Annotated in this window: 121 protein-coding genes, 6 tRNA genes and 1 pseudogene (2 of these 128 running past the window's edge); 63 read left to right on the top strand and 65 right to left on the bottom strand. The window is 60.1% G+C overall.

The features are described 5' to 3' along the window. A protein-coding gene (locus tag JRN21_07245; protein MDG6989106.1) for a CoA transferase crosses the window boundary here: on the bottom strand, positions 1–400 show its 5' end (the start). The gene continues 746 nt to the left of window position 1, outside the view; the window shows 400 of its 1,146 coding nt (coding positions 1–400); it begins with the start codon at positions 398–400; its stop codon lies off the left edge, out of view. A gap of 183 nt (positions 401–583) precedes the next feature. Here JRN21_07245 and JRN21_07250 point away from each other — a divergent pair, with 183 nt between their 5' ends. Both JRN21_07250 and JRN21_07255 read left to right on the top strand, forming a co-directional pair. Next, the gene (locus JRN21_07250; GenBank protein ID MDG6989107.1) at positions 584–763 is read left to right on the top strand and encodes a hypothetical protein; all 180 of its coding nucleotides are present in this window, start codon (positions 584–586) and stop codon (positions 761–763) included. 45 nt (positions 764–808) lie between these two features. Further along, on the top strand, positions 809–955 hold the full coding sequence (locus JRN21_07255; protein ID MDG6989108.1) for a hypothetical protein: 147 nt from the start codon (positions 809–811) through the stop codon (positions 953–955). Positions 956–958: 3 nt separating this feature from the next. Here JRN21_07255 and JRN21_07260 read toward each other — a convergent pair whose 3' ends face one another. From JRN21_07260 to JRN21_07270, 3 genes are all read right to left on the bottom strand, one after another. Beyond that, complete coding sequence (locus tag JRN21_07260; GenBank protein MDG6989109.1) at positions 959–1,612, bottom strand: MBL fold metallo-hydrolase; 654 nt, start codon at positions 1,610–1,612, stop codon at positions 959–961. Positions 1,613–1,625: 13 nt separating this feature from the next. Then, on the bottom strand, positions 1,626–2,207 hold the full coding sequence (locus JRN21_07265; GenBank protein ID MDG6989110.1) for a proteasome subunit beta: 582 nt from the start codon (positions 2,205–2,207) through the stop codon (positions 1,626–1,628). A 77-nt stretch (positions 2,208–2,284) separates the two neighbouring features. Beyond that, on the bottom strand, positions 2,285–3,325 hold the full coding sequence (locus JRN21_07270) for an RNA 3'-terminal phosphate cyclase (protein ID MDG6989111.1): 1,041 nt from the start codon (positions 3,323–3,325) through the stop codon (positions 2,285–2,287). 86 nt (positions 3,326–3,411) lie between these two features. Between JRN21_07270 and JRN21_07275 the strand changes: the two genes are divergently transcribed. The 3 genes from JRN21_07275 to JRN21_07285 are packed head-to-tail and all read left to right on the top strand — an operon-like array spanning position 3,412 to position 5,876. Continuing rightward, a complete protein-coding gene (locus JRN21_07275) occupies positions 3,412–3,948 on the top strand; it encodes a nicotinamide-nucleotide adenylyltransferase (protein MDG6989112.1) in 537 nt (178 codons plus the stop codon). Then, positions 3,941–5,035 (top strand): alanine--glyoxylate aminotransferase family protein, encoded by a 1,095-nt coding sequence (locus JRN21_07280; GenBank protein ID MDG6989113.1) that lies wholly within the window; start codon positions 3,941–3,943, stop codon positions 5,033–5,035. The genes JRN21_07275 and JRN21_07280 overlap by 8 nt, the downstream gene beginning before the upstream one ends. Positions 5,036–5,072: 37 nt before the next feature. Further along, a complete protein-coding gene (locus JRN21_07285; GenBank protein ID MDG6989114.1) occupies positions 5,073–5,876 on the top strand; it encodes an FKBP-type peptidyl-prolyl cis-trans isomerase in 804 nt (267 codons plus the stop codon). On the opposite strand, the gene JRN21_07290 is transcribed toward JRN21_07285, so the two are convergent. Next, positions 5,873–6,955, bottom strand: coding sequence for an iron-containing alcohol dehydrogenase (locus JRN21_07290; GenBank protein MDG6989115.1), 1,083 nt, complete (start codon positions 6,953–6,955; stop codon positions 5,873–5,875). The genes JRN21_07285 and JRN21_07290 overlap by 4 nt on opposite strands. Positions 6,956–7,033: 78 nt before the next feature. Here JRN21_07290 and JRN21_07295 point away from each other — a divergent pair, with 78 nt between their 5' ends. From JRN21_07295 to JRN21_07310, 4 genes are all read left to right on the top strand, one after another. Next, positions 7,034–7,363, top strand: a complete 330-nt coding sequence (locus JRN21_07295; GenBank protein MDG6989116.1) for a twin-arginine translocase TatA/TatE family subunit — start codon at positions 7,034–7,036, stop codon at positions 7,361–7,363. Between the two features lie 67 nt (positions 7,364–7,430). After that, positions 7,431–8,249, top strand: a complete 819-nt coding sequence (locus tag JRN21_07300) for a preprotein translocase subunit TatC (GenBank protein ID MDG6989117.1) — start codon at positions 7,431–7,433, stop codon at positions 8,247–8,249. 178 nt (positions 8,250–8,427) lie between these two features. Then, on the top strand, positions 8,428–9,141 hold the full coding sequence (locus tag JRN21_07305; GenBank protein MDG6989118.1) for a hypothetical protein: 714 nt from the start codon (positions 8,428–8,430) through the stop codon (positions 9,139–9,141). Between the two features lie 104 nt (positions 9,142–9,245). Further along, positions 9,246–9,611 (top strand): XdhC family protein, encoded by a 366-nt coding sequence (locus JRN21_07310; protein ID MDG6989119.1) that lies wholly within the window; start codon positions 9,246–9,248, stop codon positions 9,609–9,611. Between the two features lie 34 nt (positions 9,612–9,645). On the opposite strand, the gene JRN21_07315 is transcribed toward JRN21_07310, so the two are convergent. The 9 genes from JRN21_07315 to JRN21_07355 all read right to left on the bottom strand — a co-directional run bounded on the left by JRN21_07315 (position 9,646) and on the right by JRN21_07355 (position 17,479). Further along, positions 9,646–10,023 carry a molybdenum cofactor biosynthesis protein MoaE gene (locus JRN21_07315; GenBank protein MDG6989120.1) on the bottom strand — a complete coding sequence of 126 codons (378 nt, stop codon included), beginning with the start codon at positions 10,021–10,023 and terminating at the stop codon, positions 9,646–9,648. Between the two features lie 152 nt (positions 10,024–10,175). Further along, positions 10,176–11,189, bottom strand: a complete 1,014-nt coding sequence (gene moaA / locus JRN21_07320) for a GTP 3',8-cyclase MoaA (protein ID MDG6989121.1) — start codon at positions 11,187–11,189, stop codon at positions 10,176–10,178. 189 nt (positions 11,190–11,378) lie between these two features. After that, positions 11,379–12,149, bottom strand: a complete 771-nt coding sequence (locus JRN21_07325) for a hypothetical protein (GenBank protein ID MDG6989122.1) — start codon at positions 12,147–12,149, stop codon at positions 11,379–11,381. A gap of 235 nt (positions 12,150–12,384) precedes the next feature. Next, a complete protein-coding gene (locus JRN21_07330; GenBank protein ID MDG6989123.1) occupies positions 12,385–12,816 on the bottom strand; it encodes a hypothetical protein in 432 nt (143 codons plus the stop codon). After that, the gene (locus JRN21_07335; protein ID MDG6989124.1) at positions 12,817–13,227 is read right to left on the bottom strand and encodes a hypothetical protein; all 411 of its coding nucleotides are present in this window, start codon (positions 13,225–13,227) and stop codon (positions 12,817–12,819) included. It lies immediately after the preceding gene. After that, the gene (locus tag JRN21_07340; GenBank protein MDG6989125.1) at positions 13,224–13,469 is read right to left on the bottom strand and encodes a hypothetical protein; all 246 of its coding nucleotides are present in this window, start codon (positions 13,467–13,469) and stop codon (positions 13,224–13,226) included. The genes JRN21_07335 and JRN21_07340 overlap by 4 nt, the downstream gene beginning before the upstream one ends. Positions 13,470–13,596: 127 nt before the next feature. Continuing rightward, the gene (locus JRN21_07345) at positions 13,597–14,610 is read right to left on the bottom strand and encodes an FAD binding domain-containing protein (protein ID MDG6989126.1); all 1,014 of its coding nucleotides are present in this window, start codon (positions 14,608–14,610) and stop codon (positions 13,597–13,599) included. Between the two features lie 11 nt (positions 14,611–14,621). Further along, positions 14,622–17,051 (bottom strand): xanthine dehydrogenase family protein molybdopterin-binding subunit, encoded by a 2,430-nt coding sequence (locus JRN21_07350; protein ID MDG6989127.1) that lies wholly within the window; start codon positions 17,049–17,051, stop codon positions 14,622–14,624. After that, a complete protein-coding gene (locus tag JRN21_07355) occupies positions 17,051–17,479 on the bottom strand; it encodes a (2Fe-2S)-binding protein (protein MDG6989128.1) in 429 nt (142 codons plus the stop codon). The genes JRN21_07350 and JRN21_07355 overlap by 1 nt, the downstream gene beginning before the upstream one ends. A gap of 638 nt (positions 17,480–18,117) precedes the next feature. On the opposite strand from JRN21_07355, the gene JRN21_07360 reads away from it, so the two are divergent. Together JRN21_07360 and JRN21_07365 are read left to right on the top strand one after the other, a co-directional pair. Continuing rightward, positions 18,118–18,744, top strand: a complete 627-nt coding sequence (locus JRN21_07360) for a proteasome subunit beta (GenBank protein MDG6989129.1) — start codon at positions 18,118–18,120, stop codon at positions 18,742–18,744. Between the two features lie 32 nt (positions 18,745–18,776). After that, positions 18,777–20,660 (top strand): beta-CASP ribonuclease aCPSF1, encoded by a 1,884-nt coding sequence (locus JRN21_07365; GenBank protein MDG6989130.1) that lies wholly within the window; start codon positions 18,777–18,779, stop codon positions 20,658–20,660. A 503-nt stretch (positions 20,661–21,163) separates the two neighbouring features. Here the strand turns inward: JRN21_07365 and sepF are convergent. Beyond that, positions 21,164–21,448, bottom strand: coding sequence for a cell division protein SepF (gene sepF, locus JRN21_07370; protein MDG6989131.1), 285 nt, complete (start codon positions 21,446–21,448; stop codon positions 21,164–21,166). Between the two features lie 174 nt (positions 21,449–21,622). Beyond that, the gene (locus tag JRN21_07375) at positions 21,623–22,102 is read right to left on the bottom strand and encodes an RNA-binding protein (protein ID MDG6989132.1); all 480 of its coding nucleotides are present in this window, start codon (positions 22,100–22,102) and stop codon (positions 21,623–21,625) included. A 159-nt stretch (positions 22,103–22,261) separates the two neighbouring features. Between JRN21_07375 and JRN21_07380 the strand changes: the two genes are divergently transcribed. The 8 genes from JRN21_07380 to JRN21_07415 all read left to right on the top strand — a co-directional run bounded on the left by JRN21_07380 (position 22,262) and on the right by JRN21_07415 (position 26,966). Next, the gene (locus JRN21_07380) at positions 22,262–23,119 is read left to right on the top strand and encodes a hypothetical protein (GenBank protein ID MDG6989133.1); all 858 of its coding nucleotides are present in this window, start codon (positions 22,262–22,264) and stop codon (positions 23,117–23,119) included. A 17-nt stretch (positions 23,120–23,136) separates the two neighbouring features. Beyond that, positions 23,137–23,418: a hypothetical protein gene (locus JRN21_07385; GenBank protein MDG6989134.1), complete on the top strand. Its 282-nt coding sequence runs from the start codon at positions 23,137–23,139 to the stop codon at positions 23,416–23,418. 27 nt (positions 23,419–23,445) lie between these two features. After that, positions 23,446–23,676, top strand: coding sequence for an RNA-binding protein (locus JRN21_07390; GenBank protein MDG6989135.1), 231 nt, complete (start codon positions 23,446–23,448; stop codon positions 23,674–23,676). A gap of 84 nt (positions 23,677–23,760) precedes the next feature. Continuing rightward, positions 23,761–24,420, top strand: a complete 660-nt coding sequence (locus tag JRN21_07395; GenBank protein MDG6989136.1) for a hypothetical protein — start codon at positions 23,761–23,763, stop codon at positions 24,418–24,420. Then, a complete protein-coding gene (gene rpiA, locus JRN21_07400; GenBank protein MDG6989137.1) occupies positions 24,420–25,106 on the top strand; it encodes a ribose 5-phosphate isomerase A in 687 nt (228 codons plus the stop codon). Before JRN21_07395 ends, rpiA begins: the two co-directional genes overlap by 1 nt. Before the next feature lie 100 nt (positions 25,107–25,206). Next, positions 25,207–25,635, top strand: a complete 429-nt coding sequence (locus JRN21_07405) for a ferredoxin family protein (protein ID MDG6989138.1) — start codon at positions 25,207–25,209, stop codon at positions 25,633–25,635. A gap of 177 nt (positions 25,636–25,812) precedes the next feature. Further along, entirely contained in the window at positions 25,813–26,196 is a 384-nt protein-coding gene (locus JRN21_07410) for a hypothetical protein (GenBank protein ID MDG6989139.1), read from the top strand. Further along, entirely contained in the window at positions 26,193–26,966 is a 774-nt protein-coding gene (locus JRN21_07415) for a proteasome assembly chaperone family protein (GenBank protein MDG6989140.1), read from the top strand. Before JRN21_07410 ends, JRN21_07415 begins: the two co-directional genes overlap by 4 nt. A gap of 4 nt (positions 26,967–26,970) precedes the next feature. Here JRN21_07415 and JRN21_07420 read toward each other — a convergent pair whose 3' ends face one another. The 9 genes from JRN21_07420 to JRN21_07460 all read right to left on the bottom strand — a co-directional run bounded on the left by JRN21_07420 (position 26,971) and on the right by JRN21_07460 (position 35,582). Next, positions 26,971–27,354: a hypothetical protein gene (locus JRN21_07420; protein MDG6989141.1), complete on the bottom strand. Its 384-nt coding sequence runs from the start codon at positions 27,352–27,354 to the stop codon at positions 26,971–26,973. A gap of 27 nt (positions 27,355–27,381) precedes the next feature. Then, positions 27,382–28,767, bottom strand: a complete 1,386-nt coding sequence (locus JRN21_07425; protein ID MDG6989142.1) for an RtcB family protein — start codon at positions 28,765–28,767, stop codon at positions 27,382–27,384. Between the two features lie 127 nt (positions 28,768–28,894). Beyond that, positions 28,895–29,317, bottom strand: coding sequence for an archease (locus JRN21_07430; protein ID MDG6989143.1), 423 nt, complete (start codon positions 29,315–29,317; stop codon positions 28,895–28,897). Positions 29,318–29,464: 147 nt separating this feature from the next. Continuing rightward, the gene (locus tag JRN21_07435) at positions 29,465–30,685 is read right to left on the bottom strand and encodes an aminotransferase class I/II-fold pyridoxal phosphate-dependent enzyme (GenBank protein ID MDG6989144.1); all 1,221 of its coding nucleotides are present in this window, start codon (positions 30,683–30,685) and stop codon (positions 29,465–29,467) included. A gap of 41 nt (positions 30,686–30,726) precedes the next feature. Further along, positions 30,727–31,683 carry an NAD-dependent epimerase/dehydratase family protein gene (locus tag JRN21_07440; protein ID MDG6989145.1) on the bottom strand — a complete coding sequence of 319 codons (957 nt, stop codon included), beginning with the start codon at positions 31,681–31,683 and terminating at the stop codon, positions 30,727–30,729. Positions 31,684–31,718: 35 nt separating this feature from the next. Then, positions 31,719–31,949: an Lrp/AsnC family transcriptional regulator gene (locus tag JRN21_07445; protein ID MDG6989146.1), complete on the bottom strand. Its 231-nt coding sequence runs from the start codon at positions 31,947–31,949 to the stop codon at positions 31,719–31,721. 30 nt (positions 31,950–31,979) lie between these two features. Next, on the bottom strand, positions 31,980–33,269 hold the full coding sequence (gene hisS, locus JRN21_07450; protein ID MDG6989147.1) for a histidine--tRNA ligase: 1,290 nt from the start codon (positions 33,267–33,269) through the stop codon (positions 31,980–31,982). 1 nt (position 33,270) lies between these two features. Next, positions 33,271–34,218, bottom strand: a complete 948-nt coding sequence (locus tag JRN21_07455; GenBank protein MDG6989148.1) for a replication factor C small subunit — start codon at positions 34,216–34,218, stop codon at positions 33,271–33,273. Positions 34,219–34,295: 77 nt separating this feature from the next. Next, positions 34,296–35,582 (bottom strand): ArgE/DapE family deacylase, encoded by a 1,287-nt coding sequence (locus JRN21_07460; GenBank protein MDG6989149.1) that lies wholly within the window; start codon positions 35,580–35,582, stop codon positions 34,296–34,298. Between the two features lie 213 nt (positions 35,583–35,795). On the opposite strand from JRN21_07460, the gene JRN21_07465 reads away from it, so the two are divergent. The 7 genes from JRN21_07465 (at position 35,796) to JRN21_07495 (ending at position 44,020) form a co-directional block, all read left to right on the top strand. Continuing rightward, complete coding sequence (locus tag JRN21_07465) at positions 35,796–36,359, top strand: hypothetical protein (protein ID MDG6989150.1); 564 nt, start codon at positions 35,796–35,798, stop codon at positions 36,357–36,359. Continuing rightward, positions 36,359–39,511, top strand: coding sequence for an ATP-binding protein (locus JRN21_07470; GenBank protein ID MDG6989151.1), 3,153 nt, complete (start codon positions 36,359–36,361; stop codon positions 39,509–39,511). The genes JRN21_07465 and JRN21_07470 overlap by 1 nt, the downstream gene beginning before the upstream one ends. An 18-nt stretch (positions 39,512–39,529) precedes the next feature. Beyond that, positions 39,530–41,674 (top strand): DEAD/DEAH box helicase, encoded by a 2,145-nt coding sequence (locus tag JRN21_07475; GenBank protein ID MDG6989152.1) that lies wholly within the window; start codon positions 39,530–39,532, stop codon positions 41,672–41,674. Next, positions 41,671–42,447, top strand: a complete 777-nt coding sequence (locus tag JRN21_07480; GenBank protein MDG6989153.1) for a hypothetical protein — start codon at positions 41,671–41,673, stop codon at positions 42,445–42,447. Before JRN21_07475 ends, JRN21_07480 begins: the two co-directional genes overlap by 4 nt. Before the next feature lie 9 nt (positions 42,448–42,456). Then, complete coding sequence (locus JRN21_07485; GenBank protein MDG6989154.1) at positions 42,457–42,720, top strand: hypothetical protein; 264 nt, start codon at positions 42,457–42,459, stop codon at positions 42,718–42,720. Further along, positions 42,717–43,259, top strand: a complete 543-nt coding sequence (locus tag JRN21_07490; protein MDG6989155.1) for a hypothetical protein — start codon at positions 42,717–42,719, stop codon at positions 43,257–43,259. The genes JRN21_07485 and JRN21_07490 overlap by 4 nt, the downstream gene beginning before the upstream one ends. Positions 43,260–43,348: 89 nt before the next feature. Beyond that, entirely contained in the window at positions 43,349–44,020 is a 672-nt protein-coding gene (locus JRN21_07495; GenBank protein MDG6989156.1) for a helix-turn-helix domain-containing protein, read from the top strand. Positions 44,021–44,105: 85 nt separating this feature from the next. Here JRN21_07495 and JRN21_07500 read toward each other — a convergent pair whose 3' ends face one another. Then, positions 44,106–44,591 (bottom strand): hypothetical protein, encoded by a 486-nt coding sequence (locus JRN21_07500; GenBank protein ID MDG6989157.1) that lies wholly within the window; start codon positions 44,589–44,591, stop codon positions 44,106–44,108. A gap of 10 nt (positions 44,592–44,601) precedes the next feature. Next, complete coding sequence (locus JRN21_07505) at positions 44,602–45,693, bottom strand: TIGR04053 family radical SAM/SPASM domain-containing protein (GenBank protein MDG6989158.1); 1,092 nt, start codon at positions 45,691–45,693, stop codon at positions 44,602–44,604. A 250-nt stretch (positions 45,694–45,943) separates the two neighbouring features. Between JRN21_07505 and JRN21_07510 the strand changes: the two genes are divergently transcribed. Next, positions 45,944–47,761 carry a chloride channel protein gene (locus tag JRN21_07510; protein ID MDG6989159.1) on the top strand — a complete coding sequence of 606 codons (1,818 nt, stop codon included), beginning with the start codon at positions 45,944–45,946 and terminating at the stop codon, positions 47,759–47,761. Positions 47,762–48,065: 304 nt separating this feature from the next. Here JRN21_07510 and JRN21_07515 read toward each other — a convergent pair whose 3' ends face one another. The 5 genes from JRN21_07515 to mtnA form a co-directional block, all read right to left on the bottom strand. Then, on the bottom strand, positions 48,066–48,659 hold the full coding sequence (locus JRN21_07515) for a hypothetical protein (GenBank protein MDG6989160.1): 594 nt from the start codon (positions 48,657–48,659) through the stop codon (positions 48,066–48,068). Between the two features lie 68 nt (positions 48,660–48,727). Beyond that, the gene (locus JRN21_07520; GenBank protein ID MDG6989161.1) at positions 48,728–49,057 is read right to left on the bottom strand and encodes a DUF190 domain-containing protein; all 330 of its coding nucleotides are present in this window, start codon (positions 49,055–49,057) and stop codon (positions 48,728–48,730) included. 3 nt (positions 49,058–49,060) lie between these two features. Then, positions 49,061–49,447: a CrcB family protein gene (locus JRN21_07525; protein ID MDG6989162.1), complete on the bottom strand. Its 387-nt coding sequence runs from the start codon at positions 49,445–49,447 to the stop codon at positions 49,061–49,063. Between the two features lie 230 nt (positions 49,448–49,677). Beyond that, positions 49,678–49,768 (bottom strand) — tRNA-Arg (locus tag JRN21_07530). Between the two features lie 25 nt (positions 49,769–49,793). Next, positions 49,794–50,831 (bottom strand): S-methyl-5-thioribose-1-phosphate isomerase, encoded by a 1,038-nt coding sequence (gene mtnA, locus JRN21_07535; GenBank protein ID MDG6989163.1) that lies wholly within the window; start codon positions 50,829–50,831, stop codon positions 49,794–49,796. Between mtnA and endA the strand changes: the two genes are divergently transcribed. The 3 genes from endA to JRN21_07550 are packed head-to-tail and all read left to right on the top strand — an operon-like array spanning position 50,830 to position 53,491. Continuing rightward, complete coding sequence (gene endA, locus JRN21_07540; GenBank protein ID MDG6989164.1) at positions 50,830–51,465, top strand: tRNA-intron lyase; 636 nt, start codon at positions 50,830–50,832, stop codon at positions 51,463–51,465. The two genes, mtnA and endA, sit on opposite strands and share 2 nt — an antisense overlap. Positions 51,466–51,470: 5 nt before the next feature. Beyond that, the gene (locus JRN21_07545; protein MDG6989165.1) at positions 51,471–52,316 is read left to right on the top strand and encodes a geranylgeranylglycerol-phosphate geranylgeranyltransferase; all 846 of its coding nucleotides are present in this window, start codon (positions 51,471–51,473) and stop codon (positions 52,314–52,316) included. 2 nt (positions 52,317–52,318) lie between these two features. Next, entirely contained in the window at positions 52,319–53,491 is a 1,173-nt protein-coding gene (locus JRN21_07550; protein ID MDG6989166.1) for an AAA family ATPase, read from the top strand. Here JRN21_07550 and JRN21_07555 read toward each other — a convergent pair. Both JRN21_07555 and JRN21_07560 read right to left on the bottom strand, forming a co-directional pair. Then, the gene (locus JRN21_07555) at positions 53,488–53,784 is read right to left on the bottom strand and encodes a winged helix-turn-helix transcriptional regulator (protein MDG6989167.1); all 297 of its coding nucleotides are present in this window, start codon (positions 53,782–53,784) and stop codon (positions 53,488–53,490) included. The genes JRN21_07550 and JRN21_07555 overlap by 4 nt on opposite strands. Next, the gene (locus JRN21_07560; protein ID MDG6989168.1) at positions 53,771–56,008 is read right to left on the bottom strand and encodes an AAA family ATPase; all 2,238 of its coding nucleotides are present in this window, start codon (positions 56,006–56,008) and stop codon (positions 53,771–53,773) included. Before JRN21_07560 ends, JRN21_07555 begins: the two co-directional genes overlap by 14 nt. A 126-nt stretch (positions 56,009–56,134) precedes the next feature. Here JRN21_07560 and JRN21_07565 point away from each other — a divergent pair, with 126 nt between their 5' ends. Next, positions 56,135–57,163, top strand: coding sequence for a zinc-binding dehydrogenase (locus tag JRN21_07565; GenBank protein MDG6989169.1), 1,029 nt, complete (start codon positions 56,135–56,137; stop codon positions 57,161–57,163). Here the strand turns inward: JRN21_07565 and JRN21_07570 are convergent. From JRN21_07570 to JRN21_07580, 3 genes are read right to left on the bottom strand one after another with little or no spacing between them, the layout of a single operon-like run. Next, on the bottom strand, positions 57,160–57,582 hold the full coding sequence (locus tag JRN21_07570) for an OsmC family protein (GenBank protein MDG6989170.1): 423 nt from the start codon (positions 57,580–57,582) through the stop codon (positions 57,160–57,162). The genes JRN21_07565 and JRN21_07570 overlap by 4 nt on opposite strands. Continuing rightward, positions 57,575–58,138 carry a hypothetical protein gene (locus JRN21_07575; GenBank protein MDG6989171.1) on the bottom strand — a complete coding sequence of 188 codons (564 nt, stop codon included), beginning with the start codon at positions 58,136–58,138 and terminating at the stop codon, positions 57,575–57,577. Before JRN21_07575 ends, JRN21_07570 begins: the two co-directional genes overlap by 8 nt. Before the next feature lie 38 nt (positions 58,139–58,176). Next, on the bottom strand, positions 58,177–59,016 hold the full coding sequence (locus tag JRN21_07580; protein ID MDG6989172.1) for a hypothetical protein: 840 nt from the start codon (positions 59,014–59,016) through the stop codon (positions 58,177–58,179). A 125-nt stretch (positions 59,017–59,141) separates the two neighbouring features. On the opposite strand from JRN21_07580, the gene JRN21_07585 reads away from it, so the two are divergent. Next, complete coding sequence (locus JRN21_07585; GenBank protein MDG6989173.1) at positions 59,142–59,870, top strand: VIT1/CCC1 transporter family protein; 729 nt, start codon at positions 59,142–59,144, stop codon at positions 59,868–59,870. Here the strand turns inward: JRN21_07585 and JRN21_07590 are convergent. Then, positions 59,863–61,338: a pyridoxal-phosphate dependent enzyme gene (locus tag JRN21_07590; protein ID MDG6989174.1), complete on the bottom strand. Its 1,476-nt coding sequence runs from the start codon at positions 61,336–61,338 to the stop codon at positions 59,863–59,865. The genes JRN21_07585 and JRN21_07590 overlap by 8 nt on opposite strands. Positions 61,339–61,411: 73 nt before the next feature. Here JRN21_07590 and JRN21_07595 point away from each other — a divergent pair, with 73 nt between their 5' ends. The 3 genes from JRN21_07595 (at position 61,412) to JRN21_07605 (ending at position 64,709) form a co-directional block, all read left to right on the top strand. Then, entirely contained in the window at positions 61,412–62,956 is a 1,545-nt protein-coding gene (locus tag JRN21_07595; protein ID MDG6989175.1) for an amino acid permease, read from the top strand. Positions 62,957–62,962: 6 nt separating this feature from the next. Continuing rightward, positions 62,963–63,676, top strand: a complete 714-nt coding sequence (locus JRN21_07600; GenBank protein ID MDG6989176.1) for an amidohydrolase — start codon at positions 62,963–62,965, stop codon at positions 63,674–63,676. Between the two features lie 76 nt (positions 63,677–63,752). After that, the gene (locus tag JRN21_07605; protein ID MDG6989177.1) at positions 63,753–64,709 is read left to right on the top strand and encodes an AIR synthase family protein; all 957 of its coding nucleotides are present in this window, start codon (positions 63,753–63,755) and stop codon (positions 64,707–64,709) included. On the opposite strand, the gene JRN21_07610 is transcribed toward JRN21_07605, so the two are convergent. Further along, positions 64,706–66,250 (bottom strand): DNA topoisomerase I, encoded by a 1,545-nt coding sequence (locus JRN21_07610; GenBank protein ID MDG6989178.1) that lies wholly within the window; start codon positions 66,248–66,250, stop codon positions 64,706–64,708. The genes JRN21_07605 and JRN21_07610 overlap by 4 nt on opposite strands. Positions 66,251–66,358: 108 nt before the next feature. On the opposite strand from JRN21_07610, the gene JRN21_07615 reads away from it, so the two are divergent. Continuing rightward, positions 66,359–67,084, top strand: coding sequence for a PAC2 family protein (locus tag JRN21_07615; GenBank protein MDG6989179.1), 726 nt, complete (start codon positions 66,359–66,361; stop codon positions 67,082–67,084). Positions 67,085–67,173: 89 nt separating this feature from the next. Here the strand turns inward: JRN21_07615 and JRN21_07620 are convergent, their stop codons facing one another. Continuing rightward, a complete protein-coding gene (locus JRN21_07620; protein ID MDG6989180.1) occupies positions 67,174–67,545 on the bottom strand; it encodes a hypothetical protein in 372 nt (123 codons plus the stop codon). 168 nt (positions 67,546–67,713) lie between these two features. Here JRN21_07620 and JRN21_07625 point away from each other — a divergent pair, with 168 nt between their 5' ends. After that, on the top strand, positions 67,714–68,457 hold the full coding sequence (locus JRN21_07625; GenBank protein MDG6989181.1) for a hypothetical protein: 744 nt from the start codon (positions 67,714–67,716) through the stop codon (positions 68,455–68,457). Beyond that, on the top strand, positions 68,444–68,968 hold the full coding sequence (locus JRN21_07630; GenBank protein ID MDG6989182.1) for a hypothetical protein: 525 nt from the start codon (positions 68,444–68,446) through the stop codon (positions 68,966–68,968). Before JRN21_07625 ends, JRN21_07630 begins: the two co-directional genes overlap by 14 nt. Before the next feature lie 7 nt (positions 68,969–68,975). Here the strand turns inward: JRN21_07630 and JRN21_07635 are convergent, their stop codons facing one another. The 3 genes from JRN21_07635 to JRN21_07645 form a co-directional block, all read right to left on the bottom strand. Further along, complete coding sequence (locus JRN21_07635; GenBank protein ID MDG6989183.1) at positions 68,976–69,428, bottom strand: hypothetical protein; 453 nt, start codon at positions 69,426–69,428, stop codon at positions 68,976–68,978. Positions 69,429–69,430: 2 nt separating this feature from the next. Beyond that, positions 69,431–70,345 (bottom strand): DUF929 family protein, encoded by a 915-nt coding sequence (locus JRN21_07640; protein ID MDG6989184.1) that lies wholly within the window; start codon positions 70,343–70,345, stop codon positions 69,431–69,433. 142 nt (positions 70,346–70,487) lie between these two features. Then, positions 70,488–72,206 carry a radical SAM protein gene (locus JRN21_07645; GenBank protein ID MDG6989185.1) on the bottom strand — a complete coding sequence of 573 codons (1,719 nt, stop codon included), beginning with the start codon at positions 72,204–72,206 and terminating at the stop codon, positions 70,488–70,490. A 67-nt stretch (positions 72,207–72,273) separates the two neighbouring features. Between JRN21_07645 and JRN21_07650 the strand changes: the two genes are divergently transcribed. Genes JRN21_07650 through JRN21_07665 form a run of 4 tightly spaced genes read left to right on the top strand, consistent with a single transcriptional unit; the run spans position 72,274 to position 74,260 of the window. Continuing rightward, positions 72,274–73,038: a TrmB family transcriptional regulator gene (locus JRN21_07650; GenBank protein MDG6989186.1), complete on the top strand. Its 765-nt coding sequence runs from the start codon at positions 72,274–72,276 to the stop codon at positions 73,036–73,038. Beyond that, on the top strand, positions 73,035–73,400 hold the full coding sequence (locus tag JRN21_07655) for a hypothetical protein (protein ID MDG6989187.1): 366 nt from the start codon (positions 73,035–73,037) through the stop codon (positions 73,398–73,400). Before JRN21_07650 ends, JRN21_07655 begins: the two co-directional genes overlap by 4 nt. 3 nt (positions 73,401–73,403) lie before the next feature. Then, complete coding sequence (locus JRN21_07660; protein ID MDG6989188.1) at positions 73,404–73,829, top strand: hypothetical protein; 426 nt, start codon at positions 73,404–73,406, stop codon at positions 73,827–73,829. Further along, positions 73,826–74,260: a hypothetical protein gene (locus JRN21_07665; GenBank protein MDG6989189.1), complete on the top strand. Its 435-nt coding sequence runs from the start codon at positions 73,826–73,828 to the stop codon at positions 74,258–74,260. Before JRN21_07660 ends, JRN21_07665 begins: the two co-directional genes overlap by 4 nt. Here the strand turns inward: JRN21_07665 and JRN21_07670 are convergent. After that, positions 74,257–74,817 carry a DUF309 domain-containing protein gene (locus tag JRN21_07670; GenBank protein MDG6989190.1) on the bottom strand — a complete coding sequence of 187 codons (561 nt, stop codon included), beginning with the start codon at positions 74,815–74,817 and terminating at the stop codon, positions 74,257–74,259. The two genes, JRN21_07665 and JRN21_07670, sit on opposite strands and share 4 nt — an antisense overlap. A gap of 195 nt (positions 74,818–75,012) precedes the next feature. On the opposite strand from JRN21_07670, the pseudogene JRN21_07675 reads away from it, so the two are divergent. The 3 genes and pseudogenes from JRN21_07675 to JRN21_07685 all read left to right on the top strand — a co-directional run bounded on the left by JRN21_07675 (position 75,013) and on the right by JRN21_07685 (position 76,360). Beyond that, positions 75,013–75,375, top strand: a pseudogene (locus tag JRN21_07675) (hypothetical protein). Positions 75,376–75,546: 171 nt separating this feature from the next. Next, positions 75,547–75,882 (top strand): arcadin 1, encoded by a 336-nt coding sequence (locus tag JRN21_07680; GenBank protein MDG6989191.1) that lies wholly within the window; start codon positions 75,547–75,549, stop codon positions 75,880–75,882. 19 nt (positions 75,883–75,901) lie between these two features. Then, complete coding sequence (locus JRN21_07685) at positions 75,902–76,360, top strand: peroxiredoxin (protein ID MDG6989192.1); 459 nt, start codon at positions 75,902–75,904, stop codon at positions 76,358–76,360. Positions 76,361–76,436: 76 nt separating this feature from the next. Here JRN21_07685 and JRN21_07690 read toward each other — a convergent pair. After that, positions 76,437–76,529: transfer RNA gene (locus tag JRN21_07690), tRNA-Gly, on the bottom strand. A 58-nt stretch (positions 76,530–76,587) separates the two neighbouring features. On the opposite strand from JRN21_07690, the gene JRN21_07695 reads away from it, so the two are divergent. From JRN21_07695 to JRN21_07715, 5 genes are read left to right on the top strand one after another with little or no spacing between them, the layout of a single operon-like run. Beyond that, positions 76,588–77,448, top strand: a complete 861-nt coding sequence (locus tag JRN21_07695) for a 6-carboxytetrahydropterin synthase (protein MDG6989193.1) — start codon at positions 76,588–76,590, stop codon at positions 77,446–77,448. Then, on the top strand, positions 77,448–78,080 hold the full coding sequence (locus JRN21_07700) for a 7-cyano-7-deazaguanine synthase (GenBank protein MDG6989194.1): 633 nt from the start codon (positions 77,448–77,450) through the stop codon (positions 78,078–78,080). The genes JRN21_07695 and JRN21_07700 overlap by 1 nt, the downstream gene beginning before the upstream one ends. A 26-nt stretch (positions 78,081–78,106) precedes the next feature. Beyond that, positions 78,107–78,853, top strand: a complete 747-nt coding sequence (locus JRN21_07705) for a GTP cyclohydrolase I FolE2 (protein ID MDG6989195.1) — start codon at positions 78,107–78,109, stop codon at positions 78,851–78,853. A 48-nt stretch (positions 78,854–78,901) separates the two neighbouring features. Beyond that, a complete protein-coding gene (locus JRN21_07710; protein ID MDG6989196.1) occupies positions 78,902–79,759 on the top strand; it encodes a DUF72 domain-containing protein in 858 nt (285 codons plus the stop codon). A 4-nt stretch (positions 79,760–79,763) separates the two neighbouring features. Then, positions 79,764–80,555, top strand: a complete 792-nt coding sequence (locus JRN21_07715; GenBank protein ID MDG6989197.1) for an NAD(+)/NADH kinase — start codon at positions 79,764–79,766, stop codon at positions 80,553–80,555. A gap of 11 nt (positions 80,556–80,566) precedes the next feature. On the opposite strand, the gene JRN21_07720 is transcribed toward JRN21_07715, so the two are convergent. The 5 genes from JRN21_07720 to pstS form a co-directional block, all read right to left on the bottom strand. Beyond that, complete coding sequence (locus JRN21_07720) at positions 80,567–81,190, bottom strand: phosphate uptake regulator PhoU (protein MDG6989198.1); 624 nt, start codon at positions 81,188–81,190, stop codon at positions 80,567–80,569. A gap of 23 nt (positions 81,191–81,213) precedes the next feature. After that, positions 81,214–81,999 (bottom strand): phosphate ABC transporter ATP-binding protein, encoded by a 786-nt coding sequence (gene pstB, locus JRN21_07725; protein ID MDG6989199.1) that lies wholly within the window; start codon positions 81,997–81,999, stop codon positions 81,214–81,216. Between the two features lie 78 nt (positions 82,000–82,077). Beyond that, a complete protein-coding gene (pstA, locus tag JRN21_07730; protein ID MDG6989200.1) occupies positions 82,078–82,896 on the bottom strand; it encodes a phosphate ABC transporter permease PstA in 819 nt (272 codons plus the stop codon). Between the two features lie 138 nt (positions 82,897–83,034). Further along, complete coding sequence (pstC, locus tag JRN21_07735; GenBank protein ID MDG6989201.1) at positions 83,035–84,036, bottom strand: phosphate ABC transporter permease subunit PstC; 1,002 nt, start codon at positions 84,034–84,036, stop codon at positions 83,035–83,037. Between the two features lie 16 nt (positions 84,037–84,052). Continuing rightward, positions 84,053–85,279, bottom strand: a complete 1,227-nt coding sequence (gene pstS / locus JRN21_07740) for a phosphate ABC transporter substrate-binding protein PstS (protein MDG6989202.1) — start codon at positions 85,277–85,279, stop codon at positions 84,053–84,055. A 275-nt stretch (positions 85,280–85,554) separates the two neighbouring features. On the opposite strand from pstS, the gene JRN21_07745 reads away from it, so the two are divergent. Beyond that, positions 85,555–86,592, top strand: coding sequence for a phosphate uptake regulator PhoU (locus tag JRN21_07745; protein ID MDG6989203.1), 1,038 nt, complete (start codon positions 85,555–85,557; stop codon positions 86,590–86,592). Between the two features lie 308 nt (positions 86,593–86,900). Here JRN21_07745 and JRN21_07750 read toward each other — a convergent pair whose 3' ends face one another. Next, the gene (locus tag JRN21_07750; protein MDG6989204.1) at positions 86,901–88,022 is read right to left on the bottom strand and encodes a hypothetical protein; all 1,122 of its coding nucleotides are present in this window, start codon (positions 88,020–88,022) and stop codon (positions 86,901–86,903) included. A gap of 96 nt (positions 88,023–88,118) precedes the next feature. On the opposite strand from JRN21_07750, the gene JRN21_07755 reads away from it, so the two are divergent. Further along, positions 88,119–88,595 carry a hypothetical protein gene (locus JRN21_07755; GenBank protein MDG6989205.1) on the top strand — a complete coding sequence of 159 codons (477 nt, stop codon included), beginning with the start codon at positions 88,119–88,121 and terminating at the stop codon, positions 88,593–88,595. 10 nt (positions 88,596–88,605) lie between these two features. Further along, a complete protein-coding gene (locus JRN21_07760; GenBank protein ID MDG6989206.1) occupies positions 88,606–90,432 on the top strand; it encodes an APC family permease in 1,827 nt (608 codons plus the stop codon). A 578-nt stretch (positions 90,433–91,010) separates the two neighbouring features. Here JRN21_07760 and JRN21_07765 read toward each other — a convergent pair. Beyond that, entirely contained in the window at positions 91,011–91,490 is a 480-nt protein-coding gene (locus JRN21_07765; protein ID MDG6989207.1) for a hypothetical protein, read from the bottom strand. Positions 91,491–91,816: 326 nt separating this feature from the next. Beyond that, positions 91,817–91,909 (bottom strand) — tRNA-Ile (locus JRN21_07770). 145 nt (positions 91,910–92,054) lie between these two features. Here JRN21_07770 and JRN21_07775 point away from each other — a divergent pair. Both JRN21_07775 and JRN21_07780 read left to right on the top strand, forming a co-directional pair. Then, a tRNA-Ala gene (locus JRN21_07775) sits at positions 92,055–92,144 on the top strand. A 43-nt stretch (positions 92,145–92,187) separates the two neighbouring features. Continuing rightward, entirely contained in the window at positions 92,188–92,655 is a 468-nt protein-coding gene (locus JRN21_07780; GenBank protein MDG6989208.1) for a CBS domain-containing protein, read from the top strand. A 1-nt stretch (position 92,656) separates the two neighbouring features. Here the strand turns inward: JRN21_07780 and JRN21_07785 are convergent, their stop codons facing one another. Next, positions 92,657–93,247, bottom strand: coding sequence for an Hsp20/alpha crystallin family protein (locus JRN21_07785; protein ID MDG6989209.1), 591 nt, complete (start codon positions 93,245–93,247; stop codon positions 92,657–92,659). A gap of 120 nt (positions 93,248–93,367) precedes the next feature. Here JRN21_07785 and JRN21_07790 point away from each other — a divergent pair, with 120 nt between their 5' ends. Next, positions 93,368–94,270, top strand: coding sequence for a M48 family metalloprotease (locus JRN21_07790; GenBank protein MDG6989210.1), 903 nt, complete (start codon positions 93,368–93,370; stop codon positions 94,268–94,270). On the opposite strand, the gene JRN21_07795 is transcribed toward JRN21_07790, so the two are convergent. Both JRN21_07795 and JRN21_07800 read right to left on the bottom strand, forming a co-directional pair. Beyond that, positions 94,267–94,737 (bottom strand): hypothetical protein, encoded by a 471-nt coding sequence (locus JRN21_07795; GenBank protein ID MDG6989211.1) that lies wholly within the window; start codon positions 94,735–94,737, stop codon positions 94,267–94,269. The genes JRN21_07790 and JRN21_07795 overlap by 4 nt on opposite strands. 46 nt (positions 94,738–94,783) lie before the next feature. Continuing rightward, a tRNA-Val gene (locus JRN21_07800) sits at positions 94,784–94,923 on the bottom strand. An 87-nt stretch (positions 94,924–95,010) separates the two neighbouring features. Between JRN21_07800 and JRN21_07805 the strand changes: the two genes are divergently transcribed. Then, positions 95,011–96,333: a hydroxymethylglutaryl-CoA reductase, degradative gene (locus JRN21_07805; protein MDG6989212.1), complete on the top strand. Its 1,323-nt coding sequence runs from the start codon at positions 95,011–95,013 to the stop codon at positions 96,331–96,333. A 53-nt stretch (positions 96,334–96,386) separates the two neighbouring features. Further along, positions 96,387–97,181: a DedA family protein gene (locus JRN21_07810; GenBank protein ID MDG6989213.1), complete on the top strand. Its 795-nt coding sequence runs from the start codon at positions 96,387–96,389 to the stop codon at positions 97,179–97,181. On the opposite strand, the gene hutU is transcribed toward JRN21_07810, so the two are convergent. Then, complete coding sequence (gene hutU / locus JRN21_07815) at positions 97,156–98,811, bottom strand: urocanate hydratase (GenBank protein MDG6989214.1); 1,656 nt, start codon at positions 98,809–98,811, stop codon at positions 97,156–97,158. The two genes, JRN21_07810 and hutU, sit on opposite strands and share 26 nt — an antisense overlap. An 84-nt stretch (positions 98,812–98,895) precedes the next feature. Here hutU and JRN21_07820 point away from each other — a divergent pair, with 84 nt between their 5' ends. Further along, positions 98,896–100,128, top strand: a complete 1,233-nt coding sequence (locus JRN21_07820; protein ID MDG6989215.1) for an imidazolonepropionase — start codon at positions 98,896–98,898, stop codon at positions 100,126–100,128. Here JRN21_07820 and JRN21_07825 read toward each other — a convergent pair. Beyond that, positions 100,125–101,597 (bottom strand): aromatic amino acid lyase, encoded by a 1,473-nt coding sequence (locus JRN21_07825; protein MDG6989216.1) that lies wholly within the window; start codon positions 101,595–101,597, stop codon positions 100,125–100,127. The genes JRN21_07820 and JRN21_07825 overlap by 4 nt on opposite strands. A 73-nt stretch (positions 101,598–101,670) precedes the next feature. Here JRN21_07825 and JRN21_07830 point away from each other — a divergent pair, with 73 nt between their 5' ends. Further along, entirely contained in the window at positions 101,671–102,627 is a 957-nt protein-coding gene (locus JRN21_07830; GenBank protein ID MDG6989217.1) for an agmatinase family protein, read from the top strand. 26 nt (positions 102,628–102,653) lie between these two features. On the opposite strand, the gene JRN21_07835 is transcribed toward JRN21_07830, so the two are convergent. From JRN21_07835 to JRN21_07845, 3 genes are all read right to left on the bottom strand, one after another. Further along, on the bottom strand, positions 102,654–103,466 hold the full coding sequence (locus tag JRN21_07835) for a mechanosensitive ion channel family protein (GenBank protein MDG6989218.1): 813 nt from the start codon (positions 103,464–103,466) through the stop codon (positions 102,654–102,656). A gap of 192 nt (positions 103,467–103,658) precedes the next feature. Continuing rightward, positions 103,659–103,756 (bottom strand) — tRNA-Gly (locus tag JRN21_07840). A gap of 51 nt (positions 103,757–103,807) precedes the next feature. After that, on the bottom strand, positions 103,808–104,137 hold the full coding sequence (locus tag JRN21_07845; GenBank protein MDG6989219.1) for a tRNA-binding protein: 330 nt from the start codon (positions 104,135–104,137) through the stop codon (positions 103,808–103,810). A 97-nt stretch (positions 104,138–104,234) separates the two neighbouring features. Here JRN21_07845 and JRN21_07850 point away from each other — a divergent pair, with 97 nt between their 5' ends. The 3 genes from JRN21_07850 (at position 104,235) to JRN21_07860 (ending at position 107,652) form a co-directional block, all read left to right on the top strand. Beyond that, entirely contained in the window at positions 104,235–105,485 is a 1,251-nt protein-coding gene (locus JRN21_07850; protein ID MDG6989220.1) for a cation:proton antiporter, read from the top strand. 139 nt (positions 105,486–105,624) lie between these two features. Further along, positions 105,625–106,149, top strand: coding sequence for a hypothetical protein (locus tag JRN21_07855; protein MDG6989221.1), 525 nt, complete (start codon positions 105,625–105,627; stop codon positions 106,147–106,149). Next, on the top strand, positions 106,150–107,652 hold the full coding sequence (locus JRN21_07860) for an NAD(P)-dependent oxidoreductase (GenBank protein ID MDG6989222.1): 1,503 nt from the start codon (positions 106,150–106,152) through the stop codon (positions 107,650–107,652). Positions 107,653–107,714: 62 nt separating this feature from the next. Here JRN21_07860 and JRN21_07865 read toward each other — a convergent pair whose 3' ends face one another. The 4 genes in view from JRN21_07865 to JRN21_07880 are tightly spaced (at most 12 nt apart) and all read right to left on the bottom strand, a layout consistent with a single transcriptional unit that may run on beyond the window. Next, positions 107,715–108,461, bottom strand: coding sequence for a mechanosensitive ion channel (locus JRN21_07865; protein ID MDG6989223.1), 747 nt, complete (start codon positions 108,459–108,461; stop codon positions 107,715–107,717). Further along, positions 108,455–109,885 carry a glycosyltransferase family 4 protein gene (locus tag JRN21_07870; protein MDG6989224.1) on the bottom strand — a complete coding sequence of 477 codons (1,431 nt, stop codon included), beginning with the start codon at positions 109,883–109,885 and terminating at the stop codon, positions 108,455–108,457. Before JRN21_07870 ends, JRN21_07865 begins: the two co-directional genes overlap by 7 nt. Continuing rightward, positions 109,845–110,618, bottom strand: coding sequence for an HAD family phosphatase (locus tag JRN21_07875; GenBank protein MDG6989225.1), 774 nt, complete (start codon positions 110,616–110,618; stop codon positions 109,845–109,847). Before JRN21_07875 ends, JRN21_07870 begins: the two co-directional genes overlap by 41 nt. A gap of 12 nt (positions 110,619–110,630) precedes the next feature. Next, on the bottom strand, positions 110,631–111,542 hold the end of the coding sequence (locus tag JRN21_07880) for a glycoside hydrolase family 15 protein (protein MDG6989226.1). It continues 975 nt past the right edge of the window; 912 of the gene's 1,887 nt are visible here — the last part of the coding sequence; its start codon lies beyond the right edge, outside the window; its stop codon occupies positions 110,631–110,633.

The following is a 111,542-nucleotide window of genomic DNA, read 5'->3' on the forward strand; positions in this document are numbered from 1 at the left end:
TGGCGCTCAGCCTGCTCTCCTGGCCGTAGGCCGAGATCGAGCAGTAGATTATCCTCGGGTTCAGCCTCTTCACGCTTGCGAACGAGAACCCGAGCCGGGACATGGCGCCAGGCCTGAACCCTTCCATGAAGACGTCGGCGGTCTTCAGTAGGCGGCGCATGACCTCTTTCCCCTCGGGGGACTTCAGGTCGATGCCGATGCTCTTCTTGTTCCTGTTGACCGTCGCGTGGACGGGGCTCCTCCCTCCCTTTGTGGGAGGGGTCGCCCTCATGTAGTCACCCAGGCCGGGCTGCTCGATCTTGACGACTTCGGCTCCCATGTCGGAGAGGAGCATGGAGCAGTACCCGCCCGGGAGGAGCCTGGTGGCGTCGACCACCCTCACCCCTTCAAGGAAGCTCATGTGACCCGGGGGAGAAGCAGCTCAGATAAAGGCTAAATCCGCGGTGCGTCCTGCGAGCCCTGACGATGAGGTGAACGCCGTCCCAGTCATAGCCCGGAGTAAGCTCCCGGACAGATGATGAACTCGCGACGAAACTGAGTCAGACATTCTAAGTTTAGATAGAGTGACGCTCCATGCCGGAAGGTGAAGTCCGTGAAGGTCCACGACGACACTCACAAGGCCCTCAAACTCCTCAAAACGAGCAGGAGGAGCGCCAGCATAGACCAGGTCATCCGGGAGATGATCAGGGCTTCGACCGGGGCTCCGGTGGGGAGGGGCGAGCGAGCGGGCTCTGAGGAGCTCACGAAGTACCTCGGCCCCTGACCGGCAAGACAGAAATACGAACCGCGGGGAGCCCGGAAGCCGTCCATGGCAAAATTCGACGGCATAGTAGGGAAGTCCCTCCTCACGGTGGAAGAGAACGAGAATGAGTTGACCCTGGTCTTCGGGGACAACAGGTTCCTCTTCGTCCGGCTGGAGAACGGGAAGCTCCACTCCGAAAGCGTCCCCGAGTAGGGCCTACTCTTCTTCGAGAATCTCTACTTTTTTGTTCCCGCCGACCAGCACCCTGAACCTCTCGGCGTCCGCCATCGTCCCCACGATTTTGCCGATGTGCATCGGCACCAGAGCCTTCGCGCTGATGGAGGCCGCCGCTTCAGCCGCCTCCTCGGCGGTCATCACGTAGGTACCTGAGACGGGGAGGAAAGCAACATCCACGTCCAGGCTCTTCATTTCGGGGATGAAGTCGCTGTCTCCCGCGTGGTAGAACCGCGTCCCGTCCAGCGTCACCACGTACCCGACCTTCCTGTCTTCCTTCGGATGGAAGACCTTCCCCGGCTCCCTGAACTTGTTCAGGTTGTACGCTGGGACTGCTTCTATCTTTACTCCGCCCGCATCCAGGCTCTCCCAGGGTTTGACGATCCTCTTCTGCTGGCCGAACGCTCTGAGAGGACCTTCGCACTGCTCGGGGGCGACCATCAGGGTAGACTGCTCCGCGAACCTTCTGATGTCCTCGTTGCTCAGATGGTCAAAGTGCTCGTGGGAGACGAGGAGGACATCGGCGGCATAGTTCCCCTTCGTCTTGAAAGGGTCCAGCACCACCGTCTTCGAACCCTGCAGAACGAAAGAGTCGTGGCCGAGCCAGTGGACTTTGACTCCCTTGTATGTCCACAACCGGGACCGCCCCTTAGAGGTTTACCCCTTCCTCTTTGATTCCTGACTTGTCGATGGTCAGGATGTCGATGCCGTTTCCGCTCATGGCGTCCCTGGCGACGGCTGCCTTTATCGCGGCCACGGCGAGGTCCCGCGCCTCTTTCTGCGTCATACCCGGGCTGTATCCTGCCTCCACGACGCCGATCGCGGTCTCCTCCCCGGTCCCCACGGTAGCGTACTGGTCAGAAATCACGCTCCCGAGCGGGTCCAGGACGTAGACCACCGGTCTGTCTCCCACCCCTCCCAGTATCACCTGGGTAAGGAGAGGAGCGTACCTGTTCTGGAACATCAGCGTCGACATCAGCTTCGCCACCGAGTTCGGTTTCATAGACCTCTGCGACTCCAGCTCCCTGAGTTTGGAGTAGACGGCCACCTCCTTGACGAGGTTCTGCATGTCGGCCACCATTCCTGCGCACACCGCCCCCACGCTGTCCGTGATCCTGAACACCTTCTTCCCTGATTTACTCCTCACGAAATTCCCGAGCGTGATCCTCCTCTCAGCTCCCAGGACCACCCCGTCCTTGTAGGCGATCCCCACGGCTGTGGCTCCTGGCATATATTGCTCGTATGACATGGAATCGTTTCTGGCTGCTTGAACCCGTCCTTTTAGACATTGTGCCTTTTGCGGCGACGTCACCGGTTCTTGGGGTCGACCTCGACAAGCACGCCGTTCCCCTCTCGTTCGGCCTTCCACTGGCACCCGGTGAACTGCGACGCGAGGCGCAGCCCCGTTTCGAGGTGAGAAGTCAGGGCAGGCACCTTGACCAAGGACGGCCCGGCCGCGAGGGAGAGCAGGGGAAGGAGCATGTCAGCCAGATTGGCGTCGAGGCACCCGCCGGACTCCTCGGCGGCGGCAAACCCTCTGGCAGCTTCGTGCCCTACGTCCTCCGCGGGCTTCCCCTTCGCACCGATCGAGTCGGAGCCGATGATGACCCCCTCCCCTGCCCTGTAGACGAGCACCGAGGTTCCCGGAGAGTCGGACGGCCCGTCGAGCGCCTCCGCCTCATCCACGGCTATGCCCCTCCCAGAAAGCTCTGCGGCCGCGGCGGCCGACTGGCGCTCGGCCACCTCTCTGGGGAGCCCTCCGCACCTGCTGACCACCTTAGCCGAGGATACGGCCCGCCTCGAGACGAGGGTCAGGGGGACGACCCCTCTGCTCGGCTCGACCTCGGCGGTCACCTCCCCTCCGCCCCTCGGGTAGTACCCTCTCCTTGCCGCCTCCACCCTCGCGCTGATCCCCACCGCCCTGTATCCCTCGGCTGCGACGCGCTGGAAGTAGTCGAAGGTAGGGCTCCAGGGCACGTCAGTCCCCCCCACCAGTTTAAGCGAGAGCCTGGCGCCGCTCAGGGCAACAGCTGGAATCACCGCCTGTAGGACCAAGGTTATGCTGGCGGCCGTCCCCGTGTCCAGCTGCATCCTCTCCTGGACGGGTTCCCCCGGGACGAAGCTCACCTCCGGAGACCCTTCTCTCGCCCCCTCCAACCTGCCGGAGAAGGCCCCGGCCAGCACCCTGAGGGAAGTCACGTGCTGCCTCTTGAGGCCAGGGACGTCTCTCCCTGCCCTGATCCTGGCGATTTTGACCGGGACCTTCTTGATAGCGGAGAAGGCGACGGCCGTCCTGAGTATCTGACCTCCCCCTTCTCCCTGGGAACCGTCGACTTCGACGAACTCCACGTCTCCCGGCCCCCCGGCAGCGACGGTTAAGCTCTGGCTCGGCTTTTCTTAAATAGACCAAGCCGGGCCGGCCGAACGAAACCGGAATGCGCGTCGGTGTATTCGTCGGCCGCTTCCAGCCGTTCCACCTCGGTCACCTCGAGGCGGTCAGATACGCCCTGAAAAGGGTAGACTACCTCTATGTCGTGGTCGGGTCTGCCCAGCGAAGCCACGAGAGGAACAATCCGTTCACTGCCGGGGAGAGGATCGCGATGGTCAAAGGCGCCCTGGACGGGAACGGCATCGACCCTTCGAAGTGGATGGCAATCCCAATCCCTGACGCAGACTCGCATTCGCTCTGGGTCGCCACGGTGGTCTCGATGGTCCCCCGGTTCGACGCCGTCTTCACCAACGACGCCCTCACCTTCCTCTTGTTCAAGGAGGAGGGGTTCGACGTCAGTTCCGTCCCCTACCTAGACAGGCAGAAGTACTCGGCCACTAACGTCAGAGACAGAATCCTTGAGCAGAAGGACTGGGAGAGCCTCGTCCCGAAGGAGGTGGCGGAGCTGGTCAAGAAGTTCGGAGGGGTGGAGAGGGTGAGAGCACTTATCCGGAAGGACCTGACGGGTGTCAAGCATGGATAAGCAGAAGCTGATTATGCTGCCGGGGCCCACCAACGTCTCGGAGCGGGTCATGCAGGCGATGCTCAGACCTGTGATAAACCACAGGGGGGACTCGTTCAGGGAGCTCTACAAGGGGGTCCTGGAAAAGACGAGGCAACTCTTCCAGACGCAGGGCGACGTCGTGGTGCTGTCGTCGTCTGGGACCGGCGGGGTCGAAGCAGCAGTCTGGAACCTCATCCGCCCTGGAGACGTCGCGATCGTCCCCGTGTTCGGGGAGTTCAGCAAGAGGCTGGCCGAGACGGTCGAGATGGCGGGGGGTGAAGCGGTGCAGGTGGCATCCGAATTCGGCACGGCCCCGACCCTAGAACAGCTGAAGGCGGCCATGGACAAGGCTGGAAGCTTCAAGGCGATGTTCCTCGTGCACAACGAGACGAGCACGGGGGTGGCGGTCCCGTACGTGGAGGAGGCAACGAAGGCGGCCAGGGAGCACGGAGCCTTCGCGGTGATAGATGCGATTTCGAGCCTGGGAGGATACGCCATCCCGGTGGACCGCTGGGGAGTAGACGTCTGCATCACAGGGAGTCAGAAGTGCGTCGCCGCCCCCCCGGGGCTCGCCCTGCTTTCGGTGAGCAGCAGGGTCAGCGAGTTCCTGGAAAGCTCCCCTTCGAAGACCAGATATTTCGAGATCACAAGATATCTCGAATACGGTAAGAAGGGGGAGACCCCCTTCACGCCCGCCCTCCCGCTCTACTACGCCCTGGACGAGGCCCTCGAGGAACTCATTGAGGAAGGGCTTGAGAAGAGGGTACAGAGGCACGACAGGATGTCGCAATTGATCTATGACGGCATGGCGGGGCTCGGCCTGAGCGCCGTGGCCGAGAGGTCGGTGAGGTCGAAGACGGTGATTGCCTCGTACTACCCGAAGGGGATAGACGACGCGAAGTTCCGGAGGTCCCTGTCTCAGGAGAAGGGGGTCGTGATAGCCGGGGGGTTCGGGCCGTTCGCTGGCAGGGTGTTCAGGGTGGGGTGCATGGGGCAGATAAACGAAGGATACGTCAAGACCACGGTAGAGGCGGTCCGCGACACCCTCGCGGCGTTCGGCGGCTGAAACTCTTTAAACCCAACCTGGAGGCTGGTCGAAGCCGATGCCGCTAGACAAAGGGACGCTGATATTCGCCAACTACACCGCCTACGTGAAGGACACGGGCGAGGGGATCGAATCCACCGTCGAGTCGGAGGCGAAGCGCCTCAAGATATACGAAGAGTCGAGGAAATACGAGCCCAGGCTCGAGGCAGTAGGCGAGGGGTGGCTCATATCCGGCCTGGACTCGGAGGTCGCGAAGCTGTCGGTGGGGGACAAGAAGCAGATAGAGCTCGCCCCTGAGAAGGCTTTCGGCAACAGGGACCCGACTCAGCTCCGGATGGTCCCGCTCCGCAAGTTCGGCGAGAGAGAGCACGACCTCGCAGTCGGGGATTCGGTCGAGATCGACAACAGGGTAGGCATAGTCAGGTTCATCGGATCGGGGCGAGCGCAGGTAGACTTCAACCACCGGCTGGCCGGGAAGTCGATAATCTACGACTTCGAAGTGCTCCGGAAGGTGGAGACGGACGACGACAAGGTGAGGGCGCTGATCGACAGGAGGCTCGCCGCCGACGGAGGGACCCCCGGCTTCCAGCTTGCCGACGGCAAGGTGACGGTGACGATACCCGAGGGGCTGTTCCTGGTTGAAGGGCTGCAGATCATCAAACGAGGCATTGCGAACGACGTGTTCAAGTTCGTCCCGACGGTCGCCGCACTTAGCTTCGTGGAGAGGTTCAACAACGAGAAGGCCAAACAGACGGAACCTCCCAAGGAGGCAAAGCCTGCAGAACCCCCGACGGAGGAGAAGCCGACGGCACCTGAGAAGCCCCGGAGGAAGAAGGCCGGAGCCGCTGCAAAGGCGCCTTAGATAACCCCTGTAGCCTTCGCCAGCGCGGCCGCGCGCTTCTCGTCGAGCTTCTTCGTCGAGAGTATGGTGAACCTATCCGGACGGATTGAGCTTGCTTTCACCAGAGACCGGATTATGTCAGCGTCGCTGACTCCTATCGCCGAGGCGTCGACGGGCGCCCCGACGTTTCTCAGCGCCGACCTCACCCTCCTCCAGTCGAGCCCGTGGAGCTTGGCCATCATTATGGTCCCGATGCCGCACTTTTCTCCGTGAAGCCCCGAAGTAGGGGCCAGGATGTCGAGGTAGTGGCTGAAGAGGTGCTCCGAACCTGAGCAGGGGCGGGAGCTACCTGCTATCCCTGCCGCCACTCCCGTGCTTATCAGCGCCTCCACCAGTTCCCTGACGCTCTCGGTCCCGAACTTCCCAATCATCCGGGACCGGTCGAGAACAACGCCGGCGCTCATCAGCGCCAGGCTAGCGGAATACCCGCCGTAGTACTCACCCGTGACCTTCTGCGACAGCTGCCAGTCCTTCACTGCGGTCAGCTTCGACACAAGATCCCCACACCCCGAGGCAAGCAGCCGCCTGGGAGCCGACGCTATCACCCCGATGTCTGCGAGAATCCCCACCGGCGGCTTAGCCATTACGGAGTACGGCCTGTCCAACCCCTTCAGCGAGGCGAAGGGGCTCGAGATCCCGTCGTGGGAGGCGCTGGTTGGGACCGAATAGAACGACACCCCCAGCCTGAACGCCGCGAGCTTCCCGACGTCGACGCTCTTCCCTCCTCCCACCCCGATGATGCAAGCCGACATGGACGCCGCGCGCTCGACCTTCCGGACGTTGCCCAGGTCCGCAGCCGTGACCTCCACCCAGAGGGGGCTCCCACCGAGGGCCGAGTCTATGGAGCCCTTCACCTTGGAGGCGACGTTGGACCCGGACGCGACGACGACCTTCTTCTTCCGGGCCTCGTCTCCGACGAACTCGCCGAGGCGTCCCAGGACCCCCTCGCCGATGAGGACCCTGTTAGGGAGTTCCATGAGGTGATAGCCAGGCTCCACGTTCAGGGACGCCAACGGCCGTGGTTTAAGGCCGCTTCTCATGGGTCCCCGGTCTCCCGCCGGTTTGTCGCACCCGCGACGGTTAAATAGGAGCCTCTTGTTTAGAATAATGAAGAGCTAATGATTGGAAGCATAACCGACTGGGGCATCCTTGCCGTCGTGGTCATCGTTCTCTTCGGGGGCGCGAAGAAGATCCCTGAACTGGCGCGCTCCATGGGCAGAGCGATGGGCGAATTCAGGAAGGGACAGGCCGAGCTGGAGAAGGAAGTGGCAGAGCTGCGGACCTCGACCGACTTTACAGGTGCGGTCAAAAGCACGCCCCAGCAGCCGGTGAAGGAAGTAGCTCCACAGGCGCACCAGCCAATCAACGAAGACAGAGAGTACTCGCGCAGGCGCATATCGCAGCTCGAGGAAGAGCTGAAAGAGCTCAAAGAGAAGGCCGGCGCGTAGCTGCGCAGGCAGCCTTTAGAGAACGGAGTTAAGGGCCATCCCTCGGTGCGTCCGCAAGGGGATGAGCTTGTCAGCCGCTAAGCCTGAGTCAGACCGGAGGGAATTACCGTTCCTCGAACACATAGCCGAGCTGATTCGCAGGTTCCTCATCTCGCTCGCCTCCTTCTTCGTGTTCTTCGTTCTCTTCTTCATTTGCAAGCCGGTATGGGTCAGGCTTGGGTCGGTCACGGTATTCTATCCGTTTCCAGACCTGTTTCATAGTTTCACCACAGAGTTCTTCAACTTCGCGAAGCAGCAGCTCCTCCCTCCGCACATGCTTCTGATCAACCTGAACGCGTTCGATACATTCGTAGCGATCCTTTACACGGCGATGGCGCTGGCCGCGATCTCCTCATCACCCGTCTGGATCTATGAAACGGCGTCCTTCATCGGACCGGCGCTCAAGCCCAGGGAAAAGAGGACGCTACAGTTGATTCTGATCCCTGCAACCGGCCTCTTTCTGGCCGGCGGCTTGTTTGCCTACAAGATTGTTTTGCCCGTCATCTTCAAGTTCCTGTATCTGTTCACGCTGTCTACCGGGGTCGAACCCACCCTGGGCGTAGGGACGTTCGTCTCGACGGTGATAGCATACATAGTCGCGCTGGGCCTGTCTTTCGAGATTCCCATAGTCATGATCGCCGTCAGCTACGTGGGACTTGTCTCCTACGAGACATGGTTGAAGAACTGGAGGTATGCCATCGTCGGCTCTTTCGTCTTAGCGTTGCTCATCTCACCCGGTGCGACAGGAGGCATCATAGAGGTCACGACCGGGCTAACGCTTTCGGGCTTGTTCTTCGGCGGGGGCCTGGTGTCCAGGGCGCTGGTTCTGCGGAGACGGAAGCAGTAGACGACGGGGGACCTGGTCGAACCGTCGCGCGTGTCCAAGGACACGTCTCTTGACTTTTGCTGCGTCAAGGGCCGCGGAGGATGTCTTGACCTCGGCCTTTCGGTCCGGGCCGACGGAGGGGTTCAGGCTATGACCGACCCCGACGAGCTTATACGACCCCTACACGGCGAACGGCACTGTGACCGAGGAGGAAGACGTTGACAAAACCAGGAGGAGGGTGTTCGCCAAGTTCCTGCCTCACCTTGCCGTCACGGCAATCGGAGTCGGCGTCTTCTCGTCCCCCGTCCGCCTGCTTTCTTCGGCGGTGGAGAGATACAACAAAGCGACGGAAGAGACGACGAAGAGGCTGAATGACCTCCTTCCCCTCCTTCCCTGGCTCGAGAGCCTCCAGCTGAACGTGGAGGGGCCCCGCACAGTCTCGCTGGTGATATCAAAGGAAGACATGGGTAGCAGCGTGGAGCAGTACCTCATCAGGAGGTTCAAGAACGATGGAGCCGACGGCGCGATGTTCGGGGAACCTCCGGGGAGCCGCGAAAAGGCCGAGTTCGAATATGCCCTGCGTCTGCCGACCAAGAACGTCTACGCGAAGGTCTCGAGAACATTCACCGTGCCGGACAGAGAACGCTACCTGGAGATCGCGAGGCGTCTGAACCCGTCAGAGGTATGGCTGTTCGTCAACAGCGGGGAGGATGTGGACGAGCCGATGGACCCGGTCTTCGTCGGCGAAAACGCGGTCCTGCGCGGGAGGCTGAAGTCCGTCACGACCGCAGAGATGTTGTCAGAGTTCTTCGGGAAGGAGTTCGACGTCGTGGTAGAACCTCAGGACGATGGCTCAGACAGGGTCGTGCTCCACATGAAGACCCACCAAGCTAGGAACGAGCTGACGGCATAACCCAGCACGAGTTGCCCGTCGCCCCGGTCTTGCTTCGGCCGCGCATTCGCATAGAAGGCCTGGCGGCGAGAATTAAATAGGCCCGGAGGAGCAGAAGCTCAGGGTTGAAACAGTTCGAGTTTGCGCGGGTGGTGGCCGGCCTGGTCGAGAAGGGGCAGCCCTTCGCGGTGGCGACCGTGGTTAAGACCGCGGGGTCCTCGTTGGGGAAGCCCGGTTTCAAGACAGTCATCTCGAAGGACGGCGACGTCCTCTACGGGTCTCTGGGAGGCGCGTGCCCCGAGTCGGCCCTGGCTGCGACCGCGAAGCAGACTCTCGCGAGCGGCCACCCGAAGACGGTGACCGTGTTCCTAGAGGACACAGAGAGGTCGGTGGCAAGTGCGTTCCGCGTAAAGGGCGAGGATGAGATACACGTGGAGACCAACTGCGGCGGGGAGATGCAGGTTTACGTGGAACCGTATCTTCCGAAGTAGAGACGTGCGCTCGTCAGCCAGGACTCCGGACCGGTCATTTCTTGATTGGGACGCCTTCTACCCAGCGACCCTTCCCTCTGATCCGTTCCCTCTTCCAGAGCGGCAGTGTCGTCTTTATTCTGTCGATAGCGTACCTGCACGCTTCGAACGCGTCGGCCCGGTGCTCTGAGGAGACCGCGACGACGACGCTCGCCTCGCCGACCCTTAGGAAACCCTCCCTGTGTATCATGGTGAGCTGCTTCACCGGCCACTTCGTCCTGGCCTCGGCCTCGATCTGCTTGAGTCTTTTTTCCGCCATCTTCGAATAGGCCTCATACTCCATGGCGTCCACATCGCCCGCCTTGCTCTTCATCCGGACAGTCCCTATGAATACGACTGTGCCTCCGGCGCCCCTGTCGGCGACCTCGGCCATCACTCCTGCGGGGCTGATCCTCCGCCTGGCGATTCTCGTAACTGAGCGCGCCAGCCTATCCTCCCGCTACAGGCGGGATTACGCCTGTCTCGTCTCCCTCGGCCATGGGCGCCGGCGCGTTGACCAGGGCATTCACAGCCGCCATGCGACATCTAGCCTCCCACGGCGTTCATGTTCCTCGGCTTCTCCCATCCGCCTTTGATCCACGGCATGTGCCCCACGCCTTCCGGCTTTTTGCTCACGACGCCTTTCATGAACCTGGCGAGCTCCGCGTCCGACCCTCCTCTAAGGAAGGGTTTGAGGTCGTAGTACTGCGTGTCGAAGAGGCAGGAGAGCAGCATCCCATCTGAAGTCAGCCTGATTCTGTCGCAGTCGTCGCAGAACGGGTCGCTCATAGGCGTTATCAGTCCGAGCCTCCCTCGGTCGCTGCCGATGGACCAGAGTGAGGCGGTCTTCCCCATCTCCCTGCCCATGGGTCTGAGGTCATAGGAGCTTTTCAGGGCCGCTATGATGTCCTTCCCCGCCATGACGGCGTCGGGGGACCAGACTCCCAGCCCGTCCAATGGCATAAACTCGATGAACCTTATCGACAGCCCCCTGGAGTGCGCATAGTCGACCAGGTCGACGATCTCGTCGTCGTTGTAGCCCCTGAGAGCCACTGAGTTGACCTTGACAGGATCCAGTCCGACCCGGAGCGCCTCCTCGATGCCCTCCAAGACCCGCGGGAGGGCGTCCACGCCGGAGATCTTGCTGAACCTGTCCCTCTTCAGGCTGTGGAGGCTTACCGTCACCCCCTGCAGGCCCGAGTCCTTGAGCAGGTGGGCCCTCTGCTTAAGGAACCAGCCATTGGTAGTCATGTCGAGGGTGTCGACCCCATCGATGCGGGAGAGCCTGGCAACGAGGGCCTCCAGATTCCGCCTCAAGAGCGGCTCCCCACCAGTTATCCTGATGCCGTCTATCCCCAGCCCCGACAGCATGCGCGCGGTCTTTTCGACTTCGTCGAACGTCAGTTGGTCGGCTTCGGGCAACCACTTCACCTTGCTCTTGTCGGGCATGCAGAAGAGGCAGGCGAAGTTACACCTGTCAGTCACGGAGATCCTGAGCTTCTTAGCAACTCTGCCTTTGCTGTCGACAAGTCGGTCAGCCGCAGGCACTACAAGGGTCAATCAGGGAGAACTCCTGCATATGGCAAAAAAACATTGCTCGGCAATGTAGTGCATTCCTGTCGCGGAGCCCCCGAGTCCTGGCCGCTCGTGCACTGGCTAAGCTTAGGCCGCGGCAGAGCGCGAGCGTTCAGCGTATCACCTGAGTACTCCAACACCGCAAGCTGCCCTTGTAGACGGACCCTTTTCGTCCTACTTTATGCTGTAGTCCGGTCTGATTCTCAGATATAGCATCCCGTAGAACAGGGAAATCAGCACCGCTGCAGTAGGACCGTGGAGGGACCGCAGAAGGGCCTCGAACCCATAGGAGTTTAGACCTAACAAACCGAACGGACCGATGGGTGAAATCGACCCGAGGAGGTATAGGCCCAATACTCCCTGGAATATCACCACAGCGGCCAACACCCAGTACAGGACTTTTGCCTCCAGGAACCTAGCGCTGAACAGCCATTGCTTCAGGGTCAGCCTCTTCGTCGCGATCCTCGCAACCTCGAGGACGACGATGCCTATCCCGGTTGCAATCAGGAGCGTCGCGAACAAGGAGTGGAGGTTGAGTGCGAACGGAAGTGTCGCACCAGTCAGGAGCTTCATAGGCGTGAAAATCTCGGGTGAGGCAATCATCGTGCCGGTGAGGTACGAGCCGCCTACTTCCAAGAGGAACGCTATCTTCAGAGCCATCTCCAGGCCTATGGTCTTGGTTATTTTGACCGGCTCTGTCGAGGCGCGCCTCGGCACGAAGAACCTAGTCACGTAGTGGATCGCCATCAGAATCACAGCAATCAGGTATATGTCAGCTTCAAAGGAGAACGGATACCTGTAGACTGCCGTTTCGAACGAGGTCGCAGGGAGGACAATCCCTTCGTAGAATACACCCAGGGCGAGGATAAAGAGTCCAGAAACCGTCAGTCTTGTTTTCATCCAGCGCATTTGTACGGCGGTCTGAACGGCACCAGAGGTGTTCATTCCGACCTAACCAGTTGGGTTAGACGGCTATTAAATCGTTTTGAGTGCAGAGACTTTGTCAATCTGTCAGCGATATGTCCCCTCTTGACCTGACTCGCTCCACCGCTGCCGAACAATGCGCATCAGAGCTGACCGGGGGCGACATTATGCCGTCACGACCGCACCATAGAAACCTGCCGAACGAGCCTATCGTTGACTCAGCGACGTCGGTCTTTTCGTCATCGCATCGTGTAATCTAGGAGATAGAAAGCATCTTCGACTTCCCGTCGTAGGTCACTTTGAACTTGTCGAGGAATGACCTTCCGAGGACCATGTCGTATGGCAACAACAAGGACGGCTCCATCTCCAGTGAGACCGCTGTCACATCCTCAACCGCAAGGTGGCCGATCGAAACCCGCTTCAGCCTGACCATGATACCACGTTCCACTCCTCTGAAGGACATCAAGTAGGGCGCCTTTTGGGGGAAGACCTCCCTCCACTCCCTGGCTCTGTTGGCGACGTCAGAATACCCCAAGAACACAGCGTCGTTGGCGAACATCAGGCAGTGGGTGGAGTTGAAGTCTACCAGGGCAGAAAGTTCTCTTGTGCGGCCGCCTGTCCCGGCAACGCGACACATGACCAGCATCGGATCCTTGACCTGGAATGTCAGCTTCTTGCTGCCGAACACTCAGCTCACCTTCGTTAGCCGCAGCAGTCTGTGATCCCAGTCGAGACTGACTACGGCGTGCTTCAGTAGGCTCTGACCGATAACCGCTTCAAACCCGATCTCCTGGGGGAGGTCTATTGCCGCGAATTCCACCCTTTCAAAAGAAAGGCCGCCTATCTCCACCGCCTCAACCTCGAAAATGACCGTCTTGCTGAAGCCTCCTGCCGTCATCAGGGTCCGTGCGTTAGGGGGGCCGACCGTCTCGTGCTGGAACGCCACCTCTGGATGGCCGAAGATGTACGCGTCCCCCTTGGGGACGATACAGTACTCATACACCGGGTCCACAAGTGCTCTGTACTCCCGGGCCTTGGAGTTGGACCCCTTCACCCTGACGAAAAGGGAAGGGAACCTTCCCAACTCGAATTCCGTCAAAGGAGCATCGGATAAGGCGCTTCACCGGTGTAGAATATGCAGATGTCGGGGTACTTCATCAAGCCGGATCTGAGTCTGAATCTGTCTACGTCCTGACCCACCACCTTTCCCTTGGAAGGTTGGGAGTTGGCGTCCCGGGCGGTGACCAGAATAGCCACCCAGCGGTTCTTGTACTTCCCGGTAATCTGGTCGAGGGTGAGGTCCTCTGGCTCATTTCCACCCTGAGGCTGACCCGCACTCAATCTACGTCAACCCAGATGGGCAGAGAGGACGACATTCACGATACCCTGCGCTCTAGAGCCTCTTAAGGAGTTGCCGACAGTTGGAGAGGGTTGCTCCCCATCCTCAGCCGTCAACGAGGTCGCGCGCCTAGCTCAGCAGCGTCAGCGCCTTACTCACGGCGCCCTGGGCTAGGAACACCCTGAAGGAGTTACCTGTGCCAGTCGTGAGCGGGGTCGCCCCTTCGACCGCCTTCGCGGCTGCCTCTTGAATCGTGCCGGTCGTAAGGCTCTGCCCGACGAGGAATGACTCCGCGGCCGTCGCCCTATGTGGCGCGACGTCGACCCCTCCCAACACCAAGCTGGCGTGGGAGATGGTGCCGCCACTGATGGTGAGCACAGCCGCTGCGCTAGCGAGTGCGAAGTCGAAGGACTGCCTTGCGCGCACCTTGTACCAAGAACTCACGGAGTTCGCAGGAAGCACTGGGACATGAATCTCTGTAATCATCTCGTTGTGCTGGAGTGAGTTCTCCTTTACCTTCCCCCCTACTATGGCTACTCCTGGGAGGAGCTGGCTGATTGGCATGTTGGTGGTCCCGTTCGGGCCTTGCACGGTGACGTCCGCATTCAGCGCGAAGTATGCTACTGGCGTGTCGCCAGGGTTGACTGCAAATGTCAGCCTACCGCCGAAGATGGACTGATAATATCTGTTGTCGCCCAGGACGCCGTAGCAGACGTTGCCGCCATTTTGCCAGCAGGGATAGTTGTTTCTCAGGTACCAACACCAAGTGTCTTGGATGATGTCGCCGGCGGCTGTTGCTTGGTTGCGAATCTGGGGGGCGGCCACGGTGGCCGCGGCCTGACTCAAAACCGCGTAATACTGCGCTATGTTCGGGTCGGAAGCGATGGCTGAGACGGGCGTGGTGGCACCGATTCTGAGCCCATCGGTGGCATCATATTTTATGTAATTGAGAGGGAGGCTTGAGATGTCGATCACATATTTCGGGGTCTTGTATGTCACACCATTTTTCATCGAGTAGAGGAGATCCGTGCCGCCCGACACAATCCTAGCTTGGTCGCCATACTGTGTCAGGAAGGAGACCGCCTCCGCAGGCGTGCTCGCCGTGAGCAGGCCGAATTTTGGTACTTCGTTGTTGCTACTCAATTTCTCACCCTCTATGATGTCGTGCTCGACGTCGTGCCCGATGCGCCGTTGGGGTTGCTATTCATCCATTGTATCGCCTCTACCACGTCCTCGATGCGGACAGGGGTCTTGTGGAACCTGTACCCGCCCAAGGCGTTGCTGAGGGCATTGATGAAGGAGATGTCAGCCGCGATGATGCAGTTCTCGCCTATCCCTGTTGCGCCGAATGGGCCCGTGGGGTCGATGTTCTCCACGGGGATTACGTTCGCCGAATCGGGATTCTCGTATATCGTGGGTATCTGGTAGTCATGGTAGTTCGGGTTGAGCCAGCTCCCTGAAGTGGGATAACCCGGCTTCACAGTAACGTTCTGGCTGGGGTCGTTCAGCAGCTCTTCGAAGAAGGCCGAGCCGATTCCCATCACCGAGCCGCCCATCATCTGGTGTATGGCGCCCTTGTAGAAGATGGTCCTGCCTAGGCCCAGAGCGAAGGTGTGACTGATGACATGAACCACCGCGGTCTCGGTGTCCACCTCTACCTGGGCGAACCTAGCTCCGGTTGACCTGTAGGCTACGTTGAATGGGATCTGCCATACCCCGAACCCCTTGATTGAGCTCGTGAGTAGAGCCGCGGCGTCTTTGAAGGAGATGCTGTTCGTTGGGTTCGTGGTGTCATAGATTGTGTCGTTTCCGAAGGCGAGGTTGTTTGCGTTTGCATTCAACTGGCTCGCCACTATTGGGAACCACTGGTTCTTGAGATCCTCTACGGCATAGAGCAGAGAGTGGGAGTTGTGCGTGGACTGGCTTCCTGCTGTCACGCTGGCGTTGGTCGTGTACTTCGTGTCTGACTGAATCAGCTTGACATTGTCCATCGAGGTGAGACCGAGCGCCTCTGATGCGATGAGGGGGAAGGTTGTGTTGCCGCCGGCGCCGTGGTCGGTGAGGCCGATGTATACGGTGACTGTCCCATCGGGGTCGACCTGCACCTGCGACGTGGATGGAGGGAAGGGAGAACCCTTGGAGGCATTCTGGATGCACATCCCTACTCCGACCCTCTTGGTGCCGTTGACGGAGCTGGGGACGCCCCACCCTTTCCACAGGTTGCTCCAACCGAACGCTTGCATTGCTTCCTGGAGCGCCTGCGGTTGTGCTATGGTGGTATATGGCAGGTTAGCAAAGGGCTCGACTGCGTTCGGAGCCTGCCTCATGTTCTTGAGCCTGAACTGGGCGGGATCCATGTTGAGCTTGTGCGCCAGCTCGTCGATGGCGGACTCCATCAGGAAGTGGCCTTGCTCTTCACCGACGCTCCTCATTGCCGCCCCGTTCGAGTAAGCGTCTGTGGTCACTGGGATGCTGTAAAAGCGCATGTTTGGACAGTTGTATGCGTTGTAGAAGTCGCCGACCGCGTCTGCTCCCTGGGCACCGCCGCGTCCTCCGACGTTGGCTGTGTACACTCCGTCGATGGCTACCAAGGTACCATCGTTCATCGCGCCCAGCCTGAACGTAGCCGACAACGGCCACCTGTTCGTGGTAGTGCGCGCGTGCGTGAGCCTGGTGTGGACGAATTTCACCGGGGCGCCAATCTTCTGCGCAAGTACGGCAGCCAGGACGTATTCCTCTCCGGAGGACTTGTTCCCAAGGCCGTTGCCCAAGGCACCGCCGTCCTCATAGCCACCCAGTGAAGTGCTGACCCTCACGTCTGTAGCTGGGATTGCGAAGTACCCCGCCAGCAGCTGCTGGACGGCCCACGCGAACTGGGTGGAGGCGTTGACAGTCAACTGTCCCCCTGTCCAGTAGGCTACCGCTCCTCTAGGAAAGATCTCGAAGTGCTGTTGTATCGAGGTGTTGAATGTGTCTTCGTAAACGACGTCGGCGTTTGCAAGCGCAGTGTCTACGTCACCCAGATTCAAGGTGAGCGTCCCCGACGTCACCGCCCCGTTTTCGCCTACGCCACCACCGGGGACGTTACCGCCCGGCCAAAGCTGCGGAGCTGTTGCCTGAAGCGCATCTTGGGCGTCGAAGACGTATGGGAGTTGTTCGTACTCTACCTGAATCAGGTTCAGGGCGTCCACCACCTCGTTCGCGGTGGGGGCAGCCACTACCGCCACGGGCTGGCCAGGGTACAGCACCTCGCTGCTGACCAGCGGCGGATAGGCTCTGGCCCCAGCGCCAAACAGGGCACCGACCGGAAGATCAGACTCCACGAGAGTCACATATCCAGCAGCTTGAGCCGCGCTGACGTCTATGCTCGTCACCTTGGCATGAGGATGCGGCGCGACGAGGAAACCAGCGTACCACATGGTACTTTGTCCTATGTCGCTAGGACCTATGTCGAGGGTGTACTTCCTCTGACCAGTCACCTTCGCGTATATGTCGCGTCGAGTGACCGCCTGGTTGCCCACCAGATTGAATTTGGCGTTAGGGTCCAGGTTGTTCAGGCCGCTGCTCTGGGGTTTGCTACTCATTACGCGCTACCTCCCTGAAGATTCTGCGCCGCCAGTTGGATGCTGGCGATGATTCCGTCGTAGTTTCCGCACCTGCAGATGTTCCCGCTCATCGCAGTCTTGATCTCGTCCAAGGTGGGGTTCGGATTGCTCAACAGGAGGGCAGTCGCAGACATAATCTGTCCCGGTTGGCAACCGCTGCATTGCCCGCCGTCTTCCTGTACCCAAGCCAACTGCAGAGCGTTGAGGACTCTACTTTCAGCGCTCGCAGGAATGTTGTACCCCTCGACCGTGACGATTGAGTGTCCAGCCGCACGATATGCAGGGTATGTGCACGACATATAGGGAACGCCATCAATCAAGACGGTGCACCCCCCGCATTCTCCTCTGTTGCAGGGCCGCTTGGTGCCTATCAGACCAAGGTCATCCCGAAGCACATTGTTCAACATGTCTCTTGGCTCCACGCCCACGTCGTAGTTCTTTCCGTTTATGTTCAGCGTAACAGGCTGAGAAGCAAATGGGTCAGAATTTGACGTCGCAGGGACGTTCTCAGTTGGAGTCTGGACCACGGTAGTGCTGTTACCCGTGCTCAGGGCGATTCCGCCTAAGCCAATCACCCCGGCGGAGATTGTGCTCGCCTTCAGAAATGTTCTCCTATTCATCTTCGAGTCCAACGGTGTGGACTCGGACTCTTCGCTGTGGGACTGCTTTGTTGTAGAATCCTCACTTCCCATGCCTAACGGATGAGGGTGGGTGGGTATAAAGCATTTGTTTCTGCACCGGGTTACCTTAACAAAAACGGGAAATCTCGGCAGTCGCGTGTCTCGCAAAAAGATGACACCCGTTGCGTGGTCCCCACGGAACCATGCGCAAAGTCGAAGGACGCGCACGATGCCTGGAGTGCCCGGCTGCACTGCTCGAGAGAGAACTGGTTGACTCGATGATGTTTCGCGCCAAGTAAACAAAGCCTCGGTTGGAAAGATTAAATAAGCAACGGCGGCGCAGACTCTCTTGTCCGTTCTGAAGAGGTTTTGGGCAAATGTCTAACGCTTTCAACCAAGCAGGGAAGAGGAAGACCGTGGAGTCGATGACCTACCACGGCACGACGACCGTGGGGCTCGTCTGTTCCGACGGAGTCGTGTTCGCGACCGACACTAGGGTGACCGCTGGAGGGTTCATCGCCCACAAGAAAGCCAAGAAGCTGCTCAAGATTGACGACAACATAGCGATGACGATCTCCGGGGGGGTCGCCGACCTGCAGTACGTCGCAGACACCCTGAAGTATCACACCAACACCTACAGGATTGAAAAGGGAAGGCCCATGCCGGTGAAGGCCGCCGCCCAGGTAGTCTCCAACGTCGCGTTCTCGTCGAGGCTGTATCCGCTTCTTGTAGACGTCCTCATTGGAGGGGTAGACTCCACTGGAGGCTCGATATACAACGTGGACTTCTTCGGGTCGATGAACCAGGAGAAGATGATAGCGACAGGGAGCGGGTCGCCTGTCGCCTATGGGATCCTGGAGGCCGAGTTCAAGGAAGGGATGACGACGTCCAAGGCCTATCCCCTTGCGGCGAAGGCCATAATCGCGGCCACGAGAAGGAACGTCGCGACGGGGGACCATTTCGACGTGGCGATTCTCGACGCGGAAGGATTCAGAGAGTTGTCGGAGACCGAGAAGGACAAGCTCCTGGCCCAGTTTACAACTGACAATTAGTCTTGGAACAGAAAGCTAGCGGAGTAGGCCTGATGAGCGCCATCCTGACCAACATCCCAGCGGAGGCTCAGATAACGCGCATAGAGTACGAAGGGCCAAGAATCGCGCTCTATACAAGGAACCCGGCATTCCTGCACAAGAACAGCTACGTCATCTCGGAGATAGTCAACTCTCTGAAGAAGAGAGTCGTGACAAGGACGGAGAAGTCCATACGGAAGCAGGAGAGCGACGCCCGGCAGATTCTGGAGCGCCTCGTCCCTCCCGGGGCTGGAGCGTCCAACTACTTCTTTGACGACGCCCTCGGAGAGATAACGCTCGAAGCCGAGAACCCCAGGATCCTGTCGCAGGAAGCGGGGTTCGACCTCGGCGGCGCCATGGAGCAGACAGGGTGGAAGATCAAGGTGAGGAAGGCCCCGCACATAAAGTCCACCGCCATTCAGAACGTGTACTACGCGCTGAAGGTCGGGAGCGAGGCCAGGGAGAAGTTCTACAGGGAGCTCGGGGAGGCGATCTTCAGACCGAGAATCGCAGCCGAAGAGCATGTGACCATCAAGACCCTCGGCGCGTTCCAGCAGGTGGGGAGGTCGTGCGTCCTGGTGGAGACGGCTGAGAGCAAGATCCTGCTGGACTGCGGCATCCATCCGGGCTCGAGGAACAGCTGGGACGCGTATCCGAGGCTCGACTGGGCCGATATAGCGCCCAATGAACTTGACGCCATAGTTGTCAGCCATGCGCATCTGGATCACCAGGGCTTCGTCCCAGCCATGTACAAGTACGGTTACGACGGGCCGGTGTACTGCACCGAGCCGACCCTGCCGCTCATGACCATGCTGCAGAACGACTTCGTGAAGATAGCACAGATAGAGGGCGGGAGGCTAATCTACGACCAGAAGGACATCCGCGACGAGATACAGCACGCCATAACACTTCCATACGGGATGGTCACAGACATTTCCCCCGACATCAAACTCGTGTTCAACAATGCAGGGCACATACTTGGTTCTGCCACGGTCCACCTGCACATAGGCGACGGAGCTCATAACATAGTCTACACAGGGGACTACAAGTACGGGAGGACGGCGCTGTTCGACTCGGCCACCTGGAACTACCCGCGCGTCGAGACGCTCATCACCGAGAGCACCTACGGAGCAAAGGAGGACATCATGCCCGTAAGGGAGGAGGTAGAGATGAGCTTCGTCAACGCCATCAACGAGACCCTCCGCCAGGGAGGGAAGGTGCTAATCCCCATCCCGGCCGTCGGGAGGGCCCAGGAGATTCTCATAGTTCTGGACCAGTACATGAGGAACAAGGTCCTGATGGAGGCGCCCGTCTTTATGGAAGGGATGATCTCCGAGGCCACGGCTATCCACGTCTCCTACGCCGACTACCTTTCGCGGGAGCTGAGGACCAAGATACTCGAAGAGGGGGTGAACCCGTTCAAGTCGGAGTACTTCACGGAAGTGGAGCACCCTTCAGACAGGGAGGAAGCATATCGCGAGGGGCCGGCCATCATAATGGCGACCTCTGGGATGCTCGAGGGGGGGCCGGTGCTGGACTACTTTGAGCACTTGGCGCCGTCTGAGAAGAACAAGATACTCTTCGTCTCTTACCAGGTCCAGGGATCTATGGGGAGGAGGGTCCTCGATGGTGGGAGCCAGGCGAGCCTCATGGACCAGAACGGGAAGATAAAGATCGTCGACGTCAAAGCCAAGGTACAGAAGGCCGACGGGTTCAGCGGCCACAGCGACTACAACCAGATTATCAGGTTCGTCGGGAAGGTGAGGCCCAAGCTCCAGCTCGTGATAGTGAACCACGGAGAGAAAAGGAAGACGGAGAACCTGGCATACTCTATCCAGAGGATATACCGCGTCCCCGCCATCCACCCGGCAGTGCAGGAAGCTATCCGGGTATACTAGCGGCGCTGGGTAACACGCCAGCTGCTGATGTAGAAACATTAAACGCGCAGCACATATCACGACAAGATAGTTGCAGCCTGAACCTCCTTCCAGAGGGCATGTTTGGCAGACCTAGCCTGGACTCGGCGTTCCCGACGCTACTCCCCAGGTCGGCCCCCATCGCAGACCGCGGTTCCCCTCTGATCATGATGGCATCGCCCCTCCGCTTCCACTCCGTGGAGACGGCTGTGATGTTGGTGGACAAGGGAGCGCGCCCCCGAGAAGCCATTCGATGACGAAATCATCGAGGCCGGCCCCGTGAGCCTCTGGAGGTCGAGGTTGACCTGACCCTTCAGGAAGGCGCGAGCCTGATCACGCAAATCCAGGGCGGAGTGCTCGTCTGAAGCTGCGGGGTCATCCGCGCGGGACCTCGCGACGAGGCAGTTCGCCTCAGGAGACCTCACCGTATCATAACGGGAGCCGAGAGAACGGAAAGCTGAACGGTCTCAGGACGCTGGTCCCGATCACTGCAGCCCGCGCCAGATGCGGACGCCTGGTGGGGTGATAACCACCCTTTCATCGCCCAGCCTGGCGATGTCTCCTCCGACAGAGGTTGCGAACTCGTAGAGCTGTTCAACGGACGACTTCAGTTCTTCGAGGCTCTTCTGGGCGAGCGGAGTCACCTTCAGGATGACGATTGTCTTGTTGGACACGTCTTCCTGTATCTTCGGGAGGTCCTCGATGCTCCTCAACGCCAGGGCCTTCAGTAGGACCTCCTTGCTCTGGCCCTCAAGCTTCCTCTCCTGCATCACGCCTGACATGAGACCTTGGTTTGCTGACATGGCGGCTATTATTAAGGGTAGGGAGGCAGTGCAAATCTATGATGGCCATGAAATTGTTAGACTCTGTTGTGGAGAATTGTTCAGAGGGAAGAAAATCCGTTCTCAGCTTAAAAGGGGAGGGGATGCTGAAACTGTTCGGCTTCAGAGAGACTTGTGGGCGTTCCAGTATCTGTCTCCGACATGATGCAGGTTCCTGATGCACCCTCCCTTGGTCATCGCAGTGGCCTCTGCACCCCCCACCAGGGAAGCACCTACCGCTATCGCCCTCCCTCTCTTCTCCTCCTTGACCACAACCATCCTTCCGGCCGGCCCCCAATCATCCATCACCCTGATCCCTGGCCTCATGACATCTGCCCCGTTGATCAGGAACCTGATGGCTCCTTCATCTACGGTGGCCGTGGGAAAGAGCGCCAGGGTGGCCTGGGAGCCCAGGAAAGGGAGATAGATTGTTCCGGCCTGCACGAATTCGTAACCGTCGAGTGCGACGAACACCACCCCCTCCTCGGGTTCGGAGCAGCTCGCCTGCGAGGACTTCGGGAGGCCGAGGGAGACGCCGAGATGTGACTCGATTTTGGATATGAGGTCAGCGGAGTCTCGGCGGGAAAGCACCCACTTCTTCAAATGGGTCAACCCGCAAGCTTTGGGACGTAATTAACCCCACTGACGTTCTACGCTCGACCCCCCTCTGAATTATGCCCCATTGAGCAGGCTCCGTTACATTGTTGAGAACCGATTGCCACACATTCGATTAAAAGCCGGTTCTTGTCCATCAACCCGCCGTTGAGGGGGCAACGGCACACTGTCGGCGAGCTCAGGGACCCGGTCAAGTCTGTCAGGTCGGGGGAGTTCGAGTACGAGGAGAGGCCACCGAAGTCCCTCGACTGGGCCTCCTACACCGAGGCCTACGAGCTCGCAGACATGCTCCGCCTGATCCCCAGGTTCGTCGAAGAGGCGGTCGACCGGATGCCCGCCGAGGAGCTGGCGCCCAGAAGAGGGCCTGGAAGACAGGCCACCCATCCCCCGGCCGACGTAGCCGAGGTCATGCTGATGCAGTCATACTTCGGGGTCTCCAACAGGGTGGCCGCAGGCCTCGCCGTCGTCTTCAAGGAGAAGCTCCGCCTCTCCGACACCTTCTCCTACAAGACGGCCGAGAGGGAGTACGACCCCGGTCCCGTCATGAGGATACTCCGGGAGGTATTCAGGCTGACCAACGAGTACGGTAACGCCAACGAGGACGCCTTCTCCTTCGACGGGACCGGGGAGCCCACGTCGACGGAGGTCAACTACGAGTCGGTCCGCTCGGAGCAGAGGAGGGAGAAGGAGGGCTCCACGACGACAGGTGACGGCTCCTCGTCGTGGCCCTCCAAGAGGCACGAACTCCAGTATGTCGAGGAGTCCGTCGGCGTCCACACCAAGATCTACGGGGGCGTCACGTCGACGGAGGGCCACTCGGTCGGGGAGCTCCTGATGTTCCCTTCGGTCCTCTCCCAGACACGCATCAACTGTCCTGGAGCGGTGAAGGCGGCGCTGGGGGACGCGGAGTACTCGACCAGGCCCGCGTGCTCGATGGTGGCAGCGGCTGGGGCCATACTTGCTTCTTCCCCAAGGTCAACTCGATATTCCTGGCGCACGGCGTAGCGTCCTGGAACAACATGATGCACTCGTTCGTGGAAGACCCGCAGGGGTGGCTGCGAGCCTACCACATGCGCTCCATATCGGAGACGGCCGACTCGATGGACAAGAGGAGGTTCCCCTGGAAGCTGAAGAAGAAGAGGCCGGCCTGGAGGAAGGACGCGGAGTCGTTCCTCAGGAGGGACGTCCACAACGTCCGCCAGTACTCGTACCTGTCCTACCTGGAGCCCGGCCTCATCAAGAAGATGGAGCGAGTCCCGGATTACGTCCCAAAGCCCAACCTGCATGACTGCTTAAATAAATGAATCCAGACGCCCGCCCTAAGGGTCCATTTGTCAGTCGACATGTCGGTGAAGGTCCTCGATGAGAGCGTCGGTAAGATTGTGCTCATCAAACTGAAGGGAGGCAAGGTGATCAGGGGGAACTTACAGGGGTTCGACCAGCACATGAACCTGGCGCTCGAGAAGGCGGAAGAGGTGGCGGAGGACGGTCACTCGAGTTCGCTGGGCACGCTTATAGTCAGGGGGGACAACATCATAATAATCTCCCCGCCCCCGAGCTGAAGTTCAAGCAGCCGCAAGTGTGACATCTCGGGATTTCCGAATCTACTTTTATACTCAGGCCGCCAGAGTAGAAGGCAGAGCCCAATGGTGGACCTCCTCACGGTCGCGGTGGCCGGCGTCGTCGGGGTCGGCCTCGGAGGGCTCACAGCATACTTCGTCTTCTACACCAGACCGAAACGCGCTGCAGCCGCTCCCAGGCACACCGAGTCGGTGCCCCTGCGATCCGAGACCACTGTCACGTCGGCGGAACTCGAACGGTCGAGGAGGGACATGAGAACCATCATGGTGGAGAGGGACCTCCTTTCGTCGGCCATGATGAAGCTCTACGAGGCTGAAAGCGAGGGGAGGATTACGCGCGAGGAGAGGGAGACCATCTCGAAGAGATACAGCGACCAGATTAAGGACCTGCAGTCCAAGCTCAAGGACGTAGAGCTCGTGGTGGAGGTCGGCGAGTTGGAGGGTCTCAGAGGGGAGCTGGTGTCGCTCTTCGAGAGCAGGATCCGGAACATCGAAGTGCGTCTCGACGCCGCAAAACAGATGCTGGGGCCATCGGCCCCGCAGCCCCCGAAGAAGGAGGCTACGCCGAAGGTGGAGCGGGAGACCGACCTCGAGAAGGTGGTCGAGAGGAGGGCCAAGCCGGAGATGTCCGAATCAGAGAAGCGGGTCAAGGTGATCAGGGACGAAGTGATGGACGCCCTGACCAAGCTAGAGCAGATAGACATAGAAAAGAAGCAGGAAGATTGATGGACCCGACAAGGGACGCCCTGAAGGGAGTCGCCGCCGATGTCGCCCGGTCCATAGCCCCGCGCGCCGTCCTCGGTCTGGGGAGCGGATCCACGGTGGCAGGGCTCATAGAAGAGCTGGCGCCGTTGATAATCGGGAAGTCAGTCAGAGGCGTTGCTACTTCCACTCAGATAGAGTTGGTGGCGTCGAGGTGCGGCATCGAACTCGTGCCTTTCAGGGGGTCGGTCGACTTGGTAGTCGACGGCGCGGACCAGGTGGACCGTAGGCTGAACCTGGTCAAAGGAGGCGGCGGCGCCCTGCTCCGGGAGAAGGTGGTGATGGGAGCCGCGAAGTCGATCGCCGTGGTCGCCGGAGAGAACAAGTTCGTGAGGAGGCTCTGCGACAATGGAGTACGGGTCCCAGTCGAAGTCTTCCCCATGGCGAGGGAAAGCGCCAAGCTCAAGCTGTCCATGCTCGGAGGAGTCGCCGAAGAGCGCCTCCTCCCCAAGGGATATCCCTACTTCACCGAGAACGGCAACGTGATACTTGACACCCTCTTCGAACCCATCGAGTCACCGAGGGACCTCGAGGTCAGGGTGAGGTCTACCCCGGGGGTAGCGGAGGTCGGGATATTCACATTCAAGCCGCTGACCGTGTACAGGCTGGAAGGGGAGGGAAGGTTCGAGACGCTCACGGCCGAAGCGTGAAAGCCCAGACGTCCCTGATGGGATGCCGACCTCGCGGTGAAGAGCCTCCGCCTCCGCATGACTTATAACCACCTGACCGGAGCGACAGATTGAGAGACATATGACTCGCGAAGTGGGATACAAGTCCGCACCAATCGACCCGAACTTCCTTTCGAAACCCGACCAGTTCCCGGTGACGGGGGAGCACAACGGCCACAAGGTGAGGGCCGCGGGGACGCAGAGGAACGACGGGGATGGAAACCCGTACCCGATCAGCAATGGTATCCACGGCACCCAGGTAGCTGTCGACTGGGATTCGTGCGTCGCAGACGGCGTCTGCATGGATGTCTGCCCGGTATTCGTCTATGAATGGGCGCTCAACCCCGGCCAGGCAGGGACCGGAAAGGACAAGGTAGTCGACCAAGGGACCCCCGAGTGGGACCAGTACAGGAGCGACAAGTCAGAGCCCATACGCGAAGCTGACTGCATCTTCTGCATGGCATGCGAGACGAGCTGTCCCACGCAAAGCATCAAGATCACGCAGCCTTAGCCGCAGAACGAAGCGCACTAGGGTATCGTCCCGCTAGAACTGGCTAACTCTGCCCCGACCTTCGTAGGCAGGTATGCCTCGTTCGGTCCAGACAGGCTCGACCCGTTTAGGTGACCCTTCCGCCCGCCTCGGCCACTTGTCAGCAACCATTTTATCCTGAAGGAATTCGGAGCCGTCTTGGCCATGGAAGAAGACGCGGACCTGAAGCTGCTGGAGCGGAGGAAGCTCGAGGAGATGAGGCGGAGGCTGAAGGCCGCGGCTCCGACCGTGCGACCAGAGAAGACGGACCGGGAGGTCGTGGAAGGGATGCTCTACGACAGGGGGGACGAAGTGTTGCAGGCGGCCTACTCGCTCTACCCGAAGGAGACGGAAAGGCTCGTGCGGGAGCTCGCGTCGCTGATCAAAAATGGCCGGTTGCAGGAAAGAATCGCCGGAGGGGAGATCCTCTCGATCTTCAGGCAGCTCGGGATGAGGATAAGGCTGAAGACGTCCATCAAGGTGATGGACCAGGGGAAGCTCGTCGATCTCAGCGAGAAGCTGGGGAGGAGCGAGGGGCGGTGAAAGGAGCCGGGACCATCAGCGAGGAGGTCTTGGAGGTCCCGAAGGCCGCTGAACCGGTCCTCGTCTGCGGCCTCCCAGGGAGCGGCTATGTGGGGAAGCTGGCGGCCGACCACTTGGTGTCGTCCTTCAAGCTCAAGAAGGTGGCGGAGTACAGGAGCTCCACCTTCCCGCCCCAAGTTAGCGTAAAGGAAGACGGGACGGTAGACCCTCCCACTGGGGTGTTGTACTACGCCCCCACCAAGGCGAAGAAGGGTCTCCTCGTATTCACGGCCGACGCGCAACCAACGACCGCCGAGGGCGAGTACGAGCTGTCCGATGCAGTGGTGAAGTTCGCCAAGAAGTGCGGAGTAAAGAAGGTCTACACCCTGGCAGCCTACATCACCGGGTCGTTCTCTCAGTCACCCAAGGTGTACGGCGCTGGGACATCCAAGACGATCGCCGAGGCGCTTCGGGAGAACGGCGTCATCCTGATGAAGGACGGAGGAATAAGCGGGATGAACGGCCTCCTGATAGGCATCGCTGCGCTGAGGGGCCTCGAGGGGGCGTGTCTGCTGGGAGAGACATCAGGATACGTCGTGGACGCCGGGGCCTCTAAGGCGGTGCTGGAGCAGCTCTCTAAGGTGCTCGGCATCCCCATGGACACCTCCAAGCTCAAAGAGAAGGCAGACGAGACTCAGAAGCTGATCGGCCAACTGCAGTCAATGGCCGACCAGGCGAGGGAAGCCGCCCCCCAGCCCGGACGCAGTCAGAGGCCCGGATACATAGGCTAGCTTCTCAGAAGGGATAGAACGCAGGGAAAGTCACGCCGAAGAGCGTTACCATGATTGCGTCGAGTATGAGCAGGATTACCCAGGCAAGGACGGCTATCCCGACCGACTTGGGCCAGGTGGTGCGGAAGGCGCCCCTGAAGACGGCGAGCCACGCGAGAAGCCCTAACAAGAGCGCGATGGCGCCAGCTGGGGCCCCTATCACTGCCCCCAGTGCAAGGGTTACCGCGAAGTAGACTACATAGTAGACCACCACTCCGCCGAGCGTGGCCCCCATAGCGTCCCCGAACCCCACGGTGTCCCCCTTGATCACCCTCGCGGCGAAGTAGACTGGGATGGTGACGACCACCCAGAGGATGGCCAGCCCCAGGACGTAGACCAGGACCCCCAAGGGCGACGCAAGGAAGAGGATGGCGGTTCACCCCTTGATGTTGCCCACCGGACGCAGCGCCACGACCTTCTTAGAGATCCCGGCCCTGTCCATGGTCTCCACCACTTCGGAGATGTCCTTGTAGGCCATCCCCGCCTCCTCGGCCAGGCCGTCCATGGTCGCGGCCTTCACGTATATCCCCCTGTCGAGCATCTTCCTCTGTAGCTCGGCTCCGCGGACCTCTCGCTTTGCCGCGGTCCTAGACATCGTCCTCCCCGACCCGTGGGCAGTTGAGCCGAAGGTCTCTTCCATCGCCTTCTGAGTCCCCACCAGAAGGTAGGACCCGGTCTCCATGGACCCGCCGATGATGACCGGCTGGCCCACCTCCCTGTAGGGGGCGGGAATGTCGGGATGACCAGGGCCGAAGCTCCTCGTCGCCCCCTTCCTGTGGACCAGGAGTTCCCCATTGAACCCTTCGTACCTGTGCCTCTCCACCTTGGCTATGTTGTGGCAGACGTCGTAGATCAGGTGCATGTCGAGAGACTCTGCATCCCGGTGGAAGACCTTGGAGAAGGCATCCCTGACCCTGTTGACTATGATCTGCCTGTTGACGAAGGCGAAGTTGGCTGCGCAGACCATCGCGGCGTAGTAGTCCTTCGCCTCCTTAGAGTCGAACGGGAGGCAGGCCAGGTCCCTGTCCCGCACCTGGATGTCGTACCGGCGCATATTGGACTCGAAGTTCCTCAGGTAATCGGTACAGATCTGGTGCCCGAACCCTCGGCTGCCGCAGTGAATCATTACAACGACCTGGTCGTCGTGGACGATCCCGAACCCTTTCGCGAGTCCTGGGTCGAAGAACCTGGCCGGGTCCACTACCTGAATTTCGAGATAGTGGTTCCCGGAACCAAGGGTCCCGAACTGGCTCACCCCCCGGCTTACGGCTTGCCTGCTCACCTTCGAAATGTCAGCACCTTTGATGTATCCTCCCTCTTCTACATGGGCAGGGTCGTCGTCCCAGGCGAGGCCGTGCTCCGCGCACCACTTCACCCCAAGAGAGGTGATGTCCCCCATCTGGCCCTGGGCGAAGTTTTGGGGCCCTTTTACCCCCACCCCGGCGGGTACCAGGTTGAAGATGAGGTCTACCAACTCTTTTATCTTTGATTTGACCTCCGAGTACTGCAGATTCGTTCTGATGAGGCGCATTCCACAATTAACGTCGAAACCTATTCCTCCGGGCGAGATTACGCCTTTTTCGACGTCAAATGCTGCAACCCCGCCTATAGGGAAGCCATACCCCCAATGCGCGTCAGCCATGGCGTAAGCGTAGCGGACTATCCCGGGGAGGCACGCCACGTTGGTCACCTGCTCTATCACCCCGTTGTCCATGGCCTCGAGGAGCTTCCGAGTGGCGTAGATCCTGGCAGGGACCCTCATCCCCTGCTTGTAGGTGGTGGGAATCTCCCAGGAGACGTCGGAAACCTGCCTGAACGAGCTAGTCTGTGCCACGCAGAACCACCCTTGGTCGCTGCGGCCGCGCTGCTTCTTTAAGCGTTTAGAGGGCTCAGATGTCGAGGACGACGGTCGCCTTCCACCGAGGCCCGTCTTGGCGCACACCGAAGAGGTGCATGGTCACAGCCTTGGCGTCGTTACGGAGAGAGTGGCGCTCCCTGTCTATCGCCTCCCCCCTCGCCTGCGCAGTGAGGGACAGGTTACCGGGACCGACCCTGACGCTGAACTCCTTGAAGAGGAGGGAGTCGACGTCCTTCGAAATGATGAGCTCGGTGAGGAAGTCATAGAGGAGCCTGTCGAGGTCCGGGGCTTCCAGGGAGAAAATCTTCACGGTGCCTCCCTTCAGGGTCTTAGGGTCGACCATGACGTCCGTGACGGCGAGGGCGCACGTTTCGAAAAGTCCGTCAATCGAGTCGGACTCGGCTTCGAAAGCGACGTCTGCGAGGGCGACGTCTGGGAGGTACCTGAATGCCATCGCGTTGGGAGCCTGCGCGCCCAGCGCTCTTAACCTGTGCGCAGGCAACGGCACGGTGGTGGACCGGGGGTCGGCAATGGCTGCGCGCGCGGCTCCCGGAGCCCGAAGTAGGAGAGAGGGCGCCAAGGAGGCTTCCGAGATACGGTCCTAGGCGCCTTTCCTGGCGGGGATGAGCTCCAGCTCCCTTCCCGCTTTCTCGAAGGCGCCTATCGCGAAGTCGAGGTCCTCTTTTGAGAGGGCGGCGTTCATTATTGTCCTTATCCTTGCCCTCCCCTGCGCGACCATGGGATACACGATGGGGAGGGCGAACACTCCGATCTCAAAGAGCCTGGAGCTGAGCTTCTTGGCTTTCCCGCTTTCGCCGACCATCACGGGCGTGATGGGGGTCTCGCTCCTGCCGAGGTCGAACCCGAGGTCCTTCATTGCATTCTTGAAGTAGCGGGTGTTCTCCCAGAGCCTCTGGACGTGCTGCGGTTCCTTCTCGAGGACGTCCACGGCGGCCAGGCAGGCGGCGGCCACTCCCGGAGGGTGCGAGCCGCTCAGAAGCCAAGTTCTGGATTTGTTGTAAGCGAAGTTGACCAGATCGCGGGAGCCCGAAACGTGACCGCCGACCACCCCGAAGGCCTTGGAGAACGTCCCCATCTCCACATGGACCTTGTCTCTCCCGAGATGGAAGTGCGAGACGATGCCTCTCCCTCCCTCTCCCAACACCCCCTCCCCATGGGCGTCGTCGACATACACCATCGCCCCGTGCTCAGCTCCGAGTGACGCCACCTTGTCTAGGGGGGCGATGTCGCCGTCCATTGAAAAGACCCCGTCTGTGATTATCAAGATGCGCCTGAACTGCGGGGCTGTGCGCTCTGCCTCGTCGAGGACCCTTGCCAGGTCACCCGCGTCGGAGTGCTTGTACACCTTCCTTTCTGCTGCCGAGAGTCTGACGCCGTCGATGATGCTTCCATGGTTGAGTTCGTCGCTGATTATCAGGTCCCCCTTCCCCGCGAGCTGCGGAATCAGCCCTGCGTTGGCGGCGAAGCCCGTCTGGTACACCAAGGACGCTTCGGCGGACTTGAACTTCGCCAGCCGCCTCTCCAGCTCGACGTGAAGGTCCATGTTCCCCGCGATGGGCCGGACCGACCCCGAACCTGCGCCGTGTGTGTTGATGGCGTCCACGGCGGCGGCCTTCAGTTTAGGGTGGTTGCTAAGGCCGAGGTAATTGTTGGAGCAGAACATCAGGACCCGCTTCCCGTCGACCGTGCACCAGGGGGCGCTCGGGCCCCCGAGCACCCTCAGCTTCCAGTCCAGCTCCTGGCGGACGAGGTCTTCGTACTCCTGACGGAGGAAGGTTGTCGGGTCTCTCATGGCTTCCATCCGGCGGAGGCGTGAGAGCGGTTAAACGCCTTTCCCCGAAGCTACCGGGGGACGAGCCGGTCCTTCAGCTTCGCGAGCATGTCCGAGACCATCCCCTGAAGGTCGTAACCGGGGCTCCACCCCCAGTCCCTCCGCGCCTCGGAGTCGTCGATGGACATGGGCCAGGAATCGGCGATCTTCTGGCGGGAGTCCGGAGCGTAGCTCACGCTGAATCCGGGGATCCACTTCCCGATTTCCGTGGCCAGCTCCCCAGCCGAGAAGCTGAACGCTGCGAGGTTGTACCCCAGGTGACGCCTGACCTTGGAAGGGTCCGCTTCCATGATGAGCACCGTGGCTTTCAGAGCGTCCGGCATGTACATCATCGGCAGGACTGTGTCATCTCTCAGGAAACACCTGTAGGAGCCCTTCCGTATCGCCTCGTAGAAGATCTCGACGGCGTAGTCAGTAGTCCCGCCCCCCGGGGGGGTCACGTTGCTTATGAGTCCCGGATAGCGGAGGCATCTCACGTCCAGCCCGTATTTCACGAAGTAGTAGTTGCAAAGGAGTTCTCCGGCCACCTTGGTGACGCCATAGATGGTGGTGGGGTTCAACGGGGCGTTCTGGGGGGCATCTTTGCGGGGAGCATCCGGGCCGAAGGCACCTATGGAACTCGGCCAGAACACCCTTGAGACTCCGCCCTTCCTGGAAGCTTCGAGGACGTTCCTGAGCCCGTCCATGTTCACCTTCCAGGCCAGCTGCGGTTCCTTCTCTCCGGTAGCCGAGAGGAGGGCGGCCAGGTGGTAGACCGTGTCCGCGCCGGTGTCCCTCACGGCCGAGGCTACGGCGTCGGAGTCGTCAGTGTCCAGGGTTATCACTGGGCCATCGTTTAACGAAGGAGGGCCGGCGGACCTGTGGACCGCCGCCACCACGTTGGCATCACCGTAAAGAGACCGGAGGTGAGGTACGAGCTCAGCCCCTATCTGCCCAGCTGATCCCGTGACGAGGACCTTGGGTGGCAACCCTTGCGGCCTGCATGCCGAAGCTGTTTAAGGGTTCAGGCCAGTATCTTCATCGTGATGGTGGAGACGACTCCGGGCTTCGACCTCAGGTTCTCTGCGATAATCGACTTCACTGCCTGGTCGTCGGCCCCCTCGACCATCACCAGTAGGTCGTACAGGCCGTACAGTTGGTAGACTGCCTTTATCCCCGAAGTCTCCTTCAGCGCCGAGATACTCTGCTCTTCGGCACCTGGGCTGAGGTTGACGAGGACTATCGCCCGCTCCATTTCAGTGCTTGTTACGGTGGGGGCCTTCGATTAAAGATTGCGCCGGCCCGGACCGGCGGTCATGCGTCGTAGGGCCTCTTCGAGGGGGATCAGCTCTTCCTTACGGCTGTTCATATCCCGTATCGTAACCGAACCCGCTTTTACCTCTCTCTCCCCGAGGATGATCACCCATGAGGCGCCTAGGCGGCTCGCATCCTCCATCTGCTTGGACAGGGGCTTCCGTTGTAGCGATATCTCGCATGGGACTCCGCCGTCGATCGCTGCCCTTCTCACCTTCAGGGCCTCGCCAATGAGGCCTTCTCCTGCTATCGCGACGTAAGCGAGGAGCCCCGGAGGCCTGCCCTGGGCAGACATGGAGATGGCCATGCGTTCCACTCCTCCCGCAGCGCCGGTCGCGGACAAGTCGGGGCGCCCGAACAGCCTAGGGAGGGCGTCGTACCTACCGCCGCCGAAAAGGGACCCGAGCCTGGGGTTCCTGCTGTCGACTGCTTCGAACACGATCCCGGTGTAGTAGTCAATCCCCCTCACTACGCTCATGTTGTACTCGACGTTTTTGACCCCCCTCGAGTCGAGCGTGTCCGCGAGGGTGACAAGATCCCCCGCCGACTCCAGCTTGAGCTCTTGCGCCCTGGCGAGGACGTCGTCGGGTCTGCCGCGCAGCCTGCCGAACTCGAGGAGCTTCTCCACCTGCTCTGTTCCGAATCCTCGTTGGACGTACTCGTCCGTAAGCTCCTCAGGCGGCTTCTTCTCCACCTTGTCCAGGGCGCGCATCAGGTCGAGGACGCGCTCGTCTTCCGCAATCCCTATCTTCTTCCGGATGAAATCTTCCACCACGCGCCTGTCCCCCACCTTCACAGTCGTCTCTGCAAGGCCCGCCAGCCTGAGTATGGCCGACGCTGCGTCGATTACTTCAGCGTCAGCTTCGACAGACGGGGGCCCGAACATCTCCAAGTCCCACTGGTGGGCCCACCTGTACCTGCCATACTGGGGCTCGTCGTACCTCCAGATTCCGCCGAAGGCCGAAAGCTTCACTGGGAGTCGTACCCCCTTTCGGGAGCAGACGTACCTCGTGATCCCTACGGTCAGGTCGAAGCGGAGCCCGATATCTCGCCCTCCCTTGTCTTTGAAAGAGTAGATCTCCTTGTCTATGGCCTCCCCGCTCTTCACCCTGAGGACTGCCAGATGCTCCAGCGATGCGGGCTCCATCACTTGGAAGTTGTAGAGCCGCGATGCTTCGTCGAAGGCGTCCCTGATTCTCGCATGGACCGCGTATGTGGAGGGCTCGATGTCGTCGACTCCCCTTGGAAGGGCGAGGTCCAAGCTAGCCTTCCTTTTTCAGGCCGGCGAGCTGGGCGAGCATTGCGGTCAGCTGGAGCTCGGGCTGTGAACCCTGGACGAGGCGGAAGTCATACTCCGCGAATATGGATACCGCCCTGGCCCGGTCGAACCCCTTCATCGAGCCGAGGGCTTCATAGGCGTACTTCAAGAAGTCCCTTTCAGGGACGCCGTAGACCCTTGTGAGCTCCACCATCTTTGTCCTAGCAGCTTCGAAGTCCCCTCCGAGGGCGGCCTCGATCACCGCCGCCACGCGGCCCTTTACGGCCGCTCCGGTCACAGACTTTACGGAGTCGACGGTCAGCTCCCCCGAGGCTGAAGCCGCCTGGAGCACGTTGATGGCCTGCCTCAGGTCACCCTGAGTCGCCTCGTATATCGCGGCAAACACCGAGTCTCCCGGATGCCTGAGCTTCTCCTTCCTGGATATCGACTTCAGATGGTCCGTCACAGAAGCCTCGTCGTAGCGCTGGAACCTGAATATGGCGCACCTGCTCTGGAGGGGCTCGATGATCCCCGAAGAATAGTTGCAGATGAGGATGAATCGGGTGTGCTCGGAGTTCTCCTCCATTATCCTGCGCAATGCTGTTTGCCCGTCTGACGTCATCTCGTCCGACTCGTCCAGTATGACCAGACGGTAGGGGACCCCTTCCCTCCGGTCCGCGAATCTTGCGAACGTCTTGATCCTCTCCCTCACGACGTCAATCCCCCTCTCGTCGGACGCGTTCAGAACGAGGGTGTAATCGCGCCAGTGCTCGCCGAGGATCTGCTTCGCGATGATGACAGCAGTGGTAGTCTTACCAGACCCCGGCGGACCTGCGAAGAGCAGGTGTGGGAGCTGCCCCTTCTTCATGAGGAGGGCCGTCAGCCTCTGCTTTACTGCGGCCTGGTCGACAAGGTCCTCCAGGGATGACGGGCGGTACTTCTCAACCCACATTAGGTCTTCTAGTGGCAAGGGTGGTGGCTCCGAGGCTCGAGAGACGATCTCTGAGAGAACTTGGCAGCCGTTCGTATTTATCCGTTCCAAGCCAGCGCGGCCAGAGAATACGCCTTGCAAGCCCGGACGACGTCCTTGACCTCTATGCATTCGTCCCTGAAGTGAGCAGTCGAGTCGTCTCCAGGGCCGAAGATGATTGCAGGTTTCCCGGCTATCCCAGTGAAGAGGCGCATGTCCGTCCCCCCGGTGATCCCCGACACGTTGGGGGCGAAGCCGAGCGAGTCCTCCACGGCCCGGGACATCAGCCTGGTCAGCCAGTGGCGGCGTCCTATCTCCGCAGACTCCCACTGCGGACCAAACCAGGACACCGAGGGAGGGTTGGCCCTCAGCCATGGGTCCGCGGCGGTCGCTTCCTGCACTGCCGCTTCGAAGGCCCTCTTCGCGTTGTCCAGGGACTCGTGGGGCCAGACCCCGTACCTCCCCTCGGCGGTCAGTTCCTCCGGTACGGTCGAGTCCCAGACGCCTGCCCTCACCGTCCCGATGCTGAGAGTCACCGGGTTCCGGACGCCCCTGAAGGCGCTAAGGCGCTTCATCGACTTCCGGCGGTTCTCGAGTTTCTGGAGCGCCGCCATGACAGGCACGAACTTCTCCACCGCGCTTACACCCATGTACCTGGCGGCCCCGTGGGCGGCCTTGCCCCTGACTCCTAGCCTGAACATGAGGCACCCTGCCTGGACGACGTTGAGGGCGAGGCCCGTGGGTTCCGCGATGACGGCGGCGTCGGGCACGTATCCCCTCTGTATCGCCGCCAGCGTCCCCATCCCCCCGCTCTCTTCACCTATGACGCTCTCGACGATGATCTCGTTCTGGAGGGTGACCCCCGCGCCCAGGAGAGCCTCCACAGCGAAGATCGTCCCGGCCAGGCCGCCTTTCATGTCGCAAGCGCCTCGCCCGTAGAGCTTCCCGTCTACCACCCGGGCCGCGTATGGAGGGTGCTTCCACGACGACGGGTCCCCTTCAGGGACCACGTCGATGTGTCCGTTGAAGGCGAGGGTCCGGGCCGCGTCGCCGCGCCCCCGGAAGCGCCCGACGACGTTGGGCCGCTTTCCGACGTTGCTCTCTTCTGAGACAAAGGCCTCGTACCCCCGGAAGTCGCCGCGCTTCGGCTTCCAAAAGTCGACTTTAGCCCCTAACGACCTGAGCTTTTCTCTCACCAGGAGCTGGGCGGGTTCCTCCTCTCCGGTGACGCTCTTCGCCCTCACCAGGTCCTTTGTAAAACGCAGGAGGTCCGGGGCCAGCCTTTCCGCCTGTCTGAGGACCCTCTGTCGGCGCTGGGCTGCGGAGTCAGAGCGGGCAGAGGTCATGGAACACCCTGTCGAGCCCGCCGCGGTTGAACTTCGTGCGGTCCATGCTCGTCAGAGGCATCCCCGGAGGATGCTCGCTCTTAAACGACAGAGACGACATTTCGCATGCGAGATAGCGCATCAGGGCCGGGCTATCGGCAGGACTGGGGCAGGTTGAAACATGTTGTAGAGCGCTGAACGTTTATTATCGAGACGCGGACTTCTGAGCTTGGTTTGTCGGAGGAGCAGATCGCCCTGAGGCAGATGCTCGAACGAAGGGAACGAGAATACATGCTGGCGACCGCGAGGACGAGGATGAAGTCCTCGATAGAGAGCCTTGACGTGGGAGATTTCCATGTCGAGAAGCTCGGGCAGGGAGACTCCTTCGACCTCCCCAGGTGGGTCGTGGACGAGCTGGTGGAACAGGGGCTCGCCGAGCCCGCGGAAGCGCCGTTCGAGAGCGAGATATTCGGCGCGCTGAGCAGGGAGAAGATGATGGGGCCCCTCCAACTGTCGAAACTCCCCCAGGACTTCTACGTAAGGATGAGAAGGAGGCTCGCGGCGCTGGGAGGCGCGTCAGGGGAGGGGAAGATGAGGAGGGAAGATTTCGAGAGGCTGAGGGCAGTCTGCTATGACCTGGTCGGGATAAGGCTGAGCAAGCTTTTGTCGCTCTCTAGTTCCTCGGTCCCCGCGTCCACCCTGTCGGACAAGCTCACCCCCGAGGAGAGTTCCTTCTTCGCCCTCTCCCAGTCCCTTTCAAAGGAGTGGAAGGCGGGACTCCTAGGAGGGGTGGCGTAATGGCGACCCTGGCAAGCGGAAAGCTGTCTGAGCAGTTCGAGGACTTCCTGAAATCGGTTACCGATAGGGGAGGTAACCCTGTGTACCGGGCGAAGATCTCCCAGCTCATCTCGTCTGAGGGGAAGTCACTCGTGGTCGAGTTCGGGGACCTGCTGAGGTACAACAACGACCTTGCGAACAGGATCCTGCTGGAACCGGATTCTTCGCTCGCGTCGTTCAAGATTGCCGCCTTCGAGACCATGAGAAGCGAAAATGCCCTCTATGCTGACAGGGTGAAACGGGAGCTGTCGGTAAGGCTCCGGGGGCTCTCCGACCTGGTCGCTCTGAGGAAGGTGGACACCTCCTACATCGATCACATGCTTGCGATCTCCGGGATGGTCGTGAGGACTTCTGAGCTGAGGCCGATGATGACAGACGCCGCATGGGTTTGCCCGAGCGGCCACCTCACTTACCAGGAGCAGGATGACCTGATGCTAAAGAGGCCGCCGAAGTGCGAGCTCTGCGGAGAAGTGAGGAACTTCGAGCTGGACAGGAGGCACAGCAGGTTCATCGATTTCCAAGTCATCCGCATCCAAGAGCTCCCCGAAGAACTCCCGCCGGGGCAGCTTCCGCAGTTCTTCGATGTAAACGTGGAGGGGGACATCGTGAACATGGCCAGGCCCGGGGACAGGGTGGTCCTCACCGGCGTGGTCAGGGCGGTCCCAGACTATACCGTCGGGCAGGTCAGGACGAGGCTGTTCAGGTCTCAGATCGACTGCAACCACGTTGAGGTGAAGGGGAAGGAGCCGGAAACGATCCTTGTCACCAAGGAAGACGAGGAGCTGATCAGGAAGATTGCTGACGCCCCTGACGCCTACGACAGGCTGGTGAACTCAATAGCCCCGGTCATTCTCGGGCACCTCCCCGAAAAGGAGGCGATACTCCTGCTCCTCGCGGGAGGAAGCGCGACGCAGCTTCCAGACGGGACGAAACTCAGAGGGGACATCAACACGCTTTTCGTAGGAGACCCTGGTTGTCTGGTTGCCGACGAGAGGATTGCCCTCGGGAACGGCGCAATCGCGAAGATTGGGGAAATCGGCTCGTCCCACCTACAGCCACTCGACCTACAGGTCCTCACGGGAGAAGGAGGTGGTAGACGGGCTTGGGCGAAGAGATTCCACCTCTATCGGAATCAGCCTACCATTGAGATCGTGACGGAGAGCGGCAAGAGCGTCAGGGGGACTCCGAATCATCCACTCTTGGTGGTGGGAAATGCTGAAGGCGTTCCCTTCAGGCGGTGGACGCGTCTGGACCGACTGAAGGTCGGGGAGAGAGTGGCCGCAGCGACATATATTCCTTGCACAATCACCGGCTATAGGCCAACTGGGTTCAGAGTCTACCAGCCTACACGCGGGCCCAGGTTCAGGGGAAGGCTGCCCCACGTAGTGGACGAGGGCCTGGCAAGTTACCTGGGCTACCTCCTGGGAGACGGATACGTGGACAAGTACAGCGCGGTGGCTACGATTGCTGAAGCTGAGATTGATCTGCTTCCCCAGTTGGAGGGGATGATAACTCGCCTGTTCGGGGTGACACCGAGACTAACCCGTCGCCTCAGAGCCGACAGAAATGTCGCGATGACTGACCTGTACCTGAATAGCGAGTGCGTCGCATCGAACCTTGCGTTCCTGCGAGTCAAGCGCGTTCCAGACATCATTTTGACTTCAAGCAACAGGGTGGTCTCCTCTTTCCTCAGGTGGCTCTTCGAAGCTGATGGTACTGTGTTCTCGAAGGGGAGGGGTCGGAGGGCAATTGGCCTGAAAGCCAAGAATCTCGAGCTACTACGCGATGTCCAAGTTCTGCTCCTCAGGTGGGGGATTCACTCCCGAATAGTCGGGAATGCGCTTCTGATAAGGAGAGGGGAAGACATCGTCAGATACGCGGAACATATCGGATTCGCGTCTAAGAAGAAGGCGTCGAAACTCGAAGGACTTGCCCGGGACGCCAAGACCTTCGGCCGAGTTCACAAGCAGCTGAGCGAGCGGATTGTGGCCGTCTACTCCCGCCCCGCCACCGATGTTTACGATATCGAAGTTCCTGACGGCCACCGGTTCATAGCGAACGGACTGATTTCACACAACACAGGGAAGAGCGAGATGCTGAAGTTCGCCGCTCAGGTCGCTCCCCGCGGGCTCTACGCCTCAGGCCGGGGCACCACGGCGGCCGGCCTTACGGCCGCCGTAATCAGAGAGAAGAACGTCCTGATGCTCGAGGCGGGGGTGGTGGTCCTGGCTGACCTGGGCATCGCATCCATCGACGAGTTCGAGAAAATGAAGCCCGAGGACAGGACGTCACTTCACGAAGCGATGGAACAGCAGTCGGTGACCATAGCCAAGGGAGGGATCTACGCGACGCTCAATGCTAGGACGGCTATCCTCGCGGCCAGCAACCCGGTCCTAGGGAGGTACAACCCCTACCAGAATCTGATCGAGAACATAGGGACCCTCCCCCTTCCGCTCCTCAGCCGCTTCGACCTCATTTTCGTCTTCAGGGACCAGCCGACGCCGTCTGAGGACGAGATGCTCGCCAGCCATATCCTGGCCGTCCACGCCAGGAAGTCCTATGCCACGGCGCCCCCCATCGAATTCACCCTCCTCAAGAAGTACCTGACCTACGTCAAGAAGGTGTCACCGGCCCTAACCCCGAAGGCCATGGACAGGCTGAAGGACTACTATCTCCAGTTGAGGAGGGCCGGGGGAGCTGAGGACTCTATACCTCCGACCCCCAGGACCCTAGAGGCGCTGATCAGGCTGTCGACCGCCCGCGCCAGGGTGCTGCTGAAGGAAGAAGTGTCCGAAGAAGACGCCCTTGGCGCCATAGCGCTGATGAACAGGATGGTACAAGACGTGCTGACTGACACAGCAACCAAGAAGACCGACTTCGGCATCCAGCTCGGGAAGCCGGTCGGAGAGACAAAGAACCTGAGGTCTGCGCTCGACGTACTCAAGAACCTGGAGGGAGCGGACAAGAAGGCCGTGGAGAGGAGGGTGTTCAAGGAGGAGCTGATGAAGGCGAAGTTCTCCGACGAGGACGCCGAGAAGATGATCAGGACGATGTTCAGAGAAGGAATGGTCTACGAATTCAAGCCCGGGTTCTTAAGACGGCTGGGCAGTTAACCTGCAGGTGGCGGCCGTTTGAGGCTAGAAGAGGTGAACGTTCCCGACGAGCTCCTCCAGTACATCCGGGGAAAGGGGATTATCGAGCTCTACCCCCCTCAGGAGCAGGCGATTCTCGCAGGGCTCCTCGAAGGCAAGAGTTTGGTGGTATCATCCCCCACGGCCTCCGGGAAGACATTGCTCGCCCTGATGGCCGCGTATCTGAAGGCAAAGGTGCAGCGGAAGAAAGTGGTGTATCTCGCCCCGCTGAGAGCGCTGGCGTCAGAAAAGTATGCGGAGTTCTCCGAATTCTCGGCGTTCGGCCTCAGGACCACGATTTCGACGGGAGACTACGACTCGTCGGGAGAGTCGCTGGGAAAGGCAGACATCATCGTCTTGACGAACGAGCGCTTTGACTCGGTGATGCGGCATCGGGTCGGTTGGATTAACAGTGTCGGACTCTTCATAGCGGACGAGGTTCACCTCGCGGGGAGCGACCACCGGGGGCCAACCCTGGAAATGATTCTGACAAAGGTGCTCCACTTGGGGCTCGACGCGCAGGTGCTCGCCCTCTCAGCTACCATCAGCAACGCGGGGACCGTCGCGTCGTGGCTCAGGGCTGCCTCCGTGGAGCTGAACTGGAGGCCTGTCCCTCTCAGGGAGGGCGTGTACGACTATGGGAGGGTGGTCTTCGCTGACGGTGAAGAGGCCCCCATCCCCCGGTCCACCTACGGCCCGCCCATCGACGTGGCGATGGACACCCTCAGAGGAGGAGGCCAGGCGCTCATCTTCGCCAGCACTAGGAGGAGGGCAGTCAGCCTGGCTACAAGGGCGGCGGAGCTGACGCAGAGGAGCCTTACCCAGGAGGAAAGGAAGGCAGCGTCCGAGGCATCTAGGAAGATCCTAGCTTCGGGGGAGGAGACGAGCCTCAGCAGACTGCTTGCGGAGGTGGTGGCGAAGGGTTCCGCCTTCCATCACGCCGGGCTAGAGGCCGAGCACAGAAGGATTGTGGAAGAATACTACCGCGCCAGGGCGATAAAGGTCCTCGCGGCCACTCCGACGCTCGCTGCCGGAGTCAACCTCCCGGCGAGGCGGGTTGTGATAGCAGACATGACGCGCTACGATGCGGAACACGGAGGGAACGCGGAGATCTCCATCCTGGACTACAGGCAGATGGCCGGGAGGGCGGGGCGCCCCCAGTACGACGACCACGGCGAAACCGTGATGGTACCTCCTCCCTCCCAGCCGGCCGCTGACTTCCTGGAGCACTACACCAGGGGACCTCCGGAACCCATCAGATCGAAGCTTGCGGGCGAGCCCGCGATGCGCTCACATAGTCTGGCGACAATCGCCACGTGGAGGGGGGTCTCCAAGGCGGACCTCGACAGCCTGTTCCGTAAGACTCTGCTCGCCATCCAGATAGAGGAAGGCGACCTGACGAAGCTTACAGAAAGGGCACTCGGGTACCTCCTGTCAGAGCGTCTGGTGGAGTCTCGCGGGGGGCTCTTCTACGCGACGGATTTCGGTATGTTGGTCTCTGTGCTCTATGTCGACCCGGCCACAGCCGTCCTGTTCAGGGACTCGGTGAAGCGGGCGGAGCCTGGGAAGGACCACACAGCAGGGCTGCTCGACCTCGTTGCCTCGACCCCCGACTTCGAGCCTAAGTTCCCCCTCAGGACTAAGGACTACGACCTCGCCATCGCATTCATGGAAGAGCACGGTCCCGAGATGCTGAAGAGGCACACCGCCAGGGAGTTCGCCGACTACGACCGGGCTCTGCAGGACATGAGGAGCGTGATGGCCCTCCACGGGTGGATCGACGAATGGCGCGAAGAACAGCTGCTCGACAGGCTCGGGATAGAGCCTGGAGACATGCACAGGGCCGTCGACAACGCCGAGTGGCTGCTCCATGCCCTGGGCGAGCTGTCCAAGCTCTTCAAGCTCCCTGACATGGTGAGGCAAGCAGACCTGCTCAGGAAGAGGGTCGCGAGCGGGGTGTCAGAGGAGCTGGTAGAGCTGACGGCCCTGAGCGGGATCGGGAGAGTCAGGGCGCGGGCCCTTTTCACGGCCGGGTTCAGGACGCTGGAAGACCTCAAGGAGGCCCCCGCGGAGAAGCTGGCGGCCGTGGACAAGGTCGGCGCCTCCATGGCCAGGAAGATCAAGGAGCGGGTGTCGAGACGGTGAAAGCCTTTCCTGGGGAGTTCGAGGGCCGCGCCCAAGTCCTTGCTGGGAAGATCAGAGGAGCCGTATCAGAGGCAGTGCGGGGGGAGAGCAGAGTAGCCGTGGCCTTTTCCGGGGGGGTGGACAGCGCGGTCCTGGCTAGGTGCGCTGCCGCCGATGCCGCGGTCACTGCAGTGGCCGGGTTCGCCGTAGGCTCTAGAGATGCAGGGACTGCGAGGAGGGCTGCGGCTGCACTGGGGGTCGAGCTCGCGACCGTGGAGCTCACCCCTCAGAACGTATCGAGGGAACTCGAAGCGGTCGACCTGCCGTTCCCACCGACCCTCATGGACCGGAGCCTGTGGTGCCTCTATGCACTCGTATCGCGGAAAGCCCGGGACGAAGGGGCCAAGGTGATCCTACTCGGGCAGATGGCCGACGAACTCTTCGGAGGGTATGCGAAATACTCTGAGGCGATGGAGAAGGCAGGGGACGCAGCTGCCGAGTCCCTCATGTCTTCCGACGCAAGGGAATACTCTGGAAGGGGGAAGGAGAGGGACGTCAGGGCGTGCAGCCGCTGGGCTGAACCGAGGTTCCCATATGAGAGACTGGCGTCAATCGCCGGTGAGATTCCGCTTGCCTACAAGATCTCAGGCGGGGTAAGGAAAGCGGTTCTCAGGAGGGCCGCGGTCATCCTTGGTGTCCCCGAAGAGGTGGCCGAAGCCCCCAAGAAGGCTGCCCAGTACAGTTCCGGGGTCCAGAAACTTGTGGCCAGAGCACCTTTTAACGCCCCCGCCTGAAGGCGCCCCATGATTCCTTCGCCGCAACCCAAGGGAAAACTGGTAGGCTTCAAGCCGCTGCAGGAGAGGTTCAGTTACTACTCGCTCGATGACGGGACCGTACTGGGGATAAAGCCGGCAATGGTGAAGGTCTACAGGCTCCAAAACCCTGACAACAGCCTGGCGTTCTCTCCCGATGGGACACCTGCCTATTTCTACACTACCCAGAACATAACGCAAATCCTCGCCCCAGAAGAGTACAAGTCCCTTAAGGGCGACGGCATCACCGAATGAGCGCGGAACCGTACATTTCTTCGCAGGACTCGGCGTTGTTCAGGGAGGCCCTGAGCCGGTACGCCGGAGACGCTTGTATCGAGATAGGCGCGGGAAACGGGGGCGGCCTCTCGGTGCTTTCAAAGAGATTCAAGACCGTGGTAGGGACGGACATTGTAAGGCCATCGATGGACGACTGGCGGGCTGGAGCCAGCTTCCTCCTCGCTGACGGAGCTTCCTGCATTCGCAGCTCGAGCTTCAATCTGGTGGCGTTCAACCCTCCGTATCTGGAGGAGGAAGAGACAGGCGACGCCGCGGTGGAAGGAGGGCATGGGCTTGAGGTCCCAAAGAGGTTCCTGCGCGAGGCGCTCAGGACCGTGAAGAAGGATGGTACGGTCGTGTTCCTTCTCAACGACCAGGCCGACCTTGCCGAGATGGAGGCCGCCTGTGCAGAAGGCGGTTTCAGGCTCCGGCGACTGTCCTCGTTGAGGCTCTTCTACGAAGAGCTGTCGGTGTATGAGGCGGCAGGGACCGAGCCGAAGGCGACGAGGCCCATTTAGCGCGTCACGAGGGCCCCCGCTGAGGGTGCGGTTTCCAGTTCTGAGAATCGCCGTTCCGCGTATATACTACACCACCCTAATTTTTACGGATGCTCAGGCAGATTACGCTTCAGGTCAAGGCCGAAAACAGGCTACAGGATGTGGCGAAGGAGAACGGGGTGAAGCTTGAGGTCGTAGACTGCAAACCGTTCAACGGGACGGGCATGTCTCTTCTCCTCGAGCTGCGCGGGGACGCCAGAAGGGTCAGGGCCGCCGTCGCGGGGATCCGCAAGACGGGAGGGGTCAGGCAGGCTGTGGAGGGGGAAGGACAGGGGAACGTGTACCCGCTCCTCGTGGTCCTAGACAAACCTGCGGTCTGTCGTGCGTCAAGCGACGCCGCAATAGTGTGCCTCGACTGCCCCCTGAACTTCGATGGGAGCCCGTCCTCGTGGAGGTTCATCGTCAGGAAGACGAGCGACTTCCGTCAGGTCATGTCGAGGCTGGACAAAGAAGGGGTCGATGCGAAGATAGAGGACGTGGCACCGCTCGAAAGGAAGGCCACGCTCACCCCGAGGCAGAAGGAGATCATGGCTGAAGCCGTGGCGCGAGGCTACTTCGAGTTTCCTAGGCGGATCAGTCTTACGGGACTGAGCGAGCTCGTGGGGGTGAGGCCTTCCACTCTGAGCGAGATACTCAGGAGCGCAGAGCGGAGGATTATGGCCACCGCCCTCGGAATCCCGTTCCAGGAAGACCAGGCATCCCTGAGGCAGCTGGCGCCCTGACGCGAGCCTTGAGCTACTTCGAGCACACCCGCTGCGCCATCTCTTGTGTCAGTCGAGCACGCCCGCGTCAGCGGACCAGTCCGGACTAGCCGGCCACGAGGACGGCGCCGAGCACCGTGATAGCGACGAGCAGTCCGAGGGTAACGTAGGATGCAATGTGGGTGAGCCTTCTCACCCTCTTCACGTCATCGAGCCGTCCCTCAGCGACAAGGCGCATTATCTTCCTGCCGTGGTAGATGTTGTTGGCGTACATCAGCGAGACGGCCAAGACCACCAAAACCATTTTCGCCAGCAACACATCCCCTGCGAACGTCGAGAGGAGGAGAGAAGGGGTCCCCAGGTAAGGCGCCGCCAGATACAGCCCGCTCAGGAGGAGTGCCACGACAGCGCCGTGGGTGAAGTAGGCGAACCGCTTGGCTATCCTCCCGACCATCCGCGTCCGCTCGGCCTCGTCCTTGGCTATCTTGTAAGACGCGGGCCAGACGACGAACCAGATGAAGAAAGAGCCGCCGACGAATATCATCGCCGCGAACAGGTGCACCCAGAGGACCAGGGCGAAGAGCAGGGACATGCCGACACCGTCAGAAGGAAGAGCCCGCGAGGAAGCATGCCGGGTCCGAGCCGAGGGGGTCTCCGCTCCAAGCGTAGGATCTGGCCCTGCTCCCGCCGCAGACATCGGAGAAGGCGCAGCGACCGCATGGGCCGCTGAACTCCCTTCCCCGTATCTTCTGCAGGAGCGGGTCCGTCCTGTAGACGGCAGCTAGGTCGTCCTTCTTCACGTTACCGAGGGGCACCGGGAGCAGGCCCCCGGGGCTGATGGTCCCATCGTGAGCGACGAAGATGATCCCGTCCCCGTCCAGCGTCCCCCTCGGACCGAGGGTCGAGGCCGCGAGCTCGCCTCCGGCGCCGTCGAGTCCCTCTTTCATCTCCAGATAGGCCTCCTCGTGCCAATACTCGCCCTCCGCTCTCCTCCTGCTCGCAACCCTTCTGATGAAAGGCGCTTCGACGCATCTGACGACCATCCCCAGCCGCGAAGCGTCGTAGGCGAGATTGCAGGCGGTCTCGTACTCCGAAGGGGTCAGGTCAGCGACGCCGGATCCCCTCCCCACTTGAATCAGGAAGAACAGCTCCCATATCTTCACCCCCAGTCCCTTGACCAGGTCGAGCATCTCGGGGAGCTCGCGGAGGTTCGCCTTCATGACTGCGGTGTTGACCTGGACGTTCACCCCGAGCTTTATCGCTGCCTTAATCCTCTCGAGGGTCAACTCGAAGGTCCCGTCGACCCGCCTTATCGAGTCGTGGGTCGCGGGGCGCGCGCCGTCCAGGCTGATGGAGATGGACGACGCCCCCACGTCGCGAAGGCCGGTCAGGAAATCGTCGGTGAGGTTCCTGCTCACAGCCGGGGAGACCGCGAACGGCACCCCGGAGTCCCTGGCGTACGCCAACAGCCTGGGGAGGTCCCTCCGCATCAACGGGTCCCCCCCTGTGAAGACCAGGACAGGGGGCCGGCCGCCGAAGGACTTGACCTGGTCGATCACGCGCGTCCCCTCCTCGGTGGTCAACTCTCCGGGGACCGGCCCGAGGATCGCCGACGCCCTGCAGTGAACGCATGAGAGGGGGCACGCCTTGGTTGTCTCCCAGAAGACCAACACCGGCCTCTCGGAAAATGGCATTACAGGTTCGCGACTTTCCGTCTGGGGGCCAGGTATTTAACGGGTGTTAGGGTTTTTGGACGCTCGAGCTCCGCCGAGGGACATGGTCCGAGGCGCATCGCCAGCGATTTCTGCAGCCTCCTGCGTCCAGCGGTCGTGCGACTGTCAGTCTCGACCCTCCTTGTCCTCAGCATCGTGGTAGACCCGCACCGGAGCGACAGGCTCCGAACCTTTTTCAGGGCTCGGACGCATGGTTCACCTCTCTGCGCCATTGAGCGGTTCCCCCATCGGTACGAGAATCAACCGGGTACTCCAACAGGGCTACCTTGCGAAATGGGTGGTAGTCGGCCTCCTGATCGGGAGCATCGCAGGAGTGGGGGCCGTCGGGTTCTACATCGCCATAGAACTCGTGAACAACCTGATGCTGGGAGGGATTACGGGGTTCTTTCCGCCAAACCCCGCCGGTGAGGCGGCTGCCCCGCTCACGGTACACCCCAACTTCCTCCTCATCCCGATTTCTACGATCATAGGGGGGGCGATTGCGGGATTCATAGTCTACCGCTTCGCCCCCGAGGCAGAAGGCCACGGGACTGACGAAGCGATCGCCGCATTTCACAGGCGGGACGGGAAGATCAGGAGAAGGATTCCGCTGGTGAAGGCGGCTGCCTCGGCGTTCACCATCGGGTCCGGAGGGAGCGGCGGAAGGGAAGGGCCGACCGCACAGATCGCCGCCGGTTTCGGGTCATTCATCGGTGACCTGCTCAAGCTCCCGGTCAAGGACAAACGGATAGCAGTAGCTGTGGGAATCGGGGCAGGGATAGGGTCGATCTTCAAGTCCCCCTTCGGCGGCGCCATCCTTTCAGGAGAGATACTGTACAGCGGAGGGGACTTCGAAGTGGAGGCCCTGATTCCGTCGTTCATCGCTTCCCCCGTCGGATACATAATATTCGCGTCCTACACAGGGTTCACTCCCATATTCGGCTCCGGACTGACCTACTCGTTCAGCGACCCTAGGAGCCTCCTGATCTATGCCGCACTCGGGATCGTCTGTGGGCTCGTGGGACGGCTCCACACGTACACGTTCTACTCGGTCAAGGACCTCTTCGCCCGGTTCCCCGTCACCAGGTATGCTAGACCCATGATAGGGGCGGCAGTCACTGGCATTATCGCGGTTTTCTTCCCCCAGGTGGTCGGCCTCGGCTACGGCTTCCTCCAGATCATGATCGACGGCAACCTTTCGCAGATAAGCGCCAACTACCTCGCCCTCCCCCTCCTGGCCGTCCTGGTCGCGGTAATCCTTCTGAAGATAACGGCCACGGCGTTCACCGTGGGTTCCGGAGGGAGCGCGGGCGTGTTCGCACCTTCGCTCGTGATAGGGGGGTTCGTCGGTGCCGCTTTCTGGATCGTCATGAATGGGCTCCTCCCCGGATGGATACCTACCCCTGCACCGCTGGTCGTGGTCGGGATGATAGCCCTCTTCGGGGGGGTGGGCCGCGTCCCCATTGCCGTGATGCTGATGGTCAGCGAGATGACTGGGACCCTGAACTTGCTCCCGCCAGCGATGGTCGCCGTAGTCGCCGCCTACTTCATCACGACGCCGAAGTTCACCATCTACAGGAGCCAGGTCCTCAGAAGGTCGGACTCCCCGGCGCACAGAGGGGAGTACAACGTCCCACTCCTGACCAAGATCTTCGTATCAGACGCCATGAACCACTCGGTCTTCACCCTCTCCCCGACCGACACGGTGGCCTCCGCCTACCAGGTGGTGGTGGAAAAGGGATACCGGGGGATTCCGATAGTCGAAGCCGACAAGGTGATCGGAATCGTGACCGTTAGCGACCTTCAGAGGATACCTCGGGAGCAGATGGGGGGCACACCGGTGAAGGATGTGATGACCCAGAACGTCATGGTCGCCCATTCTGACGACTCTCTGCTCACCGTACTGGAGATGATGACAAACCATGGGGTGGGCCGGCTCCCAGTCGTATCAGGGGAATCAGAGAGGCTTGTGGGCATCATAACTAGGACCGACGTGATACGGGCATATGAAAGGGCGGTGATGCTGATGTCGAAGTCGGAGCCCACATGAGGCGCTGCTCGCGACCTGCCAGGGCCGCACCGAGGCGGGCCAGCGGGGCCCATTATGGGTTTGGATCCCTCGTTGGCCCTCTGCTCTGGAGTGTGCACAAAGTATCAAGCGGCGTTCGTCAGAAAACGCGTCCTGGCGAGCGCCGTTTTCAACTAGCCTTGGTCGTCTGGAGTTCATCCTCAAGTGATCGGAGGCGACTTGAAACCCGTCTGAGGCTCGAGGGCCTGCAGGACTCGACCACCCAACCGCCTTACTCGCCGTGTGTATGTGGTCATACCACGCCCGCACAGTTCTGGGTACCCGGTTACCTCAGTACTCCTCTCTTTATGTCCAATCTGTTCTGCTTGTCCAGCTTACTCGTTACAACGCGAAACGTAATCGTGAGGTCGCGGGCTCCATCAGCTACGGTGTCCAAGTTCCCCAAAACCCCGGTCAGCCAAAGGCGTTTCTCTATCTCGTAGCCCTTTCGAGAGGAGACCCTCGTGTAGTGACCCATGATCCGGTCCACCTCCTTCTCGCGCTCTACAATCACGGCGCAAGTCCTGTCCACCAAGGCCTTGTCCTTTCCAAGGTTCCGTACGCAGGTCGAGGTATCCTCCGCGAGATGCCGTATCTGCGATGCAGCGCTCTCAAGCAACTCAGACTCCTCCTCATCCAAGCTACGTCTCCACTCCAGAAGTAAGCACGTCCGCTCAATGAGGTCCGACATCCTGTCCAACTCCCTCGCCATCTGAATAAAATGACCGGGGTCGATTGGGAAGACTTCTAGGTCCATGATGAGGCTCGCGGACTGGTCGAAGGCTGAATCCACGTCCTCTTCAATCCCTTTAACCTCACTCAGTTTCTTCTGCAAATCATGCTCAGTTGTCTTGGGGAGCGAGCGGATCAGTTCAAGCATCCCTTCCGTCAGCTTGATGATTCCATCTGTCATCAGCAGAAGACCGTCTGATACTCTGTCGATTTCGCTCAGAAGGCGTTGACCTCCTCAAGGGTGATCAGGCCGTTGGTTCCAACCATCTTCTTGACCGGCGCGAGCACTTCTTGGACTTTTTCGTATTCGCCAACAGTCTCAATGATGATCGGGAGATTGACTGACAGTCCGAGCACGTCAAACCTAGCCGCGCCGCGGACACCGTAACCTTTGACTCCCTGGACCACGGTAGCACCACCTATGCCGTGCTCCACGTAAAGCGCGAGGAGTGAGTCGGCCAAGCCTTTCCCTCTGAACTGGTCATGTGATCGGGCTCTCACGGTGAGTTTCAACATCCGCTTCATCGGGGGCCTTGGTTCGGCCACCTGCTAGCCGCCTCCCGCGATCAGCAGAACCACTGCCCTCCCAAGGAATATCGACAAGACCGAAAGTCCCAGGTTCAACCCCATGTCGGCGGCTGCCGTGATGAGCATCCCCGTGTCCATAAGGTTTGCAGACTCGAAGGCCAGCGAGGACATGGTGGTGAAAGAGCCGCAGAACCCTATGCCAAGCAAGAGCACGAAACCGCCGCCCAGGCCAAGCTTCTGGACCGCAGCCATGACGACGCCCAGTGCAAGGCTTCCGATGACGTTCACGGTTAGCACGGATAGTGGTAGGTTTCCCCAGAACATACTTCTGCTCGTGATGGCATAGCGTAGCGTAGCGCCGACCACAGCTCCCACCGCCACGTAAAGCAAATCGTATCTCAGATTCAACCGCTCACTTGTTTTTGTATAGTAGAAGCTATTGGCCCGTTACGCACGAGCGGTTACGGCGAGCTTCACCGCCAGAACAAGGGTTCTTGCGTTGGCACTTAAACTGCTCGCCTGCGGGGGTCATAGCTCAATATACTGTCCAAGAAGTCAAACTGCCTTGGGCGGCCGCTTCGAATAGCCGGAGTCGACTTCTTTCTATCACACGGAATCGATTATGAGCTATTTGATAACGGGCCCGGTGGGATTCGAACCCATGGTCTCTGAGGCGCATGTCTTCAGCTCCGAAGGCTGACGCCTTAATCCGTGCTAGGCTACGGGCCCGGTTAGGCGCGCCGGCCTCGTCTAATTAAGCCATGGCAGCGATGCTGTTCGCGAAGGGAGGCTCGAGGATTCCCCTCTCTGTTATCATGGAAGTGACCAGGTCGGGAGGTGTCATGTCGAAGGCGGGGTTGGCCACCGGGATTCCTTTGGGAGCTATGCGCCGCCCCCTTATTCGGACGACCTCGTCAGCCGCCCTCTCTTCGATGGTGACTTGGTCGTGCGCCCGGACCAGGTCGAATGTGGACGCGGGCGCGGCAGGATGGAAGGGGACGCCGTGTCTCTTCGCCAGCACGGCCTCCTGGTAGGTCCCGATCTTGTTGAAGACGTATCCGTCCCTGGTAATCCTGTCTGCTCCGACCACGACCCTATCCACGCGCCCTAGGCTGAGCATATGGCCGACGGCGGTGTCTGAAATCAGCGTGCAGGGTATCCCGTCGTGTGTGAGCTCGAATGCGGTGAGCCTCGCCCCCTGCAGCGCGGGGCGGGTCTCCGGGACTATGACCTTGACGAGCTTCCCCTGCTCCACCGCTGCCCTGACCACCCCCAGCGCGGTGCCGTACCCGACTGTTGCGAGCGCGCCTGCATTGCACTGGGTGAGTATTGTGTCCCCGTCATGTATTAGCTCCGCTCCCCGCCGGCCCATCTCCCTGTTGACCCTGACGTCTTCATCCTCCATCTTCATCACCTCGGAGGACACGTCCTCCCTTGCGCGTCCCACAGTAGGCGCGGCCCTGGCCTTCTCCATGACCCGGTCGACCCCCCAGAACAGGTTCACGGCGGTGGGCCTCGTAGACTTCAGCAGGGACGCGCTGGACTCCATGTCCCGCAGGAGGTCCGGGAGGCGGGAGGCCTTCGAGCGGCGGGCGGCAAGGGCCACCCCCATGGCCGCGGCCACTCCAATAGCCGGTGCGCCTCTGACCACCATCGTCCTTATCGCCGAAGCGACCTGCTCCGGGGTGGAGTATCGTACATAGGTCAACTTGGATGGAAGGGCCGTCTGGTCGACCATCTTGATGCGGTCCCCCTCCCAGGTCACCGTCCTGAGGGTGAAGAAGTCAGCCATGACCTCCGAACGGAGCGGAGTGCACAAAAGGGTTTCCGGTTTCTCCCCCAATCACCTTCAAATAGAGTCAGGGCGTGTCCGGGTTCCGTTGCAGGAGGAGCACACAGGAGGAGCCGAAGTCCGACCCTTCGAGGGAGTCATCAGGGACAGAGGGGTGAAGATAATAGACAAGGAGAGGTTTGGAGAGCTGGAAGAGTCGGGATACGGCACTCGGGAAGGGGATGTGCTCGCCCTGAGAGATTACGAAGCGTTGTATCTCCTCTATTCGAAGAAGCTGCTCCTGCAGGGGGAGCGGGGCGACGTGAGCTTCGAAGAGCTCGCGGAGCTCTCACAGAAGAAGGAGCGAGACTCGTGGACGAAGTTCGTGATATACAGGGACCTCAGGAGCCGTGGGTACACCGTGAGGGAAGGGTTCGGGTTCGGGACTGATCTCAGGGTGTACGAGCGCGGAGACTACCCCAAGAAGCCGGCGAAGTACGTCGTCTTCGCTCTGGACGAAGGGATAGAGAAGGGGATGTATGACCTCCAGAAGTCGGTCAGGGAGATGGCCAAGATGGGGAAGGAGGCCATCATCGCCGTGATTGAAAGGAGAGGGGAGGTCATCTACTACAAGGTGAGCAGGGCAAGGTTCTGACCCAGATGAACGCCAGAGGGGCGCTTGACCTGGTCAGGCCGGTCAACTGCGCCATGATCGGGTTCGCGGTGATCATCGGGGCGTTCGTGTCCAAGCCGCCGACCATCCTGGTCGCACAGCTGGCGCTGGGGTTCCTGACCGGGTTTTTCATCTGCGCCTATTCGATGGTGGTCAACGACGTATATGACGTGGAGGTCGACAGGATTAACAGGCCCGAGAGGCCGATTCCCAGCGGAAGGGTCACCGTCCAAGAGGCAGACAGGCTCTCCGTCGCCGCCCTTGCGGCGGGTATGGCGTGCTCCATACTTTCGCTCAACCCGCTAGCAGTAGCGGTTGCAGCAGTCTACGCCGCGCTGTCGTGGGTTTACAACAGCCGGGCCAAAAAGTCGGGGCTTCCGGGGAACATCATAGTGGCTTCGTCCCTCGCAATCCCATTCATCTACGGAGGGGCCGTCGCGGGAGGCGCCGTCGCCGGCTCCCTACTCCTACTCATGGCTCTCACCGCCTTCTTCTCCGGGGTAGGGAGGGAGGTCGTCAAGGCCATGGCGGATGTCGAGGGGGATGCCCGCAGGGACGTCGACTCCGTCGCCAGGAGGAGGGGGCTCGGCTTCGCTTCGCGCGTCGGGGCGGGGTTCTTCTCCCTAGCCGTGCTTACGAGCTGGGTCCCGCTCCTGACCGGGCTCGCCAACGAGGTCTACACCCTGGGCGTGGTCGCACCAGACGTGATTTTCGTCTATCTCGCGGCTGCCATCCTAGTGCGCGGAGACCCGGCTAACGCGTACAGGGTCAAGAACATAGCCCTGGCCGGAATGACGGTCGGGCTGCTTGTCTTCATCGGAGGGGCGCTCTAGCCTTGTGGACGGAGAAGCACCGGCCAAGGAAGCTCGAAGAGATGGTGGGGAACGAGGAAGGGAAAGCGAAGCTCGCTCTCTGGCTGAAGAAATGGAAGCCTGGCGGGAGGGCGGCGCTGCTGGTCGGCCCCCCCGGGACGGGCAAGACCACCACGGTCCATCTGGTAGCCGACGACATGGGGCTGCAGCTGGTGGAGCTGAACGCCAGCGACGCGAGGACCAAGGATAGGCTCGACAAGAAGCTGGGAGAGGCCATCTCCAGCACCAGCCTTCTGGGAAGGACCATGGTGTTCCTGGACGAGGTCGACGGCCTCGCCGGGAGGGCGGACTACGGCGCCATCGATTTCATCAAAGATGCCGTGAAGAAGAGCGAGAACCCAGTGGTCATGGCGGCCAACGACCCCGACTCTGACCAGGTGAAGAAGCTGGGGAGCGCCGTGACCAAGATCGAATTCAGGAGGGCCGATCTCCAGGTGGTCCGCCAGAGGCTGGAGGCGATAGCCCGTCTGGAGGGGGTCGACTTCGGTCCGGGCGAGATCGAGGAGCTGGCCAGGGTAGCGAACGGAGACCTGAGGGCCGCTATCAACTCCCTGCAGGTGGGGGTCCCGGCGCGGAGGGACGAGGAGCTCACGGCGTCTGAGTCGATTAACGCGTTCTTCGACGCGACCGACGAGGGGGCGGCCCTGGCCGCACTCAGGGCCTTTCCAGGTCAGCCGAGGGAGAAGGTCAGGGACCTGTTCACCTCGGTGGTCAGGTCAGGAATCCACGAGGAGAGGAAATCAGAGGCCCTCGACGTCTTATCTCGTGCAGACATTCTCCTGGGGAGGATGATGCGCGGGAAGGACTGGAGGCTTTTGCGATATCTGGACCCTACGCTCGCGTCAGAGCTCTGGAGGTCTCTCGGGGACGGGGGGCCCAAGTACACCATGGACGCCGTCCCCTGGCCTCTGCAGCTGAGAATCTGGAACGACTTCAGGAGGCTAAAAGAAATCGCGTCAGCCGCCGGCCGGAGGCTCGCGATCAGCCAGAAGGGGTTCCTGGTGGAGGACATGCCGTTCGTCATCATCCTCTGCTCCGATGAGGGTTTCCGTGATTCTCTTGTTAAGAGCCTGAACCTGGACGAGGGCTACGGCACGTTTCTGGCGAAGGAAGCGGCGAGGAGGACCGGGCGCTAGCTGGGGAGCGCGGCAGCGGCCGTCCCTCCCGACTCCTTCCAGTCTGCGTAGAACCTCGAAAGGGCGCCCGTCAGTGGGTTCTCGGGGTCCACCCGGAATATCCTTATCCTGTTGAAGCGCTTCTCCGTGATGAGCCCCGACTTGGTTAGGAACTCCAAGTGCCGCACGGCGGCGCCGTGAGACAGGCCCGACCTCCGCGTGATTTCGGAGACGTTGAGTTCCCCGGTCTCCAGCATCACGGTGAGTACCTTCGCCCTCCCGTAGGAGGACATCAGCTCCTCAAGCTCTAACATCTGCGACCATCCCCTTTTCGAGCTCGGCCATCAGCTCCTTCGCCGAGACGAGGGAGAGCCCTATCATCGTAGTCCTCCCCCGGACTCCCTTACCAGAGAGCTGGGTCTCGATGATCCCTTTCCTTGAGAGCTCGCTGATGTCGCTCCACACCTGGGTGTGGTGGTATGCGGCAAGCTTCATGTCCTCGCAGAGGGCGGAGTAGCTCTTCTCCACTTCCCCGATGGTAACGTAGGCCGAGCCTCCCTTTTTCAGGAGGGCGGATGCCGCCAGCAGTAGCAGCTTCTGGTGCATGGTCAGGTAGGCCAGCTCCTCCTTCCTGAGCTGAGGTGGGAGCGAGGCTTTGGCAGATCTTATGTGCTCTGGGAGGACCCGCGGCGACCCCGAATCGTCCGCCAGTTTCCCCGCCCTCCAGATCAGATCCAGGGCGTAGCGAGCGTCGCCGTACGTCCCCGCAATATCGGCGGCCAGCTGAATCATGTCGTCGTCAAAGCAGCCGTCGTTGAACGCTTCGACCCGGGAGGCGAGGATGTCTGCGAGCTGCTCCGACGGGTAGCCGTCAAGTACGATCTCGTTCCACTGGAGCGAGCTGAGCGTGCTCAGGTCCACCTTCTTGAGGTAGTCGGTCGTCTTGGATATCAGGACAGACGACAGCACCTGACTCCCGGGCGCCATCTCTCTTAGGCGGGTGATGATATACAAGGAAGACGGGTCGGAGAGGACCAGGGAGTCGACCTCGTCGAAGGCGATGACGAGGTGCATCCGGTTCGTCCTGAGCTCCTCGACCAAAGCGGTCAACAGTTCCTCGAAGCTGTACCCTCGGGTCGGGTAGTTCTGGCCGAGCGACTTTAAGGCCTTCACCATTATGGCCTGGATGGTCCTATCTATCCTGCAGTTGACGTGCACGACCTTTACGAGATTTCCGTAGAGAGAGGCCTTCCTCGGCAGCGACTCGAGGAGGAGCTTCTTCGCCAGCATGGTCTTTCCCGAGTTATGCGTCACGGTGAAGTCGTCCAAGAGATATCGCCTGTCTCCGTCGACCCGGAAGCCGAAATACTCCTCTTCCCCTAGAGGTTTCAGCGCGAAACCGGTCCTTAGGACGCTCATCTTCTGCTTCCGCAGTGGCGCCTGTTTTCGCTTGACCCTAGTGGGAATCTTGGAGATGTCCCCCGAGATCCCGACCCTGTACTGCGGCCCTTTACGACCAGACTGGTCGTGAGAAGACTTCGCCCTGACGAAGGCGTAGAACCCTAGGCTCCGGGCTACAAATGCCGCGTCCTCAGCCAGCTGTCTCGATTCTGTGATGTAATCGAAGGACCCTGTCTCCAGGCTGCCGTCTGCGTCGAGCAATCCAGCCAGAACTTCGGAGCGTGTCTTTCTCGAGCCGAACTTGTACTGGAATGGGATGAACTTCGATTCAGCTGTCATCTTGTAGAGGCCCAGCGCCATCAGGTCCTTGGCCAGATCGTTCAGTAGCGTTTGGCCGCCTGTCCTCCCCACCATTAGCGTGCGTTGTTGAGCTTGACCTGCCGGGTACTGGCGTGTTTTCGGCGCGTATTTTTCAGACTGCTCCTTTACGATTGTTGCAATTTCCGCGTCCGCCGAAGTGATGCCTGTGCTGCCATGAGTACCCCCACCACCCCCTAGACATATGCCAAGGAAATGCGGGTCGATGGGTCCTTCCGGTATCTTCGGGAAGTCGGCTCCGGTCCTGACTAACTTGTACAACGCCTTAGGACCAACGTGCAGCCTTTGGAGCTTCAGTAGCTCGCTTACCCGGACATCCTTGACAACCCCGTCCGTGCCGTCCGATGGCTTTCGTGGGCATTCCCTCGGTCGGGCCTGTATGACAGTGAGGATGTGGTCTTCGGAGACGACGAACGGTTTCCCCTTGAAGGGTTGGACTTCGACCATTTTTCCAAAGCCATGCACCGTCTCAAGCACTCGTCTCGGTGTGCTATCTGGACCCATCAACAAATCTCCTTGAACCACATCTTCGACGCGTTTCATTGGGCCGTTGAACGTCAGAACGAGTTGTCCCTTTCTGTGGCATCCCACCGGACCCGTTATCATCACCGTCTGGCTCGCCTTCGAGGCGTTCTGCGCCACGCCCTGGAAGTAGAGCTCTAGCTTCTTGAGCTGCGCTTCGCGGTGGGGAATCTGGTGAGGGAGGTACTCCTGAAGGAGTACCGATTCGTCCCTGAAGACCGAGCGTGGTGGTGTCATAAGGGTTGAATCATCTTTCCAGTTTCTTTTATAACCTTAGGCATGCACTTGATAGAACCAAGGGTAGAGGGTTCGCCGAAAGTATTCTGACAAAGTGGAAATAGCCTGACCCAGCGAGGAGGGGCCGTGAAGGCCGTCAGATTCCACAGGCATGGGGGGACTGAAGTGCTACAGTACGAGGAAGCCCCTGATCCAACGCCGACCGCAGACGAAGTCTTGGTGAGTGTGAAGGCGTGTGCCCTCAACCACCTCGATATCTGGGCGCGGAACGGCCTCCCCAACGTAAAGATTCCCCTTCCCCACATCTCGGGGAGCGACATCGCCGGGGAGGTAGAGTGGGTCCCCCCGGAGGAGAAGGAGTTCCAGAAGGGGGACGCCGTCATAGTCAACCCCGGGCTCGGGTGCGGGCGGTGCGACAGATGCCTCTCCGGGAGAGACAACCAGTGCAGGGAGTACACCATAACCGGATACGGTGTGGACGGGGGCTATGCTCAGCTCGTCAAGGCGAGGAGGACGCACCTCGTCAGGAAGCCAGATGGGATGACATTCGAAGAGGCGGCGTCCTTCCCTCTCGTCTCAGAAACAGCATATCATATGCTCGTGACGAAGGCCAGGGTGTCCCCCGGGGACACCGTCCTGGTCCTAGGGGGGAACTCCGGAGTGGGCTCCGCTGCCATCCAGCTGGCTAAGGTGTTCGGCGCCAGAGTGATTGCGACTGCGGGAGGGTCCGAGAAGCTGGAGAAGGCGAAGGCGCTCGGAGCCGACGAAGTAATCGACCACTACTCACAGGACGTGCTCGAGGAGGTGAAGAAGTTCACTGGGAGGAGAGGGGTGGACGTCGTCGTCGAGCACGTGGGGAAATCAACGTGGGATCGGAGCGTGAAGGCGTTGGCCAAGGGAGGGAGGCTGGTCACTTGCGGGGCGACGACAGGGGCAGACGTCGCAACCGACCTCAGGTACGTCTACAACCGGGAGCTGACCATCTACGGGAGCTTCATGGCAGGGATGGGGGAGCTCCTTGAAGTGGTGAAGCTCTACGAAAAGGGGAGGCTCAGGACCGTCGTCGATTCCGTGTACCCGCTTGAGCGCGCCGCCGACGCCCAGGCGAGAATGGAGGAGAGCAAGCACTTCGGGAAGATAGTCCTGAAGGTCTAGGGGACTATCTCGTAGGAGTGCGAGATCCTAGCGGTGGGCTGCAATGTAGCCCCGACGCTGCAGAACTTCTCCGTGCTGTCCCTGATCGCTTCTTCCACATACCCCTTGTCAAGGGCGACACCGGAGAGGACGTACTTCACGTGTATGGAAGTCCAGGGCTTCGGGAGCCCGTGCTCCGGCCTATCGCCCGAGAGGAAGATTTTCAGCGACGTCAAGTTCTGCTTGCGCTTCTTTAGTATGGCGACGACGTCCATCCCGGTGCAGGCGCCGAGCGAGGTGAGGACCGCCCTCATCGGACTGATGCCCTTCTGGACCCCCTCTGCCGAGTCGTAAACGACGGTGTGCCCTGAGGTGTCGGAACCGAGGAAGACGTTCCCCTCGTCCCACTTCACCTCAGCGAGCCAGCGCTCTTCACTCAACCTTGACCACCACGGGCTTCGACTTCAACGACGCCTCCCCTTTCTCGATGAAGCTCCTCCGCCCCCACTTTCCGGCAGCTTCCGCGATCAGTTTGTGGGTTCCCAGGCCGAGCTCAGACGCCGGGAAGGTGAACTCCTTCTCCACGTCGAGCATCTCCGACTTCGCGTCTTCGACACTTCGGGGTATCTTCGGCGCGCCGCCGTCTTCGGGGACTATCATCACCCATATCCTGTAAGGGAGGTCTGGGTCCCTGCTCCAGTAAAAGCTCGCCACCCTCACCTCTTTCTTGATTTCGCTCACCTTCCGCGGACGCAGCGCGCCCTGCACGCTCAGCTTCATCCTGGTCGTGAGCCGGAGCTTCTTGTCGAAGTCCTCCCAAGCCACCGTCCATACGTCCGGATGGAACGCCTCACGCAACCCGCCGACGATCCTGAAGGCCACGCTAGCCCTGATAGAGTCACCCAGCCCGTAGGTCTTCTTGTCGGTCACCGCCTGGACCCTGTCTATCCGCGTCTCTGGCCATGAATATTCTCCTCGCCTGTCCTTGAGAGACAATTGAATCCGGTGCGGACGGTTGGCGTTAAAAGGGTTGGTTAGGCCTGAGCGCCGCGCTCCGCCAATCTGCTCGCGACGCTGGGGACGACCGCCTCGGAGATGGCGACCCTGAACGAGCAGACCTCGTCTCCTTCCGTAAGGCACTGGACCTCGCTGACCTCGAGCGGCTTTCCGAAGACTCCGGACATGAAACCTCTGAGGTGAGCCCTGAAGAAGCCGCTCCGTCTGCGGAGTTTCAGCTTCGCGTTCGCTTCGCACTCGAATAGTTCCTTCGCGTTCACCACGACGGGGAAGTCAGAGGACCTGCTCTTCTCAATCGAAACGTCCGCGTAGCCGAGAGCCGAATAGGTCCCTATGAGCTCGTCGATCTGATCTACTGCGAACTTCTTGCCGAAGTCTTCGACGACCTCCCTGGCCGAGTGCCTCCCCATCGCCTCCGCCATCTGGTCGATGATCGTGGCTGCTCCGGTTCCGAAGACGACCCAGAGCCTGTTGAGCATCTCGTTGAGGGCCTCGGTCCGCATCACGACCGCCTTCCGCCCTGCCCACTGGACTGGGAAGTGCTGCCTGTCCACCATGAAACCGTCTTCAGCGGCTACTCCGTCGACCGACTCTATGACGTCGAGCCCCAGAAGGGTCTTCTTGAGCTCTGCGAGCCCCCCTTCCGAGTCCGTCACGTCCGCGAAGAAGCTCAGAAACGCTCCCCTCGAAGAGGAGGGCGCCGTGAAGAACCCCGTCAGGATGTTGATGTTCGAATCGTTCAAGATCTGGCTGCATTTCGCGAGCGCGCCCTTCTCGTTCCGGATTTTGACGACCACCTCTACGAGCCTTTTCCCTGGCGCATGCTCCCAGACCTCTATCTCTTTCGGATAACGCATGATTAATCTGCCTCTCCCCTAGTGTGTATTCCTAATAAATGCTCCCATTTTCAAGGGCAGAAAATCCGACCCGGAGACGCCCTCAGCCGTCTCCTCTTGCCTCGGTCAACTTCTAAATACGAACCGTGCCGTATTCCGCCCGACTAGGTCTGTCGGCCGAACAGAGAGAGAAGCATCCGCACATTCCTGCCCGCCAGGTCTTGGACAGGGTCGTCCTCGGAGGGAGCGACGGCGCCATCGAAGGCTTGGCCATGACCGCCGCCCTTAACGGGGCGGGGGTGCCCTTCGGGACTATAGCCCTAGCCGGCCTGGCATTCGCCCTGGCGGGCGCCATCTCCATGTTCTTCAGCAGTTATCTTTCCCGGAGGTCCGAGCTGGACTCTCTGAAGATAGACATGAGCAGGGAGATGATGGAGATCGAAACGGAGCCCGACGAAGAGAGAAGAGAGATGGTAGACCTCCTGAAGAAGGACGGGTACGGCGACGCCGAGGTAGAAGTGATAATGGGGAGGCTGGTCAAGAACAAGGAGCTCTGGCTGAAGGAGATGCTCCGGAGGGAGTTGCGGGTGAATGTGGAGGACGCCCGCATGGGCGTTTTCTCCAGGCCAGCGGCGGCTGGAACGGCTTTTCTCCTGCTTGCGCTCCTGACCGTTGTCCCGTACACCTTCCAGGTCCCCCGGATTGACGCCCTTCTGGGTTCGGTGGCTGCTTCGCTCTTCGCATTGTTCGTGCTCGGTTCGAAGGTCTTCGTGCCGAGGAGCTTCCGCCCCGCCTCCGGTCTCGAGTCCGCGCTGATCGGAGCCGTAGCCGGGATTCTCCTCTATCTGATAGGGCTGCTCGTGTCGGCTATCTGAACGCGCCTCTGATGGGACGCCCATTCGGTGGGTTCGCGCCGCGAGCCGCCAGCTCCTCGAGCCGCCCGGCCAGTGCGAGCAGGGTCGTCCCTCGCCCCGTGATTTCGTAAAAGACCCTCTCCCTTCCCTTCGCTGCAACGGTCCCCCTCCTGCGGACCATCCCGGCGGCTTCTAGCTCCGTTAGGTGCTGGTAGACGCTTGCCGTGGACATCACCCGGTCCGCGCTGAGCTTCGCACGGAGGTCGTAGCCGTAGCCAGGGCCGTCCTGCAACAGGCGGAGGAGCTCGACCTTGGTCCTTCCCATAGCAGGCCCGGCCCCCCCGAAGGGGATGGCGGGCTCGGGTTTCCTTGCCTCCCTCGCAAGCTTCGTCACCGATCTCGTGTCCTTGAGCCCGGCGCCGGTGATTACGCAGACAACCATCTCAGTGGCGCCGATATACCCTTCTTCGACGGCCCCTTCTATGGCAGCTACCACCGAGGAAGCGGAGGGCTCGGCGAATATGCCCTCGGTCCGCGCCAGTAACCCCGTGGCTTCGATCATCTCCCTTGGGGAAACCTCCATTGTCCTCCCGCCCGACTCGGACACCGAAGCAGCCGCCTCCGCCCCGAAGAGGGGCTCTGACTCCAGCTCGGCTGGGGAGGGTTCGCCTTCCCCGTCCCCAGACCTTGATCCTCTTCCCCTCCGGCCGACGAAAGGGGTGCCAAGCCTGACACCCAGCAGCCTGCAGCTACCTTCGGCCAGCCCTGCCGCGCGGAGCTCCCGGATCGCCCTCCATACCATGGTCAGGTGGCCCCCTGTCCCTACCGGAACCACGATGACGTCTGGGAGATTCCAGCCCAATTCTTGGGCCAGCTCGAATCCTGTCGTCTTTTCGCCCTCAAGGATGAACGGGTTGCTCGCTGAGACGCTCAGAGCGTCCCCGTGGTGGCCGGCAGCCCTTCTCCCGGGAGTCGAGTCCAGTTCGGCCCCGTAGGCGAGCATCTGATAGAGCTTCCCGCGGTCAACGTTCGGGGGGACCTTGATTACCGCTCTCACGCCGGCCTTGGCACAGTACGCCGCGAGCGAAGCGCCGAGGTTCCCTGTGGTCACGCAGTCGCACTCCCTGACTCCCCTCCCCTTCGCGAGGCTGAGAAGGACCGTAGAGCCCCTGTCCATGAAAGAGCCGGTCGGGTTCCGGCTCTCGTCCTTGATCAGGAGGTTACCAAGCCCCAGCTCCTTGCCCAGCCTCTGGGACCGGAGGAGCGGGGTCCCCCCTTCACCCAGGCTGACCACCTGCTCAAGGCTAACCGGAGGGAGGAAGGCGCGGTATCTCCAGACGCCGGCTGGAGACCCGTCCAGCTCCGCTCTCGTCGGGAACGAAACAGGCTGGCCGGAGAAGAGGACTGCACCTCCACACCTTTCGCAGGAAGGATCCAGCCGCTCCGACTCCGTCAGCTTCGAGCAACGCACGCACTTCAGCGACTGCACGACGAATCGGCCGCCGGGCTGATATATAGGTTGCAGCTTATATGTCATCGGACGGCGGACGTCCACAAGCGCTTTGCCCGAGACATTCGTGAGGGAGGCCACAGGCATAGTGAAGGAGCTCTCTGCATGGGACGTCTTCGCCTGGACGGTCGTCTTCTTTCCGTGGCTCACCAGCTGGGCGGGGATTTTCTGGGTCACCCCCGATTATTACCAGAACGTGAACTACTACGCCGGCCTCGCGGTCTGGGGAGTCATCGCCTTGGTGATAGTGGTCTTGTACTGGCAGCTGACTTCCATCATGCCGAAGACGGGAGGTGACTACGTGTTCATCTCGAGGATACTCTCTAGTCCGGTGGGGTTCGTAGCGAGTTTCCTCTTCTTCGTGGCGCTTTTGATATCCGCAGGATCCGGTTCCTACTGGGCGTTCACCGAAGCGGGTACGCAGCTCTCCTTCTCGGGACAGGCCCTCGGGAACCAGTGGATGGCTTCACTCGGGACGGCGATGAACCCCGGGACTTCGAGCTCACCTGAGCTGCTGATGGTGGGAGGGCTCCTGATTCTCCTAGTGGGGACGGTCGTCGTGGCCTTTGGAGGTAGAGTGCTGAAGTACGCCGTCTACACATTCTTCGGGATGGGAGCCGTGGCTATGGTCATGGTTCTCGTGATTTTCACGACGAGCAGCAGCTCTCAGTTCGCGAGCGCCTACGCCAGTCACTTCAGCGGAGGGATTAGCGCGGTGATGGCCCAAGCCGAGGCGAAGGGATATACCCCTGGAGCCAGCCTCGCCAACCTCAGCGCCGTCGTCCCGCTCCTCTTCGTGAGCATCGGACCGTACCCGGTCATGCAACTGGTAGGAGGGGAACTGAAGAAACCCAGGAGGTCCCTCCTCTATGGGCTTGTCCTCGCCGAAGTCGTATCGATCGCCGTCTGGTTCGCTCTGACCTACCTCGTCGACTCGAGGGTAGGCATATCTTTCATTGAGGCATGGACGGTGTCGAATGGGGGAGTGGCCACCGTCCCCACGGCCTTCGCGACCGTCCTAAACGGAAACCCCTACCTGCTCTGGTTCCTGGTGGCAGCCCTCTTCGTCGGGAACATAGGGTGGTCGTGGCTGGCAATCGCATTCATCAGCAGGCTCTTCCTTGCTTGGTCGTTCGACAGGGTGATACCGGCAAGGTTCGCAAGCGTCAGCGACAGGTTCCACACACCCACGGTGGCCATAGGCTTCGCTGCTATCCTGGCGGTGGTCCCGATGTACCTTCAGTATTTCACTTCCTTCATAGCCACCCAGGTCAACTCCATCTTCTTCTATAGCGTCGTCTGGTTCCTCGCCGCCCTCTGTGCGATCCTTCTCCCTCTGACCAGGAGGGACATCTACGGGCAGAGGAAGGGGGTCCCGCTGCTGTCCGTCCTCGGCGTGGCAGCCGCAGCGCTGTTCGCGTATCTAGGGTACAACAGCATAGCGAACCCCGCGGTGGGGCCGTTCTCGGTCCCTGCCGAGGTCTTCACCGCCGTCGTTGTGGCCGTCCCGGCGGTGATCTACGCGACCTCGCGCTGGTACAACAAGAAGAGGGGCATAGATCTATCCACGCTCCACTCTAGGCTCCCGCCGGACTGATGCTCAGTGGCAGTGATAGACGCACACGCTCACATTGGAGTGTTCGGGAGTTGGGCAGGGGTCTCGGCCACAGCAGGCCAACTGGTCGAACAGATGGACAGGTTCGAAGTTGAGAAGGCAGCCGTCTTCGGCCTCGACAACGAAGTCGTCAAACGGGCCGTCGACTCCCACCCGGGAAGGCTGGTCGGGTACGTCTGGCCCAACCCTCACGACCCAAGGGCGTTGGACCTCGTCCGGAAGGCTGTTGACGAGTGGGGGTTCAGAGGGGTGAAACTCCACCCGCTCTTGCATGCGTTCCTCCCTACCGACGACGAGGTCAGGCCCATCGTGGAGTTCATGGCATCCAGGCGCCTCCCGGTCGCCATCCACTCAGGTCATCCCCCGTTCTCGCTCCCGTGGAGCATAGGGGAGCTAGCTGAGAAGTACCCAGAAGCCAAGATAGTCATGCTCCACATGGGGCACGCCCATGGGGTCTACATCAAGGCGGCCATAGATACGGCGAGGAAGTTCGACAACATAACATTGGAGACATCCGGCGTGTCGATGCACTCCAAGATCAGGGAAGCGGTCGAGCGCGTGGGGGAGGAGAGAGTCGTCTTCGGCTCGGACTATCCTTTCCACGACTACTCCGTGGAGCTCCAAAAGGTCCGTGTCTCGGGGCTCAACGACCGCCTCCAGCGCAAGGTCCTTCACGATAACGCGGAGCGTCTGCTGTCGTGAGGCACCCGGTACCTGGTGATGGGAACTGAAGCGGCTCCAGCTGGGCAAGCTTCCAATCGATCTCCTGCGGCGGACGATGCTGACCAGTACAGGCGCGCCCTCAGACCTGGTCGTCGAAGGTCCGAAGCCCGGCCTTGACTTCGCCACCGTCAGGCTGGACGGTGGATTCCTCCTCGTGTCAGCCGACCCCATAACCGGCGCCACCGAAGACATCGGGCGTTACGCCATCCATGTGAGCGCTAACGACGTGGCCACCAGTGGTACCAGGCCGATGTTCGCCGAGACGGTCGTCCTTCTCGCAGAGGGCTCTTCAGCCGAGGATGCCGCCGTAATCGGGGAACAGATGCACGAAACTGCAGCGTCGCTGGGGATGGCGATCGTGGGGGGGCATACGGAAGTCACCCCCGGACTGAAGAGGACGATAGTGGTGGTCACAGCCTTCGGCTACGCCAAGAAGTATGTTTCGTCGAGTGGGGCCGAGGCAGGTGACACGATGATGATGACGAAGTTCGCGGGGCTGGAAGGGACGTCAGAGATAGCAGCCGAGCGCCCCGACCTGCTACGAGGCGTCCCGCGGGCCGCCTTGAGGAGGGCTGAAGGCCTTATCTCGCAGGTCAGCGTAGTCGAAGAGGCCGTCGCTGCGTTCGGGACAGGGAGCATTCACGCCATGCACGACTGCACCGAAGGAGGCGTCCTCGGGGCCGCCTATGAGATGTCACTAGCCTCTGGCCTCGGATTCGTGCTCGAAGAGGAGCTGGTCCCGGTGCTCCCGGAAACGGCGAAGATTTGTGAAGCACTGTCGATTGACCCGCTGAAACTCATAGGTTCGGGAGCCCTCATTCTGGCCGTGAGGAAGGGAGAGGAGATTGGGGTGGAGAGGGCACTCGGCGGGGTGTGCAAGGTCACGCGCATAGGGGACTTTGCGAGGGGGGGCAGGTCGGTCGTCGGCAGGGCCGGCTCAAGACGAGTGATGACCGAAGCCCCGCAGGACGAGCTATGGCGTGTGCTTCGTAGACCGCCTCGTAGAGCCTAGGGCCCTGACTCTCCAAGGCGGGAACCCTCCCACTTCGCCGAGGACTTCGCGGCCCAGGCGAATTTCTTCTGCAAGGACTTGCTGTACACCTTGGCCCACTCGAGCCCCACGTAGTCGCACCACGCCTTGTACACCCTTGGGTCGATGTAGTTCTTCAGCGAGGTGTTCAGGTTGTAGTTCTTGGTCCTCTCGTAGAATTCAAGCTCGCGCCTGAGCTTCGGGATCCTCTTCGAGTCGTTCTTGGAGACCGCTTCTTTGAGCTTTTGTTCCTTCTTCAAGCGAGATTCCTCCCAGTTCTTCGGAGGGGTCCTCTGGTGGTTGCAGAACACTGCAGCCTGCAGGTTGGCCTCCTTGGCATGGTAGAGCTTGTCTAGGTCGTCAGCCGCCCTCATGTCCTTCGCGCCTAGGATCTCCTGCGCCTTCGCTGTGGCGTGGAACGTCCTGAACACCTTTGCGGTGGCTCCGGGGACTATGGACGAGAGGAACTGGTTGACCATTCCAGAGCTGACGTTCTGGAACACTTCTTCCCCGGGGCCCTTCCCTGACATGAACTCCCTGAGGTTCCGCGCCACAGAAGCAGGCACCTTCTCAGACTTGTGCCAGAGGACCGAGTCCTTCCCGAGGAAGTTGAACTCTGCGAGGTCGCCGCCAAGCGTGACGTGCTCGACTCTGAGGGTGCTCGCCCCGACCGTGTCCGCCTCGTCTTCGTCCTTCTCGTCTCCGACCCTCATTCCTAAGGTGTCAATCAGATAGCACACCGTTGCGACCTGCCTCAGCCTTTCGTCCTTTGAATCGAGCTCTTTGCTCATCTTCCCTCGGATTTTGTTGAGGTGGGTCCCGACCTTCTTCGCGTTGTCGTACTTCGCCTTGCTCCGGGACTGCTGAAGTGGCGAACTCTCATGGAGCCAGACGTACTTTTCCTTGTCCGTGAGCTTGTCGACCCATTTGGCCATCCACATCGAGTTGTGGTCGTGGACCACTTCCTTCCAGTCGCCCGGCGGGACCTGGGCCGACTCTCCGAGGTTCAGGACGACATCCGAGGCGCCCACCCTCGGCTTCCACCTGCCCCTGAGAGGGTGCTGGCCCCGGCCCATGAACAGCCCCGGAGGCTCCACCATCCAGTTGGCAATGTCCACTTCCTTCCCGTCGAGGACCGCCTTGCCGTACCTGGCCTTCAGGGACTCCCGTCTTTCCTTCCTCGAAGCGGCCAGGGATTTCTTCTCCTCCTTGGGCATGGTTTCCTTCACAGCCTTCTCGCGGTCCACCTTCCGGTTCAGCGCGGTGAAGTCGAAATCACTGAACCTCGCCCCCCTGCACCACTCTGGAAGCTCCGTGACGAAGTCCGATGTGAAGTTGGACTGGAAGACCGGGTCCTGGACGTAGGGCGTGTCCTTTTTCTTGGCGAAGTTGTATGCCATTTCTTCGGCCGAGGCCGATAGAGGAACGACCTTCCCTCTCACCGAGATCGATAGGCCGTCGGGCTGGTAGGGGTCGGGAAAGTTGACTCCGTTGTGAGAAAGCGTCGTCCAGTAGGCGCTCATGAACGGGCTAACGAAGTTTCTCTTCTGCGTCTATTTAAAATCGTCATGCCCGTCTCTTCTTTCCTTGGGATGGTTAAATAAGCAGGGGGAGACGTGGCGCCCCATCTCATGTGGCTAGATTATCAGGGAGCCGTCGGCCACCCACTCAAAGACCCAGTCATGGTCGTCGCGGTCTCCACTGCCATGCCGCAGTATCGCGCGCTCTACTCGCAGGCGCGAGAGCTCGGGCAGTATATGCTCAAGAAGATGGAATTCAAGAGGATAGGGACCGTCAGGGCTTCGGCCTTCCCCCCTGAAATCATGGTCAGGGAAGAAGGGCTGGCTTCTCTACAGGAGTGCGGGTTCTACCTCTGCAGGGGGAAACACGACGTTGTCCTGTTCGCCGGAGACGCGAGTCCCATGGACGAGCAGTACGAATTCGCCCGGTTCATCCTGTCGAAGGCTGAGGAGATGGGAGTGAAGGAGCTCTATTCAATCGGAGCCAGGTGGGCGGAGAACCCGCTCCCGCCCGAGGCCGACCCGGAGGCGTCGGGGTTCGCTACGGACGCAGTCGGGGTCTCCAAGCTCAAAAAGAACGGTGTGAAGGTTCTGGGAGACGAGCCTGCCCCCTTCTTCGCATCCATGGTGGTCGCCATGGCCAAGGAACATGGAATCAGGGGGTACAAGCTCTCCGTGGATCACGGAGAACCCAGCCCGCACGTCCGTTCCGTCGTCAGGCTCCTCAGCGTCCTCGGGGCATTGGCCGGGTTCGACCTAGACCTAGAAGAGTTGCGCTCCAAGGCCCTGCCCGTAACCCCGACGAGGACGGCTCCCAAAGAGAGCATCTACCACTAGCAGACAACCTCCTCTTTCCCGTCGAAACGCCCGGCCACTATCCTACGCCTGCCTCGCGGAGACGCGTCCCTTCGGGGCTTTCAGCGGGTTCATGTCCCCTTCGCGAGCCTCGTCCCGACAATCGCCATCAACAAGCCTACCCAGTACGGGAGGTACCCCAGAGCTGAATCCACACCGCCTAGTCTGTATGCGGAGTATCCGAACCCCACCAACAGGCCCAGGAAGCCCGCACCTCCGCCGAGCCATATCAGGGTCCTTCCGACAGTCGCGTGCTTCGTTATGATCGTGAGCCCTCCCGCAGCCACCGTAGCGCCTCCAAGGGCGATGACCGCCTGGACGAGAGTGATTGCGAGCGCCGCCGCGCCCGCGTATTCTCCGCTCAGGAAGGTCGAGATGTGAGGCTCCGTGTACCCGAGGGCGGTGTAAAGAAACCCCCGCGAGACATAGCCGCTCCCGAACATAAGCGCCCCCCGAGGATAGCCAGCCCTCCTGCGGCGAGTCGTCTGGAATTCATCTGTCCCAACCCCGACGCTCCGATAGAATAGGGTTGCTGCCGCGTTGCCTGGGTTTCGATTCAGACCGAGATGTTTATCCGTCTGAAGCGTAGCGCGCGGCCAACAATGCGCGCCATGAGCACCGATAGGTCTCTCCAGAACACCCTCGACTGGGCCCTGGAGCGCATGAAGCAGAAGGGGTATGTGGTCAAGTCCAAAGTGGCACTAAACGTCGAGCCCAGCCTGGCCATAATGGGATACGCGCGGAAGGAAGGCGATACCCATAGGATCCTGATTTCTGAGTGGGCCCTCGACTCGGAGATGCTTGGAGGGCTCGTCCTCCATGAGCTTGCACATGTGTACTTCACAGAGCAGGGAGCGAGCTCGCACGACGGCGGCGTCTTGGAGGAGGTCCTGGAAGAGCTCAAGGAGAGGGACGGGCTGAGGGCAAAGGAGACGGAGCTCCTCGTCGACGCCTTCAACCACCTCCAGAACGTGCTCGTAGATGACGTCGTCTTCGAAGTGATGGGCGAGAAGGAGAAAGGGATGGCCAAGAAATTCTTCGCAGAATGGGTCTCCGACAGGCCCTCTGGGGACCCGGTCACAGACGCCGGGCTCCTCTGCAGGAACGCCTTCGCGGTAGCTTCGCTGAAGAGGAGGGGGGAATTCGAGAACGAGAGCGACATGTACTACAAGAACAAGTCGTTCGTTTCGTCCATGGGGGGGATGTCTGAGCAGGAGTTCGAGTGGCTTGAGAGGTTCCTCGAAGGGGCAGAGCCGGGCTGGAAGGCGGAGAAGTTCAGGGCAGCGCTCGAGTCCTACTTCGACAGAATCCTGGGCCTGATGCGTTCGTCCTCGAGGCTAGATGATCTCAGGTAGCGGCTCCAGGGACAAGGCCCGCACCCGACTGTCATTACCAAAGGCCCTAGTGGTGGTGGCGATCGTAGGAGCGGTAGTCTTCGGGCTGTACATCGGATACCTGGCATATGCCAACGACAGCTTCCCGACCCGGACCGAGCCCTTCGCCAACTACGCGACCGTCTCCTCGTCTTCTTTCAACGGGACCGAGTTCGCCTTCACCCTGACCTGGCAGAACGCGAGCGCGCTCCCGCTCTATGCGCAGCTCACGTCCCCGGCCACCGATGCGGCCAACACCCCGGTGTGTGGCATGGGCCTGTCGAACGTGACTGAAGGGCAGAGCATATTCATGCCCTTCACCATCAGCCCCGAGTCGCCGGCGCTTTCCAACGTCGACCTGTCCATCGCCGTCAAGCCCCTGGCCGGGGGGAGCCAGTTCACCATAGTATACAACGTCCCGTCTGTCACGGCGGGGAACCTACCGATATCCCCTTCCAACATCAGTTGCCAGGAGTCTCCTGGAATCGAGTGAGCCGGGCCTAGGAGGCGCTCGCCAGGGCCTTGAAGGCGAGCCCTGACATGGCGTAGTTCAGGATGTACATGGAGACGCAGACGGGGCAGAGGGCCTGGATGACGACTAGCTCGATGTACCAGAGATAGACCGTGAAGAGGTTCCCCACCATCAGCACCGGGACCATGACCTCTCCGTTGAGGGATCCCCTGCGCCCGAAATAGAGAGCGAGGGCGGTCATCAGGGGGAACCAGACGAGGCCATAGACGTAGAGGGGGATCCCATAGGGTCCGGGAGGGAAGGTGTCGTGGCCCCCTGCGAACACGGTGGTGCATGATAGGAACGGATTGAAACCTGTGAAGACGCTGCAGCCGTTTGAGAGTGGGCCTGAGTACGCCGTGATTTCGTCATAGCCGTGGTAAATGGCTATGACAGTGCCTACGACAGAGAGGGCGACAAACGCCTTCGTGAGGCGATCCAACGCTACTCCAGTGGCCGTGTGGGAACTGCCATGAGCGTCGGCTGGAAGGAGGCAGCCTGGGGCGAGTAGGACAGGTTCTGCTGGGCGTAGGTCTGACTGCAGACTGAGCTTGGCTTCCCGCCGGTCACCTGGCAGATGGCTGAGACGAGGTAGTTGGCCGCCCCGACTATGGCCTGGGTCTTGGGGTTCGTCGGGTCGTTCAGCTGAGAGGTGATCTGGGTCCAATTGTCTCCGGATATGCAGAGCGAGGTCAGGGGTTGGCAGGACGGGTTGAACTGGGCCCCGCAGTTGAGCGCGTACTGGTTAGCTATGTCCACGAATGGGATGGAGCCGCTTGATGGCGGGGAAGCGGAAGCACAGGTGTCGTACTGCGCCATCAGGCTTGACTGTTCCGTCGTGGGCGTCTGTATCACGTTCCCGGTCCTTCCCCATTCTTCAACTGCGACGAATGTGACGTAATTGCTCGTGTAGTTCGCGTGGGTAAAGGTGAAAGTCGGGGAATTCCTGTTTACGTCCGTGCTCGAGGAGAGCATGTACTGAAGGCCACTGAAGTTCCCGAAGCGCGAGAGTGCTATTATCAGACTCCAGCGCTCGACGGCACAGTACGGGCAGTAATCCCCCCCTATGTAGAGCACTTCAGGCTTCCCGCCCGACGTCAAGAGGGACCCCGTGATGTTGACCGGGGGATGGACGCCACTAGGCGCTCCCACGGCGTTGAAGGTCGACGTGCTCACCCCGGTGAGCGCGTTCATCGTCGCGGAGTCGACGGGGAGGCCGATGTACTTGGTATAGGGGTCATTCAGCGAAGCGGCGACGAAGTATGAGACGACGATGAGGGCGGCCACGGCCGCCAGTATCGAAATCCACATGACCCGCCTCCTCCTCTGGCGGGCCCTCAGGTTGGCCTTTATCGACAATCGGGGAGCGACCTCTAACACCAGTAGATAAATCGAATGAGGAGAACACCAACTGGCTCCGCGCCCTTGCTGAAGCGCTCGCCGGTTCGGGGACCCAAGCGAAGGCGTCGGGGTTTGAAGCGGTCTGCCTGGAGGTCTGCGATTAGGTCCCGGTTATGGGCTGGATGGGAAGCGGTTCCCCATGCTCGCCTGCAGCACATCCGCACCCTTGCACGTGCCCGCCGCGTCTCAGAGTCCCTCTGTAGAGCCCCGCCTCTAGCTTCTTCCCGGTCTTGGCCTCCCACTCCTCTATGGGCATTCCGTACTTTTGCTGTATCCTGTCTCTATACCATTCCGGTATGACGTTGAAACTGCAGAATGGAATGACCCTCAGGTCTGGGGTGAGGTAGTGGATGTCGCAGCGTTGGAGCCTTTCCTCGTCCTGGTTGTATTTGTCCTGGAAGTGCATCATCCCCAGGAACATGCTCTTCAGGTGGAACTGCCCAATGGAAGAATAGTCGTGCTTGACAAGGGCATCGGTCAGCAGCTTGGCGAAGCTCAGGCTCTTCGGCTGCTTCTCCTTGTTGACGAAGGCCGAAATCCTAGTGAGGACCTTCGCCGCGACCACATAGCGGTTGGTCCCTGAGTAGATCTCTTCCTGCTTCTCGTCGAGGAACTCGATGAGGCCTGGGATATCGACGAACTCCGGCAACGGGACGAGTCTCTTCTTGTCTGGGTCGTTGAACACGTATGTCCCGGCCCCGCAGGCGAAGTGTATGGAGAGCTCGTACTGCTCCTTCTTCGTGAAGGCCTCGATGAAGCCGGTCACCGGCGAGCAGGACGGGACTGGGAACCAGCCGTCCTTCGTGATCATGCCGTTGGTCTGCTCCTCGATTCTCTCGATGCAGTCTGGGATGGTGATCCTGTACTTCGCCCTCTCGGTCTTGGTAAGGCGGCCCGTGAGTGAGACAGGCTGGAAGTTGACGGCATGTACCGTGTCGATGTTCTTCTGTCCGAACCTGATGATGTCGCCGAGCTCGTGGTCGTTGACCGACTTTATGACCGTTGGGACCAGCACCACCCCCACCCCGACCTTGCGGCAGGCGTCGATGGCATAGGGCGCTTCCCAGTGGTTCTTCGGGTTCGTCTTCGGGCTCACACCGTCGAAGCTCATATAGAGGTTCGATACGCCAGCTTCTTTGAGCCTCTTCGCCAGCCCGGGGTTCAGTGCGAGATTGATACCGTTGGTGTTGAGCTGGATGTGGTCCACCCCCTCTTCCTTCAGTATCTTGATTATGGTGGGGAGGTCTTCCCTTATGGTCGGCTCTCCGCCCGTAATCTGGACGGAGTTCCCAGCGACCGGCCTCTCAGCCTTCAGGGAGCGGCCCATCTCTCTGACCTGGTCTAGGGTGGGTTCGTAGACGTAGGCCCCCTCCAGTCCCTTCTTGACGTAGAAGAAGCAGTACCAGCAGGTCAGGTCGCATCTGTTGGTTACTATGATGTTGGACAGCCCAGTGTGGGACAGATGGTTGGAGCAAAGGCCGCAGTTTGCTGGGCAGGAGCAGACATCCATAGGGACGTTGGCGGCGTGGGTCCCCTTGCCGTCCTTCCAATAGCGCGAAAACTTGCTGTACATCTCATAGGAGCCGAAGTAGAGCTCCTCGGTCTCGCCATGCTCCGGGCAGGTCTTGGTCATCCAGACCTTACTGCCACGCTCGAACACAATCGCGGGCAGGATTCTGTTGCAGTCAGGACAGATCGACTGCGTCTGTCGGATGAAGTTCCCCTTTGAAACCTCTTTCTTCAGCTCCAGGCTGACATCTGCGATTTGGGCCAAGGTAGATTCGCTGAGGTCTCCCTGACCCGTAGCGCATATAAGCATTTTAACTTTGCCGAGGGTAAAAAGTTAAAACTCAGCCTGCCGGGGACAGGACCAGAGGCTGGAAAGTGTGAGTCTGAGTGAAAGGGCGTCAGGATCTCTGGAGGAGCTCGGTCTGACCGGGAGCGAAATCAAGGCGTACGTCGCCCTCCTGAAGGGAGGGACAATGACCGCCAGCGACGTGAGCAGGGAGGCAAGGATACCTTACTCCAAGGTGTATGACGCCCTAGAGTCGCTTCACAGGCGCGGGTGGGTGGAGGAGCAGAAGAGCAGACCAATCGTCTACACCGCGAAGCCTCCTGACACCGCCCTGGAAGAGCTGAGGGCCAGACAAGAGACCGAGAGAAAGGAGAAGGAGCAGACAGCCCTTGAGGAGCTGATGGGGATCTACGTCAGCAGGGGGGAACAGGAGAAGCCGGACATATGGATTATGAGGGGGACTAACGAGATCCTTTCGCGGGTGAAGAACCTGCTGCTGAACTGCAGGGCGGAATTACTCATAGCGTTGCCTTCGCAGCTGGCTCCGTTCACTGACAGAATCGAACCCCTTCTTGCCACCCTGAAGGAGAAGGGGGTCAAATGCCTCATACTGACCTCTCCTGATCTTCCTCAGGGGGCTGCCGACCAGCTGGCGAAGCACGCAGAGGTCAGGTCGAGGAAGACGATGTACGGAGGAGGCCTTGTATCGGACTCCAGAGAGGTGGTCCTCCTGCTTGGGAGCGGGGAGCAGGGGGGGCTCCCGCTTGCAATCTGGGCCTCTCACCACGGGCTGGCGAGCTTCGCGAAGGACTACTTCGAGTTCCTCTGGAGCTCGCCGGGAACGTCAAAGCATTGAGCAGAAGTCAGCCACCGAGGGATGAGGAAAAGGTCGTCAGGGAGCTGATGGCAGAGGCGGCGCTGTCAAAAGAGGAAGCCATCCTCTACCTGAGGCTCCTGCGCGAGGGCCGGATTCCATCCTCACAGAAAGAGTCAGCCAAAGGGCTCCTAGAGAAGGGGATGGCCATCATCTCAGGCGACGGGAAGAGCATCATCCCAGTGCACCCCAGGCTGGGGGTAGCCAACGGCTACAGGACCTGGAGAGAGGCGATGGTGAGGGAGATCAACGAAAGGAGAATGCGGGTAGACAGGCTGATATTGGAGCTCATCCCCCTCTACGAGGCCGCAACGGAGAAAAACAGGGGGGGCGGAGGCGGCTGAACAATGGCTGAACCTCACCAGCATGAAATCGTATTCATCGGCATGGTCAACGTGAACCGCGACAACTACCTTCAGGGGGTCGTAGACGTCTGGAGGTGCAGGAGCTGCAAGAAGCTGTTCTGTGACGACAAGAGGTATGGAGAGCCGCTCAAGCCGAGCGTCGGGTTCGAGTCGATACCGGAAGACGAAGAGTGGGCGGTCCTCACCTGCACGACCGCCAAGGACGTCATGATGAACAGTCTCGGAGCGAAACCAGGGAAGAAGCTGGCGCACGCCTGCAGAGACGGTCAGGTGTATGAGCTCGTCGTTGGTAAGGACTTCTCGCTGTCGCCTGCGACCGCCAACCCTATCCACAGGCTCTTCCTCGTGAAGGACAACGTCAACAAGAACGTCGAAGCCGGATACTACAGGCTTACGATGCAGAAGTGACGTCGTCAATCAAGAAGGTGGCTGGCGGGACCACCATATTGGAGTCGGCCTTCGCCATCTACACCATGTGGACGTGGAACGCCCTAGAGGGGTGCCCTTCTGGGGGTTGCGTCGCGCCCCAACTGGGCTGGGCTGTGCCTGACCTGTTCGTCGTGCTCGCATTCGCCTTGCTGGCCGTGGGCGCCCTCGGATTCTGGGGGGCGTCAGTCGCGTACCCTGCAGGCGCCGGTCTCTCCGCGGTCTTCCTCGCACTGCTAGGGTACCTCGTCTACCTTTACGCTGGGTATCCCTCCCTTGGGGGCGCATTCTACCAGTACACGTTCGGCGCCGTCCTGGCGGCCCTGGGCGTCGGGCTGAACCTGCTGGGGCTGAAGGACAGAAGCACCATCTCCGAACAGGCGAACCCGATGAACCTCCCCGTGTTCGGCTAGACCCGGAAGCTTGAGAAGCGGCCAGTCTGGAGGACCGTCTCGACGTTCGCCCTGAGTGCCTCCAAGTCGAATCCGCCATACCTCGGAAAGGGATAGACGACCTGAGGCTTGGCGCGCCTCAGGATGCCAGCGGCTACTTCCGCCTCTCCCTTCTGATGGTGTACGAACGCGGCGCAGACCAAGATAATCCCTTGGAGGAGCCGCTTCTCGTCCCCCTGCTTCGACCTCCAGATCCCCTCGAGGACTTCGTGACACTCCCAGTAACGTTCCGCGTTGAAGAGGGACCTCGCTTCGGAGAGGAGCTCGGGCTCGGGTTTGTGCTCTGGGGGCGCGCTCAGATCACGAGTGAACTCGAAGTCTGCCAAGGGGCGGACTGCTTCAATGAAGAGGTCGAAGTCTTCTCGAGTCGGAGAGAACACGTCGAGCTCGAGGCTCCCGAAGGAGGTCCACTTCGGGTTCCTGCACTGGACGCCGAGCCCCCTGGTGGCCGCCCTGGCCGAGTCCAGGAGGCTCCCTCGGGGGACCCCCTTCGCCTTCAACCCGATGAGGAACCGCATCAAGGCTGTGCTGCGCCTCTGGAACGCTTTAATGTTGAGAAACCTGTGTTTTGTCGTGGGTGATGACCAGATTAGCCGCCTGAACTTTGTGTGGAAGATCTTGAGTAGTGGAACCCACCCTTCCCCGAAGAGTCGTTTCTGTGCGGGAATCATTTTATAACCTCTGAGGGGGCGCGGCGAGTCAGGCGACGGGATTTGGTCGAGCTCGACGTCACTTGCAATCTCGAGGGGTTCCGCAGGTTCCTGATCAGTAGCACCTGCAGGAGCTTCATCCCCGAGTCATACCTCCGCGACCCCGAAGTGTTCCCCGAAAAGCAAGGTGACCAGGGATCCATCTATGTTGAGGCGGTCGACAAGGTAGACCTCAAGAAGATCAGGGACATCACGTTCATCAACGCCAGAGACGTTCTCGGGATCATTTACACGTCCAAGAGCGGGAACACGAAGCTGAAGTGGCGCCAGCTCAGAGGGAGGATAGGAAGGATGTCTGGAGACGCGTCAGCCAACTCGATGGTCAACCTTTCAATGGCAAGGATACTTTCCCCAGAGGAGGTGGAGGCGATCATGGCGAATCAGCCCGGGGAGGGTGAACCTGAGCAGCCCGGGGAAGGGTCCGCGGGAGCCCAACCCCAGCCCGACGTGTCTCAGTAACGCGACGTTTGCGCTAGTAAACTGGCTGCAAACGGTCGACGCTGCGTTTATACCTGTGGAAATCCGCTGTTTGCTGGAATGGGGAAAGTAAAGGTCAGCAGGATAAGCGGGGTGACCGATCCACTTACCGGGTTCCCCGCCAAGCAGATTGAGCTAGTGGAGGTCAGGGACGCCCGCAGACCGGAGATGTTCCCGGCGAGCGACGAAGCGAGGGTCGTGCAAGGGATGGTCTCTCAGCTCCAGTCCATGGGGCTGATGCCACAGATGAGAGAAATAGGCTACTCGAAAGTTATCATGACCCTGACCGAGTCCGAATATGACATGCTTGGAATCAGGCTGGACGTCAACGAAGTTTACGAACTGGAGATACGAAATGGGTCGCTCACGCTACGGAAGGTAACGGAAGGGACCTAGAGGCCTTCGGAGACGAGCCATGTCAGGACCCAAGTTAGGGGACAGAGCTCCCGACTTCAGCCTCAAGGCGCAGGACGGGAGGACGGTCTCGCTGCACGACTTCGCAGGGTCGAAGAACGTCGTCATCTACTTCTATCCGAAGGACTTCACAGCGGGGTGCACCGCTGAGACAAAGGCGTTCAGCGAGAACTACGATGACATCCTGAAACTGGGCGCCGAGGTCATCGGCATCAGCTCAGACTCGGTCGAGAGCCATGGCGGGTTCGCCAGCGAGTGCGGCGCCAAGTTCCTCCTGCTCTCTGACCCTGGGGGGAAAGTGAGAGAGACGTATGGGGCGAAGTCATCCCTCGGTCTAATCCCAGGGAGGGTGACGTTCGTCGTGGACAAGGAAGGGATGGTGAGGCACTCCTTCTCGTCTCAACTCAGGCCGAAGCAGCACATAGAAGAAGCAGTCACAGCGCTGAAGGCGCTTTCGTAGCGGGAGTCCCACAGAACCGAAGGCGTTACGGGGTCCCTACCACTGGGGGAGCGCCGTGGCAGCCCTGCGTCTGAGATGGTGCGGCCTCCGGGATTCGAACCCGGGCGAATGGCTCTCTCCTCTCCGGGAATGGGAAGCCACTATCCTGACCAGGCTGGATCAAGGCCGCGCCACAGGCCCCTCCGCCGGAAACAGTATAAACGAACCCGTCTCCGGCCACACCGAGGATGAGCGAACAACTCCTGTCTAAGCTCGCCCCCCGGCTCAGGCGCCTTGACGAAGGTGGGTATGAGAGAGGGTACAGGACGTCGGGGGGCATGAAGAGAAGCGGAACTCACCAGTTGGTAGCGGGACTCCTCGACGGCCTGCGTATCGCCTACAGTGAGAACGTGAAAGTCCCCGGATCGGGATTAGTCGCAGACTTCGCGGTCAACGGCGTATGGCTCTTCGTCGAGCCTGTGTTTAGCGACTCGGAACTGAGAGGGCTAAGTCAGGTGAAGAAAGACTGCGTGATCGTCAGGAGGGACGTGACTCGTAGCGATCGCATGGATCACGGCATCAGGGTTCTCGGTCTTGGCGAAGAGGGAGGGGTTCAGACGATTTTCCTCGACGACCCTTCTTTCAGCTTCGACTACGCCCACATCCTCCCTAAGACGGAGAAGTGTTCGGTCATGCACGGGCACACTTCCAGCGTCCTGGTGGAAGTCGTCGGCCGCCCCATCGAGGGGATGGTGGTCGACTTTGGTGTGGCGAAGCCTGTAGTCAGGGAGGCAGTGCGGGGGCTGGACCACAAGCTGTTCATCAACAAGAAGTATGTAACCGCCATGGACGCCAAGAGCGTCTCACTCATGTTCAACACTGTACACGGACAGTTTGCCATAAAGGCCCCCAGAGACACGACGGTCCTGTTGGATGGCGAAGCGACGGTAGAAAACCTGGCGAGGGAAGTCCTCGGGCGCGTTGCCCCTAAGATGCCCAGGAACGTGACTGCAGTCGGAGTCTACGTCTACGAAGGCCTCAACAAAGGGAGTCATGTATTGGCGAAACTACATCAGGACGGTGCGTCAGCAGGACGAAAGAAGCGGTAGTGCTTCTTTCGGGCGGGATCGACTCTGCGACCGCGCTCTATATGGTCAGGCGGCGATACTCTGTCAGGGCGCTGACCTTCAAGTACCATGGCATCGCCCGGCAGGAGCTTCGGGCGTCGGAGTCGATCGCCTCCCGGGCAGGGGTCTCGGAGCATCGGCTGGTAAGTGTCCCAGATCTGAGAGAGGCAGAAGACATCCCTGGAGCTCACTTCGACGGCCTCCCCCTCACCTACATCCCTCTCAGGAACAGCGTGTTTTACTCGTTCGCAGCCTCATATGGCGAAGAGGTGGGCGCTTCCGTCCTGGTGGGAGGTCACAATAGGGACGACCTAGAGGTCTTCCGGGATGTCACCCCCCGCTTCTTCGGCTCGCTTGAGAGGGCGTTCAGGGCAGCGTCCCCTATCTTGGACAAGAACGACCTCCGCATCCTCAGACCCCTTCGCCGGATGACGAAACCGAAGGTCATCTCACTTGCCTCCTCGCTGGGGGTGCCTCTGGAAAAGACCTGGAGCTGCCACAGAAATGGGAAGGCGCACTGCTGGAGGTGCGACGGATGCCTCGCCCGGAAGCGTTCCTTCGCCGAGGCCGGGGTACCGGACCCTCTTTCCCCCAGCCTGGGGAAAGTTACTTAAGGGAAGGGCGGCCAGTTCAGGGCTCCTTGAAGAGGCAGGAGAGGGCATCGGACGCTCTCGACTTCATAGACGCCACCGCCGACGTGCAGTCTGAGACGTCGAAGGTTCCGATAGACGCGGGGATTGCAAACTTCAAGGTGCTGGGGACGACTGGCAGCCTAACGCTCCCCGTCGAACTTTCGATTCAGACGTCGACCGGGCTGCACAGAGGGGTACACATGAGCCGGCTGGTGAAGGCGGCCAACGGCAGAAGGCCCAGAGGGGTCGAGCAGTGGCTAAGGTTCGTTTGCAGAGAGATCAACGAGACGCAACCTGGGTCAAGCGTCACTGCAAGCTTCGACCTTCCCTTCGACGACCAGTTCGCAAAGGTCACCATGCGGGCCACCCAGCGGGGAGCAGTCACCTACCGTTATGTCGTCGACGGGATGACGGCGTGTCCCTGCTCGAAGAAGATGATAGGGATTGGGCACATGCAGCGAGCCCAGATGACCCTTGTCCTCAAGAGCGAGAGGGCGCTGGACTCGGTAGGAGTCATCCGGAGGATCAACGAGTGCTTCTCTGCCTCACCGCGCGAGCACATGAAGAGACTAGAGGAAGCGAAGAAGATCCTGGAGGCGCAGGCCAACCCCAGGTTCGCTGAGGACCTCGTGCGTGAATGCGTGAATCGGTTCCCCAACGCGCTCTTCGTGAGCGGGCGGTGCTTCGAGTCTATCCACGCCCACGACGCTATAGCAACATGGTCGGCACGTCCTGGGTGGATGCCCATCCTCTAGAGGCCGTAGCCGAGGTTTAAATCGCAAACCCTCAGCGACCCAACCGGCTTGTCCGATCTCCTCGTAGGGACGTCGGGGTGGTCCTACAACGAGTGGGCGGGTGCATTCTATCCCAGCTCGACGACGAACAAGCTCGCTTACTACTCCAAGTATTACCAGACCGTCGAGGTAGACTCTTCATTCTACGCGTTCCCCTCGAAAGGGATGGTCGAGGGGTGGGCCAGATACACCCCTGAAAAGTTCGTCTTTTCAATCAAGCTCCCAAGGCAGCTCACGCATGACAAGCGGCTTGACGCGGACAAGGGGGTCGAGGCAGACCTGGTCAGGTTCCTGGGGCTTCTCAAGCCGCTCATCGCAACCGGCAAACTGGGACCCGTCCTGGTCCAGCTCCCTCCGAGCTATGCATATCAGTCCGACTTCGCCAGGCTGAAGGGGTTCTTCGAGAGGGCTCCGGAAGACATCAGGTTCGCAGTCGAGTTTAGGCATCCGTCGTGGCTCAGAGAGGAAGTGTGGTCCTACCTGAGGGGGAGGAACGTCGCCAACGTGATAGTGGACGAGCCCCTTCTCCCTCCTGACACGGTTGTCACGGCAGACTTCGCGTTCATCAGGTGGCATGGCAGGGGGAGCAGGCCCTGGTACAACTACAGGTATGGCGACAAGGAATTAGACAATTGGGCGCCCAAGGTGGAGGAGGTGGCCGCCAGGGTCAAGGAGACGTACGGCTACTTCAATAACCATTTCAAAGGGTTCGCCGTTGAGAACTCGTTGAAGATGCTGGAGAAGCTCGGCAGGGCCAGCTCCCAGCAACAGGACGCGAGAGAGAGAGCTACGAAGTTCATAGAGACAGGGCGGAGAGAGGAGGGGGAAGGCAGCCTGATGGAGTTCGTGGAGAAAAGAGGAAAGTGACTGCATGAAGGTCAAGTTGCTCCTGGACGGCGTCAGGCCGAAGGTCGACCAGGTCCAGCTTAGAAGGACGCTGGAAGAAGCTGGGTTCACCGTGGTGAAGGGGCGAGCTGACATGGGCCTTGTGGTGGGCGGGGACGGCAGATTTGGTGATTATGGGCGGACAGAAGAAATCCCCTTGCTCTTCGTAGGTGTCAGGTCGAAGAACCCGACGGGGTCCAAGGCTTACCTGGCGGAAGCGTATTTCGACGAGCTCCCAGAGGCACTCCGCCTGGTCGCAGCCGGGGCCTACAAGATAGAAAAGCATCGTCGGCTCGAGGTCCTCAAGGACGGAAGATCGCTGGGTGAAGTTTTCACCGACGTCTACCTTCAGAGGGGGGGTGACAGCAACTGCATACGGTACAATGTGAAGATAGACAGCACGAGTCTCAGCACTGAAGACGTAGCGATAGGCGACGGCGTGGTGGTATGCACCTCGGCCGGTTCAACAGGCTATTACTCCTATCCAGACAAGCTTGTGGGAAACAGGATGAACCCTGGAGCGCACAGCTTTATCGGAAGGGGCGACATCGGGATATGCCACATCGCTCCATCGTTTACCGAGCGCAAAGGGAGCAATGAGCATCCCCTGAGATACACCGTCCCCTGGGGGGCCAAAGTCAGGCTCTCCTTGTTCAGGCCTGCAGATGCCAGGTTGTACGGCACCACGGGGAGTCGGGGCGGGATCAGGGTAGCAGTCGGTGAGGTGATCACGATCAGGCCGGGAAAGAAGGTCACTAGGCTGGTCTCATTCCGGTAGACCGTAATCCGCTACTTCGACGGCTCTATGCCAGTCGTGATGTACTCCACCGTCTCTCCGATGTAGGTCGCATGGTCGGCGATGCGCTCTAGGTACCTCAGTATCAGCATGGAAGAAAGCGCGCACCTTATGTCCCCTTTGCCTCGGAGCGTCCCCTTGACGTTCTCTCTGTAGCTCAAGTCGATAGCGTCATCCAGAGAAGGTATCCTCCTTGCGAGCTCGACATCTCTTCGAGCGAAGGCGTCTACGCTCATCCTGATCATTTCCTGCGTCTTCTGCGCTGTCGCCGCCACCGAGCCGTGGTCGCACTTGCTCAGGTCCCCGAACACCTCGAGGACATCCGTGATGTCAAGAGCGTATCGGCCATATCTGAAGAACCCATACGATATCTCGAAGCACGCCTTGAGGAACCTGAGGTCTGACGCCACCGGCTGGTACCTCGCGATGATCTCCACGGAAAGGTCGCTCACCTGGCGGTGCAGCACCCTGAGTCGTTCCGACATCTGCTTCACCTCTTTCCCCTTCCCACCCCGCTCGTACGCTTCGATGGAGGCTGAGACCGCGGCTTGCGACAACTGCGCCATTTCGACTAGCAGCGAATTCAGTTGGTCCAGCCCCAAGTCCATGAGCCTCATGCCCCGTCTCCTCCAGGGGACACCTACAAGGCGCCTCGGATGTACTTCTCAGTCAGTGGATTCTTGGGGTTCTGGAAGACGTCTTCGGCTTGACCGAACTCGACCAGGTCTCCCTTGTAGAGGAAGGCCACGTTCCCCCCCACCCTTGCCGCCTGCTGCATGTTGTGCGTGACCAGGACGACAGTGTAGTTTTCCTTCAGCTCGACCATTAGTTCCTCGATCTTCGAGGTCGAGCCGGGGTCGAGTGCTGACGCAGGTTCGTCCATGAGGATTACTTCAGGCTTCACGGCGAGCGCACGTGCTATGCAAAGGCGCTGCTGTTGGCCCCCGGAGAGGTCTAAGGCGCTGGCCTTCAGCCTGGTGCCCACTTCATCCCAAAGGGCTGCCTTCTCGAGGCTATCTCGGACCAGTTGGTCCAGCTCGGACTTCGTCTTTGTGAGCTTATGTATCCTTGGCCCGAAAGCCACGTTGTCATAGATGGAGATGGGGAAGGGGTTAGGTTTCTGGAATACCATCCCGACCCTGGTGCGGAGGAGTATCGGGTCCACCTCTGGTGAATAGACATCGGTGCCGTCGAGAAGCACCTGGCCGGTCACGCTGAACTTCGGGACCCCGTCGTTCATCCGGTTAATCGTCCTTAGGAGGGTCGTCTTGCCGCACCCAGACGGCCCCATGAATACGGTTACCTTGTTCGGTTCGATGGAAAGCGAGACCTCCCTGAGGACTCTCCGTTCCCCGTAGAACGCGCTCAGGGCGGCGAGCCTTATCAGGCCAGTCCCTTCTCGCGTCAGTTCCTCTGATTTTTCCATAGTCGTGTCTTTTCGCTCCCGTTCGCTGCTTTCCTCTCTGCTGGAGAGGCCCGGGATGACTTTCTCTTCTTCCATCATTTATACCTTCGAGAACCTCCTGACTACCACTCTAGCGACGACGTTTATGACAAGGATACTCGTAATGAGCAGGAAGGAAGAGAGGAAAGCCAGGTTGTGAGCGCTGTTCGAAGGGAGCTGTGAGTAGACATAGACGACGTAGGTGAGGAATCCTACAGGAGTGTGTAATAGGTTACCGTTGAAGTTGTAGTTTGAGAAAGACGCGGTGAAGAGGAGCGGAGCAGTCTCGCTGAGACCGATGCTTATCGACAGGAGCACGCCCGTGATGATTCCAGGCATAGCATATCTGAGCGTGAGACGGTTTATCATGGTGGTCTTGGTGCTACCGAGTGCCTTCGCCGCATCTCTGATGTCGTTAGAGACCTTCCTCAGGGCCAGTTCCGTAGTTCTGAAGACGTAGGGGAACATCAGGATAGACAGGGTTAAGGCCCCTGCGAGGGCGGAATACCCCCAGCCGAAGTACAGGACGAAGACGAAGTAGCCTGCCAGCCCAACGACCATGGAGGAGTTGCCAGCCAATACATCGGCGACGAAACGCAGCGCCTCCGAGAACCTGTTGTTGTTCGAGAACTCTGCCATGTAGATTCCACCCAAGAGCCCCAGAGGGACCGTCATCGCTGTAGCCAGTAACATCAAGACGACCGTTCCGGAGATGGCGTTCGCGATGCCTCCTCCGACGAACTCCACCCCTGTCCCAACGGTTATCGTAGTCAGTGCCGCCCACGAAATGACTTCCAGGCCCCGTATCACGAAAAGATAGATTATGTCCGCGAGAGGTATCAAGACAATGAGGATGCTGAGTATAGTCAGCCCGGTCATTATCATGTTCCAGAGATGCCTCCTGCCATAGCCGGGAAGCCGGCGAACGCCCCACGGCGCGGCGGAGGCAGGTGTAGGGGAACGAGAACCCTGTGGCGAAGCCCGGATGATGGAGATAGATTGTCTCTTGCTCATCGATCACACCTGGACCAGGTGTTCGGCGCTTGAGATGAAACCACGCCTTACGAGGAGACGGGCGACTATGTTCGCCGTCGTGGTGATGAGGAGGAGGACCAGAGCTAGCTCCGCGATTGCGCTGACTTCCATCCCGGAAGGGTCGGTCAACGCGCTGTCGAACGTCACCGCCATGAATGCCGAAAGAGTGTTGATTGGATAGTACAGCGTCTTGGGAACTATGTTCAGGGCAGATTGCGATACCAGGACCACAGCCATGGTCTCTCCGAGCGCCCTTCCTAGGCCAAGGACCAGGGACCCGACTATCGCCGTCTTGGCGTAAGGCAGGACCACCTTTCGAGTGATCTCCCAATTTGTCATGCCAAGCGCCATCCCCGCCTCCTTCAACTCGACGGGGGTCTGAGCCATCGCGTCTCTGCTTATGGCTGAGACGATTGGGACTATCATCAGGGCGAGCACTATGCCAGAGGCCAAGAGACCATAACCGTAGACAGGTCCTCCGAAACCTGGGATGAAACCGAGATAGCTCGCCATCGCTGGCTCGACATAGTTGAAAAGCATAGGCGCCAGCACCAGAAACCCCCAGAAACCGAAAACGACGCTGGGAATCCCTGCCAGCAGTTCGACGAAGAATGACAGCGAATTTGAGACATGCTTCGGAGCTACGGTCGTAAGGAAGACTGCCACCCCGAGACTTAGTGGAGCCCCGATGAGGAGCGCGAGACCAGACGAGATGAGGGTCCCGGAAAAGAAGACCAGCATCCCATATGAAGCCCCCGACATAGCGGCGAACCCGCGGATTGTGGTCAGGGTGGTCGATATCCCCGGGTTCCAGATTATAGTCGTGAAGAAGTTCAGCCCGTTGACTGCTACAGAGGCGGTGCCGAAAGTCACCAGGACTGCGAGAATCATAAAAAGGAAAAGGAGCGCACTGCTTCCCAGCAGTGCGGAGACGAAGGCGTAGACCCTGTCTGCTGACCGCTTCCAGCCGCTTGCGGCTTTCATCCGCGTGAGACCTGATCTACGGGCCTATCTGCGCGATTTGGTCGTAGCTGAGAGTCGCGATGGGACCAGGCAAGGCAACGAACCCGACCTTGTTCAGGTAGGATTGCGCGTTGCCGTAGGCTGGGTCGATGCACCAGTCGAGGAATGTCCTGACTACCAGTGCAGTGTTGGCGTTGGCTTGGGTCTTGGAGACGATGGCATATTCGTAATTGATGATTGGGTACGAGTTGGCACCTGGGGCGTAGACCAGAGAAAGTGCCTCATTGGGTGGAGTCGCTGCAACCATCTGAGCCGCCGCTGCTTGAATGTTCGCCTGTGTTATGTTGACGAAGTTGCCTGCCCTGTTCTGGAGGTAAGCGTACCCGAGCCCGGCAGCCTGAGTATTGGTCATGAAGCTGATGCCGATGTACGCGATGCAGTATGGAGTCTGCTGGCACCCCTGGACCATACCACCGTTACCTATGTAGGCCGCTGCGGTGGGAAGGCCTGGGAACGAAACCGAGGTGGCGAAGCCGACGTGGCTGCTCCACCAGGAGTTGGTGTCAGACAGGTATGTCGTGAAGATGAAGGTGTCACCGCTCCCGTCAGACCTGTGGATCGGGTGGATTATCTGGTGGGGCAAGGTCACGCCTGGGTTTATCGCGGTTATCTGCGAGTTATCCCAGTACGAGATTGTCCCGTTGTATATCTGTGCGAGTATGTTGCCAGTCATGTTGAGGTGTGTGGTGCCAGGTATCCCAGGGATGTTGTAGTTGATCATCTGCGCCGAGATTGCCAGAGGTATGTCGAGGAGGTTCGGATATTGGTTCATCTGGGCTGGAAGCAGGTATGCGTCGGAAGCACCGATCTGAACGGTGCCCGCAGCAGCACTAGAGATTCCGATGCCGCTGCCAGTTCCTGCGGTGTTGATGTGGACGTTGGTGTAGGTGGTGTTGAAACCAGGGACCCAGTAGTTGAAGAGAGGATAGAGCAGGGTTGAGCCTGTCTCCGAGATGGTGGTTGTAGGAAGAGAAGCGGGCAGTGTCGGCCCGCCTGAGGAGGTCGATGTCTGTGAACCCTGGACCGTCGAGTAGACCGTCGTAGTAAAGGTCGGCCCGGTCACGGTGGTGGTGACGGCTGAGGCTGAGCCCGAGTGGGCGAAATAGCCGATGCCGCCGCCCGCAATCAACAGCACCACGGCGATTACAACGAGGGCAGGGTTACCTATCGCTTGTCTCTTTTCCTTGTTCGCTAGAGACGTCATTTTCGTTAGTGCCGATAGTCAGCCATGATTTATCGGTCGTCGAACTATTCTATGTAGCCAGTCATATAATATATAGAGATGTACGCCGACCTGAGCTTCAGGGGCGAGTGACGCAGGTTCATTCGGGACGCTGTAGCGAAGAAGTGGAGCCACCAATGCCAAACGTGCCCAGAACCGCGCTGGCCGGGGCCGCTACCGAGCCCCAGCATTCTCCTAATGGGTCTAATGTCAGAGGCAGAAGAAGTATATATCCGCTATTGAACTCCTACGGCGGCTTGAAGGCTGAATTTGGAAAGCAGGATTTCAGGAAGGTCCAGAAGACAGGGGGAGACAGTTTCGTCGTCTCCCTTCCAAAGAGCTGGGTGACGGACGTCGGATTGAGGGCAAAGGACCCTGTGGCGGTGCTGGTCCAGCCTGACTCGTCGCTGCTCATCGTCCCCAGACGAGATATCAGGACGGCCCCCAAGTCTGAAGCAATCCTTGAGGCGCAGGGTCTGGACAAAGACTTCCTTCTTAGACACTTCATCTCGTACTACCTAGCAGGATACGACACAATCAGGATCGTCCTTGGAAGGGGAGACTCCTCTCTGAGGGCGTTCATCCGTGAGGGAATACGGAGAAAGCTGGTAGGGGTTGAGATAATAGAGGAGTCGTCCGGAGGGATACTCACACAGTGCCTCTCTGGGTACGTGGACCTCCCCCTCAAGAAGGCGTTCGAGCGCATGGCCATAATCGCCGGAGGAATGCTCACCGATTCCGTTTTGGTCCTGCAGGGGGGAAATACGGCGATGGCCGAAGAGGTCATCGAGAGAGACGATGAGGTGGACAGGTTCTACCACTTCCTCCTAAGACAGTTAAACATCGCTGCGAGGGATAGGTCAGTGATTCAGGAGATAGGACTGACCTCAACCAGGGACTGTCTCGGCTACAGGCTCGCTGTCAAGAGCGCGGAGAGGGTGGCAGACCACGCCGTGGGCATCGCCACCCAGGCTGAGAACCTCTTGACTCTCCCTGAGGGGGCAGTAAAGAAGATCCAGGAGATTACAGCCATTTCAAAGAAGGTCTTCGACAGCTCCGTCTCTTCGCTGGTAAGGCTGGACGCCAAGACAGCCGAAGAAGCCATAGCGAAGTCGAAAGAAGTCGCCGCGATGGAAGGCAAGATCAGCAGCGAGATTCTCGCGCCAAAAATGAGCGGGGCTCAGGTTGGATCCCTGAAGCTCATGCTTGAGAGCATACGGAGGACCGCGGAATATGGTTCCGACATTGCGGAGATTGCGATCGACTTGACTGTGACAGAGCCGAAGGCGATGTAGAAGATCTTGGGGTCTATAGGACCTTGCGGGCCCCTCTCGAGCATGGCGACTACGAACCTTCGCCCTTCTGCTGAATTCCGCCATTCATATGCTCCTCAATCAAAGCCAGGAAGGCCACAAGGCTCTGGCCAGGAAGAGCTTAGCCGATGCAGGCTCGATGGGGACCCATTTTCCTTAAGGGAGGCAGGGACGGCACGCTCGTCGCGATAGGTGGCATCCAAGCGGAAGGCGTCCAGGTACACATCATGACGAGCCAGACGTAGGCAGAACGAGGTCCCCTCCCCATGCGAGGTCCCTCACTTCGTATCTCAGACGGCCGGTATTGTGATTCCCAGCGCCCGCGAAACTGCGGCAGAGAGCTCGTCGCCCAGGATCTTCAACCTCGCCATCAGGAACTCGAGGGTGAGTTCGTCGTCCGCCCTCCCGGAGGGGGCCTCTGCTGTCATGGCCTTGACAAGGTTCCTGTAGGTCGGCCCCATCACCTCGAGCACGTTGTCGAGCACCTTCCTGCTCCTGAGGCTGTCCACGGAGGCCTCGCCATCCACGGAGAGCCGGAGAAGAGACACCCTCTTCTTGGCGAGCTCAGATAGTTCTGACACCACGTCCGCCGCTGCCTTGCGCATGGCAGCTGTGTCCACGAAGGCCACCAAAGACTGGTCGTTCATGACGTTCACCCCGAGCACCTTGTCGCTGTAGTCAATCCCGATAAAGCTGTCCGGCTGGTCTCCCGAGGTTACCAGCCTCATCTGTGCCTCGTTCTCTCCCTTCCCAAAGGCAGCCCTAAGCTTCCCTCCAGAGGACTCGGCCTCCTCGAGCACGTATTGGTCGAGTCTTTCGAATCCAGCCACCCTGGTCTTGCTCAGCAGGCCCCGGGAGAATCTCACCGGGACCTTCAACTCATAGCCGTAGTCAGACAGCCGACAGGGCTGATGGAAGAGGCGAGAGTTCTGAGCGGCCAACCCGAACTCGTATCTTATCCCTCCCTCGCATTCGCATCGTGACCTAGCTTCGTAGATGTCTTCCACCAGCTTCACCTGTGTTACCTCCTCGACCACGGGGAGGGGGTCTGAAGCGAAGAATGCCTCCAGACTCTTCAGCGCCTTGTCCTTCTCTGCGAGGGCGTAATCACGATACTCGGCCAGCTCCTCCTTCGCCCTCTTCTGCAGCTTCACCTTTGCCTGGTCTTTTGCCGTTGAAAGGAAGTCCTGGACCTGCTGAGAGAGCCCTTTCAGGACCGGATCGTGGTCGGCTTTCAGGGACGTGAGGACGTTATAGAGGTCCTCGGAGAGCGCTTCCGTCTTGTTCAGGGCCGTTTCCAGGTCTCCTTCGACCTTTCTGGCTGCTTCTTCTAACTCGTTCGCATGGTCGGCAAACCTCACGGCGTCGAAGAGGTGGGTGACCGTTTGCCTCAGTGAAGCGGTAGCGTCCATCCGAGTCCGGACCCCCGCCTTTCGCCTTTAACCGTTTGGTGCGACACGAAAGGGGCTCCCCAAGGATGAAATACTCCTGAAGCGTCAGTGGAAAGGTTGAATTCGGATGAGGAGAGGGCCGAAGACCTCCTCGACAAGCTGATTCTTGACATAAAAGCCGTCACCCTTCTTCTGGGGTCCGAGGACGAGTTGAAGAGGACGCTGGACGGCAGGTTGACGAGCTCCCATGACGAGAGCCTGCAGAAATTCGTTAGGGTCCTCCAGATGCGAGAGGGCAAGAGGACGGGCAGGCTGGTCGCCATCGCCCTGGGGGAGCTGATGCTGGCGTCCATATTAGTCGCCGCTGGCGCGGTAATGCTCGTCCCGAACGTAGCAGGAATCGACACCGTTTCGGGCCTGCTTGGCTACCTGGCCGGAAGGGCTTCGGGCGCCCTCGTGGGGTCTCCGCTTTCACCCTACCTCTCGTTCATGGAGTTCGCGATAGGGCTCGTGCTACTCCTGTCTGCATTTTACTCACTCCGCGAGGCCGCCAACAACCTGAAAGGGGCAGGCTTCTCTGCGGAGCCAACGTAGTCGTAGCACCATGAAGCCAAAGGTAAGAACTGCCGCTCTTGCCCTGAAGGTTGGCGCGTCAGCCATGGGAGTGCTGATGGTGTGCGTCGCCATCGGGTACGTGTATGATGAGCTTACGTTCCTAACCGGGGTCGGGAGCACCAACATCGGGGACGTGGTGGCTGTCCTGGCGGCGGTAGCGTTGGCCTTGTGCGGATCTGCTCTAATAGCCCAGCTTCCCGAATCCTTTCGGGTGAAGTTCAGACGGCTCCCTGCTATGGCAGGGAGGAGGAGACCGGTCTATGGCTTCGGGACGATGCTCGCGATAGGGTTGGGGGCGACCCTGGGGTCTCCCCTTTTCATCCTGATTCCTGAGAACGTCATCCAGTACGAAGTCATCTCCATCGCCTCCCTGTTGCTCGCCACCCTGCTCTCCGTAGGGATGGCGAAGGTCTACGCGAACATGTACCGGACGTCGAAGGGCCTCGGAGTCGAAGGGGTAGGGGGCCCTTCTTTCACCAAAATCGCAGTAGGGACGAGGAGCGTGCGGTACTTCGTTTCACGCCTTTCCATGTGGATCTCCAACACCGCGCTCGCCGCGTACACGAAGATTGTTTTCCTCATCTTCGTTCTCGACCCGCGTTACCTCCCTGCGATACTCGCCGCGTATGGCGTTGCCCCCTTCTACGCCTCGGTCACCGTCTACACGGTGGCTGGAGCCTTCGTCGGCTGGACGGTGCTGAATATAGTGTTCGAACAGAAGTACCTGAGGCTACTGGGGCTCTTTCAAGTGCTGATGACCGGGGCCCTCGTGCTAATCCTCATTTACCACAGCATTGTCCTGGGCTCGACAGGTTCCTGGAACATCTCGGGCCTGCTCAACAGAGGGCTCGGAATCGGGTGGATCCCGGCGCTGGCAGTCAATACAGGGTACCTTTACCTCCTCTTTTTCGGGTTCCAAGAGATTCAGGCCATGGAGAGGGACGCAGTGGAACGGTCGGGGGTCCCCATCCTGTCGTGGGTCAAGAAAGGGTTCACGCTCGACAAGACGACGTATTTCGAGGTTGCGATGGTACTGAGCGTGGTCCTAGCTTCAGCGGTGAACATACTCTATGGGCTCGCCGTGTACGCATCCCACACGCCTCTTCAGGGGTCCGCCATCCCTGCCCTCTATCTGGCCGGAGTTCTGCTCGGTCCAGGCCAGGAGCTCCTCGTAGCGATCGCCTTTCTGATCGCCACGGTGACCACGTTTGTGCCTGCATTTCTGGCTGCGGCGAGACACCTGGAAGCCTTGGGTGAGGACGGCTACATGCCGAAGAGCCTGGCGAACCTGTCATGGATGTTCACTCTGGTCGCCATATTCCTCCTTGCCGCAGGAAACCAAGGCTTCCTTGTGGACATAACCGACTTCATGGTCCTCGTCAGCCTCGGTATAATCAGCCTGTCTGCATACTGGCTCAAGCCGAATCTCGTAACCGGGCTCAGAGTCGGGAAGGCCCTCCCGCTCGTGATCGGGGTCAGCTGCTTTGTCTTCGGGAGCGCCGTCTACGCGGTCAACCCGTCAGTGGTGGTCTTCGGTTCAATAGCGGTGATTTTCGCGTATCTCATCTTCGACATAATCGAGCTGGGGTCGCTTGGAGCCCAGATCTTCCTTTCCATCTTTGGATTCGTCTCGCTGACCTTGCTGACCGCATTCAAACACTCGATCTATCCGGGAGGCGTGCTCGGACTCGTATCACGTCCCCTCGGAGCTGACCCCAACTCCCTGCTCGTCTGGGGTCTCATCGTGTCCTCCCTCCTCCTTGCCGCCAACGTGCTGCTCGACGTCGGAGTCCTCAGGAGGACGGCCGTTAGATGACCGCTGACAAACCGTAGACGGCCGAAAGGTTGAAGGCGACCGAGGTAGGTCTGCGGCCGAAGTGCTGGACTGGGCCTATCAAAAATGCCCCAAATGCCATCAAAGGTCTCGGAAGAAGGTGGTAAGAAGCGTGCACAAGAGATCCGAACCCATAGACAGCTCCCGGACCAGATGGACCAGGAGCGGAGCGATGAGGATCGAGGAGCCTTTTCGGGTCTGGTTGCACAGCTTAGAGGTCGAGCACGAGTGCCGCCTTTGCGGGCACCGCTGGACCGAGTACGTCACCAAGCAGAGGCCCTGGTAACTTTGAAGATCTAGTAAGGAACTCGTCTGTTCCCGTCAGGGATTTTCCCAGCCCAGACCCTTGGCCCCCTGACAAGGGTTCAAGTCTGATTTAATTCAAAGCATTGGCACCGGGGACATGATTACACCAGCAACCTCTTCGTATTCCCCCTGTTCGGCATATACGCCCCAGTGCGCTCCGGTCAATTCATCAGTATGTGCAAAGTGTTTGATATCCTCAAGCCGGTCGGGATCGGATAATCCAAGCGCTACCAAAACTAGACCGAATTGATTACTCAGATCGGAAGTTTGTGGGTCTTGAGGATTTCTTGCCCGAGAAGGGTTCCTGTCTTCTCGTCCCAGACCCGGTCCTCAGCGAAGGCTACCAGTGATGGAATCAGAGTTCTTAGTAGCCGAATCACACCTCCATTCTGCTTATTCGCAATCTTTACTTCAATCGCCTCGCTGACAGTCTGAAAGATGACGTGACCTCTGGAAAAGAGACCTGGTGCTCTGTACGACGCCTTCACGATGGACTCTTTTGGGAATTCGAATTGTTTGTCAGCCATCAACTCAGACGCTGTCTTCAAGGCGTAATTGCGCTCGTCATCGGTAGCCTTCGAACCAGGCCCAAGATAAGCCAAGCAATAGTGAACCATTGGCAACTTCTTCGTCCCTACTACTCTTGTGTTGCTGAAGACCATCGCGTAGCCTGCCGGGAACCCACGTCCCCATTCAATGGCCCATACAACCCCCAGAATCTGTTCGCTTTGCACGTGCCTTCTTACGACTGTTCAGAATAAAACCATATCGTGTTCTGCTGCAGGATGAGTTACTACAGGCAAAGAGGCACGGGAACCGCCTCGCATAGTCGACACTGATCGAGTCATCAATTCCGTTCGGCAACATGCTGATAGTGTCGAACGCTGATTGCCGACAGATTTCCGAACACGTGACCCAGGAGTCAAGGCCAAAGGTTCGAATCTCCCAAGATCAACGGGAGGCCAAGGGTCCGGGTCTCCTGACTCTCTGACGACTCAGAGAGGGGGATGATTTGCATGTCAAATCGATAAGCGGAATTCGTTTCGAGCTATTTCTAAAGTGGGCCGGAAGGGATTCGAACCCTTGGCCTCCCGATTATCAGTCGGGTGCTCTAGCCAAGCTGCTCCCTCAGAGAGGTCTGAGCTACCAGCCCAACGACCGGGGCTAAGCCCATCCTCTATAAGCGTGCCAAATAGGAAACCCCAACATTACTCCGTCAGGCCAGACCGTCCACGGCTTTCTGCCTATGCCGCGAAACGTTTCATGTTTAAAACAAGCGCACCAGGCGTTAATCGTGTGGGCCGGTAGTTCAGCGGTACGAACGCCCGCCTTGCACGCGGGAGAACCCGAGGGTCCCAAGGTCGGGGGTTCAATTCCCCCCCGGTCCACTTTTCCTAAATCCTATATCCATCCCGGGGCGTGCAAACCGGCATGACGCAGGAAGATCCGGTGGTGCGGGACGTGATGTCAAAGACAGCGATAACCGTGGAGCTGAACGCCAGCGCGAAGGAGTGCGCCAGGGCGATGGCGAACAAAGGGGTGGGCTGTGCCGTCATCACGCAGGGCGGGTCAGCCATTGGGATAGTAACAGAGAGGGACCTTGTGTCCAAGGTTATGGCCGAGTCCATCGAGGCGAAGAAAGTGCTAGTCCGTGACATAATGTCGACCCCCCTGATAACAATCGGGCCTGATGCGCCCCTGACAGGGGCGGCCGAGATGATGACAAGGTACAGGGTGAGGAGGCTCGTGGTGGTGGACGACGAAGGCGCTCTAGTGGGGGTGATTACGACCGGCGACATCGCGAGATCGCTGGCGGAGAGGCAAGGTTACAGGGAAGCAACCCTGAACGCGATGGCTAGGTACAGCGAAGGGAAGTTGGAGAACGGGCCTTACCAGTAGGCTATTCGACCCTCAGCTTCACGCCGCCCTTCTCGGACTTGGGCACCGTGACCTCCAGAATTCCGTTGTTGTAGGTAGACCTCGCCCCCTTCGGGTCCACCATATCCGGTAACTCCAGCTCCTTGTAGTACCCCCTACCTTCTGTCTGGACTGAGATCACCATGGACTTCTCGCTCACGGTTAGGTCGATGTCTTCCTTCCTCACCCCGGGCATCTCTGCTATGACCCGCACCTCTTTGCCTGAGCTGACTACGTCGACGAGGGGCTCCCTCCTGTCTTGGACCGCCTTCAAAGACTTCCCTGCGCCGCTCCTTACGTTGCCGAATTCCCTCACCACAGGTTTGCCGTCGGGTCCGATGGTGACCGAGTATCCATAGACTATGGGTCCGATTTCCTTCTTCACCCCACCTTCAGGAGTCTTCGATTCTCTCACCAAGCTCTTCGGAAACTCCTTTTCGAGATCCTTGAACTGTTCTGAGAACGCCCTTTCCATCTCTTTCATCATCTCGTCGATGTCTGGGAAACCCCAGGGACCGAAGGGTGAACCCCTGCGCCTCCTGGCTGGCCACTCGTCCCTTCCATCGTCCTCCATTTGAATCGCCTTAGAAGTACCGAAAGATGAATTTATCCTTTCAGTAGCCGGTCATAATGGGGCGATTCTCTTTCATCCTCGGGAAGGCTTTTACGGAACCTAGAAGTCTACGGGGTTCTCATGGGAGCGACGACGTATGCGAAGATTGCGGCCCTCTTTTTCATCCTCACCGGGTTACTGATGGCGATAGGGTACGTCGTCGGGTGGTATTTCTTTGGCGACCCGGTGTTGTTCGTTGGGCTCGCCCTGGCGCTGGCAGCGGTCATCAACTTCGTCTCCTACTACTATAGCGACTCGCTCGTCCTCAAGATGAGCAAGGCGAAGATAATACAGGAGCAAGAAAACCCGGCCCTTTTCAGGGCGGTCAGGAACGTTGCGCAGAAGGCGAACATCCCCATGCCGAAGGTAGGGATAGTCGACTCCCCCCAGCCTAACGCCTTTGCCACCGGTAGAGGACCGAAGAAGGCGGTCGTATGCGCCACGTCGAGTATCCTTCAGACCCTAAGCCCTGACGAGTTGGAGGCTGTGATAGGCCATGAGATTGGTCACGTGGTTCACAGGGACGTACTCATGTCGAGCGTCGCCGCGACTTTGGCTGGCGCCGTATCCTACATAGGTCAGATAGCGATGTTCTCGATGATCTTCGGCGGAGGGGGGAAGAACAGGAACGGAGGGTCTCCCCTCGCGTTCCTTGCAATCATCCTTGTCCCGCTGGGGGCCACGTTCGTCCAGCTTGGCATAAGCCGGAACGACGAGTACAGCGCGGACGAATATGGGGCCAAGTTGACGAGGAACCCGGCAGGGCTGGTGAGCGCACTGGAGAAGATCAGCTCCAAGGCTCAGACAAAACCCATTGCCACGAGGCAGTCCCAGGCACCATCTCCGGCGACGGCTTCGCTCTGGATTGTGAACCCGTTCCGGGGGAGTTCCTTAGTGGAAATGTTCTCGACGCACCCTTCCCTCACTCACCGGGTGGAAAGGCTCAGGAAGATTGGGCACGAAATGAACGTCTACGTCCCCTAGCCGAGGAAGAGCTTCAAGAGCACAAATAGCGTCCCCGCTTCTACGAGATCGTCCCTTTCCGAAGCCTTCTTGGCTTCAGGGCCAGCAGGAGGCGTCGTCTGAACGCCGAGGTTGTAGACTGGAGGGAATATTGATCCTGGGAACAGGGCGGGGGAGTAGGTCTCCATCGGTGACGGTCCGGGTGTCGTAGTAACCACGGGTTCTGGCGGTTGGGAAGGTTGGAAGGCAGGCTGAGCGACCTGGGCGGTCGGAACGGGTCCCTGGTCGGCGGGCATCCTCCTCGCTGCGTCCCAAGTAGGAGGCCGCTTGGTCTCCGTCTGTCGGGGGGGATTCCTCGAGCTTTGACGTGCAGACGGAAGAGTCGACGGTATCAGCAGGATTATCCCGAAGAGCGAGACCAGGTAGACGCCTGACACCACCCCAAAGATAATCAAGAAGAGAGAGAAAACGAGGAGGTTCCTGTTCATTCCCGGCGAGAAAATGCGCAGTTCAGAGTATTAAGGGTTGAAGAAGTGGGCCGGCCCAGATTTGAACTGGGGACCTTCGCCGTGTCAGAGCCTGACGAGGCGAACCTTGACGTCCTAACCATGCTTGAGGGTTGAGCCCCACGAGGGTCCAACTTCCCCGCACTTGGCGGACTAGACGACCGGCCCGGCGAGTCAGCGCCTTTCATTCCCGGTTTTTATCCTTAGCAGGGGCCGTGGCACCGTCCCCGGTTCGCCGATTGACGAGACGGCAAGATGCGACTTTATCGATTATATAGCCAGGCACAAGGACGCAGCGAGAAGATGACCACGAGCTCCGAGCTCCAGGGGTTCTACAAGCTCTCCATGGAGGACAGAAGGAGGGTGTTGAAGGAGGAGACGTCGCTTTCAGACGAGGAAGTCAGGGCCATCGCTAACACCGGCGGGCTGTCAGCCGAGACGGCCGACCACATGATCGAGAACGTGGTGGGGGGATACACGTATCCCCTTGGTATTGCTACAAACTTCAGGATCAACGGGAAAGACTATCTGGTCCCCATGGCTCTCGAGGAGCCATCTGTGGTGGCTGCAGCGAGCAACGCGGCCAAGATGGCCAGGGTGAAGGGCGGGTTCAAGGTCACAAACACAGGACCCGTGATGATAGGCCAAGTCCAGGTCGTGAACGTCCCCAGCCCCGAGGAAGCGAAGACGAAGCTTCTCGCCCGGAAGCAGGAACTTCTGAAGAAAGCGAATGACCAGGACCCTATGCTCGTCTCCCTTGGCGGAGGGGCGAAGGACCTGAACGTCAAGGTGCTTTCCAGTCTCAAAGGACCCATGGTTATAGCCGAGCTCATCGTCAACACCGGAGACGCCATGGGAGCGAACGCGGTCAACACCATGGCCGAGGCGGTAGCGCCAATGGTGGAGGAAATCACCGGCGGGAGGGTCTTCCTCAGGATAATATCCAACCTGGCCGACAGAAGGCTGGTCCGTGCCACCGCGGTGTTCGACAAGGAGGCGGTGGGGGGCGAGGACGTCGTGGACGGGGTGGTGTACGCTTACGCCTTCGCAGACGCCGACCCCTACAGGTGTGCGACTCACAACAAGGGGGTCATGAACGGCGTAGTCGCGGTGGGGATCGCGTGTGGGCAGGACATACGGGCGCTCGAGGCGGGAGCGCATAGCTTCGCGTCAAGGAAGGGGGTCTACAAGCCACTCACGGTCTGGGAGAAGAACGAGGAAGGGGACCTAGTTGGAACTCTCGAGATGCCCATGGCGGTCGGCCTTGTAGGCGGGGCTGCGAGGACTCATCCTGCCGCCAGGGCGGACATCAAGGTCCTCGGCGTCAAGACAGCAATAGAGCTTGCGGAGGTCATGGGGGCTGTGGGTCTAGCCCAGAACTTCGCCGCTCTTAGGGCGCTTGCGAACGAAGGGATCCAGAGGGGCCACATGAAACTACATAGCCGAAACGTCGCCATATCTGCCGGGGCCACGGGCGAACTGGTGGACATCGTCGCCCAGAGAATGGTCGAGGAGAGGAAGATAAGGTTCGACAGAGCCAAAGAGCTTGTGGCCGAGCTGTCGAGTAAGACTGGCTGAACGTCCCCGCTCGCTTAAAGTCCTATAAGCGGTCTGGAGTGGTCACGACCCTCTTGCAGAAGGGTCGCAGGTACCTCGGTTCGATGGTCCCGAGGAACAAGTATCTTCTGGCCGCTTCGTTCGTGGTGTTAGTCGTCGGAGCGCTGGAGGCGACAGACCTGATTGACCTGCCGTTCGGGAGCTGGTTCCAGTTCCTGGGCGGATCGATTTTTTCTTCGGCCACCCTGAACGCCTTCATGTCAAAGTATGGATATGCCAGCCTCTTCGGCCTGATGGCGCTTGAGAGTGCATCGCTCCCTGTCCCTAGCGAAGTCGTCCTCCCCCTGGCGGGGTATTTCGTCCGCCTCGGTGTGCTGAACAACTTCTGGGTCGCCGTAGGGGTCAGCACCCTGGGCGGCCTCGTCGGTGCGCTTGTGGACTACTTCCTAGCAATCTGGTTAGGGAGGCCTTTCGTGGCCGGCCTCCTCAGGCTCTTCAGGATGCATAGGGACGTCCTCGACAGGGCAGAGGCCTGGTTCGGACGGTCTGCCCAGTGGACGGTCTTCGCTGCAAGGTTCGTTCCTGGGCTGAGGACGGTGATCTCCCTTCCAGCAGGGCTGTTCGAGATGGACCTTGCGACGTTCGCGGCCATGACCTTGGCGGGGAGCTTTGCATGGTCCGTGGTGCTGATTTACGCAGGGTTCCTGGCAGGCTCGGTTTCGGGAACGGGGTTCGCTTCTTCTTCGGTGGTGGTCGACGGGCTCTCTGGGATTCTGGCGGCCATCTCAGCCGGTTACATCGGGTTCTACATCTACTCGGCGTCCCACAGGGCTGGAACGGAGCCTACCCTTCCAGCATCGGGACTCTGACCCCCTTCGTCCTGGCGGTCCTGACCGCTTCGTCGTAGCCCGCGTCCACGTGCCTTGCTACCCCTAGCCCCGGGTCGTTTGTTAGGGCCAGTCCTATTCTAGCCTCAGCCTCGGGGGTCCCGTCCGCGAGCACGGCTAGCCCTGCATGGATGGAGTACCCGATACCTACCCCTCCTCCGTGGTGGACCGACACCCAGGAGGCGCCTGAGACGGCGTTGAGGAGCGCGTTGAGTATGGGCCAGTCAGCTATAGCATCGGACCCATCCTTCATCCCTTCTGTCTCCCGATACGGAGAGGCGACCGACCCCGAGTCCAGGTGGTCTCTCCCGATTATCACCGGTGCTGAGACGGTGCCGTCCCTGACCATGGCGTTGATGATCTTCCCGAACCTCGCCCTCTCTCCGTAGCCGAGCCAGCATACCCGCGAAGGGAGCCCCTGGAACTCTACTCTGGCGTGCGCCTTGTTAATCCATCGGACGAGTGATTGGTTTTCTCCGAACTCCCGAATCACAGCCTCGTCCGTTGCATAGATGTCATCCGGGTTCCCCGAGAGGGCCACCCACCTGAAGGGCCCCCGGCCCTCGCAGAAGAGCGGTCTGATGTATTCGGGCACGAAGCCAGGTATCCTGAACGGGTCGTCGACGCCCGCGTCCTTTGCCATCTTCCTGATGTTGTTGCCGTACTCGAAGGCTACTGCCCCCCGACTCTGGAAGCCGAGCATAGCCCTGACGTGCTTCGCGATCGAGGCCATGGACAGCTCGACATACCTCTTGGGATCAGACGCCCTGAGGGCGTCTGCCTCTTTCATGCCCATCCCCTCCGGGATGTAGCCCGAAAGGGGGTCATGGGCGGAGGTCTGGTCGGTTATGATGTCAGGTTTGAGCCCCGACTCGAGGAGCTCCGGGAGGACCTCGGCGGAGTTGCCCAAGAGGGCTACCGACACAGCCCTTCCTTCCTTGGCGGCGTCTCTAGCCAACCCGACCGCTTCCTTCACATCCTCCACGACCAGGTCGCAGTACTTCTTGTCAAGCCTCCGTTGAATCGCTCTTCTGTCCACTTCGACCACCAGGGCGACGCCGTCGTTCATGGTCACGGCGAGAGGTTGCGCGCCCCCCATCTCTCCCAGGCCCGATGTCAGAGTTATCCGGCCCTTGAGAGACCCGCCGAAATGCTTCGCCGCGACGGCGGCGAGCGTCTCGTAGGTCCCCTGAAGTATCCCCTGGGTACCAATATACATCCAGCTCCCGGCCGTCATCTGGCCGAACATAGTGAGCCCGCGCTCCTCCAGCTCCCTGAAATATGCCCAGTCCGCCCATTTGGGGACTAGCATCGCGTTCGAAATCAGCACCCTGGGAGCGGCAGCGGTAGTCTTGAAAATCCCGACTGGCTTCCCCGACTGCACGATTAGCGTCTCGTCGTTCTCCAACTCCTTCAAGGATTTCACAATCGCGTCGAACGCTTTCCATGAGCGGGCGGCCCTCCCTGTCCCGCCGTAGACGATGAGGCGGTCCGGGTCCCTGGCAACCTCGGGGTCAAGGTTGTTCATGAGCATGCGAAGAGCAGCTTCCTGATGCCAGCTCTTGCATGAAATCACCGTGCCTCTGGGAGCCCTGACCACGTGCTTCTGCATGATTTTCGCTCCTCCTGTCTCGATTTAAGACTTCAGAACCCTCTGGGAACCCTTATCACGAATGGGTCGGCGCGCAGGCGAGCAATGGTCGACCTTGCAGTGATTCATGCAGGGGAGCTGGTGACATGCGGGAGCACGGGAGACACACCTGAGGAATCGCTCGGACTCATCGAGGACGGAGCGCTCTCCGTCGATGACGGGAGGGTCTCCTGGGTGGGCACCACGAAAGAGTATGATCGGAAAGGGCTGAAGGCGAGGCGGACCGTCGACGCCCGAGGAAACCTCGTCACCCCTGGCCTTGTGGACCCCCACACCCATCTGCTCTACGCCGGGAGCAGGGAAGACGAACTCGAGCGGAAGGTCGCAGGCGAGAGCTACAAGGCCATCCTGGCCAGTGGGGGAGGGATAACGAGGACGGTGAGGGAGACGAGGAAAGCCTCTTCCGAGGAAATCGCCAGGGAGTCAGGGGGCCGCCTGGCCCAGCTCCTGAGGAACGGGGTCACCACCGCCGAAGTGAAGACCGGATACGGGCAGAGCATGGAGGGGGAGCTGAAGATACTCGAGGCCGTAGGGCTGCTGAGAAGGACATCCAGAGTAGAGCTGGTCCCGACGTTTCTCGGCCTGCACGCGACTCCTCCCGAGTTCCGGAAGGCGGGCGACTATGTCAACTACGTCGTCAAAGAGGTCCTCCCCGCCATCGCTTCGGCCGAGACCAAGTGTGCCTTTTCAGACTGTTTCTGCGAGGACGGGGTATTCTCACGTCAGGAGTGCGGGACCTATCTCAAGGCGTCCAAAGCATCCGGGTTCAGGCTGAAAATCCACGCCGACGAGTTCGCAGACTCCGGGGGGGCCTCGCTTGCCGCGGAGCTCGGGTGCACCTCGGCAGACCATCTGGGGAGTAGTGACCCGGCCGGAATCGAGGCCCTGGCCGAAAAAGAGGTGGCGGCCGTGCTGCTCCCCTGGACCTCCCTGTCGTCCTCCATACCGTTCGCGGACGCCCGTTCCATCATCGAGTCAGGGTGCAGGGTAGCCCTGGGGACGGACCTCAGCCCTAACTCCTGGGTCGAGTCACCACAGCTTGTCATGAGCCTCGCCTGCGCCGGGATGAAGATGACTCCGGCAGAGGCCCTCCTGGGGTTCACCGTCAACGCGGCCAGGGCTATTGAGAGGCGAGACCTGGGCGTCCTGACCGAGGGTTCGTCGGCTGATTTCGTCGTCTACTCGCTCCCGAGTTACAGGTTCCTCCCCTACCGGATAGGCGGGCAGTACGTGGAGTCTGTCTTCAAGAAGGGGGAAGCCGTCTTCGGACCAGGCTAGGGAAGGCGCCCTGCTAGGATTTGCTTCGCCAGCTCCTCGATTTCGGACCCCTGGGACCTGTCTCCCCTGAGCAGGGGAGAGACCGCCCGTACGTATGCGGAGACGCTCCTCGCGTGGTCTGATATCCCGGTCTCGTTCGAACCGAGGACGTTCGAAGCGCAGATCAGCTCGATGGCGAGAATGCGCGAGACGTTCGTAGCCACCTGGAGCGCCTTTACCCCCGCGTTCACACCGTGACTTGCGTGGTCCTCGATCCCGCCCGACACGCTTGCAGGGTATGACGACTCCGGGTAGATGTTCTTCGCGTTGTCGGCGGTGAGCGCGGTCGCAGTATATTCGAGGAGCATCAGGCCAGACTCCAGGCCGGGCTTCCCCGCCATGTATTTCGTCTCCGGGGGAGTCTTTGAGAGCATGAAATCGATCCTAGACAGGGAGATGACGCCGAGATAGGAAATGGCGAGCGAAAGCAGGTCCGAAACCATGGCCACGGGCTGTGCATGGAAGTTTCCCCCGTGAAGGACCGAGCCGTCCTCCAGCAGCACCGGGTTGTCCGACACCGAGTTCATCTCGTTGACGGTGACCTTCTCGGCGAAGTCGAGGGCGTCACTCAGGGAGCCGTGGACCTGCGGAGCACACCTGATAGAGTACGGGTCCTGGGGGACGGGCTCTGAGCGGACTCTCCTGCTCCCCTTGAGCAGTGCCCTGATTTCCCTGGCGACGGCGCCTTGGCCGGGGTCCTGCTTTACCCCCACGAGCCTCTCGTCGAAGGACTGCGAGCAGGCGCCAAGCGCCTCGGCTGTCGCAGCGAGCGTCGAGTTGGCCGCCCTTAGCAGGATGCCGCCTCTGTGCACGGCGATACACCCCAGGGCCGTGGTGAAGGCGGTCCCGTTTATCAGGGAGAGGCCCTCCTTCGCCTTCAAGACAATGGGCTTGAGCTTGGCGTCTGAAAGCGCTCTGCGGGACTCTTCGAGCTTTCCTCGGTGGTATGCCCTCCCTTCACCCACCAGCGTCAGCGCCATGTGGGCAGAGGGGGTGAGGTCCCCGGACGCGCCGAGAGAACCGAACTCAGGGACGAGAGGGGTGACCCCCCTGTTCAGGAGCTCGACCATCAGCTCCGCTACCTCCCTCCTCACGGCGCTGTTTCCGTTCATGAGGCTGTTGAGACGTATCAGCATGGCTGCTCTGACGACTTCGATTGGGAGGGGGGCACCCACCCCAGAGGAGTGGCTTCGGATCAGGTTCAGCTGGAGCTCTGCCAGATGCTCAGGCCTGACCACCTTGTCGGAGAGAGACCCGAACCCCGTGTTGACGCCGTAGACCACCTCTCCCCTCGACAGCTTCTGTTCGAGGAGCCCGCGGAACTTTTCAAGCTGTTTCAGACCGCCAGGGCTCGCCTTCACGAGTGCGCCCCCTTCTGCCACCTGGACAGCAGCGTCCAGGGTGAGAGAGCGCCCGTCGACCACTACCAAGGTGAAGACCCTTGCGGGGGCGCGTTAAATATGTCACATACCTTTAACTCGAATCTCACCTGCCTGGACACCGTTGAAAAGGGCGGCATCCTATCCGGCCCAGACGTATGACGACCCGAACGACGTGCGGTTTGTCAGGATCGTTCGGCCAGCCGATGCTTCTCAAAAGGATGCGGTGAACATCATCGGTGTCCCCTTTGATGGGGGGGTCCTCGGGAGGAGAGGCGCGGCTGGCGGGCCCCCCGCGATTAGAGAAGCGATGTCGGGTTTCTCCAACTATAACGTCGAACTAGGAGAGTCGCTCGAAGGGTCGCGCGTCTTCGACCTTGGAGACCTGCTGGTCGACCAGGAAGACGTGCTGAAGGCCCATCCCCAGATTGAGGCCGAGATGGCCAAATGCTTGGCGGGCAACTCGCTCCTGGTCGTCCTAGGGGGCGACAACAGCCTGTCTCTTCCATGCATCAGGGCCTCTGGCGCGAAGTTCGGCAAGCTCGGCCTCATAGTAATCGACTCGCACTTCGATCTGAGAGGGAGAATCGGAGGGAAGCCGACGAGTGGGTCCTCGTATGGGCTCGCCATAGAGACGATGCGGGAGCTTGACCCGCGAAGGGTCGTCGAGGTCGGAGTCCATGGTTTCCTCAACTCGAAGGATTACTTCGAGAAGGCGAAGAAGCTGGGCATCAAAGTCGTCACGGCTTCGGAAGCCCGCTCCAAAGGCCCGCGCGAGGTGGCGAAGGAGGCGTACGAAGCCGCTTCGGACGGGGCCGACGCGGTGTATCTCAGCGTCGACCTCGACGCTGTGGACCTGTCTTACGTCTCGGGGGTCAGCGCGCCGAGCGCGGGGGGGATCCCGGCGGACTACCTCCTTGACCTTCTCTACGAGCTCGGTAAGATGCCAGGAGTTAGGTGCGCAGACCTGGTGGAATTGGCCCCATCCCTGGACCCCACTGGGAAGTCGGCAAGGGTGGCCGCCTCGGCTCTGGTGTATCTGATAGCTGGATTCAACTCCAGGAGGAAGGCTCGTCATTAGGAAGGGGGTGCGCGGCGGCCGCCCAATCATTCCTTTGACCGCTGTTTCTCCTTCAGCTCGGCAGTCGCTCGCTCTATGTCAAGCAGAATGGAGCTCCGGACGGGGGCCTCGTAAGCCCCCTTGCAGAACGCCTCGATCACGACTATGACGTCGGTAGGGGTGATGTTCTCGAAATATACCTTCACCGTTTCGGGCTTGGAAACATGGTCGTTCCTGACGACCACGTCGTGCAGCGTGCTGGCCAGTAGCGCCGTGTCGACCGGCTTCGGGACGTCGTACCGCACTCTTACGAGCCTCTCGCTCGGGCTCTGGTCCACGACCGACGCCTGGATCACTATGCTGTTCGGGACCTTGACCAATGTCCCCTCGTCCAGCCTGATGGCGGTGTAGTTCAAGTGGATGTCTTCCACCACACCAGTATAGCCGGGGATCAGCAGGTCGTCGGAGAAGAACTTCGGCGGATAGGAAGGGACTACAAACCCCCATTGCCACGTCGAGAGCGTGATCCTGTTCCCCACCAGGAACGGCCTTGAAGTGAGGATGAGCAGCCCCGCGAACACGTTCGAGAGCGTCTGCTGACCCGCCAGACCGAGCACCAGACCTGTGAAGGTCCCTCCGGCGAGCAGCTGGGTCCCGGACACCCCGGCGAGCCCCAGCACTATGAAGGCGAGGGCGATGTACCCGATGAACCTGAAAGCGGTCCCCACCGTCGCTCCCCTCTCGGGCCCCGAGGTCTTCGAGATCCCCCGCTTGATTTGGTTCGCTAAGATTCCGATTGCGAAGTACCCTGCGACCACCGCGATCGCTATCTTAATCAGGAGAAGGGCGCTGAAGGGCATGTCGCTGAGGAAGTAGATGGCGAAAGAGATGAGAACCGCCGCGGCCACTACAACCGCGAGCGCCACGACAAGCCTTGAAGTGAAAGAGCCTTTCCCGGTATCCATCTGAGCTGATTTCGCCTGCCTCGAAATTTATGCGTTTAATCTGACAGAGTTACACCTTCCGCGGTGCTTCACGCCCGAAAACATAAGTGCGGTGGCCGGGATTTGAATTCTCGAGTCACTCTCATGACTTCCCGAGTTAGTAGCGTGGCAGGCTACTGTCCTGGACCAGGCTAGACGACCACCGCTCGTTTCATGTCGCATCGGATTGGAGGTTAAAAGCTTGCGGCTTGCGCGGCTCAGCCGACTTTGGCCCCGATGGAGACGCCCCGTTCAGGTGTCAGGAGGGACAGCTCCGTCTCGTTGAAAGCGGCCAGGAGCATGCATTCAGAAACGACCCCGGCCACAGACTTCGGCTCGAGGTTGAGCACAGCGACCACCACCTTGTCTTGAAGCTCTTCCTTCGAGTATCTCTCCTTGATTCCAGCGACGCACTGCCTAGTTACCCCTTCCCCGAACTCGACGGTCAGCTTGTACATCGGCTTCCGCGCTGTCGGGATGTCGTCAACGGTCGTTATTCTTCCGACCTTCATCTCGATCTTTGCGAACTCGTCTATCGTGATGGACAATACGGGTCTGGCGGCGGCTTCTGGAGTTAAGCATTGAGGAGGCCGCTTTACACATCCTGGCAGGACATATCAGGCCGCACCCCCAGGGGGGAGTGGGATGGTAGACACAGTCTCCATTTTCACGATCGTGACCGCCATTATCATCGCAGGCTTTCTGAGCGAGTTGTTCTTCAAGAAGACCGGGGTCCCCATCTTCGTTTTTCTGATCCTCCTAGGAATCGTCATCGGGCCCATCCTCAACCTCCTCCCCAGGACGTCTCTGCTCCCTGCGCTAGGCGTCTTCGCTGAACTCACGCTCCTCATGGTTCTGTTCTACGGCGGGATGGACACGAGTCTTGGGGCGATCCTGAAGGGAGGAGGGAGGACGTTCATCCAGGTGGCAATCTATGTGTTCGGAAGCACCGCTGCCATAGCCGCTGTGGTGAGCTTCCTGACGCACTGGGATCCTCTCTCTTCGTTCATCTTTGCGAGCATGGTCGGTGGAGAGACCACCGCGGCCGTGGTAATCCCCCTGTCGAGGTCGCTGAAGCTCCCCGAAATTACAGTCGCCTTCATAACGCTCGAGTCGGTGATGAACTCGATCTTTTCTATCATACTGTTCTTCGCTTTCGTCGGCATCTATCAGACCGGCTCGGCGAACCTGGTGGACACAGTCTCCAAGATTGCCGCGAACTTCTCGGTCGGGATCGTGCTCGGCGCGGTCCTCTCCGTCGGCTGGGTGTTCATACTGAACAGGTTTCAGCAGAGGAAGTACACCTACGTCCTCACCCTTGGGCTGTTGTTCGGCACCTACGTCATCAGCAGCGACGTTGGAGGGAGCGGCGAGCTTTCCGTGCTCATCTTCGGCATCATCCTGGGGAACTACCAGCTGATCAACCGGCTGACCAACAAGACCATCAGCATGGATGTCCTCAGGCAGAGGCTGGGCCTCTTCCAGGAGGAGATATCCTTCCTCATGGAGACCCTGTTCTTCGTCTTCCTGGGGCTCACGTTCGAGATCAATCCGTCGAGCATCGCGGCCAACCTAGGGCTGGGGATAGAGGTCGTGCTCGTCCTTGTCCTGTTCAGAGCAGCCGCTACGACCATATCCACCAGCGGGTCGGAACTGGCTCAGAACAGGAAGGAGATCACATTGATGTGCGCCCAGGGGCTGGTGCCAGCTACGCTCGCAGTCACGGCGGTCAACCTGGGCCTCCCGCACGGCAACTCCTTCGTCAACATAGTCACTTATGTCATCATCCTGACTAACGTGATAGCAGCTGCAGGGGCCGTCTGGAGGCTGAGGAGCCAGAAGAGCAGCTTCAAGGAGTTCATGGCCGGGCTCGACTACTCGTACGGCATGAGGTAGACCCTACTGAAGGCAGACCGTCGATGCGTCGGGGGGCGCTCTCCCCATCCACGAAGAGCTGTCGCTTGGCGGTCCTGACGCAGGAAAGCTCCGAAAGTCATTTAGGCCCGGTGAAAACAACTATCCACTGACCGGACAGATGGCCGAGTTTGTTGTCAAAAAGTCAGGAAGCCGTTCAGACGCAGTCCTGACCGAGGGATGGAGAGAGGTCGGGGAGCTCAAAGCTGATGGAGCGACCGCGTTCAAGCTGACCTCGGAAGGCAAGGCTTGGACGCTGGACCGGAGGGTCCGCGACGAAGTCAGGCCATTCTCTATCAGCGCGTACCCTGCAGACGATACGTCGGCTCCGGTCCTCGTTATAGGAAACCACGTCTTCTTTCATGGCGGGAAGGCGTACTATCTCACAGGCGTCCCTGAAGGTGCTCGCCCAGGAGACCAGTTCCAGGGGAGGCGGCACGTCAACAGGCTGGACACGTTCCCGTTCTCCAGCCTTGAAGAGGTAGACCCGGAGACATGGGGCCGGTTGGGGAGGTACAGGGGGGTCTCCGTCGGGACGATAGAAGGGCTCGGTTTCGAAGGATTCCGGGTCTCGGTCGCGGATGAGTTGGAAGACATCGGGCTCCTCCTCGCGGGGGCGGCCTATCTGCTCTATACGTCGGGGTAGGTGCTTCTGGTAGTCATCAGGCCAGACAGGGTGGGCCCCTTTCCATTCCCGAAGTCCTCCCCGGAGGCGAGGAGGAAAGACTTCTCGGAGGTCGAGCAGCCTTACACCAAGGAGCAGGCCATACTGGAGGCAGACCGTTGCCTCCGCTGCGGCACCCCGGTCTGCATCGACGCCTGCCCGGTCCAGTTGGACGTCCGCGGTATGATGGACGCGGTAGCCAACGGGGACTTCAAGACGGCTTACGAGAGGGTAAGAGAGACCAACCCCCTGTTGGGGGTTACGGCGAGGTGCTGCCCTCAGCTCCAGGGCCTTTGCGAGGACGCGTGTGTGGTCCGCTGGGGAGGCCAACCCCTCTCCATCGGGATGGTCCAACGGTACGTGGCGGACTGGGAGCAGAACGAGTCAAGGCAGCCCGGACCCGCCTCCGAGCCCAAGACAGGGAAGAAGGTGGCCGTAGTCGGGAGCGGCCCCGCTGGGCTGGCGGCGGCCGCGCTGCTCCTCAGGTACGGCCACGACGTCACGGTCTACGAAGAGTCGGACCGCCTCGGGGGGACGGCCTGGTACGGGATACCCGACTACCACCTTCCCAAAGACGTTCTGTCCTACGAAGCCGGGCGCATCGTAGAGGCAGGAGCCCTCGTCAACACACGGGTGAAGGTCGGCCAAGACGTAAGTTTGTCTTCGTTGCTTGACGGGGCCGACGCCGTCCTGGTCGCAACGGGATCCAGGGACGTGAGGGTCTTGGACACCCCAGGGGCTCAACTGGGAGGGATTTACGACGGCTATGGGTTCCTCAGGCGGGTGTACATGGAAGGAGTGGACGCCTACCTCAGGGGCCATGCGAAGGAGCTCGGCAAGAATGTGATCGTCGTTGGCGGCGGCGACAGCGCCCTCGACTGCGCGAGGACCGCACTCAGGTTGACACAGGAGAACGTGACTGTAGTCTACAGGCGCGACGAGAAGGATATGCCCGCCGACCCGATCATGGTGCAGGAGGCGAAGGAAGAGGGGGTCGAGTTCAAGTTCCTCTCTGACCCGACTGAGTTTGTCGGAGACGGACGGGTCGTAAAGGGGGCGGTCGTGGCGGCGATGCAGCTCGGCCAGCCAGACTCTACAGGGAGGAAGCACCCCGAGCCCATCCCGGGGAAGTCGTCCGTGCTGAAGTGCGACAGCGTACTCCTGGCCATAGGGAGGGGGCCCGACTCGTTCCTGGAGAAGGCGGAGGGGCTGAAGGCAGGTCCCAAGGGTGCCATCGCTGTGGACGACCACTACCGGACGTCCATGACGGGGGTCTTCGCGACGGGGGACGCCACCACAGGGGAGACCTTGGTGATAAGGGCTATGGGGCACGCCAGGGAGTGCGCTCAGATAATCCATGAGTTCCTGACAGGGCTTGAGGACCGTCACGTGTCCCTCTACGAGCGGTACTACCTAGAGAGGACGACCGAGGACGCATACCAGGACATGCTCGACGGGAAAGAGGGAGGCCTCCCTCCAGATTGAGCCCGACGGCTGAACCCGGCGCCGTCGTCAGGCTTTCGCTTGGGCGGCGCTGACCGCGGCGGCTATTTCGCTTTCCTTATCGAGTTGATTGTCTCTGTGATCCGCTTGTTCACTTCGGCCAGCATCATGTCCCTTTCCTCGGGGCTCTGGATGTAGACGAGGACCGTCAGCTCGGTAGACTGCGCGCCCTTGGACTTCGTCGTAAGTACCGGAGGGAAGCGCTTGTCCAGGTGGAGCCATAGCTTGTCCAGGCTCTTCATGACCTCGCTTTCGAAGGTCGCAAGGTCGACGTCGTTCCCGACAGTCACGGGGATTACGAGCTCCTTCCACGCCCTGGGAGTCACGTTGACCACTTCTCGCTCCATGAACACGGTGTTGGGGATCGAGACCAGGCGGTTCTCGTCGTCCAGGATGACGACGCTGATGGAGTTCATCTCGATCACCTTGCCGGTATGGCCTCCCATTGAAATCGAGTCACCCAACCTGAACGGGACGTATACGTCAGTGAAGTACTTCGAGCCCATGTTCTCCATCGGCTTCCTGAGGGTCATTATCACCCCGGCGCCCAGCAGGGCGACTATCACGGTGAGTATCTCGGTGTTGAAACCAAGAACCCCCAGACCGAGGATTATCCCCACGGCCCAGATCAACAGCTTCACGGCGCGCCTGGTCTGGACGGTGACGGCCGGGGTGCTGGCGCTCATCACTCGCCCTGTTACGCTGGTCATGGTGCGTGCGACTATCCAGGTCGCCAGGATTATCGCGACGAAGTAGAGCTCTGGCGTGAGCAGAGCGACAATGTCTACCATTTCCCCTCTCCGCCTACGAGCCCCGTTATCATCTTGGACTCGAGCCTTACCCCTTCTGAGATGGTGCACATCTTGGAAGTCACGAATCCCGCCCCTCCCAGTTTGGCTCCAAGCTCAGTGTCGTCCAACATAAGAGAGATCTTCTCCGCCATGTCTTCTATGTCTTCCGGATCCACAAGATAGCCGTTCTTCCCACCCTTGATGAGTTCCGCTATCCCGGCCCTGTTCGTCACTATGGCAGGGCGTCGATGGAGCCACCCTTCCACAACGACCAATCCGAACCCTTCCCTGATTGAAGGGAGGAGCGTCAGGTCGCACCGCTCGTAAAGGGCGTCGAGCTCCTTCTGGGGGATGTGCCCGGTGAACAGGACGTTGTCCGACACCCCAAGCGACCCGCACAGCCTGGTCAGCTCTTGTCGCCACCGTTCCGACTTCGACAGCCCGAGGCCCTGCCTCGAACCAGAGAAGCTGCCGTTGCCGACGGCTACCAGCTTCGCCTTCGGATGGCGCTTGACGGCCCTTGCGAGAGCTCTTATCGCCCTGTCCTGCCCCTTCAGCGGGTCCATCCGGGCCACTACGAGAATCACCCTGTCATCCCTCGCTATGCCCATCCCTTCCGTGATGGCTGCAACCTCTTTCCCCTGCGGGTGAGAGTAGTCATGAGGGTCAACGTATGGGTAAATCCTCTCGACCCTCCCCTGGTACCCGAACTGCTTGAGGGAACCCAGGTACTTGTCCGCGCTCACCACTATGAGGTCGTAACTGTTGAAGTATGTCGAAAGCGGTTCGGTCCACTGCGCCGGAATCATCGAGGTCTCGAAGGGGATGTGCCAACGGTACACCTTGGGCTTCAGGGTCCCTATCATGTGGCCTACCGGAAGCTGTTGGAAGTCGTGGATGTAGAACAGGTCGAAGTCGTGCCTCTTGTCTAAGTCCCTCATGAGTTCGGCGGTCAGACGGTTATAGTGGGCGAACTCCGCGTAGTCGTCGCTCCAGAACATGTCGTCCGCCATCGCGCCCCTTGTTTCGACGCCATGAGCCCTGCCCGATATCGTTTCCTTGATCGTCCCGTAGCTCCGGAGCCTGGAGGTGTCGAGGGTCACGGAGTGCAAGATGACCCCGTCGACATCGACGGTCTTGGGTCCGGTGGGGTTGAGGGAGACCCAATGCGCGCCCTCGACCCTGCCGTCTTGCTTGAGGTGTCTTAGGAGGGGGAGCACCATGCGCGTCACCCCACCGGGAGAGTATCGATAGTCCACACCTTCCTTCAGCTCGGAAAGCCTGAGGACTCCGCGTCCTCGTATGCGCCTCTTCGGGAGCTTCGAGACGAACTGGATCAGAGGCGTCTGCGTGTTGACGCAGATGCTGAGCTTGTCCGTGGAGCTAGCACCGCCTTCGTCGGTGTTGGAAGGAAGGATGGGCATCCCTTACCTTCGGAGCCAGCCACGGGGGGTCTCCTCGCTTGCCACGGTCCATAGAAGTCTGACCTGAGGTTCGGATGCTAATGAACCTCTTTATCGCCTCGGACGCGCCCGCACCGTCGCTCTTCCGCGCGACGTAGTCCGCCTCGCGTGCCAGAACGTCCGGAGAGTTCTTCACGGCGACCCTCAGATCGGCGATCCGGAACATCGCGACGTCGTTCTCTCCGTCTCCGATGCACATGAGGGGCTTTCCTCTTGCTGCCAAGGCTTCGATGGCTCGGGACAGGCCAGTGCCTTTGTCCACGCCTGGAGGGATGACCATCAGGCGGTCTTTGTTGAACTCGACCTCGAAGCCCCGGCCCAGCCAGCGCTTCACCGAGCCCTCTTCCTCTCTGGCGAGCGAGATGATGACCTCCTCTTTCCCGCCTCCTAACCTCTCCAGCAGCTTCCGTCTTACAGCGTGCCATCCTGGAGGGGAAAGGTCCGTCTCCTTCCCTCCAACCATGAGGATGGCACCGTTCTCTGCGACCACCGCGTCGAACAAGGACAAGTCGACCAGCCCCATGAGCTCGGCGAGACTCCTCCCTGTGACGAGGACGAGATTCACACCTGATTTTTTCACGGATGCAAACAGACGGAGCAGCGCCGGACTGACCGGTCGGTCCCCTGGGTAGATCGTTCCGTCGAAATCCAGGGCCAGGACGCCCACCTTGAGGCGCCGGGAGTCGCGGGTCATGGCCTCTTGCAGCTACCCGTGCAGCCCTTCGTCGTTACCGGGCGCCGGCGTTCCCTGCTTCTTCTGCGCGGCGGCTTCGAGCTCCTTCGCGGCCAGTATCAACCCCATGTGGCTGAACGCCTGGGGGAAGTTGCCGAGCGCCTCGCCGCTCGCTGGCTCGACCTCTTCCGAGTACAGCCCCAGGTGGTTCGAGTGGTTCAACAGCTCCTGGAAGTTCCTCTCGGCCTCCTCTACCTTCCCAAGCCTCGCGAGACAGGCGACCAGCCAGAACCCGCAGAGGAGGAACGCGCCCTCGTCCCCCTTCAGCCCGTCGTCAATCCTGTACCTGTACACCAGCGCCCCCTTGGCGAGCTCTCTCTGGATCGCTTCTATCGTGAGGCGCATCTTCTCATCGTCGGCGCTCATGAAACCTATTATGGGGAGCATCAGGTTCGCAGCGTCCAGATCGCCGCTCCCGTAGTACATGACGAAAGAGCTCTTCTTGGGGCTCCACCCCCTTCTCAGGACCTGCGTCCGTATCTTCTGCTTCGTCGCGGTCCACTCCGGCACGTCCTCCTGGTGGCCCGTAGCCCTGGCAATCCTGACCGCCCGGTCGAGCCCTGCGAAGCACCACCCCTTGGTATACACGAAGTGCTCTCTCTTGTTCCTGATCTCCCAGATGCCGTTGCTGGGCTCGTCCCAGTGCTCGACTATGAAGTTGGCCAGAGGCTTCACGAATCTGTAATACATCTCCTCGTTCACGGCGGCCCCCCGCCTGTGAGAGAAGTAGAGGGCGTCAAGCATGTACCCGTAGGCATCGAGCTGAAGCTGGGACGAGGCCGCATTCCCCACCCTCGCCGGCTTCGACCCCTTGTAGCCCTTGATGTGCTTGAGCTCCCTTTCAGGGACATTCGTCCCCCCGTCGACGTCATACATCAGCCTGAG

The sequence above is a fragment of the Nitrososphaerota archaeon genome (genome assembly GCA_029785825.1).
GTDB lineage: Archaea > Thermoproteota > Nitrososphaeria > Nitrososphaerales > Gagatemarchaeaceae > UBA183.

Excerpts from the sequence above, each read along its gene's own strand:
- JRN21_07835 (MDG6989218.1), bottom strand. The coding sequence starts at position 103,466 with ATGCCCTTCAGCGCCCTTCTCCTGATTAAGATAGCGATCGCGGTGGTC.
- JRN21_07680 (MDG6989191.1), top strand. The coding sequence starts at position 75,547 with ATGGGGAAAGTAAAGGTCAGCAGGATAAGCGGGGTGACCGATCCACTT.
- JRN21_07445 (MDG6989146.1), bottom strand. The coding sequence starts at position 31,949 with ATGGAGCGGGCGATAGTCCTCGTCAACCTCAGCCCAGGTGCCGAAGAG.
- JRN21_07460 (MDG6989149.1), bottom strand. The coding sequence starts at position 35,582 with ATGACCTCTGCCCGCTCTGACTCCGCAGCCCAGCGCCGACAGAGGGTC.
- JRN21_07805 (MDG6989212.1), top strand. The coding sequence starts at position 95,011 with ATGCGACTTTATCGATTATATAGCCAGGCACAAGGACGCAGCGAGAAG.
- JRN21_07470 (MDG6989151.1), top strand. The coding sequence starts at position 36,359 with ATGGCGACCCTGGCAAGCGGAAAGCTGTCTGAGCAGTTCGAGGACTTC.
- JRN21_07275 (MDG6989112.1), top strand. The coding sequence starts at position 3,412 with ATGCGCGTCGGTGTATTCGTCGGCCGCTTCCAGCCGTTCCACCTCGGT.
- JRN21_07780 (MDG6989208.1), top strand. The coding sequence starts at position 92,188 with ATGACGCAGGAAGATCCGGTGGTGCGGGACGTGATGTCAAAGACAGCG.
- JRN21_07425 (MDG6989142.1), bottom strand. The coding sequence starts at position 28,767 with ATGAGGGTCCCTGCCAGGATCTACGCCACTCGGAAGCTCCTCGAGGCC.
- JRN21_07285 (MDG6989114.1), top strand. The coding sequence starts at position 5,073 with ATGCCGCTAGACAAAGGGACGCTGATATTCGCCAACTACACCGCCTAC.
- JRN21_07670 (MDG6989190.1), bottom strand. The coding sequence starts at position 74,817 with ATGCGGTTCCTCATCGGGTTGAAGGCGAAGGGGGTCCCCCGAGGGAGC.
- JRN21_07495 (MDG6989156.1), top strand. The coding sequence starts at position 43,349 with ATGCTCAGGCAGATTACGCTTCAGGTCAAGGCCGAAAACAGGCTACAG.
- JRN21_07315 (MDG6989120.1), bottom strand. The coding sequence starts at position 10,023 with ATGGCCGAGGTCGCCGACAGGGGCGCCGGAGGCACAGTCGTATTCATA.
- JRN21_07500 (MDG6989157.1), bottom strand. The coding sequence starts at position 44,591 with ATGTCCCTGCTCTTCGCCCTGGTCCTCTGGGTGCACCTGTTCGCGGCG.
- JRN21_07355 (MDG6989128.1), bottom strand. The coding sequence starts at position 17,479 with ATGTTGAACAATGTGCTTCGGGATGACCTTGGTCTGATAGGCACCAAG.
- JRN21_07430 (MDG6989143.1), bottom strand. The coding sequence starts at position 29,317 with ATGGCATTCAGGTACCTCCCAGACGTCGCCCTCGCAGACGTCGCTTTC.
- JRN21_07790 (MDG6989210.1), top strand. The coding sequence starts at position 93,368 with ATGGGAGCGACGACGTATGCGAAGATTGCGGCCCTCTTTTTCATCCTC.
- JRN21_07350 (MDG6989127.1), bottom strand. The coding sequence starts at position 17,051 with ATGAGTAGCAAACCCCAGAGCAGCGGCCTGAACAACCTGGACCCTAAC.
- JRN21_07865 (MDG6989223.1), bottom strand. The coding sequence starts at position 108,461 with ATGGTAGACATTGTCGCTCTGCTCACGCCAGAGCTCTACTTCGTCGCG.
- JRN21_07405 (MDG6989138.1), top strand. The coding sequence starts at position 25,207 with ATGACTCGCGAAGTGGGATACAAGTCCGCACCAATCGACCCGAACTTC.
- JRN21_07435 (MDG6989144.1), bottom strand. The coding sequence starts at position 30,685 with ATGGAAGCCATGAGAGACCCGACAACCTTCCTCCGTCAGGAGTACGAA.
- JRN21_07295 (MDG6989116.1), top strand. The coding sequence starts at position 7,034 with ATGATTGGAAGCATAACCGACTGGGGCATCCTTGCCGTCGTGGTCATC.
- JRN21_07720 (MDG6989198.1), bottom strand. The coding sequence starts at position 81,190 with ATGAGGCTCATGGACTTGGGGCTGGACCAACTGAATTCGCTGCTAGTC.
- hutU (MDG6989214.1), bottom strand. The coding sequence starts at position 98,811 with ATGCAGAAGCACGTGGTCAGGGCTCCCAGAGGCACGGTGATTTCATGC.
- JRN21_07455 (MDG6989148.1), bottom strand. The coding sequence starts at position 34,218 with ATGTGGGTTGAGAAGTACCGCCCGTCATCCCTGGAGGACCTTGTCGAC.
- JRN21_07760 (MDG6989206.1), top strand. The coding sequence starts at position 88,606 with ATGAAGCCAAAGGTAAGAACTGCCGCTCTTGCCCTGAAGGTTGGCGCG.
- JRN21_07255 (MDG6989108.1), top strand. The coding sequence starts at position 809 with ATGGCAAAATTCGACGGCATAGTAGGGAAGTCCCTCCTCACGGTGGAA.
- JRN21_07785 (MDG6989209.1), bottom strand. The coding sequence starts at position 93,247 with ATGGAGGACGATGGAAGGGACGAGTGGCCAGCCAGGAGGCGCAGGGGT.
- sepF (MDG6989131.1), bottom strand. The coding sequence starts at position 21,448 with ATGCAGGAGAGGAAGCTTGAGGGCCAGAGCAAGGAGGTCCTACTGAAG.
- JRN21_07820 (MDG6989215.1), top strand. The coding sequence starts at position 98,896 with ATGGTCGACCTTGCAGTGATTCATGCAGGGGAGCTGGTGACATGCGGG.
- rpiA (MDG6989137.1), top strand. The coding sequence starts at position 24,420 with ATGGACCCGACAAGGGACGCCCTGAAGGGAGTCGCCGCCGATGTCGCC.
- JRN21_07625 (MDG6989181.1), top strand. The coding sequence starts at position 67,714 with ATGAGCACCGATAGGTCTCTCCAGAACACCCTCGACTGGGCCCTGGAG.
- JRN21_07265 (MDG6989110.1), bottom strand. The coding sequence starts at position 2,207 with ATGCCAGGAGCCACAGCCGTGGGGATCGCCTACAAGGACGGGGTGGTC.
- JRN21_07750 (MDG6989204.1), bottom strand. The coding sequence starts at position 88,022 with ATGGACGCTACCGCTTCACTGAGGCAAACGGTCACCCACCTCTTCGAC.
- JRN21_07630 (MDG6989182.1), top strand. The coding sequence starts at position 68,444 with ATGATCTCAGGTAGCGGCTCCAGGGACAAGGCCCGCACCCGACTGTCA.
- JRN21_07715 (MDG6989197.1), top strand. The coding sequence starts at position 79,764 with ATGAAGGTCAAGTTGCTCCTGGACGGCGTCAGGCCGAAGGTCGACCAG.
- JRN21_07490 (MDG6989155.1), top strand. The coding sequence starts at position 42,717 with ATGAGCGCGGAACCGTACATTTCTTCGCAGGACTCGGCGTTGTTCAGG.
- JRN21_07560 (MDG6989168.1), bottom strand. The coding sequence starts at position 56,008 with ATGACACCACCACGCTCGGTCTTCAGGGACGAATCGGTACTCCTTCAG.
- JRN21_07365 (MDG6989130.1), top strand. The coding sequence starts at position 18,777 with ATGAGCGCCATCCTGACCAACATCCCAGCGGAGGCTCAGATAACGCGC.
- JRN21_07515 (MDG6989160.1), bottom strand. The coding sequence starts at position 48,659 with ATGCTTGAACTGATCCGCTCGCTCCCCAAGACAACTGAGCATGATTTG.
- JRN21_07875 (MDG6989225.1), bottom strand. The coding sequence starts at position 110,618 with ATGACCCGCGACTCCCGGCGCCTCAAGGTGGGCGTCCTGGCCCTGGAT.
- JRN21_07545 (MDG6989165.1), top strand. The coding sequence starts at position 51,471 with ATGAACGCCAGAGGGGCGCTTGACCTGGTCAGGCCGGTCAACTGCGCC.
- pstA (MDG6989200.1), bottom strand. The coding sequence starts at position 82,896 with ATGACCGGGCTGACTATACTCAGCATCCTCATTGTCTTGATACCTCTC.
- JRN21_07615 (MDG6989179.1), top strand. The coding sequence starts at position 66,359 with ATGTGGCTAGATTATCAGGGAGCCGTCGGCCACCCACTCAAAGACCCA.
- JRN21_07580 (MDG6989172.1), bottom strand. The coding sequence starts at position 59,016 with ATGCGTTATCCGAAAGAGATAGAGGTCTGGGAGCATGCGCCAGGGAAA.
- JRN21_07290 (MDG6989115.1), bottom strand. The coding sequence starts at position 6,955 with ATGAGAAGCGGCCTTAAACCACGGCCGTTGGCGTCCCTGAACGTGGAG.
- JRN21_07685 (MDG6989192.1), top strand. The coding sequence starts at position 75,902 with ATGTCAGGACCCAAGTTAGGGGACAGAGCTCCCGACTTCAGCCTCAAG.
- JRN21_07395 (MDG6989136.1), top strand. The coding sequence starts at position 23,761 with ATGGTGGACCTCCTCACGGTCGCGGTGGCCGGCGTCGTCGGGGTCGGC.
- JRN21_07695 (MDG6989193.1), top strand. The coding sequence starts at position 76,588 with ATGAGCGAACAACTCCTGTCTAAGCTCGCCCCCCGGCTCAGGCGCCTT.
- JRN21_07385 (MDG6989134.1), top strand. The coding sequence starts at position 23,137 with ATGCACTCGTTCGTGGAAGACCCGCAGGGGTGGCTGCGAGCCTACCAC.
- JRN21_07360 (MDG6989129.1), top strand. The coding sequence starts at position 18,118 with ATGACCTACCACGGCACGACGACCGTGGGGCTCGTCTGTTCCGACGGA.
- JRN21_07505 (MDG6989158.1), bottom strand. The coding sequence starts at position 45,693 with ATGCCATTTTCCGAGAGGCCGGTGTTGGTCTTCTGGGAGACAACCAAG.
- JRN21_07795 (MDG6989211.1), bottom strand. The coding sequence starts at position 94,737 with ATGAACAGGAACCTCCTCGTTTTCTCTCTCTTCTTGATTATCTTTGGG.
- pstC (MDG6989201.1), bottom strand. The coding sequence starts at position 84,036 with ATGAAAGCCGCAAGCGGCTGGAAGCGGTCAGCAGACAGGGTCTACGCC.
- JRN21_07645 (MDG6989185.1), bottom strand. The coding sequence starts at position 72,206 with ATGCTTATATGCGCTACGGGTCAGGGAGACCTCAGCGAATCTACCTTG.
- pstS (MDG6989202.1), bottom strand. The coding sequence starts at position 85,279 with ATGACGTCTCTAGCGAACAAGGAAAAGAGACAAGCGATAGGTAACCCT.
- JRN21_07610 (MDG6989178.1), bottom strand. The coding sequence starts at position 66,250 with ATGAGCGCCTACTGGACGACGCTTTCTCACAACGGAGTCAACTTTCCC.
- mtnA (MDG6989163.1), bottom strand. The coding sequence starts at position 50,831 with ATGGCTGACTTCTTCACCCTCAGGACGGTGACCTGGGAGGGGGACCGC.
- JRN21_07605 (MDG6989177.1), top strand. The coding sequence starts at position 63,753 with ATGCTGACCAGTACAGGCGCGCCCTCAGACCTGGTCGTCGAAGGTCCG.
- pstB (MDG6989199.1), bottom strand. The coding sequence starts at position 81,999 with ATGGAAAAATCAGAGGAACTGACGCGAGAAGGGACTGGCCTGATAAGG.
- JRN21_07280 (MDG6989113.1), top strand. The coding sequence starts at position 3,941 with ATGGATAAGCAGAAGCTGATTATGCTGCCGGGGCCCACCAACGTCTCG.
- JRN21_07325 (MDG6989122.1), bottom strand. The coding sequence starts at position 12,149 with ATGAACACCTCTGGTGCCGTTCAGACCGCCGTACAAATGCGCTGGATG.
- endA (MDG6989164.1), top strand. The coding sequence starts at position 50,830 with ATGACCTCCGAACGGAGCGGAGTGCACAAAAGGGTTTCCGGTTTCTCC.
- JRN21_07620 (MDG6989180.1), bottom strand. The coding sequence starts at position 67,545 with ATGTTCGGGAGCGGCTATGTCTCGCGGGGGTTTCTTTACACCGCCCTC.
- JRN21_07850 (MDG6989220.1), top strand. The coding sequence starts at position 104,235 with ATGGTAGACACAGTCTCCATTTTCACGATCGTGACCGCCATTATCATC.
- JRN21_07870 (MDG6989224.1), bottom strand. The coding sequence starts at position 109,885 with ATGCCCATCCTTCCTTCCAACACCGACGAAGGCGGTGCTAGCTCCACG.
- JRN21_07660 (MDG6989188.1), top strand. The coding sequence starts at position 73,404 with ATGGCTGAACCTCACCAGCATGAAATCGTATTCATCGGCATGGTCAAC.
- JRN21_07555 (MDG6989167.1), bottom strand. The coding sequence starts at position 53,784 with ATGTTAGAGCTTGAGGAGCTGATGTCCTCCTACGGGAGGGCGAAGGTA.
- JRN21_07855 (MDG6989221.1), top strand. The coding sequence starts at position 105,625 with ATGGCCGAGTTTGTTGTCAAAAAGTCAGGAAGCCGTTCAGACGCAGTC.
- JRN21_07485 (MDG6989154.1), top strand. The coding sequence starts at position 42,457 with ATGATTCCTTCGCCGCAACCCAAGGGAAAACTGGTAGGCTTCAAGCCG.